This window comes from Lujinxingia sediminis (assembly GCF_004005565.1).
Lineage (GTDB): Bacteria > Myxococcota_A > Bradymonadia > Bradymonadales > Bradymonadaceae > Lujinxingia > Lujinxingia sediminis.
Genome location: NZ_SADD01000001.1, coordinates 1,152,692 through 1,268,034 on the forward strand (window position 1 = coordinate 1,152,692; position 115,343 = coordinate 1,268,034).

Annotated in this window: 84 protein-coding genes, 1 tRNA gene and 3 pseudogenes (2 of these 88 running past the window's edge); 45 read left to right on the forward strand and 43 right to left on the reverse strand. The window is 62.9% G+C overall.

Annotated elements, in window-relative coordinates; translation table 11 throughout:
* A protein-coding gene (locus EA187_RS04730; RefSeq protein WP_127779336.1) for a CPBP family intramembrane glutamic endopeptidase crosses the window boundary here: on the forward strand, positions 1-316 show its 3' portion. It extends 335 nt beyond the left edge of the window; 316 of the gene's 651 nt are visible here — the last part of the coding sequence; its start codon lies off the left edge, out of view; the stop codon is at positions 314-316.
* A complete protein-coding gene (locus EA187_RS04735; RefSeq protein ID WP_115602666.1) occupies positions 313-555 on the forward strand; it encodes a hypothetical protein in 243 nt (80 codons plus the stop codon). The genes EA187_RS04730 and EA187_RS04735 overlap by 4 nt, the downstream gene beginning before the upstream one ends.
* A gap of 21 nt (positions 556-576) precedes the next feature.
* On the opposite strand, the gene EA187_RS04740 is transcribed toward EA187_RS04735, so the two are convergent.
* A complete protein-coding gene (locus tag EA187_RS04740; protein WP_127779337.1) occupies positions 577-1,455 on the reverse strand; it encodes a TIGR02757 family protein in 879 nt (292 codons plus the stop codon).
* A gap of 102 nt (positions 1,456-1,557) precedes the next feature.
* Between EA187_RS04740 and EA187_RS04745 the strand changes: the two genes are divergently transcribed.
* Positions 1,558-1,812 (forward strand): TIGR04563 family protein, encoded by a 255-nt coding sequence (locus EA187_RS04745; RefSeq protein WP_241250161.1) that lies wholly within the window; start codon positions 1,558-1,560, stop codon positions 1,810-1,812.
* A 122-nt stretch (positions 1,813-1,934) separates the two neighbouring features.
* The gene (locus EA187_RS04750) at positions 1,935-2,363 is read left to right on the forward strand and encodes a hypothetical protein (RefSeq protein WP_127779338.1); all 429 of its coding nucleotides are present in this window, start codon (positions 1,935-1,937) and stop codon (positions 2,361-2,363) included.
* Here EA187_RS04750 and EA187_RS04755 read toward each other — a convergent pair.
* From EA187_RS04755 to EA187_RS04800, 10 genes are all read right to left on the reverse strand, one after another.
* Positions 2,360-3,934 carry a carboxypeptidase-like regulatory domain-containing protein gene (locus tag EA187_RS04755; protein WP_241250175.1) on the reverse strand — a complete coding sequence of 525 codons (1,575 nt, stop codon included), beginning with the start codon at positions 3,932-3,934 and terminating at the stop codon, positions 2,360-2,362. The genes EA187_RS04750 and EA187_RS04755 overlap by 4 nt on opposite strands.
* A 5-nt stretch (positions 3,935-3,939) precedes the next feature.
* Positions 3,940-4,365, reverse strand: a complete 426-nt coding sequence (locus EA187_RS04760) for a hypothetical protein (RefSeq protein ID WP_127779340.1) — start codon at positions 4,363-4,365, stop codon at positions 3,940-3,942.
* 149 nt (positions 4,366-4,514) lie between these two features.
* Positions 4,515-6,275, reverse strand: a complete 1,761-nt coding sequence (locus EA187_RS04765) for a sigma 54-interacting transcriptional regulator (RefSeq protein ID WP_127779341.1) — start codon at positions 6,273-6,275, stop codon at positions 4,515-4,517.
* 68 nt (positions 6,276-6,343) lie between these two features.
* Positions 6,344-7,153: a hypothetical protein gene (locus EA187_RS04770; protein WP_127779342.1), complete on the reverse strand. Its 810-nt coding sequence runs from the start codon at positions 7,151-7,153 to the stop codon at positions 6,344-6,346.
* Positions 7,154-7,199: 46 nt separating this feature from the next.
* Positions 7,200-9,146 carry a serine/threonine-protein kinase gene (locus EA187_RS04775; protein WP_164855991.1) on the reverse strand — a complete coding sequence of 649 codons (1,947 nt, stop codon included), beginning with the start codon at positions 9,144-9,146 and terminating at the stop codon, positions 7,200-7,202.
* An 11-nt stretch (positions 9,147-9,157) separates the two neighbouring features.
* Entirely contained in the window at positions 9,158-12,091 is a 2,934-nt protein-coding gene (locus EA187_RS04780; protein ID WP_127779344.1) for a hypothetical protein, read from the reverse strand.
* Positions 12,088-12,885, reverse strand: coding sequence for an FHA domain-containing protein (locus EA187_RS04785; RefSeq protein ID WP_127779345.1), 798 nt, complete (start codon positions 12,883-12,885; stop codon positions 12,088-12,090). Before EA187_RS04785 ends, EA187_RS04780 begins: the two co-directional genes overlap by 4 nt.
* Before the next feature lie 175 nt (positions 12,886-13,060).
* The gene (locus EA187_RS04790) at positions 13,061-14,071 is read right to left on the reverse strand and encodes a PhoH family protein (protein ID WP_127779346.1); all 1,011 of its coding nucleotides are present in this window, start codon (positions 14,069-14,071) and stop codon (positions 13,061-13,063) included.
* Positions 14,072-14,101: 30 nt separating this feature from the next.
* Complete coding sequence (locus EA187_RS04795; protein WP_127779347.1) at positions 14,102-14,521, reverse strand: hypothetical protein; 420 nt, start codon at positions 14,519-14,521, stop codon at positions 14,102-14,104.
* Entirely contained in the window at positions 14,518-16,551 is a 2,034-nt protein-coding gene (locus EA187_RS04800; RefSeq protein ID WP_127779348.1) for a hypothetical protein, read from the reverse strand. The genes EA187_RS04795 and EA187_RS04800 overlap by 4 nt, the downstream gene beginning before the upstream one ends.
* A 152-nt stretch (positions 16,552-16,703) precedes the next feature.
* On the opposite strand from EA187_RS04800, the gene EA187_RS04805 reads away from it, so the two are divergent.
* Positions 16,704-17,150, forward strand: a complete 447-nt coding sequence (locus tag EA187_RS04805) for a MazG nucleotide pyrophosphohydrolase domain-containing protein (RefSeq protein ID WP_127779349.1) — start codon at positions 16,704-16,706, stop codon at positions 17,148-17,150.
* A gap of 83 nt (positions 17,151-17,233) precedes the next feature.
* Positions 17,234-18,898, forward strand: a complete 1,665-nt coding sequence (locus EA187_RS04810; protein ID WP_127779350.1) for a hypothetical protein — start codon at positions 17,234-17,236, stop codon at positions 18,896-18,898.
* Positions 18,899-19,022: 124 nt separating this feature from the next.
* On the opposite strand, the gene EA187_RS04815 is transcribed toward EA187_RS04810, so the two are convergent.
* Together EA187_RS04815 and EA187_RS04820 are read right to left on the reverse strand one after the other, a co-directional pair.
* Positions 19,023-19,214: a TIGR04563 family protein gene (locus EA187_RS04815; protein WP_115602651.1), complete on the reverse strand. Its 192-nt coding sequence runs from the start codon at positions 19,212-19,214 to the stop codon at positions 19,023-19,025.
* A gap of 128 nt (positions 19,215-19,342) precedes the next feature.
* A complete protein-coding gene (locus tag EA187_RS04820; RefSeq protein WP_164855992.1) occupies positions 19,343-20,734 on the reverse strand; it encodes a carbohydrate-binding family 9-like protein in 1,392 nt (463 codons plus the stop codon).
* Positions 20,735-20,951: 217 nt separating this feature from the next.
* Between EA187_RS04820 and murC the strand changes: the two genes are divergently transcribed.
* Complete coding sequence (murC, locus tag EA187_RS04825; RefSeq protein ID WP_164855994.1) at positions 20,952-22,385, forward strand: UDP-N-acetylmuramate--L-alanine ligase; 1,434 nt, start codon at positions 20,952-20,954, stop codon at positions 22,383-22,385.
* 4 nt (positions 22,386-22,389) lie between these two features.
* Positions 22,390-23,775: a UDP-N-acetylmuramoyl-L-alanine--D-glutamate ligase gene (gene murD / locus EA187_RS04830; RefSeq protein WP_164855995.1), complete on the forward strand. Its 1,386-nt coding sequence runs from the start codon at positions 22,390-22,392 to the stop codon at positions 23,773-23,775.
* On the opposite strand, the gene EA187_RS04835 is transcribed toward murD, so the two are convergent.
* The 9 genes from EA187_RS04835 to EA187_RS04875 all read right to left on the reverse strand — a co-directional run bounded on the left by EA187_RS04835 (position 23,759) and on the right by EA187_RS04875 (position 30,849).
* On the reverse strand, positions 23,759-23,980 hold the full coding sequence (locus EA187_RS04835; RefSeq protein WP_115602647.1) for an acyl-CoA carboxylase biotin carboxyl carrier protein subunit: 222 nt from the start codon (positions 23,978-23,980) through the stop codon (positions 23,759-23,761). The two genes, murD and EA187_RS04835, sit on opposite strands and share 17 nt — an antisense overlap.
* Before the next feature lie 111 nt (positions 23,981-24,091).
* On the reverse strand, positions 24,092-25,432 hold the full coding sequence (locus tag EA187_RS04840; RefSeq protein WP_127779354.1) for an acetyl-CoA carboxylase biotin carboxylase subunit: 1,341 nt from the start codon (positions 25,430-25,432) through the stop codon (positions 24,092-24,094).
* 101 nt (positions 25,433-25,533) lie between these two features.
* Positions 25,534-26,463, reverse strand: coding sequence for an NAD(P)/FAD-dependent oxidoreductase (locus tag EA187_RS04845; protein WP_127779355.1), 930 nt, complete (start codon positions 26,461-26,463; stop codon positions 25,534-25,536).
* A complete protein-coding gene (gene folE / locus EA187_RS04850) occupies positions 26,460-27,038 on the reverse strand; it encodes a GTP cyclohydrolase I (protein WP_127779356.1) in 579 nt (192 codons plus the stop codon). The genes EA187_RS04845 and folE overlap by 4 nt, the downstream gene beginning before the upstream one ends.
* A gap of 26 nt (positions 27,039-27,064) precedes the next feature.
* Positions 27,065-28,087 carry a Holliday junction branch migration DNA helicase RuvB gene (ruvB, locus tag EA187_RS04855; protein ID WP_127779357.1) on the reverse strand — a complete coding sequence of 341 codons (1,023 nt, stop codon included), beginning with the start codon at positions 28,085-28,087 and terminating at the stop codon, positions 27,065-27,067.
* A gap of 58 nt (positions 28,088-28,145) precedes the next feature.
* Positions 28,146-28,742: a Holliday junction branch migration protein RuvA gene (ruvA, locus tag EA187_RS04860; RefSeq protein WP_127779358.1), complete on the reverse strand. Its 597-nt coding sequence runs from the start codon at positions 28,740-28,742 to the stop codon at positions 28,146-28,148.
* A gap of 38 nt (positions 28,743-28,780) precedes the next feature.
* A complete protein-coding gene (ruvC, locus tag EA187_RS04865; RefSeq protein ID WP_127779359.1) occupies positions 28,781-29,266 on the reverse strand; it encodes a crossover junction endodeoxyribonuclease RuvC in 486 nt (161 codons plus the stop codon).
* Positions 29,267-29,291: 25 nt separating this feature from the next.
* Positions 29,292-29,750: an arsenate reductase/protein-tyrosine-phosphatase family protein gene (locus EA187_RS04870; RefSeq protein WP_115602640.1), complete on the reverse strand. Its 459-nt coding sequence runs from the start codon at positions 29,748-29,750 to the stop codon at positions 29,292-29,294.
* 16 nt (positions 29,751-29,766) lie between these two features.
* Entirely contained in the window at positions 29,767-30,849 is a 1,083-nt protein-coding gene (locus EA187_RS04875; protein WP_164855997.1) for a 1-aminocyclopropane-1-carboxylate deaminase/D-cysteine desulfhydrase, read from the reverse strand.
* A 133-nt stretch (positions 30,850-30,982) separates the two neighbouring features.
* Between EA187_RS04875 and EA187_RS04880 the strand changes: the two genes are divergently transcribed.
* Positions 30,983-31,303: a hypothetical protein gene (locus EA187_RS04880; RefSeq protein WP_115602638.1), complete on the forward strand. Its 321-nt coding sequence runs from the start codon at positions 30,983-30,985 to the stop codon at positions 31,301-31,303.
* A gap of 848 nt (positions 31,304-32,151) precedes the next feature.
* Here the strand turns inward: EA187_RS04880 and EA187_RS21120 are convergent.
* Positions 32,152-32,952, reverse strand: a pseudogene (locus EA187_RS21120) (serine/threonine protein kinase); the annotation flags it as partial.
* A 322-nt stretch (positions 32,953-33,274) separates the two neighbouring features.
* Here EA187_RS21120 and EA187_RS04890 point away from each other — a divergent pair.
* From EA187_RS04890 to EA187_RS04900, 3 genes are all read left to right on the forward strand, one after another.
* Positions 33,275-33,700, forward strand: a complete 426-nt coding sequence (locus EA187_RS04890) for a YbjN domain-containing protein (RefSeq protein WP_127779362.1) — start codon at positions 33,275-33,277, stop codon at positions 33,698-33,700.
* Between the two features lie 116 nt (positions 33,701-33,816).
* Positions 33,817-34,590, forward strand: a complete 774-nt coding sequence (locus EA187_RS04895) for a PspA/IM30 family protein (protein ID WP_115602635.1) — start codon at positions 33,817-33,819, stop codon at positions 34,588-34,590.
* A 111-nt stretch (positions 34,591-34,701) separates the two neighbouring features.
* The gene (locus tag EA187_RS04900; RefSeq protein ID WP_127779363.1) at positions 34,702-35,766 is read left to right on the forward strand and encodes a nucleotidyltransferase family protein; all 1,065 of its coding nucleotides are present in this window, start codon (positions 34,702-34,704) and stop codon (positions 35,764-35,766) included.
* A gap of 70 nt (positions 35,767-35,836) precedes the next feature.
* Here EA187_RS04900 and EA187_RS04905 read toward each other — a convergent pair whose 3' ends face one another.
* Positions 35,837-39,667 carry an SbcC/MukB-like Walker B domain-containing protein gene (locus EA187_RS04905; protein WP_127779364.1) on the reverse strand — a complete coding sequence of 1,277 codons (3,831 nt, stop codon included), beginning with the start codon at positions 39,665-39,667 and terminating at the stop codon, positions 35,837-35,839.
* Between the two features lie 9 nt (positions 39,668-39,676).
* Complete coding sequence (locus tag EA187_RS04910; protein ID WP_127779365.1) at positions 39,677-40,978, reverse strand: metallophosphoesterase family protein; 1,302 nt, start codon at positions 40,976-40,978, stop codon at positions 39,677-39,679.
* A gap of 176 nt (positions 40,979-41,154) precedes the next feature.
* Between EA187_RS04910 and EA187_RS20920 the strand changes: the two genes are divergently transcribed.
* Complete coding sequence (locus EA187_RS20920) at positions 41,155-42,846, forward strand: hypothetical protein (protein WP_164855999.1); 1,692 nt, start codon at positions 41,155-41,157, stop codon at positions 42,844-42,846.
* 115 nt (positions 42,847-42,961) lie between these two features.
* Here the strand turns inward: EA187_RS20920 and EA187_RS04925 are convergent, their stop codons facing one another.
* Together EA187_RS04925 and EA187_RS04930 are read right to left on the reverse strand one after the other, a co-directional pair.
* Positions 42,962-43,810, reverse strand: coding sequence for a PspA/IM30 family protein (locus EA187_RS04925; RefSeq protein WP_127779366.1), 849 nt, complete (start codon positions 43,808-43,810; stop codon positions 42,962-42,964).
* 20 nt (positions 43,811-43,830) lie between these two features.
* Positions 43,831-45,015: a 3'-5' exoribonuclease YhaM family protein gene (locus EA187_RS04930; protein ID WP_115602629.1), complete on the reverse strand. Its 1,185-nt coding sequence runs from the start codon at positions 45,013-45,015 to the stop codon at positions 43,831-43,833.
* A gap of 289 nt (positions 45,016-45,304) precedes the next feature.
* Between EA187_RS04930 and EA187_RS04935 the strand changes: the two genes are divergently transcribed.
* From EA187_RS04935 to EA187_RS04950, 4 genes are all read left to right on the forward strand, one after another.
* Positions 45,305-47,560, forward strand: a complete 2,256-nt coding sequence (locus EA187_RS04935) for a serine/threonine-protein kinase (RefSeq protein WP_127779367.1) — start codon at positions 45,305-45,307, stop codon at positions 47,558-47,560.
* A gap of 161 nt (positions 47,561-47,721) precedes the next feature.
* Positions 47,722-50,013: a protein kinase domain-containing protein gene (locus EA187_RS04940; RefSeq protein WP_127779368.1), complete on the forward strand. Its 2,292-nt coding sequence runs from the start codon at positions 47,722-47,724 to the stop codon at positions 50,011-50,013.
* Positions 50,014-50,213: 200 nt separating this feature from the next.
* Positions 50,214-51,053 carry a lysophospholipid acyltransferase family protein gene (locus tag EA187_RS04945; RefSeq protein WP_206524188.1) on the forward strand — a complete coding sequence of 280 codons (840 nt, stop codon included), beginning with the start codon at positions 50,214-50,216 and terminating at the stop codon, positions 51,051-51,053.
* Positions 51,050-51,967, forward strand: coding sequence for an SDR family oxidoreductase (locus EA187_RS04950; protein ID WP_115602625.1), 918 nt, complete (start codon positions 51,050-51,052; stop codon positions 51,965-51,967). Before EA187_RS04945 ends, EA187_RS04950 begins: the two co-directional genes overlap by 4 nt.
* A gap of 28 nt (positions 51,968-51,995) precedes the next feature.
* Here EA187_RS04950 and EA187_RS20305 read toward each other — a convergent pair whose 3' ends face one another.
* On the reverse strand, positions 51,996-53,624 hold the full coding sequence (locus EA187_RS20305; RefSeq protein ID WP_164856000.1) for a hypothetical protein: 1,629 nt from the start codon (positions 53,622-53,624) through the stop codon (positions 51,996-51,998).
* A 204-nt stretch (positions 53,625-53,828) separates the two neighbouring features.
* Between EA187_RS20305 and EA187_RS20310 the strand changes: the two genes are divergently transcribed.
* Together EA187_RS20310 and EA187_RS04965 are read left to right on the forward strand one after the other, a co-directional pair.
* Positions 53,829-54,956 carry a tetratricopeptide repeat protein gene (locus tag EA187_RS20310; RefSeq protein WP_164856002.1) on the forward strand — a complete coding sequence of 376 codons (1,128 nt, stop codon included), beginning with the start codon at positions 53,829-53,831 and terminating at the stop codon, positions 54,954-54,956.
* Between the two features lie 79 nt (positions 54,957-55,035).
* The gene (locus tag EA187_RS04965) at positions 55,036-56,154 is read left to right on the forward strand and encodes a LysM peptidoglycan-binding domain-containing protein (protein WP_127779372.1); all 1,119 of its coding nucleotides are present in this window, start codon (positions 55,036-55,038) and stop codon (positions 56,152-56,154) included.
* Between the two features lie 402 nt (positions 56,155-56,556).
* Here EA187_RS04965 and EA187_RS04970 read toward each other — a convergent pair whose 3' ends face one another.
* Entirely contained in the window at positions 56,557-57,324 is a 768-nt protein-coding gene (locus EA187_RS04970; protein ID WP_127779373.1) for a J domain-containing protein, read from the reverse strand.
* 168 nt (positions 57,325-57,492) lie between these two features.
* Positions 57,493-57,566 (reverse strand) — tRNA-Met (locus EA187_RS04975).
* 315 nt (positions 57,567-57,881) lie between these two features.
* On the opposite strand from EA187_RS04975, the gene EA187_RS04980 reads away from it, so the two are divergent.
* Positions 57,882-59,210: a penicillin-binding transpeptidase domain-containing protein gene (locus tag EA187_RS04980; RefSeq protein ID WP_241250176.1), complete on the forward strand. Its 1,329-nt coding sequence runs from the start codon at positions 57,882-57,884 to the stop codon at positions 59,208-59,210.
* A gap of 91 nt (positions 59,211-59,301) precedes the next feature.
* Here the strand turns inward: EA187_RS04980 and EA187_RS04985 are convergent, their stop codons facing one another.
* Positions 59,302-61,293, reverse strand: a complete 1,992-nt coding sequence (locus EA187_RS04985) for an ABC-F family ATP-binding cassette domain-containing protein (protein ID WP_164856004.1) — start codon at positions 61,291-61,293, stop codon at positions 59,302-59,304.
* A gap of 206 nt (positions 61,294-61,499) precedes the next feature.
* Here EA187_RS04985 and EA187_RS04990 point away from each other — a divergent pair, with 206 nt between their 5' ends.
* Positions 61,500-62,576: a hypothetical protein gene (locus EA187_RS04990; protein WP_127779376.1), complete on the forward strand. Its 1,077-nt coding sequence runs from the start codon at positions 61,500-61,502 to the stop codon at positions 62,574-62,576.
* 123 nt (positions 62,577-62,699) lie between these two features.
* Here the strand turns inward: EA187_RS04990 and EA187_RS04995 are convergent, their stop codons facing one another.
* Both EA187_RS04995 and EA187_RS05000 read right to left on the reverse strand, forming a co-directional pair.
* On the reverse strand, positions 62,700-64,565 hold the full coding sequence (locus EA187_RS04995; protein ID WP_164856006.1) for a HEAT repeat domain-containing protein: 1,866 nt from the start codon (positions 64,563-64,565) through the stop codon (positions 62,700-62,702).
* An 83-nt stretch (positions 64,566-64,648) separates the two neighbouring features.
* On the reverse strand, positions 64,649-64,939 hold the full coding sequence (locus EA187_RS05000; RefSeq protein WP_115602616.1) for a polyhydroxyalkanoic acid system family protein: 291 nt from the start codon (positions 64,937-64,939) through the stop codon (positions 64,649-64,651).
* A 313-nt stretch (positions 64,940-65,252) separates the two neighbouring features.
* Here EA187_RS05000 and EA187_RS05005 point away from each other — a divergent pair, with 313 nt between their 5' ends.
* Both EA187_RS05005 and EA187_RS05010 read left to right on the forward strand, forming a co-directional pair.
* Positions 65,253-66,005 (forward strand): hypothetical protein, encoded by a 753-nt coding sequence (locus EA187_RS05005; RefSeq protein ID WP_127779378.1) that lies wholly within the window; start codon positions 65,253-65,255, stop codon positions 66,003-66,005.
* Between the two features lie 22 nt (positions 66,006-66,027).
* Positions 66,028-68,232 carry a hypothetical protein gene (locus EA187_RS05010; protein ID WP_127779379.1) on the forward strand — a complete coding sequence of 735 codons (2,205 nt, stop codon included), beginning with the start codon at positions 66,028-66,030 and terminating at the stop codon, positions 68,230-68,232.
* A gap of 2 nt (positions 68,233-68,234) precedes the next feature.
* Here EA187_RS05010 and EA187_RS05015 read toward each other — a convergent pair whose 3' ends face one another.
* Entirely contained in the window at positions 68,235-68,963 is a 729-nt protein-coding gene (locus EA187_RS05015) for a tetratricopeptide repeat protein (protein ID WP_127779380.1), read from the reverse strand.
* Positions 68,964-69,072: 109 nt separating this feature from the next.
* Between EA187_RS05015 and queA the strand changes: the two genes are divergently transcribed.
* The 9 genes from queA (at position 69,073) to EA187_RS05060 (ending at position 94,918) form a co-directional block, all read left to right on the forward strand.
* Entirely contained in the window at positions 69,073-70,239 is a 1,167-nt protein-coding gene (queA, locus tag EA187_RS05020; RefSeq protein WP_127779381.1) for a tRNA preQ1(34) S-adenosylmethionine ribosyltransferase-isomerase QueA, read from the forward strand.
* 35 nt (positions 70,240-70,274) lie between these two features.
* On the forward strand, positions 70,275-71,423 hold the full coding sequence (gene tgt / locus EA187_RS05025) for a tRNA guanosine(34) transglycosylase Tgt (RefSeq protein ID WP_127779382.1): 1,149 nt from the start codon (positions 70,275-70,277) through the stop codon (positions 71,421-71,423).
* 232 nt (positions 71,424-71,655) lie between these two features.
* Positions 71,656-72,030, forward strand: a complete 375-nt coding sequence (yajC, locus tag EA187_RS05030; RefSeq protein ID WP_127779383.1) for a preprotein translocase subunit YajC — start codon at positions 71,656-71,658, stop codon at positions 72,028-72,030.
* 154 nt (positions 72,031-72,184) lie between these two features.
* Positions 72,185-73,999 carry a protein translocase subunit SecD gene (gene secD / locus EA187_RS05035; RefSeq protein ID WP_115602609.1) on the forward strand — a complete coding sequence of 605 codons (1,815 nt, stop codon included), beginning with the start codon at positions 72,185-72,187 and terminating at the stop codon, positions 73,997-73,999.
* Positions 74,000-74,090: 91 nt separating this feature from the next.
* Positions 74,091-75,281 (forward strand): protein translocase subunit SecF, encoded by a 1,191-nt coding sequence (gene secF / locus EA187_RS05040; RefSeq protein ID WP_115602608.1) that lies wholly within the window; start codon positions 74,091-74,093, stop codon positions 75,279-75,281.
* Positions 75,282-75,491: 210 nt separating this feature from the next.
* Positions 75,492-77,246, forward strand: a complete 1,755-nt coding sequence (gene recJ, locus EA187_RS05045) for a single-stranded-DNA-specific exonuclease RecJ (protein WP_115602607.1) — start codon at positions 75,492-75,494, stop codon at positions 77,244-77,246.
* A 21-nt stretch (positions 77,247-77,267) separates the two neighbouring features.
* Positions 77,268-77,588 (forward strand): hypothetical protein, encoded by a 321-nt coding sequence (locus EA187_RS05050; protein ID WP_127779384.1) that lies wholly within the window; start codon positions 77,268-77,270, stop codon positions 77,586-77,588.
* A 318-nt stretch (positions 77,589-77,906) separates the two neighbouring features.
* Positions 77,907-85,844 carry a hypothetical protein gene (locus EA187_RS05055; RefSeq protein WP_127779385.1) on the forward strand — a complete coding sequence of 2,646 codons (7,938 nt, stop codon included), beginning with the start codon at positions 77,907-77,909 and terminating at the stop codon, positions 85,842-85,844.
* A gap of 350 nt (positions 85,845-86,194) precedes the next feature.
* Positions 86,195-94,918 carry a PPC domain-containing protein gene (locus EA187_RS05060; protein ID WP_127779386.1) on the forward strand — a complete coding sequence of 2,908 codons (8,724 nt, stop codon included), beginning with the start codon at positions 86,195-86,197 and terminating at the stop codon, positions 94,916-94,918.
* 308 nt (positions 94,919-95,226) lie between these two features.
* Here EA187_RS05060 and EA187_RS05065 read toward each other — a convergent pair whose 3' ends face one another.
* Entirely contained in the window at positions 95,227-95,469 is a 243-nt protein-coding gene (locus EA187_RS05065; RefSeq protein WP_115602603.1) for a hypothetical protein, read from the reverse strand.
* Positions 95,466-95,993 (reverse strand): annotated as a pseudogene (locus tag EA187_RS21125) (Hint domain-containing protein); the annotation flags it as partial. The gene EA187_RS05065 and the pseudogene EA187_RS21125, both read right to left, overlap by 4 nt.
* A 166-nt stretch (positions 95,994-96,159) precedes the next feature.
* On the opposite strand from EA187_RS21125, the gene EA187_RS05075 reads away from it, so the two are divergent.
* Complete coding sequence (locus EA187_RS05075; protein ID WP_164856007.1) at positions 96,160-96,444, forward strand: PPC domain-containing protein; 285 nt, start codon at positions 96,160-96,162, stop codon at positions 96,442-96,444.
* Between the two features lie 654 nt (positions 96,445-97,098).
* Here EA187_RS05075 and EA187_RS21130 read toward each other — a convergent pair.
* Positions 97,099-97,758, reverse strand: a complete 660-nt coding sequence (locus tag EA187_RS21130; RefSeq protein ID WP_115602599.1) for a Hint domain-containing protein — start codon at positions 97,756-97,758, stop codon at positions 97,099-97,101.
* 94 nt (positions 97,759-97,852) lie between these two features.
* Between EA187_RS21130 and EA187_RS21190 the strand changes: the two genes are divergently transcribed.
* Positions 97,853-98,074, forward strand: a complete 222-nt coding sequence (locus EA187_RS21190; RefSeq protein WP_488226191.1) for a hypothetical protein — start codon at positions 97,853-97,855, stop codon at positions 98,072-98,074.
* Between the two features lie 1,138 nt (positions 98,075-99,212).
* Here EA187_RS21190 and EA187_RS05090 read toward each other — a convergent pair.
* Positions 99,213-99,500: pseudogene (locus tag EA187_RS05090) on the reverse strand (Hint domain-containing protein); the annotation flags it as partial.
* A 435-nt stretch (positions 99,501-99,935) separates the two neighbouring features.
* Here EA187_RS05090 and EA187_RS20590 point away from each other — a divergent pair.
* Positions 99,936-100,097 (forward strand): hypothetical protein, encoded by a 162-nt coding sequence (locus EA187_RS20590; RefSeq protein ID WP_206524189.1) that lies wholly within the window; start codon positions 99,936-99,938, stop codon positions 100,095-100,097.
* A complete protein-coding gene (locus EA187_RS05100; protein WP_115602596.1) occupies positions 100,097-100,948 on the forward strand; it encodes an IS3 family transposase in 852 nt (283 codons plus the stop codon). Before EA187_RS20590 ends, EA187_RS05100 begins: the two co-directional genes overlap by 1 nt.
* A gap of 32 nt (positions 100,949-100,980) precedes the next feature.
* Here the strand turns inward: EA187_RS05100 and EA187_RS05105 are convergent, their stop codons facing one another.
* The 4 genes from EA187_RS05105 to EA187_RS20925 form a co-directional block, all read right to left on the reverse strand.
* Entirely contained in the window at positions 100,981-102,420 is a 1,440-nt protein-coding gene (locus tag EA187_RS05105) for an IS4 family transposase (RefSeq protein ID WP_164856009.1), read from the reverse strand.
* Positions 102,421-102,783: 363 nt separating this feature from the next.
* Entirely contained in the window at positions 102,784-103,365 is a 582-nt protein-coding gene (locus EA187_RS05110; RefSeq protein WP_127779387.1) for a hypothetical protein, read from the reverse strand.
* A 19-nt stretch (positions 103,366-103,384) separates the two neighbouring features.
* Positions 103,385-103,768: a polymorphic toxin type 28 domain-containing protein gene (locus EA187_RS21135; RefSeq protein WP_115602593.1), complete on the reverse strand. Its 384-nt coding sequence runs from the start codon at positions 103,766-103,768 to the stop codon at positions 103,385-103,387.
* A complete protein-coding gene (locus tag EA187_RS20925) occupies positions 103,765-103,899 on the reverse strand; it encodes a hypothetical protein (RefSeq protein ID WP_283808534.1) in 135 nt (44 codons plus the stop codon). The genes EA187_RS21135 and EA187_RS20925 overlap by 4 nt, the downstream gene beginning before the upstream one ends.
* Positions 103,900-104,424: 525 nt before the next feature.
* Here EA187_RS20925 and EA187_RS05120 point away from each other — a divergent pair.
* Positions 104,425-104,622 (forward strand): ChaB family protein, encoded by a 198-nt coding sequence (locus tag EA187_RS05120; RefSeq protein WP_115602592.1) that lies wholly within the window; start codon positions 104,425-104,427, stop codon positions 104,620-104,622.
* A gap of 152 nt (positions 104,623-104,774) precedes the next feature.
* Positions 104,775-105,602: a metallophosphoesterase gene (locus EA187_RS05125; protein WP_115602591.1), complete on the forward strand. Its 828-nt coding sequence runs from the start codon at positions 104,775-104,777 to the stop codon at positions 105,600-105,602.
* 241 nt (positions 105,603-105,843) lie between these two features.
* On the opposite strand, the gene EA187_RS05130 is transcribed toward EA187_RS05125, so the two are convergent.
* Positions 105,844-106,344, reverse strand: a complete 501-nt coding sequence (locus tag EA187_RS05130; protein ID WP_115602590.1) for a HugZ family pyridoxamine 5'-phosphate oxidase — start codon at positions 106,342-106,344, stop codon at positions 105,844-105,846.
* A gap of 456 nt (positions 106,345-106,800) precedes the next feature.
* Here EA187_RS05130 and EA187_RS05135 point away from each other — a divergent pair, with 456 nt between their 5' ends.
* From EA187_RS05135 to EA187_RS05165, 7 genes are all read left to right on the forward strand, one after another.
* The gene (locus EA187_RS05135) at positions 106,801-108,078 is read left to right on the forward strand and encodes a TPM domain-containing protein (protein WP_283808537.1); all 1,278 of its coding nucleotides are present in this window, start codon (positions 106,801-106,803) and stop codon (positions 108,076-108,078) included.
* A 274-nt stretch (positions 108,079-108,352) separates the two neighbouring features.
* On the forward strand, positions 108,353-109,255 hold the full coding sequence (locus tag EA187_RS05140; protein ID WP_115602588.1) for a 1,4-dihydroxy-2-naphthoyl-CoA synthase: 903 nt from the start codon (positions 108,353-108,355) through the stop codon (positions 109,253-109,255).
* A 59-nt stretch (positions 109,256-109,314) separates the two neighbouring features.
* Positions 109,315-110,697, forward strand: a complete 1,383-nt coding sequence (locus EA187_RS05145) for an isochorismate synthase (protein ID WP_115602587.1) — start codon at positions 109,315-109,317, stop codon at positions 110,695-110,697.
* Complete coding sequence (gene menD / locus EA187_RS05150; RefSeq protein WP_115602586.1) at positions 110,694-112,565, forward strand: 2-succinyl-5-enolpyruvyl-6-hydroxy-3-cyclohexene-1-carboxylic-acid synthase; 1,872 nt, start codon at positions 110,694-110,696, stop codon at positions 112,563-112,565. Before EA187_RS05145 ends, menD begins: the two co-directional genes overlap by 4 nt.
* A complete protein-coding gene (locus tag EA187_RS05155; protein WP_115602585.1) occupies positions 112,562-113,452 on the forward strand; it encodes a 1,4-dihydroxy-2-naphthoate polyprenyltransferase in 891 nt (296 codons plus the stop codon). The genes menD and EA187_RS05155 overlap by 4 nt, the downstream gene beginning before the upstream one ends.
* Positions 113,449-114,603, forward strand: coding sequence for an o-succinylbenzoate synthase (menC, locus tag EA187_RS05160; protein ID WP_115602584.1), 1,155 nt, complete (start codon positions 113,449-113,451; stop codon positions 114,601-114,603). The genes EA187_RS05155 and menC overlap by 4 nt, the downstream gene beginning before the upstream one ends.
* Positions 114,600-115,343, forward strand: the 5' end (the start) of a protein-coding gene (locus EA187_RS05165; RefSeq protein WP_127779388.1) for a class I adenylate-forming enzyme family protein. Its footprint extends 810 nt past the window's final position; the window shows 744 of its 1,554 coding nt (coding positions 1-744); its start codon is at positions 114,600-114,602; its stop codon lies beyond the right edge, outside the window. Before menC ends, EA187_RS05165 begins: the two co-directional genes overlap by 4 nt.

A 115,343-nucleotide genomic window follows, 5' to 3' on the forward strand; every position in this document is an offset into this window, starting at 1 on the left:
GATTTTTTTTCGCGGTTTTTTGCAGCAGGCCTTCAGCACAGCCGGTTGGTCGGGGGCCTATGGCGAGTGGGTGGGGCTTGGGCTTGCGAGCATTGTTTTCGGGCTTATTCATATCGGTCCAGAGCGCGAGACCTTCCGTCCCTGGACGTATATGGCGTTGGGACTCGGGGCGCTCTTCGGGCTGATGTATCTTTATACCGGATCGGTACTTGGGCCGGTGATCGCGCATATTACGATCAACTACTTTAATCTGGAGCATATCTCCCGGCAGGCGCAGACGTCTGCTGAGAACTCCAGTCCCGAGGATGAGCGATGAACCCGGTGGTGGTGATCACGACGGTACAACCAGGGCTGATCTTCTGGATTGCGACGATCGCGCTCTTTCTAGGCATCGCACTGGCGGCGATCGTCTCACCGGGACGGCGTTGGTTCGAGCTGACGGTGATTCTCGCGCTGGCGATGCTTCTTTTCGGCGCAGCCGGGTTTGCCTTCACCCAGCTGGTATTGGGCTATGACGTTGTGGTGGTCGACGCGATCGCCACCATGCGCGGCTAGCTTCCAGGGCGGGGGCGACGCTCAGAGCGTGCACGCGTCCTCAATCGGGCATCCGGGGCAATGATCCTCGGAGCGCCGGTGGATGCAGCGCCGCCCGATGCCCAGGTGGCAGAGCGCGAAGTCATATTTGAGAGGATCTTCGGGGTCGAGCGCCGCCAGCCTTTCGGAGACCTCAACGGCTGCCCGGGCATCCAGGCTCTTGCGGGAGAGAAGTCCCAGGTAGCGGCAGAGACGGCTTGTGTGGGTGTCCAGGGGCATCACCAATGCGTGCGGGGCAAGCGATGGCCACAGTCCCAGGTCGATGCCATCGGGGCCACGGCTCATCCAGCGAAAAAACAGGTGCAGGCGCTTGCAGGTGCTGCCATCGGCCGGATCGGGCAGCAGGTAGCGAAACCCACGGGTGAGTTCCCGACGGTGGCGACGCTGGCGCAGGGTTTGTACGAAGTGGGAGGCGGCCTGCAGGTGATGCGCCCTGGCGAGCGTGCCTGCGTCCTCAGGGCGATCGGTGTCGTGGGGAATGCGGGCGCGGTAGAGCGCCTGGAGGCTTCCCTCCCGGCGTAGTGTGATCCCAAGCGCGACCGCGAGATCCGCCAGATCCTCGCCGCGGGTCATGCGGTAGGTGAACGCCGGCCACCGGGTCACAAGATCTTCCAGTGGGGTCACCCGGAGCGTGTGGGCGGGGTGGGGGCCAAGAGGCGCCAGTGCCTGCACGATCGCATTGCGCAACACCTTGACCTGTCCGTAGGCCAGAGAGCTGGCAAAGAGCGCGGCCACTTCCCGGTCGTCGTCGTTTTCGTACTCCCAGACCCGACCCACAGGATCGTGGTCGCGACGGGCGAGGTGGTCGCATTCGGCGATTGTTTCTTCAAGCAGGGCTTTAAGTATGGGGGCGTTTTTCATGGAAATTCGGTGTGAGAATGAAGGCGAGAAATTCTTTTAGACAAAATTTTTGACCCTCGGCCAGCCTCGCATAGGGTGTGCCTTCGATGTGGGAGAGGCGCGGTGGAACGCGGCCTCACCCTGGCACCCGACGATGCGCCCGAAGTCACGGAGGACTCAATGGCCACCAAAAAGAAGATGACCCTGTACCTGCCCGAAGAGCTTCTCAATGAGATGCGGCAGGAGGCCCTTCGCCAGGATCGCTCGTTGAGCTGGATCATGGAAGCTGCCTGGAAGGTCGCTCGGGAGCGACTTCGTGAGATGCCCGGGGTCGAGGAGCTCTACGAAGACTACGAAGACTACGAGGCCGCCAGCTAAGCGGACCTTGAGAACGTGCATGACGCAGGGATGGGCCGCCGGGGCGATTGCGCCTGAGCGGCCCTTCGTTTATGGAAGAGGCATCGTTAAGCGTGCATTCCTTCCGATCCGACGAGATGCCCATGGCCGAAAAGACCCCGCCGAGTTCGACCGCGTTGAGTCCGCGTGAGCAACGCCTCCAGAGCGTGACGCGTAAGGCGCGGCGACTGGGTTATGTGTTGTTTTTCGGAACTGCGGTGCTGGTCTTTTTACCGATTACCATCGGGGCTTTCAGCGGACTTCGCTCCGGGCAAGTCTGGGATCCATTTACCGGAGAGCAGGTCGGGGCCACCTCGGTGGAGCATGATTGCCGGCAGGGCGCCACCGGGCTTTTGATGGAGGCCGGCCGCCTCACGACGTTGAGCGCGTCCTGGGAGAATCGCCATCGCCGCTGGGTGACCCGCTGTAAGGGTGAGGAGCCTGTGGCCTTCTCGATGTTGCGCAGCGCCCGCAGTGAGCTTCGGCGGGGAGAGTCTGAAACGGCTCCAGATCCAGAAGTTAAGATGGACTAACGCAGCTCTTCGAGCGCAGGTGCCGGTACGATGAGTTGGTAGCGGCCGCTGGTATCGGTGCGGCCCTCGGCAAGGATCTCGCCAGTTTCGGGGTGTGTGAGCTGTACAGTGATGGCGCCGGTGCTGTACTGCGGATGCTCAAGCTGTCCACGAACGATTGTGGGGGCAGCCAGGCGCCAGAGCAGGGTGGGGCTCTGGGCGTTTGCGCTGAAGGTTTCGACCTGGCGCGGCTGCCCCAGATTTGCCGGAGGTACGATCGTGACGCGGTAATCTCCGGCGGGAAGTCGTGCCGACCAGCTGCCATCATCGAGCGTCGCGATGCTTCGGGAGAAGTCCGACCTCTGGAGGGGCTCCATGCGAAGGCGCGCTGACGCAACCGGCGCGCCGCTACTGTCGACGACACGACCGGAGAGCTCAGGTCGGGCATCGAGTTCCACCGTCGTGCTCAGGCCTTCGAGAAGGTTCGTCTCGATGGTGGTCGCTTCCAGGGCACTCTCGGCCGGCGGACGGACCCGCAATGCATACGTCCCGGCGAGCAGCCGGGCGCGGGCTCGGCCCCCGGAATCGACCGGGATGGGCAGCAGCAGCTCTCCGATGCCCAGGGGCGCTCGAGCCTCAATCGCATAGGTTGACCAATCTTCTGGCTCGAAGTGCGTCGCGCTCTGCAGTCTGACCTCCAGCTGAAGCAACTCGATGAGCCAGTTGCCCAGGTGAAAGCGCCCCGAGTCGCTCTCGGGGCCAAACGCGTCTTCAAAGGTCGCCTGCGGGATCAGTGCGTCGGGCTGCGCCGGGCTGACACGAAGGTCATAGCTACGAGCGTCGTCCGGCGCGAGCAGCGTAAAATCACCAAGACCATTGGTGATCGCGGTGGAGGTGGTCTGGCGAGATTCGGGGTCGATGCCGATGACCCGCGCGCCTTGCACGGGAAGATCGAGGAGGTCGAGCGGAAGTCCGGAACGTCGGACCAGGCGACCGCGGAGCTCTCGGAGCTGGGAGGTTGGTGGTACATCAAGGGTACGTGCACCATCCTCCTCCACCGAGAGCGTGCCCAGATCGTAGCGCGGCAAGTCGCCGCCATCCGGGACCAGGATGATCGCGTAGTCACCGCGTCCCAGCCGGAGGGTGGTGCGACCCCCGATCACGCTGCCCTGGGGCTGCGCTTCGGAGAAACTCTCTTCGGGAATGGCCACAAGGGTGGCGCTGCGCTCCGGCGAGATCCCCTCGACATGAAGTTCGAGGGTGACGAGCTCTTCGACCGCCACCGAGGTACCGCTCACCGGCCAGGCCTGGGCGCTGATCTTTTGCGGGGCGATGTTCGACGCGCTTGATGGCAGGATGGTCAACCCGTAGCGCAGCGTGGCCTCCGCGACCGGCACCACGCAAAGCTCAAGCTCGCATCGCCGCTCCGGGGGGCACTCTGCGTCGCTTCGGCATTCACCGTAGAGCACCGTCTGCTCATCGTCAGGAACCTGGGGCTCAGCCGGCTCGCGGGGGCCACAGGCCGCTGCGCAGAGTCCTGTAAGCAGGCTCACAAACATCCAGGTGGGAAGCGTGGAAGCCTGGGAACGCATCGTCTTCACAGCACCTCCGTGCACAGGCCGGGCCGAAAGCGCAGCTTCCAGCTATGCGAAACCATGAACCCGCCCGGGGCGACTTCGACCTCCGAGCCGGTCACGCGCACAAAGCGCCGGTCGGCCACGATAAGCCAGATCGTTTCATCGTCTGTGTCCCGAAGGCGTACGCTGCACGGATCGATGCGTGTGGTCACACGCTCATAGACGTGAAAGATCTCGCGATGGCGGGGATCGCCCGGGACTGCGACGACCTCGGCCTGCTCCAGCAGGCCGCTGTGTTCGCCCATCCAGACATAGTAAAGCGCGTCTTCTTCATTCGGGTCGAAGAGGCCTTCGGCCGCCAGTGTGATCTCGCGCGCCGTCTCGACACGCACCACGTCGAGGGCCGGTGAGACGAAGTCGCGATCGATAAAGGGGGGCAGGTTCACGGGGGCTTCCTCCACATGCAGCGGCGATCCAACGCAGCCACTGAGTAGCAAAGCCCATGCCACGGACGCATAAGGACGACATCGTGGCGTGTCGTGCACGTCGTTCACATCAACATTTCCTGGAGGGGCTTTACGCTCGGACATGGATGTCAGGCCTTCTCCAGATATCGGAAAATTGTGCGCGGATCGACGTCGAGATCGCGCGCGGTCTGGCTGCGGTTGCCTCCGTTTCGCTCCAGAGTCTCCAGGATATAGGTCAGGGCGAAGGCCTCTTTGGCTTCGGCCAGCGAGCGACGTTGTGGGAGCGCGCTCTCTTCGAGCTCCAGGTCTGCGGGCGTCAGCGCGGGACCGCTGGCCAGGATTAACGCGCGTTTGATGCGATTCTCAAGCTGGCGCACGTTGCCAGGCCAGTTGTAGCGACGCAACGCCTCGCGACAGCTCGCGCTGAGAGGACGCGACGGGACGCCCAGCTCTGGTGCCAGGCGCTCGATCAGGAAGTTCGCCAGTAGCATCACATCGCCGCCTCGCTTGCGTAGGGGCGGCAGCTGCAACTCCACCACGTTGAGGCGGTAATAGAGATCCTCGCGAAAACTCCTGTTGGCAACGGCTTCATGGAGATCGACATGAGTGGCCGCAAGCACCCGAAAGTCGAGCTCCTCCGGGGTATTGGAGCCGACGCGCGTGACGCAATGCTCCTGAAGCACCCGCAACAGCTTCACCTGCAGCGCTGCAGGCATCTCGCCGATCTCATCGAGAAAGAGCGTGCCGCGGTGGGCGGCGTGAAACTTCCCGTCCCGGCGGGCGGTGGCGCCGGTGAACGCGCCTCGTACGTGACCGAAAAGTTCGCTCTCGAGAAGATGTTCCGGGATCGCGCCGCAGTTGATCGTGATGAAGGGGCCATCGGCCCGTGGACTGCGGCGATGAATCTCGTGCGCGATAAGTTCTTTGCCCGTGCCGGTTTCGCCGGTGATCAGCACGCTGACCGAGGCTGGCGCGACACGCTCGACAGCCTGAAAGATCGCCTGCATCGCCTTGCTGGCTCCAATCACCGAACCGAAACGTTGGTTGCGCAACCGGCCGCGCAGCGCGTTGCGGTCATGCTCAAGCGCATCGGCGTGCAGCGCGCTGGCGATCATCAGGCTGGCCCATGAGGCAAAGACCTGCAGAAGCTCCAGATCGACCTCGGCGAAGTATCCGGTAGGGCGGTCATCGCCCACGTAGATCAAGCCGAGCAGCTCACCATGGGCGAAAAGCGGAAGGCAGAGCACGCTGGAGAGCTCCAGATCGACCACGGACTGGGCACCTTCAAACGCGTCTTCGTTGCGCACATCGGCGATGATCAGCGGGCGGCGGCTGGCGATGGCATGGCCGATGATCGAGTCTGAGAGGTGGAGGTGGGCGTTCTCCAGGGCGGTCGCGTCGACGCTGCGCGCCACCGGGACACTCCATCGCCCATCGCGAGCCAGGATGACAAAGCCCTTCTGCCCCTCGCTGAGCTCCAGCACAGCGTCGAGCAGGTGCTCAAGTACCCCGGTGACGCTATGGGTTCCTGAGAGGCGCGCAGCCAGGGCGCGCAGATGCTCCAGACCGCGGGGGCCCCGTGGGGCCAGGACGTTGAGCGGGGTCTCAAGGAGTACGAACTCCAGCTCAGTCTCACCGATGGTCAGGCGATCGCCGTGGCAAAGGGTGTGCTCGCGGCGCTTCTTGCCGTTGATCATCACAGTGTGCTTACGAGCTGTGGTTCGCAGCACGAAGGCGCTCGCGTCGAGCTGAATCGTGGCGTGATGCTCGACCACATCGGAGCCGAGCAGGCAGATGTCGTTGGCCAGCGCGCTCCCCACCGTCGTCAGGCGTTCGCTCAACAACCAGATGCGCGGCTCGATGCTGCCGATGACGCGAAGAAGAGCCATAACGTTACCGTGTCACAGAGTGGAAATGACGTCAGATAAGTGAACATGAATCAGGCCGGTCGGCATCTTTAATCGGAAACGTCGCGCAGCTCCGCAGGGGGCGACTCCAGGGTGCGAAGCGCTACATCCTTGGCCTCAAAATGATAGAACGACTCGCCCGCGCCCACCGCCCAGCTTAACGCGGCGACTGCCAGCCCGGTCCACTGCAGGTTTTGCCAGCGGCGAGCCTCCTCGTGGGTCGCTGCCGGAATGAGGCCTCGTGAGTCTCGGAGCGACTCCACCTGCCAGAAGCCGATGAGGTTGACTGCCAGGCCGAGCACCTGAGTGGCTGCCACGATGGAGCCGCGGATCGGATGTCCGTTCTGAAACTGACCGGCCCCCATCGGCAGGAGCGTCACCCATGGCGAACGGTGTGTGATACGGCGCTCGACGTAGATCAATGATGAGGCGTCGGGCGTAGCCGAGCTGCTTCCAGGAAGAGGAAGGCGAGTTGCCAGCGTGCGTTGCAATGCGATCAGGTCAGCGGGGAATACCAGGGGATCGAGCGTGTGCTCGGGATCCTCCAGAAGTGCGACCTGAAGCTGCGCTCGGGAGTGGGCCATCAGCTCAGACGTGCGTGTGGCGTCGCTCAGCGTCTGGCTCTCGAAGTAAAGGCCAAGCGCAAGCAATGACCTTGCTTGCGCGCGATCCCGGGGTGGAAGTGCCCGAAATGCATCGGTGTCGATATAGGGGGAAAGCAGGGGACGAAGCTGCTCGAATTCGGCACGCTGAAGCGCGGCCAGGGCCTTTGTTAATGGAGGTTCTTCAAGTAACGCTTCAGGTGTGGTGTGGGGCAGCTCCTGAGCCCGGACAGGTAGAGTGAGGCCCAGCAGCGTCACAAGCGTCACCGAAAAGAGTGCAACTCGTCGACCGTAGGTAGTGTGGTCAGCGTGGTGGGTCGGTATCGCCAAGGGAGAGTGCCAGGGAGGTGGTTTGTCCGGGGCGTACGGTCACTGTACGCGAGAGGATTCGGGTCAGGTCGTGGTGGCTCGCCACGCGCAGCTCCACCTGACGTCGGGCAGGCGCTTCGTCCGCTCTGCCAAAGGGAACTGCAAGAGGCTCGGAGGCACCGCTGGCGCTCACCATGACCGGTCGGGAATGCTGATCGAGCCAGACCAGTGCGTTGCGATCCGTGACAAGCTCAATGTAGCCCGGCAGCCAGCTCAAAACAACGCGCTGCGCGCGTTGGCTCGACTCCCGGGTAATGTCGATCGAGGTTCTCAGCGCTTCGCACCCCGGGCTTGTGGCCTCAATAAGAGTGGGGCCGACCGGGAGTTCGATGCCCCGAGCCGCCTCGATGGCTGAGTAGCGTTTGCCATCAATGCTCAGGGTGGCTGCAGCAGGGATAACCCTGAAGCGTTGCTTTAAGGTCTGGGGGGCTGTGCTGGCAGATGCGTCCGGGGCATGCTCCAGTTCTGATGCTGCAAGCGTGGTCGCAACGGCGGGTTCGGCGCCGGGTCGTCTGGCGATGCTTGCGGCGGGGGCGGGGCGGGCCGAAGAGGAGCTCGCTGCGTCTCGTGCCACATCCAGCGCCACTGCGACGTGTGCGCCAAGCGGGCCAACGTCTACCGAATACCGGGGCGCCGTCGAAGGCGGCGTCTGTGAGTGGGGGCGTGTCTCGGCGAGTCGTGGAGTGGGCTTCCGCAACCCTGCAGAGGAGGTCACGCCTTCGGCGGCCGATGCGCGTTCATCAAGCCAGAGCACGCCTCCAGTCACAGCCAGAACAAGGAGTGCTGCGGCGCCAGTCAGAGCCCTGAGCCCGGGTCGGAGGGGCCGTCGAGCTCTTGCGTTGAGAAAAGAAAGCTTCGTCAGCGCTTCGGGGGAGTCGGGTTGGTAGGCAAGCACACGTTCGAGTTCGTAGGTGGCTGCCAACGTGTCGCCCTGCGAGCTGAGCGTGTCCACACGCTGCATGAGTCCGTTGCAGATCAACGCGTCGAGCGCGTGTGTCGTATCGATCCCTAAAGGATTGCATGAGCTTTTGTTGATGTGTTGCTTGAGGTGTTGGCGCCACAGAGTCACATCGACCAACGCCTGAAGCTCGTTCTGCGCGGCAATGGCACTTGCGGGGCGCTTCTCGGGAGCAACACTCATCCAACGGCTGATCAGCTGACTGAAGCGACGCCCGACGCGGGGCTGGCGTCGATGGGCGGGAGTATGGTCGCCGCGCTCAATGGCGCGAAGAATCTGCGCGGGATGGTTGCCTTCAAAGGCGTCATCGCCGGTGACGAGCCGGTAGAAGGTTGCACCGATGGCGAAGAGATCGCTTTTGATATCGGCACTGTGCCCCTCCATAAGCTCCGGTGCCATAAATGCGGGACTCCCGAGCAGCGCTCCGCTGCGGGTAATGCGGGCCTGGTCGAGCAGGTTGGCCAGCCCGAAGTCCAGAATCACGACCGAGGTGTCTGCCCGCAGCATGATGTTTTCGGGTTTCAGATCCCGGTGGATGATCTGGTGCTGATGCGCCAGGTCCAGCGCTTGGAGGGTCTCGGCGATCACGATTGCCGCGAACTCCGGCGGCAGCGGTCCGCAGCGCTCAAGGAGTGCAGCGAGCGATTCGCCGTCTACGAGCTCCATGACGATGTAGGCGTCGTCGGATTCGGGCGAGGAGAAGTCGTAAATTTTGACGATGCCCGGGTGATCCAGGCGCGCGACTGCGCGGGCTTCGCGCTCAAATCGCGCGCGGTGCTCCGGTATGCTTGCCAGGTGCGGATGAAGACGTTTGATCGCGACCTGACGCGCCAGAGTTCGGTCGAATGCACGAAAGACCGTCGCCATGCCGCCGTGTCCGAGCGTCTCAATGAGCTCATAACGCTCGGCGATCGTTTCGGGCATGGAGACCGGGCTCATGGCGCGGCGGCCTCCGGTGCGCAGAGCAGGGCGGGGCGCTCCACGCCGGGCTGAGCAGCGAGCAGAGCTGCATCTTCGCGTCGTCCGACGATGAGCAATGCGGCGAGGTGGGCGGCCGAGCCGAATTCCGGGCTCTCCGTGGAGAGCGTGTTCAGCCACAAGGCGGCTTCGCCGTTGCGGAGCCGGGCTTGAGCTTCAGGCAATTGCAGGGCTGAGCGATCCTCAGTTTCGGCTGTGGCCAGTGCCTGGAGGTGGCCTCCGAAAACGAGATCATCGAGGAAGGTGATGGCCGCGCCTCCGGGCCGGTGGCTCAACGCGCCGAAATGCTGCCGAGCCGTCTGGAGTGAGCGGGCTGCGCTGAGCGCGTCGCCCCGTGCCAGGGCCCGGACTCCGGCGGTAAAGCTCGCCCGTGCCTCTGAGAGCAGGTGGCTGGCAGTGAGCACCGAGAAGGCCTCACCGCTGACATCGGCAAGGGCGATTCGCCCGGCAAGCTCATGCAGCGAGGTCGGCAGGTGATGATCGAGATCGAAATTCAGCGGAACCAGCCCCACGCACGTGTCGGGCGCGGGCTCAAGGCGCGCAAGTGCGCGCAGGTTTTCGCCTGCATCGGGATGATTGAAGCCGCGTTTGCCGGCGCTGCGCTCAAACTCGATGTAGGCAGCCACCAGGTCGCGAGCCGCCCGAAGATCGGGGGCTTGAGGTGCGCAATTGGTGGCGCTCACCAGGTGTTCGCCAGCCAGCTGGATGTGCCCTCGGCGCGCGGCCGCGACGGAGGTTGCCAGACTCCAACGGGCGCAGGTGTCGGCATCTCCAAGGTTGCCGGCAAGCGTGGAGGCGGCGCTGAGTTCCTCGACTTCCAGCGATTCGGGGCCGGCCGCCCGGTAACGGGCGTCGAGAAGAAGAAGAGCCTCTCGGCTGAGCGTCCGAGCGCTGGTCGGGCGAGCGCGGAGCGCTTCCATAAAGCTGGCCGGACTCTCGCAGAGTGTCTCGATTCCCTGGTCTGCCCACCAGGCGACAAACTCGACCCACTGGCGCCGTTCGCGGCCGAGGAGCGGGCGGTCGCCGCGCCGGGCCGCGTTGGCAAAATGCCAGCGAAGCGCCCGGGTGCGCTCGCAGGAGGGATCGGGAGTGCTCATCACCTCAGCAACAGCCCCCAGGGCTCGCCGGAGCGCGTCTGCTGAACCGGGGCCGTCGGTAAGGGGGAGAAGCGCGATCCAGAGTTTGGCGCGTGATGCGGGCTCCTGGATGCCGCTGGCGAGCTCTTCCACACCGGTGACGTCGAAGCTGGTTCGAAGATCGAGGGTGGGAATCGCTTCAAGTGTTTCCTGCAGATCAGGCTCGTTCGGGTCCCGTGAGCGCAGGCCATAAGAGGTAGCGGTGCAGGTCTCAACGTTTGAGGGGTCACACCTCCCGTTAAGGTCGGGCTCAAAAATCGCGTGCCAGAGCGCAAGCGCACCCGCCCGATCGAAGCGGGGCCGCAGCTCAGCGGCGGACTCCACGCCGGGGAGCGATTGGCCGTGCATGCCGAGCATCGCCCAGATGGCCAGAGCCCAGTCCGGTTGTTCGTCGCTTTCGAAGCCCACGACGTACTCGCGGTAGGCAAGCCCTTCGGAGGTGCTGCGAGCCGCATGAGCGGTGCGAAGCTCGGCCCATCGGTACCAGGCCAGTCGTGCATCGTCGCGTCGGCTCTGGGCCAGCTCCTGCTTGCGGGCGGTCTGATCGAGGTAGAGGTCGGTCTGGCCGAGCTGGGCGTGAATGATCGCCGTACCATCGAGAAGATCGGGGATATTGGCACTGTTCCAGACGTTGCGCCCGGCGTGGTGCGCAAGGCGTATTGCGGCCTCCAGGGATCCGCCGGTGGCGAGGATGTCCATCACGCGTAACGCACGGGCCTCAGCCCTGGTGTCGAGTGGCGTGAGCGCGATCGCGCGCTCCGCCCAAAACGCGGCCAACTCCCAATCCCCGACGGCACCAAAGGCAGCCGCCAGGCTCCAGGCGCGTACCTGCATGATGTTGACCTGCTGGGGCTCCATCGCGAAGTTGGGCGGGCCGAGCAGGCGATCGTCGTAGGTTGCCATCAGCGGACGCGTGATCGCCGGCATCTCCACCAGCGCATGCTCGGCGGAGGGACAGCGCACCATCGCATCGGCGCCGCTCAGGATGGCGCGGGCCTCCATGGCGACGGGGTGAGGAGAGTGAGGTGGAGGCCATTCTTCGGTGGCGACAAAGCGAGCGGCGGTCGAAAGCTCATCATCTCGAAGATCGCAATTCGGGCTCAGCGCAATCCGGGGGGAAGCGGCGAAGCGACCGCGCCGGGGGGCGCTGACAATGGCCAGCCATGCTCCTTTTGCCGGATCACCATCGAGTTGAACGTTCTCATGCACCACATCGACCATCGCACGTCGCCGGTAAGGCAGGTGCATGGCACCGTCGTCTGCTGAGCTGAGCCGAAGGCGGGACGCGCTCGCGTCCACGTCAAAAAGTGACCAGCGCGTCCCGACAGGCCCCTCACATGATGAGGCGTCAAAAGGGCCTTCACCCAGGCACATGCGCTCGGGAAGATCTGCTTCGGACACTGGCGAGATGCGACCTTTTAACTCCCCTCGAAGAGGCCAGGTGTCGAGGCGTTGTAGGCGGAGGTGCTCTTCCTGTGCGTCGAGCACCACGAAGAGATGACCATGCTCTCCCCCTTCAAACCGGGCGACATCTCCGGCCTGAAAGTCCCATCGCCAGGACTCGCCGCGGTCGGCCTGCATCGACCAGGTGCCGTCCTCCAACAGCGTGAGCGCCGCACTGTCGCTGATGCGATCGTCAGGCTGCACGCGCATGGTGATGGCAAACGTATCGGCCGCCCCCGGTGTGCTTGCGCACCCGAGAGCCCCTTGCATGGCGATAAGCAGCAGCGCCCCAACCCGACTCCAATCGTTCATCCCTGATACCGAACCTGCAGCCGCGTGCGGCCGACGCAAAAACAATCGCCGTCGATCAGCTCAACGGCGCCACGAATTCGAATAAAGGTGCCAGACTCGCTGATAAGATCGCGCAAATAAAACTGCCCGTCGTGGCGCTCAAAACTGGCGTGTGGCGAGGAGAGAAGCTCGTCATGAGGGAAGTTCAGGTCGGCCCCCTCGCGCCCGATAAGCATGGAGTCCACGATAGGGTAAATCCCCCGAATATGGCCTCCCTCGACATACTCTACGAGGCGCGGAGCCGTGGGCAGCTTTGGCGCTCCGAGTGTGGGCACAGTCTGCGTTTGACCTGCGTCCCAGCCGGTTCGAAACGCCAGACGCTGGGCGCCCACAATGATCTCGTCCCCATCCTCCATCACGAACTCGTCAGCGATTCGCAGGTAGACGCCATTATGGCTGCCCAGATCTTCGAGCACCCAGGCGCCTTGCTCCTGGCTGAGCTGGGCATGCCAGCGGGAGACGAAGCGATCGTCGAGCGTAAGATCTGCGCGCTCTCCGCCGAGCAAAAACCGAGGCCCCTGAAGTCGAACACGCTGCGGCGAACGCCCGGGCGATTCGATGTCCAGGAAGGCTTCGGGCTGATGCGCGCGGCCAACTCGGCGAGTGGATGCTGGAGCCGGAGCGGGAGACGTCATGTGAGACGAGGCCGGTGGTGCGATCGGTGCCGAACTCAGCACATGGTCATCGGCCACACTGGAGAAGAGGTCAGCGTCGTCGACGTCGAAGGGCAGGCTCTTGTCGCGAGAGTCAGACATAGCACGAATGGAGGGTGCGGGACGTGCCGGCGCCAGGGCTCAGCGGCCCAGTGCGTCGGCGATTGCGGGCGGAATACACTGGTGGGAAGCTAACACAGCGCGCGAAGCCGGGACAACGCCTCAGCGTTGGGCCGCGCGCACCCATCCATGAATGGCTCCCTCAGTCCCGGGAGGTCTAGGACTCTTCGGAGGTGGCCCGGTCGCGCGCCCCGTCGAACTCGGCTTGTGCGTTGCGTTCGTAGGCATCGATGATCTTCTGCACCAGGGGGTGGCGTACCACATCATGCTGGGAAAAGCGGCAGAAGGCGATACCCGGGATGTTATCGAGCACGCGCTCCGCTTCGACCAGTCCGCTCATTCGCTTGGAAGGCAGATCGATCTGGGTGATGTCGCCGGTGATTACCGCACGTGAGTTAAAGCCGATGCGGGTCAAGAACATCTTCACCTGAGCATTGGTCGCGTTTTGCGCTTCGTCGAAGATGATGAACGCGTCGTTGAGCGTTCGACCGCGCATAAATGCGAGCGGTGCCACCTCGACCACGCCGCGCTCCAGCATCATCTCGGCCTTCTCAAGCTCCACCATATCGTGCAACGCATCGTAGAGGGGGCGCAGGTAAGGGTTGACCTTCTCGGCGAGGTCGCCCGGCAAGAACCCAAGTTTCTCGCCGGCCTCGACCGCCGGGCGGGTCAGGATGATGCGCTTGACGCTTTTGGAGAAGTAGGCCGAGAGCGCCATCGCCATCGCCAGGTAGGTCTTGCCGGTGCCGGCCGGGCCGATGCCAAACACGACGTCATGCTTGCGGATAGCGTCGACGTACGCCTTCTGCGCCAGCCCCTTCGGCGAGATGATCTGGTTATGTTTGGTCGCCAGGACCCGGTCGGTGAAGATGTCGACCAGGTTAATCTTCGGGTCGCGAACCAGGAGGTCGATCGCGCGCCCCACATCGACCGCGCTCAAGTGATGACCGCGTTGCCCCAGGCTGTAGAGCTGGCGGAGCACTCGCTCGGCGACTCGGGCATCGTTCGCCGCCCCTTCGATATGCGCCTCGGTGCCGCGGGCGCCGATGCGAACATCGAGGCGGGTTTCAATGAGTTTGAGGAAAGCATCGCGGTGGCCGTAGATGTAGCGCGCTACTTCGGCATCGGCGAATTCCAGGTGAAGCTGAACAAGATCGGTGTCGGACAACGGGGGCGACCTCTCGCAGTAGAAGCGAACTCAGGGCGACGCCGTGCCGCCCTCGGGAAGTTGCAACGTGAGCTCAACGCTATCCACGCCGCGGCTGTAGAGCCAGAGCTCTCTGGTCGAAGGGTAATACAAGTCAGATTGCAGCAGCAATCCCCGGTCCACCAACTCCTGGAGGCTGGCCGGGTATCGATCGTCGAGACGGCGAGAGGTGGCCAGAGCCATCTCGATGCGCTGGCGCTGCGCCTCAATGAGCGGAGGCGTCAGCCGTGCCTGCAGCGCATCGCGGTCGACCTCCACGAAGAAGTCGGTTTTCTGAAAGGTCAGATAGCTCCACACGCCGATGCCAATAAAGAGCAGCAGGATGATGACGGTGACGCTGTGGTGAAGCACCAGCGTGGCCAGACCCGCGCGTCGGGGCGGTGGTACAGGCTCGTTGGGTTGGAGGCTCATCGCTTCACCTCGCTGCGGCCACGCGTTCCCCGAACGCGGGTCGGGTCAACGCCAGCGACGAGTCCCCGCAGGCCCACCAGGGCACCCAGCCCGACAAGCACCCAGGCAAAGACCTGTTGCCCCGCCCATCCTTCATGGAAAAGCTCGGCGGGCGCTCGCCAAAGTCCCATCGGGTTCGCCAGCCAGAATGCGCCAAAGGCGAGCGCCAGAAAGGCGACTGTTCCTCGAAGCGCGTGTCCGCCGAGCACGTGACCTGTGCCCGGGAGAAGCAACGAGAGGGCACGGCGAAGAAAGGATTGAAAACGGTCACGTCGCCCCAGGGTCGTCTCACTCTGGATGCGGGCGTGGTAGTCCAGCGACGCTCCTGAGACGAAGGTCTGGTAGCAGGGCAGGCAGTAATGATGGCCTCCCAACTCCCGCGCGTCATCGGGATCGCGCGCCAGTCCGCACTTGGGGCAGGGCGTACTCACCCGCTGGCGAAGGTAGGGTTGCAGGGTCAAGAGCAGCCAGAGCAGTCCGGCGCCGCCGAGGTAGGGCGCCAGTGAGAGCGGCAACTTCGGCCCGGCAAGCGACTGCCAGAATGGCGAGATCATAGAAATGGAGGTGATGGTCTCGGTGTAGGTTAAATGCTCCTCCCAGATCTGCGAACGTTGCAGGGGAAGGATCATCAACAGGCTGTTGGCATCGCGACGTCCGGTGTCAAGGTAGCGTCCCACCGACTCCAGGCCGCGGCGCACGGCCTGATCTAGCGCGTCGTAACCGCCTTCCTCATCGCCCGTGAATTGCAGTGCTCGCATGCGATTGAAGTGAGGCTCAGGCGCCTGAGGAAGCAGAATCTCGGCGCGTTCCAGATGCTCAAGGGCCGCCTGCGCTTCGCCCTGCGCAATCAGGACGGCTCCCTGAAGGTTGGCCCATTGCGCCTTGAAATGGCGAGTGGTCGGCGCGGTGGCGTCGGCCAGCGCGGCGACACGTGCCATGGCCTCCGGGGTTCCGGTCCGGAAGAGTGCGACTGCCGCGGCGTAGCGTTGCGCGGGTGTCGTGCCCTCTTCGAGGTGCGCAAGACACGCGTCATCACAGCCTCGAAGATGCGCATGATCCAGCGTTTGCGCAGGACTTCCCGGGAAGAGGACCATTCGACTCAGCGCCACATCCAGTGTGGGCAGCGCCAGGATCACCGCCAGGAAAAAAGCGGAGACCACCCGCTCATTTAGCTGCTGAAAGGGGATCACCATGGCCAGCATGATCAGCAATGAGGCCAGCGGCGAACGCAGGAGCAACCCGGGAACGATCACCAGAGCGACCAGCACGATCACGGTCTGATTGGATGAGAAGCCCCGCGGAAGCCAGCGCGTGCCGTCGTAGGCAGCGACCCCGAAGTAGCGCAGCAGTTGCGCCAGCATAAAGGCTCCCAGTCCCACCAGGATGCTGAGCAAGAAGAAGATCGCAAACTTCAGTACCCAGGCGATGAAGACGTCTGGTGAGTTCATTCCACGTCGCACGCCCTCCACAAAGGGGGCGATGGCCCGGTGGGGAGCACCCTGGTCGTGAATGCGTTGCCGGGCCAACTCCAGCGCCGGATAGGGGAGTTCCGGCGCCATCGTCATGGCCATCGTCAGAAGCGCCTCGGCGTCGGTCACGCTCAAGTTGTAGTGCTCACGCGCGCGCGCAACCGCCAGTATCGCCAGCGCATGTTCGGGCAGGGAAACCCGGCCCAGGCTTAAGGCGTCGTCGCGCAAGGCCTGCAGCTCCGCGATGCCAGGCTCACCGTTTTGAATCAGCGTCAGCCAGAGGCGCCATTGCACCTCCAGGTTCAACGGTGCCACAGTCGAAGGGGCCAGAGCGCCGCTTCCCGCCTGAACATCTTGCTCGCCGAGGCGCTCGATCATGCGCTCCATACTCGCGTCTTCCACCTGGGCATGAGCCAGCCCGGGGGAGAACACGCAGAGCATCCACGCGCCCAGCACCAGGACAGGGAGCGTAACGCTGAGAAGGGGCCCCCACAGGTCTGTAGCACGCAGTTGGGATGACACGAGGTTTGCTCGATCAAGGGTCGAAGGGCAGAGTTGAAGCACCGGGCGCATTCTATGCCCGTGGCAAAATTTTACACAACCGTAGTTAACAAATCGTCACGAAGCGTGCATCCCGTGCGCGCCTTCCTCATACCTCGTTCGATGAGACCCCGATGCCCGAAGATCCCCACCGCCCCGCCATCTCCCCCTCCGAGCTTCGCCTGCAAGGCTTGCGACGTGCTCAAAATCTGGGCGATGAGGCGGCCTCCTGGGGCTTTGATTGGCCCACCGTTGACGGCGCGCTCGCCAAGGTCGACGAAGAAATCGCCGAGGTTCGCGCCGAGCTTGCCCATCCCACACCCTCGCTCGAACGCGTGCGTGCGGAGCTCGGCGATCTGCTCTTTGCGGTGGTCAATGTCGCTCGCCACCTCAATCTCGACGCACAGAGCGCGCTTGACGAGGCCAGTGATACCTTCGAACGACGTATCACATCGGTCCGCGCTCAGGCTACCGAGGCCGGGCATCGCCCCGAAGATCTCAGCCTCGATGAGCTCGAAGCGTTCTGGCGAAACGCCAAGGCTGCGGCCGGTCTTGATTCGCCGAAATCAAGCGACCTATAGTGCGCCCGACTACGTGTGACGCGCCGGGGCAATCGGCGACGCCATGCCTCGAGCTGTCTTTCCATAAGTAAGGAGCAGGAACAATGCGATATGATGCAATGAAGTTGGGCTGGCCGCTGCTGCTGAGCGGCGCGATGGCCTTCGGGATGGCGAGCGCCTGTTCGGGCGACGGTGGTGATGGCGGTGAGGGCACGACCTGTGAGAGCAACTCCGATTGCACCGCCCCCAACGTTTGCCTGGCGGACGGATCCTGCGGCCCGGACGATCAGGGCGACGCCGGCGAAGAGCCTGTGATCGAGGAGGAAGACTACGTCATCTCGTATGTGCGACGCACCTTCCCGCCCAACCAGGAGTACGACGTTCGACTCTATGCCACCAGCGACGCGAAGCATGAGTCCATCGTCCCGGCGAGCGCCGACTGCACCCCGCCCAACCTCTGCGGCGTGACCGAAAACCTCTCGCATTTTATCTACATGGAGAATGGCGAGGGCGGTTTTCAGGACATCTACACCGCCGCCATCGACCCGGATTCGCTGGAAGTGACCGGCGCGTTGGAGCTCTCGGAATCCGGCGTGCTGGATGCACGGGTCCGCGGTGCGGGCGTAGCGTACGTCGACGGCGACACGGCCTATTATAAGGAGATCGGCGGTGAGGCCCAGGTCGTGGGCGTGGTTGCCACCGAGCCCGAAGGTGATGCCGCCCCCGTGCCCGCCCACTGGGATGTCGACCCGAGCAGTGGTCGTACCGCGCTCTACCAGCCCACGCTCGACTCGGTCACCGTGCTCGTCGGAGAGCTTGGCACCCCGATCAGCGCCGAAGACAATCTGATCACCATCAGCGGTGTGAACTTCCCTGGAGAGGCGGGAAGCTATTACATCGGCGCGCTTCCCACCGCGTTTAGCCCTGACGGCAACCTCGTCTCCTTCATCACCGTGGGGCCCAACAACTACAACGCGTGCAACTCCAACGCCGACTGCTCGGGCACCGCGCAGGAATGCGGCGATGAGAACCGCTGCACCGCCATTGAGGCCACCGTCAACATCATCGATATGAGCAACGCCTCGAACCTCGGCGAAGCCTGCTCCTCCGATGCGGAATGTGGCCCGGTGCATCGCTGTGACGCGGCCACCGACGACTTCGACCGTGCGATGTGCATGCCGCAGCGCGTGGTCTACGGCCTTCCTCACTTCCCTCAGCAGGGCGAGCCCACGCGCGCCGGCTGCGACTGGACGCGTGAAGATGGTTCGTTTGCCTATACCGACATCGACAGCCAGATGACCTTCGGCGAGGACGGTCGCATCTATGTGGCTGCGGCCCGAGAGTGCGTGCGCCCCCTTGGCGATGCTGCAGGTGAGGGGACTGAGGCCAATATCCCCCTTTCGGCCATCACCCGCATTGACCCGCAGACGGGCACCTACGATGAGATCTATGGCAACCCTCAGGGCGATGACTTCGATGAGTCGCGTTGCTACGACGAGATCGAGCAGCAGGTGGTCATCGACGACTGCATCACCCGTGTGGTCAGCGCGAAGCTCTCGCCGAAGGGCAATGATCTGATCTTCTCGGCAACCAACCCCAACGTGGTCGATCCGGGACTTGCCGATCGCACCTTCGACATGTGGAGCGTACAGCGCGACGGCACCGAGCCTGCCTGGCTGACCCGCGAGCCCTCGACCTGGTCGGTGGTCAACTTCCGTGTGCACGCCGATCCGCGCATCGATGATGCTGAAGAGGAGGCCGCCGAGTAATTTGGCCTGCCTTCCAGTCTGACCCAAAAAAAACGCCGCGTCCCTTCGTTGGGACGCGGCGTTTTTTTGAGTTCTTGCATAGGCCGGAGCGATGCCTTGATGCGTCGTTCCGGTCCTCGGGGGGTTACTCCTGCTCGTCTTCGCCCTGCAGGTAGTCGTTGGCCGCCGGAAACTGTTTGATCGTCTCGCGGGCAATCTCCCAGGCTTTCTGTACGACCCAGGACATCGACCGATCCTGCCGCAGGGACTCCTCGCGGATCTCATCGAGGTAGTCCTCGGGGAAGTAGAGGCTCTGTTTGCGTTTATCACTCGCCATGACAACTCGCTCGTTGGTGTGGTTAACCCGATTTAAATGTAACCAATGGTAGTACTATAGCCGCACTCGTCGCCGGAGGCCAGCACCAGATGCGGAGCTGGGCGCCCCGGGCGTTGGGTGCAGAGGAGTCAGTTGGAGGTCCCCTCACGCTCCTTCTGGATGCGCTGGCGCAGGCGCTCACGGGCGGCCTCGCCGGGGGCTTCAACCCGGGGCAGGGCGACATTGTTTCGCAGGGGCACCGCGCCGGCTTCGCCGCCGAAGGTCAGCGTGCCGAACTGTTTGCCGTCGTGGAAGTCCCGGCGCGGGCGAGTGCTCCAGCCGTAGGCGAAGGTTTGTCCCTCAGTGGGGCGGTCGAAGCGGTAGAGGTTCGCCCGCCAGGAGCTCCCGGGGGCAGGAGCACCGTCAACGCCGGGAAGTTGCGACAGCGGGATGCGCATCTCCACCGACCAGAAGCGGTCTTTACTCTCTTCGTCGTTGAGCGTGCCTTCGACGTGAACAGCCGTCTCAAGCCCTTCCATGGCGAAGGGTTTGGCTGCGGCAATGTCTTCATCGCGGCTCTTTGATTTGGAGCCGGGTCGATGCGGGAAACGCGCATCGAAGATCGTGTTCTGCGGGCTGACCTGAAGCTCGACGTAAGGAGCGTCTGGACCGCCCGGAGCGATGAAGAACTCAAAGACCTCCTGGGTCCAGAGCGGATCGTCGTGCTCGGTAAGCGATCCCCAGACGTGCTCATCTTCGAGGTAGGCACCCACATAGAGGTGGGTGGCGTCGACGGCCAACTTCACGTTGCTCTCATAGGCGGCGCGTGGATTGAATCCGCTAAGTGAGACGCTTTGAAGCTCGGACCACACCGGCTCATCAAGCTTGCCATCAAGCGTGATGGACTGTGCCTGAGCCTGTGAGATGCTGCGCACCTCATGGCGAGGCAGCCCGGCTTCGCGCTTCGGATTGCCGGTGATCTTCAAGGTGGGGCCGATCGCGCGACGGTCCTCGGTGATGTTCTCTCCCTTGACGCTCGCGCGCTCATCCCCGCGGAAAAGCCCCACATAAGGGAGCGCGTCGCCGGTGGGGAAGTCCTCGCGGAGCACAAAGGTCTGGCTGTCGCGGATGATCTGACCTTCTTTCCACAACGAGGTGCGGTAGAGCCCATCGACCGGGTAATGGTCGAGGTTCTGGCGCAGCGGGTGCGCCTGGGAGTCGAAGTGTACAAAGATCTGCCAGTCACGCTTCACATCTTTAAGCGCCCGCCAGTACCAGGTGAACGTGACCTCCTGGCCGGCTTTGAGCTCCCCGTCGGTGTCCAGGCCAACAAGCTCTATGGCGTCGTCGTACGTTGCGCCGATGGCATGTTCGGGCTCGGGAGCCGCTTCAAGAATATGTTCGCGGACCTGGTTCCATTGCTCCTGGGTGAGCACGATCTGGGGCTCATTGCTCTGGCAGGCCGCGCACAGCGTTCCGGCCGAGAGCGCCAGCGAGAAGACCAGCACGTGTCGGCTGGCCGGTCGAATCAGGGAAGACATCAGGAACCTCATCTGCAATGGGCTACGCCCGCGCAAGGGGGTGGAGTAGGGCGCAAAGGTCGTTGTTGGCGAACCTAGCGCACCGCCCGGCGGCGATGCAACGCTCTACGGCGCTGAGAATTGGCCAGCGCAGCGCAAGTGTGCTACCTCACGGCGCCGAAGGCGCGTTGCGCTGCGGATGACGGTTACGATCACACATCAAGCGAAAGGTCAGGCGATGATAGACGGGATTGGGCGAGTGCATATGCTGGGGATTGGCGGCATCGGAGTATCGGCGGTCGCGCGCATTCTGCATGCGCGAGGCGTTGAGGTCACCGGTTCCGATGTGCGCGAGAGCTCGCTGACCGAGGCGCTGCGCGCCGAGGGTATGGACATCGTCATCGGTCATGACCCTAAAAACATCGAGGGTGCCGATCTTGTAGTCGTCTCCACGGCCATTCCCCAGGAGAACGTTGAGCTTGTGGCGGCGCGCCAGGCTGGCATCCCGGTGGAGCACCGCTCCTCGATCCTCGCCAAACTCCTGGAGGGATACCGCACCATCGGCGTGACGGGCACCCACGGCAAAGGCACCGTCTCCTCGATGATCGCCTGGATTCTGGAGTGCGCCGGGCTGGAGCCGGGCTTTGTGATCGGCGGGATGCTCAACAACTTCGGCGTTAACGCCCGAGACTCCGGCGGCAAGTGGATGGTGGTTGAGGTCGATGAGAGCGATGGCTCCCACCATAACATCGAATGCGACTATGTGGTCTGCAACTTTCTGGAGCTGGACCACCTCAACTACTACGAGGGTCTTGACGATATTATCGCCAAGATGGCGACCTTCCTTGAGTCGAACACACGCCTCAAAGAGGCGTTCGTCAACCTGGACTGCGCTGGAAACCGCGAGCTTGTCGAGCGCGTAAACATGCGGCCGACCGGCTACTCGATGGAGCATCGCGCGGAGTTTCGCGGCGAACTTCTCGACAAGGGTCAACTCCCGATTCGCTACCGCGCCTACCAGCGCGACGAGGTGCTGGGCGACTGGGAGCTCAACCTTCCGGGGCGCTACAACGTGGTCAACGCCATGGGGGCCGTCGCTGTGGCCCGGCGCATCGGGGTGGCTCCCGAGGTCATCGGCAAAGCGCTCGCGACCTACAAAGGCCTGGAGAACCGTTTTACCATCGCTCAGGGCGGCGGGGTGACGATCGTCAAGGACTACATCAGCCATCCCACGGGCATCAAAAAGGTGCTGGAGTCGGCCAGAGATCTGGTCGACGGGCGTGTTATCAGCGTGTTTAAGCCCTACCGCTACACGCTTATCAAGTACCTCAAAGATGAGTATGGCGAGGCGTTTCAGGGGAGCGACGAGGTGATCATCACCACGATGTACGCCGCCGAAGAAGATCCCATCCCGGGCATCAACACCCAGACGGTGGTCGATCGCATTGAGGCCAACGGGCTGCCGGTGACCTTTATCCCCAACCAGCCCGACATCAACGATTACCTGCTGGAGACGGTCAAGCCGGGCGATAAGATCATCTTCTTTGGCGGGGATGACTTCTTCCGTCAGGCCGATCAGATCCTGGCAGAATTCGCGCGTCGCGCGGGTAAAACCGAAGGCGATGATGCCGAGCAGCCGCGTTTTGACGGCCCGCTTAACGAGGGTGAATAAGGCGATGCGTGAGATCTTTCTGAACCATCAGCGTTTTGCGGTGTGGGGCGCCGGGGTCAGCGGTGTGGCGGCGGCCAACCTGCTGGCGCGACGCGGCAAGGATGTCATTCTCAGCGATATCAAGCCTATCGATGAGCTCAGCGAGGTCGCCGGGCGATTGCATGAGAAGGTGCGCCTGGTCGCCGGTGAGAACGTGTCGGAGGGCCGTGAGGTCATTGTTGCCTCGCCAGGGATGAAGCCTTCGCACCCCGACTTTGCCAGGGCGCGAGAGCTGGGAGCGCAGGTGATCTCGGAGGTGGAGTTGGCCTGGGAGGCCAGCAAAGCACGCTGGATCGGCATTACCGGTACGGACGGCAAGACCACCACGACCTCGCTGGCGGGGCAGATGTTGCAGCAGGCCGGCGTGGAGCATGTGGTTGCCGGGAACATCGGTCTGCCCCTGTGCGCGGTGGTCGAAGAGCTGAGTGAAGACGCGGTGGTTGTGGCCGAATTGAGCGCGTTCCAGCTCTGGAGCTGCCACAACCTGCAGCCTGCTGCGGCGACCGTGACCAATGTGGCCGCCGACCACCTCGACTACTTTGAGAGTTTTGAGGAGTACGCCGACGCCAAGCTGCGCATCTTTGAGCTTCAGAAAGGCGAAGGGGTGGCAGTGGTGCCGATGCGTGATCGGCTGGTGCGTCGGTGGCTTAAGGAGCCCCGAGGTCAACAGGTGGTGGGGTTTTCAAACCGCCCCGATGATGTCTCGGAGCTTGATGAGGCGGTGTGGTTCGACGACGACCAGGGCTGGGCGCGCGAGGAAGAGGGCGTTGATCTTTGTTGGCTTGAATCCTTTGACGACACCGAACTCTTTGGGGCGCATAACCAGCTTAACCTGGCCTGCGCCGCTGCGCTGGCGCGTAGCGTGGGTGTCAGCTGGGAGCATATCACGGAGGCTGCGCTCAGCGTTGAGCCGCTCGCACACCGCATGGAGTATGTGGGGGAGGGCAACGAGGTGGGCTTTGTGGACGACTCCAAGGCCACCAACGCGCACGCCTCACTGGCCGGCCTGCAGAACCTGGACGCGGGCTTCGTGGTCATCGCCGGCGGCGTCGACAAGGGGCTCGACCTCAAAGGTTGGGCCAAATATGTGGCGCGGGAGGCCGGCGGCGTAGTGCTTCTTGGCGAGATTGCCGAGCGCATGGGAGAGGCTCTTGATGCCGCCGGCGCGACAAAGGTGCACCGCGCCGCCTCCATGGAAGAGGCCGTCGAGCAGGCGTTTAAACTGGCCAGGCCGGGGAGCACTGTGGTGCTCAGCCCGGCCTGCTCCAGCTTCGATATGTTCGAGAGCTACGCTCAACGCGGCCGGGTTTTCCAGGCTGCGGTCGAGGCGTTGATCAGCTCTCTTCCATAACGATCAGCACCTGGTCTTCGTCGACGGCGTCTCCCTCTTTGATGAGGATTTCTTTGACGACGCCGTCGCAGGGCGCGGGCACGGGCATCTCCATCTTCATCGATTCAAGGATGATGAGGTCATCGTCTTCTTCGACCTCCTCGCCAATCTCAACTTCGATCTTCCAGACGGTGCCGGTGATGTGCGCGCGGACTTCTTCAGCCATGGTGTACTCCTTCCAGTATCCAGCGTGATTTGAGGGGCTCTATGTGACCGGAGAGTCATCGCATGGAGCCCCGAACTTTTCCAGTGGTGAGTGCTGCGACGCTTGTGAGGCTCAGCGCTTCTCAAGCCAGCCGGTGTGAATGTTGCCGGACTGGAAGTCGGCGTCGTCCATCAGCTCAATGTGCATCGAGAGATTGGTGGTCAACCCGCCGATTTCCATCTCGGTGAGTGCGCTCTTCATCTTCGCAATGGCCGCCGGACGATCGGGCGCGTGCACGATGAGTTTGGCAATGAGCGGGTCATAATAGGGTGTAACCTCACGGTCGGCATCGACGCCGCTGTCCAGGCGCACGCCTTCGCCGGTGGGGGCCTTAAAGGTCGTGATGGTGCCGGGGGCGGGCATGAACATCTTTTCGGGGTTTTCGGCGTAGATGCGGCACTCGATGGCGTGGCCGTCGATGGTGAGCGCGTCCTGAGCGATGGTGAGCTCCTCGCCGGCTGCAACACGAAGCTGCCACTCCACAAGATCGAGCCCGGCGATCATTTCGGTGACCGGGTGCTCGACCTGCAGACGCGTGTTCATCTCGATGAAGTAGAAGTTGCCGGCCTCATCGGCGATGAACTCCACGGTGCCCGCGTTGACGTACTCACTGGCGCGAACCAGCGCCAGAGCCGCCTCGCACATGCGCTCGCGCAGACCCTCGTGGCGAGCAACAAGCGGGGAGGGGGCCTCCTCGATCACCTTCTGGTGGCGGCGCTGCACGCTGCACTCACGCTCAAAGAGGTGAATGGCGTTTCCATGCGTGTCGGCCAGCACCTGAATCTCAATATGGCGCGGGTTCTCGATGTAGCGCTCCAGATAGAAGCTCGGGTCGCCGAAGGCTGATTCAGCCCGGCGCACCGAGGCCTGCACCGCTTTGCGCAGCTTCTTCTCATTTTTGGCCAGGTTCATGCCGATGCCCCCACCGCCGGCCGAGGCCTTGACGAGGAGCGGGTAGCCGATGGTCTCGGCGAGTGCGACGGCCGCGTCTTCATCGGCCACCACTCCATCGGAGCCAGGCACCACGGGCACGCCCGCCTTCTGGGCGAATTCACGCGCGCGGGCCTTATCGCCCATCAGCTCCATGACCTCGGCCCGCGGGCCGATGAAGGCGATGCCGGCAGCTTCCACCGCGTGCACAAAATCGGAGTTTTCGCTCAGGAGGCCATAGCCGGGGTGAATGGCGTCGACGCCGGCCTCGCGGGCGACCTCCAGGATACGTTCGGCGTTGAGGTAGCTCTTGGTGACGTGCGCCGGGCCGATCAAATACGCCTCATCGGCGATCTGGGTGTGCGGCGCACCTTCATCGGCTTCGCTGTAGACGGCGACGGTGCGAATTCCCATGCGCTTGCAGGTGCGAGCGATGCGCGCGGCGATCTCACCGCGGTTGGCGATCAAGACGGCTTTAAACATCAGCGAGTTCCTCATGCAGAAGGATATCCCCCAATAGAATCGAGGGAATGTCGTGGTCGTGGGGGCTCGCGTTGCGAGGTAGCACGAGAGCACAGAAGGGGTCAAAGATAGCCGAGGTCTGTTGCGATCAGGCGCGCGGCCAGCGCGCCGTCCCCCGAGGCGGTCGCTACCGAACGCAGCGGTGTGTGGCAGATATCGCCGATGGCAAAGACGCCCGGCAGGCCTGTGCGGCGATTGGCGTCGGTGTGCACAAAGCCCCGCGCATCGAGCTCAAGTCCGGGAACATCTGGTAGCACCGGCGCGATGCCGATGCGCACAAAGAGCGCAGCGACGCGCAAGGTCTCGCGAGCATCGTTGGCTTGAAGCGTAAGCTCGCAGCCCTCGTCGACGGGGGAGATTCGGGTCACCCGGGTGGGTGTAGGCCAGAGCGTGACCAGAGGGTTCTGGCGAGCCTCCGCCAGAAAACTCTCGCGAGCCCGAGGTGCGCAGCGCATCAAGAGGTGCACTCTGCAATCAAAGCTCGCCAGACGCAGCGCGTTCTCCAGCGCAGCGTCGCCACCGCCGACCACGGCGACCTCCCGGCCGGCAAAACGCTCGGCGTCGGCCATCGCGCTCTGGCTCACATGGCGCCCCATGCCCTCCAACTCACCGGGCACGCCCAGGGTGCGGTAGCGGCTTCCCGTGGCGAGTGCCGCGGCCTCATAGTGGCGAGACGGGAGCCCCTCGAAGTCGGCTCGCAGTGCGGGGCTCAGCGCTTCTGTATCGGGTAGCAAGCGCAGGAGGGTCGCCTCGCGAGGGCGAAGCTCATGTTTGGAAACCTGCTCTCGGAGTGCGCTGGCAAGCTCCCGGCCGTTGGTCCATTCGCTGCCCGGGAAGTTGCCGATGCGGTTGTTGACGCGCAGCAGCATCCCGCCGACCTCGCCGCGGGCGTCCACCCAGTCAAAGGGCACGCCGAAGTCATGCAGCCAGAGCGCCGCACTCACCGCGGCAACTCCTCCGCCGACGATCAGGGCCCGGGCCTCATCGCTCATAGCGCCTTCTCCGCACGTTGAAACTGCGCCATGCACTCCGCCCGCAGCTCGCCGCTGGCCAGTGAGCCACGGGCCTCGATCGAGATAAGCTCGCCATGCTTATGGGCCCCGCGCATCTCCATGCAGAGCTGGCGGGCACGCAGTCGCACAAGCAGCCCGGCCGGCTTGAGCGTGGACTGCAGGTGCTCCGCGATCTCGATGATCAGACGCTCCTGCACCTGGGGTCTTGCCGCAAAATGATCGATGACCCGCCCGATGCTACCAAAGCCTACGATGTGATCTGCGGGCACGTACGCCACATCCACAGTGCCGAAGAAGGGCAAGAGGTGGTGCACGCACATGCTCTGGAAGGGAAGGGCGCAGGTGAGGACCGGACGGCTGCTTCCGGGAGATTCGGTAAGCCCCGGAGCCTCAAAGGTGCTGATCTGAGGGGCGGGCTCGTGAAGTCCGCTGAAGAGCTCGTCCATCAACCCGGTAAAACGCTCCGCGGTGCGGGCGAGCTCCGGATCCTGGTCGGCGTTCAACCCCACTGCCTTCATAAAGGCTCGAAAATGCTCTACTGCCTCGTCACTCATTCGACCTGCACCGCGGGTTTGGCGTCTCAGAAGATGGTGTTCTGGTTGCCGCTATTAATGGGCACTCCCAGGTGGCGAAACGCGCTGGCCGAGGCCACGCGCCCGCGCGGGGTGCGTTGAATAAAGCCCTGCTGCAAGAGGTAGGGCTCGATCACTTCTTCGATGGTGTGGCGTGCCTCACCGATGCTGCTGGCCAGAGTATCAAGCCCGGTGGGACCGCCGCCGAACTTCACCACGAGCGCGTCGAGGTAAAGGCGATCCAGGTAATCAAATCCCGCTGAGTCGACTTCCAGCCGCTCCAGGGCGTAATCAGCCAGCTCATCGTCGATGGTGGTGTGATTTCCGACCACAGCGTAGTCCCGAACCCGGTTGAGCAGGCGGTTGGCGATGCGCGGGGTGCCGCGGCTGCGCCGGGCGATCTCAAAGGCTCCGCGCTCCGAGAGGCCGATGTCCAGGATGCGTGCCGAGCGTTGTAAGACTGACTTGAGGTCGTCGGCGTTGTAATAATCCAGGCGCGCCACGTACCCAAAACGGTCGCGCATCGGTGCTGTCAGAAGTCCGGAGCGGGTGGTGGCGCCCACGAGCGTAAAGGGAGGCAGCGTCAGCTTCATGTTGCGGGCGTGTGGTCCCTCGCCAATCACAATGTCGAAGTAGAAGTCCTCCATCGCCGGATAGAGGTTCTCCTCCACAACCGGTGAGAGACGATGGACCTCATCAATAAACAGGATCTCGCCCTTTTCCAGCGACGTGAGAATGCCGGCCAGATCGCCTTTCTTCTCCAGCGCCGGGCCGCTGGTGATGTGGATATTAACCCCCATTTCTTCGGCCAGGATCTGCGCCATGGAGGTCTTTCCCAGCCCGGGCGGGCCGCTAAAGAGAATATGATCAAGCGGCGCCTGACGCATTTTGGCCGACTTGACCATCACCCGCAGGTTATCCTTGATGGCCTGCTGGCCGACGAACTCTTCAAAGCGCCGGGGGCGCAAATACTCGTCAAACGAGACGTCATCGCCGGTAGGCGTCATCTCGATGTTGGGATCGCGAGGCATAAAACGACTTCCTCAATAGGTGGTGCGTGGGTGCGGGCTCAGGCGTATCGGAGCGGCTTCAGCGCAAGAGTTTTAGCGCCATGCGCAGAAGCTCCTCGACGGGCTGATCGTCGGTGGCCTCGCGGGCAACATGATCGACGGTGTCGTCAACCATCGCCGGGGGATACCCCAGGTTTTGCAAGGCGCTGCGCAGGTCGTCGATGGCAGAGCGCTCAACGGTGGCCTCGCCCACAGAGCGTTCAAAGCTGAAGTCGCCCAGCGCGTTCTTGAGTTCGAGGATGAGTCGCTGTGCTGTCTTTTTGCCGATGCCGCTGACTTTGGTGAAGGTGTCCACCCGGTCGAGTTCCACGGCCATGACCACGTCTGCCGGGTCGAGATCGGAGAGCACCGCCAGGCCAATTTTGGGGCCGATGCCGCTGACCGAGATTAGTTTGGCAAAGAGGCGGCGCTCATCGCCGGAGGCAAAGCCGTAGAGCTGAATGGCGTCTTCGCGCACGCTGGTATGAATCCACAATGAGACTTCGCCAGCCTCATTGGGGCGAAGTTTACCGGCGCTGCCCACCGGCACAAAGACCTGGTAGCCAACGCCGCGGACGTCGAGGATGACGCTGTCGAGTTCAGTGGTGAGCAGACGGCCTGTAAGATGTGCGATCATAGGTAGAGTTCCATCCTGAGAGCATGTTCAGCGTTACTCTATTGCAGGCGGCGCTGAAAGTCGAATGCCTGACAGTGGCAAATCGCAACCGCCAGAGCATCGGCGGCGTCCTCGGCGAGCTCCCCGCGCAGGCCCAGTTGCACGCGCACCATCTGGCCGACGGTATCTTTGGAGGCGCGTCCCCGGCCGGTGACCGCCTGTTTGACCAGCGTCGGTGCGTACTCGTTGAGTTCGAGATTGGCGTGGCTGAGCGCGAGCAGGGCGACGCCTCGGGCCTGCCCGAGCTTGATGGTCGACATCGCATTTCGCGCCACAAACACGCTTTCTACGGCGGCCTCATCGACCGCGTACTCGTTGAGCACAGAGCTCAACCCCCCGTAAATGATCTCCAGGCGCTCGATGAACGTTTTGGCGCGCGAGGCGTTGATGCGGCCGCTGGCCACGTGTTCGAGCTCCTGGCCGCGTTTATTAACCAGGCCGTAGCCCGTAAAACGGCTTCCGGGGTCGATGCCGATGACAATCACAGAGGTTCCGGGGCTGGACGAGGCGTTAGTGCGCGATGTTCAGGGTTGCGATCCAGGCGTCGATGCAGCGGTCGATGATCGCGCAACAATGCTCAAAGACCTCGCGGGTCTGTCCCACCGGGTCGGGAATGCCCGTCTCGACCTGCTGCTCGGGATCAAAACGCCAGATCTCGACCAGGCGGCTCTGAAGCTCCGGTGCCAGTTGCAACAGGTGGCGGCTGTGGCGCGGCGACATCACGAGGATGTGGTCAGCCATGCGCATCAATGGCAGCGAGACGCCCTGGGAGCGGTGGTCGTCGAGGGAGGCGCCGAAGGGTTCTACGGCCATCCGGGCAAACTGGGCGGCGGGGCGGCCCACCAGTCCCAGGGTGCCCGCGGAGATCACCACGGCGCGCTGCTGCAATTTTGCGCGCAGCAACGCCGCCGCCATAGGTGATCGACAGATGTTGCCGGTGCAGACACAGATGATGCGGCGAGTGGTCATGGCGTGTTGGGGGGCGTCAGTGGGGCAGGGGAGTGTCGAAGAGCTCGCGGTACGAGGCCGGAAGATCGCGCTCGATGTTGGCGAGGGCAATACGTGCGCTTAAGTCCGCGCCACTGAGGGTATGCCAGTAGAGCACGCGTTTGTCAGCCAGGCTCTCGGCGTGCGCGTCCAGCGCAGCGAAGGTTTTGGCCGTATAGGTCGGATCAAGCTCCAGACCTGTATGGCGCTCGACCATCTCCATGACCCGCAACCCCTCAGAGGTCTCCTTGCCGTAGCCCTCCCCGATGAAGTCGTCGAGCAGGGTGACATCACCGGCGCAGATCTTAGGCAGCTCGGGACCGCCGGCGTCGCGAATAAGCCGGGAGGTCTTATTGGCCATATGTGCCGTGAGCGGAGCGTTGCACACCACTTTGTCGACCACGCGTACACCGACGATCTTCGTACGTAAGCCCGCCAGACGAGCACCCAGAATCAGGCCCGCGAGTGTGCCGCAGGTGCCAGCAGCCACGTAGATCACATCGGGCTCGGCGCACGCGCCATCCTCGATCTGACGGGCCAACTCCAGGGCGGCGTTGACGTAACCGACCACACCCAGGGGAGAGGAGCCGCCGCCGGGAATGTAGTAGGGGTTTTTGTCCCGGGAAAGCCACTCGCGGATATGCGTTTTGGCCATCGCAAAAGGAAGTCCGTTTTTCGACTCCACCGGGGTGAGAACGGGTTGCGTGGTGCTCAGAGCTTGCAAGACCTCCAGCACATGCGCGGTCACCGGCTGGGGGAAGTGCAGCGCGTGAGGCTCAAGTCCCACCTCCCGGGCATAAAGGGCGGTGGCCAGGACGTGGTGACTTCCCAGCGCGCCGACCGTCCAGACCCGTTCATGGCCACCGGCCAGGGCGTCGGCCAGAATGAACTCCAGCTTTCGCACCTTGTTGCCGCCGTAGATGCTGCCTGTGAGGTCGTCGCGTTTGACCCATAGCTCACCGATACCCAGTTTTTCGGCCAGTGCAGAGTACGACTCGACCGGAGTGGGGAGGTTGCCCAGGCGCACATGGCCCAGAGCGCGGGTGGCGGGGTAGCGATCGAAGATTTCCAGATCGTTCATAGACCTTCCCATGTGTTTTGAGCCGGGCGGTGTTACCTTTGCGCTCGTGATGTGGAAGTACTTTCACCGGTCGCGATGTTACTTTCAGCAGTGCCGTTAATGACCTTATCTTCACCCACTGGATGGAGCCTTCATGAGCAAGTCACGCAGCGACTACGACGCCACGCAGAAGTTGATCCGCGTCTACCCCACCTTTGATTCCCCCAAAACCCTGGTGCCTCGCGAGGAGCTTAGCGCGATGGGCGTGATCCTTCAGGCGGGCAAAGATGAGGAGGGTCGCGAGGTTGAGGCGATCCGCTACGTCTTCAACTCGCCGGAGAGCGCAGTATACAACCAGCAGGCGCTCTCCTTTATGAAGTTTGAGACCTATGTCGATCAAGGCGATGGCGAGCGCCCGGTCGATGGCGAGGACCCGGAGTTTGCGATACGCGAAGACTTCGGCATCGACGACTGAAGTATCGGCACCATGGGGGGGCGACGTTCGTTTTAGAGAAAACGCGTCGCGATAAAGCCCACGGCTGCCAGCACGAGTACAAGCCCGACGATGATCTGGGTGCGACGATCCATCTTTGCGCCGCCGGCCCGATCGACCTCCGCCGCACGAAGGCCCGAGGGGCCTACTTGCGCCGAAGCCGCGTCCATCTCGGAGGTGTGCTCAAGCCGCGGCAAGGAGGGTTGAGCTCCGGAGCGCTGTGCCGCCGGTGAGGAAGGCCCCGGTGAGGGAGCGTCGGCCAGGCCCGGCAACTCCGGGGAGCGGTGATGCGGGTTGGTTTCCGGCTCCAGCGCCAGCTCATCCTCTCCCCAGTCGTCCTCAAACGTTGGCTGCGGCCCGGAGCGCGCCAGCGACTCGCGGGCGACCGCGTTATGCGCACCGGAGAGGCGAACCTCATCGAAGAGCTCGGTTTTCTCGCTGGCGAAATCTTCGGGCACCGTCTTTAAACGCGTGGCATCATCGGGATGAGCGAAGTCGTCGTCGGGTCGTACCTGCGCGTAGGCCCCGCTTAAACGAACCTCTTCGGGGACCTCCTGCATCGGGGCGGTGCTTTCTTCGATCTCAGCCGCGGTGATAGGGGCAGGCACCGGCGTGGACGCTTTGCGTGCGGTTCGAGCTCGGGGGTCGCGGCCCCGAGGGCGTGTCTCTGCGGAAGCCTCCGGGCGTGCAAGCGCGTTCAGCGCTGGATCCTCTTGTTGGAAGAGGTCCCTGAGCAGCGTGCCGCTCTCAAGGCCGGTGTGTCCCGGGGCGATTTCGGCGAGCACCTGACTGAGCGCCTGCGAAAAATCGTAGGCGCTCTGGTAGCGGTCTTCGCGCTTGCGGGCCAGGGCGCGTTCCACCACCGCGATGAGGCTCTGCGGTAGGCTGCTTCGCGCCTGGTCGATCGGCGAAATCTCGGCCTGGCGGGCGCGCTTGAGCATCGTCAGCGGATCGTCGCTCTGGCCATAGGCCGAGCGACCGGTGAGCATCTCGTAGAGGCAGATGCCTACCGAGAAAAGATCGGAGCGATGGTCCAGCGGCTCATCCCAGGCCTGCTCGGGGCTCATGTAACCGAACTTACCTTTGATGACTCCGGCACGTGTACGTTCGCGCAACTTCGAGTCGAATTTGGCAATGCCGAAGTCGATGAGTTTTACTTCCCCGAGCACGCTCAGGAGGATGTTCTGCGGGCTGATGTCGCGGTGAACCAATTGCAGGGGGCGGCCGTCGCTCCCGATCCGGGTATGCGCGAACTGAAGTCCGTTGCACACATCGCGGGCGATTTGCACGGCCGTTGCCACCGGGATGGCGTAGCTTCGGCGGGCCCCTTCGGCGAGTACGGCGTGGAGGTCGCGACCGTTGACGTACTCCATGACCAGAAAGAAGTTCCCGTCTTCGCTGCCCACATCGTAGAGGCTGGAGATGTTGTTGTGGCGCAGCACCGCGATGAGCTTGGCCTCTTCGAGCAGCATGCGTGTGAAACTGCGATCGGCCGCCAGGTTGCGGTGCAGCACTTTGACGACGCAGGGCTGAACCAGGTCACCGTAACGCATCGCATGCGCCAGGTAGACTTCGGCCATGCCGCCGACGCCAATCCGCTCGATAAGGCGATAAGGTCCAAGTGATCGCACCGTGGAAGTCCTTGGGTCGGCAGGAGTGGCCGGGCAATATCAAAGGGCGTGGAGGACAGGCGGGGGGGCTCAAGAAAACCCGCGCGATGGGCGACGATTGTATCCCATCGCTTCACATTGACAACCGCGGCCACCGCACTGTTGCTGGCTTGACACTGATTTGGCGGGGCCCCTACACTTCGCCGGCGTTCTCGAAGAAATAAGTTGGCGTCGGCGTGCCAGTTCTTAGCCTTGAAGACCCAGCGAGGGTCGGCTGGACCGGGGCCGAAAACGCGCGCGCCGTGTCGCTTACACGGGTTGTGTCATGGATGAGACAGGGAGGATGGCGTACATGGTCACCAACGACAAGATTGAGAACTTCATCATTGAGCACGGCCTGCCTTTTGAGCAGGTTCAGGAAGGGCTGTGGCTGATTCACGACGAGATCGATTACATCGACAATATTGTCGTCTATCACACCCCGCCGGTGATCACCTTCCGCGTCAAGTTGATGGACGCTCCGGAGAAAGCCACCCGCGACGCACTTTTTAAGCGCCTGCTTGAGCTCAACGCCACCTCGATGGTCGCCGGAGCCTATGGCCTGGAAGACGACGCGGTGGTGATTGTTGATACGCTGCAGAGTGAGAACCTGGACCACAATGAGTTCCAGGCCACCATCGACGCGCTGGCCATTGCGGTGCGCGAGCATTACGAAGAACTTCGTGCCATCGTCGGCCAGCCTAAGTCGACCGCGCAGGCCTCGTCCTGACGTAAACGATCGTAGCAAGCGCTCATCAACGCCTGCACCACCTTGTTTCCGGCCTACCACTACCGCTGGAGCCTGTGAGCACAGCCCCGGCCACAGGTACATAGGAGAGAGAATATATGGGACTCTTTAATCGGATCGGCACGCTTCTCAAAGCCAACATCAATGACCTGATCAGCCGCGCCGAGGATCCGGAGAAGATCCTCAATCAGCTCATTCTCGACATGAAAGAGCAGCTCATTCAGGCCAAGAAGCAGGTCGCGGTGACCATCGCCGACGAAAAGCGACTCAAGAAGCAGCTCGACAATGAGCTGCAGCAGGCCCGTGATTGGGAGAAGAAAGCGATGATGGCCGTGCGTGCCGGTCGCGATGATCTGGCCCGTGAGGCGCTCTCGCGCAAGAAAGAGCATGACGACCTCAGCTCCGAGTTCCAGAAGCAGTGGGAGGCCCAGAAGGCTGCGGCCGACAAACTTCGCGACTCGCTGCGCCAGCTCAACTCCAAGATCGAAGAAGCCAGCCGCAAGAAGAACCTGCTCATCGCACGTAAGAAGCGCGCCGAGGCTCAGAAGACCATCCAGGAGACGATGTCCGGCCTGAGCGACACCTCGGCCTTCGATGCCTTCGATCGCATGAGCGGCAAGATCGAGCAGATGGAAGCCGAAGCCGAAGCCAGCGCCGAGCTCGCCGAAGGTTTCAGTGGCGACGATCTGGCTGCCAAGTTCGACGCGCTGGAAGATGACCACGGGGCCGATGAAGCCCTGATGGCGCTCAAGGCGAAGATGGGCATGGGGGCGGAGAAGAAAGAAACTCAGTTCGACTTCGAGGAGGAAGAGGCCGAAGAGAAAGAGACGGTCTCCGCCAAGCGCGGCACCTGGGATAGCGACGAGTTCTAAGTCGCAGCGCGTCAGCGCTGCGTCAGACGTACGATGGTCTGCGACGCTGCGGCCGAGCGCGCCCGATGGGCGTCCTCGGCCGCAGCGCGTTGTGCTTTACGGAGGTGAAGGTTGAGTCAGCACGATTCAGTGACGTCCACAACAGGGAGGCAGGCCCCCGCACCGGTGGGAGGTGTGCTCTGCGCGGGCTACGGCTCACGCCTTGCACCTCTGACCGATGTGTTGCCCAAGCCCCTGATGCCCTTTTTGAACACCCCCATGGTCGCCTACGCGCTCAACCATCTGGTCGGGGCGGGGGTGGAGCAGGTGGGGATTAACCTGCATCATTTGCCCGATGCGATTCCGCCCGTCGTCGACCGTCTCTGCGCGAACTTCGGGATTCGTCCGCGTTATGTACGCGAATGGGAGATTCTGGGGACGGCCGGCGGGGTGCGCGGTATCTGGCAGGGACTCGGAGAGACGGAGACGACTCTGATCGTGCTCAATGGTGACAGCATCATGAACATCGATCTGGCTGCACAGCTTCAGGCGCATCGCCGGAGTGGGGCGCTGGCCTCGATGGTGGTGCGCCCCCGCGCCAGCGACCAGCCGGGCCGCGTCTGGCTAAATGAGGCCGGTGAGTTGCGCGGCCTGCGCAATGCGCGCCACCCGAATGCAGCGTCGGAGTCACTCCGAGAGTACGACTTTACCGGCGTGCATTTTCTGGAGCCGGAACTTTTGCGCACCATCCCCCTCGAAGAGGGGTGCATGGTGGGTGATGTCTACATCCCGATGTTGGAGCGTGGCGAACGCATCAACGCGCTGATCAACGATGACTTCTGGGCGGCGCTGGACAATCCGCGTCTCTTCTTCGAGACAACCCGGCGCGTACTTCGCGAACCGGGGCTTTTTGCCCAGGCGCCGCTTCCGAAAGCCCTGGGGGAGTCGCTCTACATCTACAATCAGGAAACCATCGACGGTAAGGCCCAGCTGGCCGGTCCGGTGCTCGCTGGCATGCACACGAGCATCGAGTCGGGTGCCCGGGTGGGGCCAGAGGTGGTGCTCGACGGCGTTGAGGTCAGCAGCGGGGCGCGGATCTCACGGTCGATCCTGTACGGTATGGGGCGGATAGAAGGGGAGTGGGAGCGGGTGATGGCAGTGGCCGGAAAGGTCGTGAGTTTTTCACTCGACGACTGACGATGACACGGAGAGCGGGGCGCCTGGACGCCCCGCTCGTTTTCTACCGTCGGTGAGCACCTCGTTGTGCTCAGCCCATCAGGCCCGCGTCGGGTCGCTCAATGCAGAGGCTGGAGCGGCCATTCCCCTCCGGGGTAACTCGAACGCGGTATTCCACGCTTTCTTTTAACCCCTCGACGTGGCTGATGAGCCCGATCTGGCGGTTGCTACGCGATTGCAGCGCGTTGAGTACGCCGATCGCCACCTGCAACGACCCCTGGTCCAGGGTGCCAAAGCCCTCGTCGAGCAGGAGCGTCTCCAGCGGCATATGAACCTGGCGAAGATCGGCCAGCGCCATCGCCAGGGCCAGCGAGAGCAAGAAGGACTCTCCGCCGGAGAGGGTTGTGACCGGGCGTACGCTGTTGGCGCGGTTTCGATCAAGAATCTCAAAGTCGAGTTTGGGAAGCCCATGTTCATCGCGACGAATCTGGAGCGCGTAGCGTGGTGCCAGATCCTGAAGATGCCGGTTGGCGTAGACCGCGATGTTCTGCAGATGAAAGCTCAGGGCGTGGCGCTCAAAGGCTTTACCCTCGCCCTCGCCAATGAGCCTGTGAATGGTTTTCCAGTGGCCGTAGGTTCGGTTGAGCTCGTCGAGTTTTTTGCGTCCTTCGAACAGGCTTTCGCGCTTTTGATCGTCGGCGCTCAGGCGCTCTTTGAGGGTCGCGACCTTTCCGGTCGCATCGCGAAGTTGCGCCTCACAGGCATCAAAACGAGCTTCCATCGCATCGAGATCCTGAACCTCCTCGAGGGTTTCGGGACGCTTGTTTTGAAGTTGTTGCAGCGCATCGTCGGATGTCTTCAAAAGCTCTTCGGAGGTGACTTTCTCCTGACGAAGGGCATCCCGCAGCGCCATGAGGCGCTCGCGCTCCTCGGGGCCGAGCAGGGCGGCTTGCAGCGCATCAAGCGTCGCGACGGGAAGCGTCTCCAACATGGTAGTGAGCCTCAGGAGCGTTGTTTGATGGTTCCTGGCGGCATCTTCGAGCTCTGCCGAGTGAGACTTGATGCTTTGGTTGAGGTTTTTGAGGTGTTCTTCGGCGCTTTCCAGCGTCTTACGCGCATCCTCATAGGCCTGAAGCGAGGCATTTGCCTGCTTCTGGAGGTGCGCTTCGACCTCATCGGCGCTCTTCCCGTCGAAGATGGCCTGACGTTGTTTGCGGAGTTCGTCCAGTTCGGTCTCCCGCTTCTTTAACGCGTTGAAACGCTCGTGGACGCTTTCGCTCTCGCTGGTATGGCGAGCTTCAATCGAGGCCAGCTCTTTTTCGATGTGCGCACGTCGGGTCTGGAGCTCTTCCAGTTTGCCTTTGAGCTGGCCTCGGAGGGTACGCTCTTCTTCGAGGTTCGAGACATGCTGATCCAGGGCGTCGATGATTGTGCCGCGATCGTCACCGGCCTGGGTATGAAGTGGACGGTCCAGGGTGTGCAGCTGATCGGAGAGCGCGCCGAGGCGCACCCGGAGCTTGCGGCGGTCGGCGGCGACCTTTTCTCTGAGTGCGGTGATCTCTTCGGTAAGACGGGCCTCTTCGGCGGCGGCGTGATCACGTTTCGGCCCGAGCTCGGCGAGCCGTGACTCGACCTGGATGAGCTTCTCGCGCACGGCATTCAGCAGCGTGTCCGCTTTCTCAAGGTCTTCGAGGCGTTGGATGAGCGACCGAGCTTCGCCTTGCAGCGCCTCACTTCGCTCTTGGAAGTCCCGCGTGAGCGCGAGCCAGTCGGGGGAGTCCATGAGCGGAGCGTCCAGCACATCGGTGAGGATCGCGCGCAGACTTGAGACATCGTGCTCCAGGCGTTCGTTTAAGTCAGCGGCGCGCTTTTCAGCGGCGTCGGTTTCTGCCGCCACACGGCTCTGCTCGCTGGCGGCAGCCGTACGTGTTTGTCGCGCTGCCTCAAGCTCTTCTTCGATGCCTCGCAGCAGCTCGAGGGCGCGTTCCTGGTTGTTGCGAAGGTCTTCGTGGCCAAGAACGGAGCCGGCGTAAGGGTGGGTGGTGCTACCGCAGACCGGGCAGGGCACCTCGTCTTTGAGTAGTTCCCGGGCGTCAATCAGCCCGAAGAGGCGTTCTGCGAGAACTTTTTGTTCCTCGGCGACCTTGCGGGCGCTCTCTTTTTTCACGACGAGCTCGCCAGCGTTTCGAGCCTGTTCGGCGGCGTTGTTGAGCGCTTGCTTGAGCGTGTCGTGACTGGCCTCCGCGGCCTTCACCTGGGCGCTGAGTGCGGCGAGGCTTGATGCGCTTTCGGCGGCCAGGCGAAAGGTGCGGCTGTGGTTCTCGGTGCGACTTATCGCGGCAGTCCAGGCACGGCGCGCTTCGCTGACGTCGGGTTTATCGCCAAGGATTTTTTTGAGCTCGTCATGCCTCGACTCGTGGGTACGATGCAAAACCTCAAGCTCTCTCTCGGCTTTGCTGATGTGTTGCTTTAGGTTTTGGGCGCTCTGGTTGAGCTCGTTGAGTGACGCCTTAAACGCAATACCTCTGCGCGTATCCTCCTGGTTGGTGCCACGCTCACTCTGAAGAGCTACGATCTGAGGACGCATCGCGACGATGGCATCGCTTAGTTCTTCGGACCAGGGGGCGGTAGGTTGATTGGCCTGCAGGCGTTGTTGCTCGGCGTTAAGAGCATCAAGCGCCCGAGCTTTGCCCTCGCGTAGCTCCCGAGTCTCTTTGAGGCTTCGTTGAGACGTTGCAATCGCCGTGCGCTCAGTCTGGAGGTCTTGGCGAATCCGCGCGATCTGGGTGTCGAGGTGGCGGGCTTCTTTGAGCGGTCCGGCGCTATCTTTGAGTGCCCGGTCTGCGATGTCGCGCACGTTCTGTCGTGTGAGCAGCGCCTTTTGATGAAGCTCTACGGCCTCTTCACGTTCGGGGCGTTGCTGACGAAGTTCCGCCAGCTTGACCTGGCGTGCTTCGATGGCGGCATCCAGCGTGTTGAGGTCGCGGAGCGAGTCGCGGGCGGGCTCGAGTGTTTCGCTCAGGGACAGACGGCTAAGATCGCCGGCGTGGTTTTGAAGCATGAGCGCGGCGTCCAACACGCGCTTGTGATGGAGCTGACGCTCGCGTTGCAAAGCGTCGAAAGACCTGTGCCACTGAACGATGTCGCGCGCGGCATCTCGTGCCCTGGCGGCCTCGGTCTCGGCGAGTTTGGCCAGGGTCAACGCTTCGTCGAGTTCGGTGCGCGCGTTGGCATCAAGGAAGTCCTGAGCGTTGAGTTCGATTTCGAGGGTCTTCACCCTGTCCCGGGCCTCACGATGCTTCTCGGCGCAGGCGCGGCCGATCTGGCGGAAAAGGTCGACATCGGTGAGTTGTTTGAGCAGCTCCGCTTTGGCGTCTTCGTTGCCGTGGAGAAATTCGGCGAACTTCCCCTGGGGCAGAATCACGGTGCGCAGAAAGTCGTCGAGCTGCATCGCCCCGAGCACCTCCTCGAAGGCGGAGCTGTAGTACTTGGCGCGGTTGTCGTCCGCCAGCACGCGGGGATTGGGGTCATCGGGGTCGGTCAAGGCTTCGAGCTTGCGCTGGTCGCTCTGAATATTGCCCTCGGGTTTGCCGTGGGCGCGGCGTAGCGACCAGGTCGCGCGGAAGTACTCGCGGACGCCGGAGCCGTTGCGTCGGCTGAAGGTCAGCTCGGCCGCACACTCCCCGGTACCGCTGCTCATGATGTGGTGATTTTTTCGATCCTCATCTCGTCCCTGCTGATCGAGACGAGGTGTGCAGCCGAAGAGGGCCAGGCAGATGGCGTCGAGGAGTGTGGTCTTGCCAGAACCGGTAGGTCCGTGGATTAGAAAGAGCGGAACACCGCTCAGATCCGGGTCAAAACGCAGCTCATGGGTGCCGTAGAAGGAGTTCAGGTTTTCAATTTTTAAGCGATGAAGCCTCATGAATTGCCTTCAGGTTTCTTCAAGTAAAACATTAAGAGTTTGCTGTTCGGGGCTCGCCAACTCGAGGGGCGCGTCGTTGCGGGGCAGGAGGTCTGAGAAGGTCGCCATGATCTCGGACGGTGGCGCCTGATCCTCGTGGGCCGAGCGGTAGAGTTGCTCAAAGAGATATGCGGGCGTGACCGTCTCCAGGGGGATGAATTCCTGCTCACCAAGAGCGCCGGGTTCGCGATCGATGTTTAAAACCTCGCGAAAGGCGATGATGCGGGGGCGCTCTTCGGGACTAAACGTGTCTTCGATGGCCTCGCGGAGCCGCTCCAGGCTTCCAGGGCGCGTGATATCCACGAGAGACTCAATCGCAACATAGGGAGGGAGGGGGGCCGTCCAGGTGCGTTTGGTCACGAGCTCTTCGAGAGCCTCGGGGGTGTCGCGGTAGATGATCAGCGGGCGAAACTCCGGCACTTCGCGTCGTTCAATCACAACCTCCTCGCCGACATCGACCAGGAGCACCTGACGCGGGGTCTGCGCCTCATTGAAACGAATGGGCACCGGGGTGCCGCTGTACCAGACGCGGCCCCTTTCGACCGCGAAGCCACGGTGGATATGTCCGAGCGCGACGTAGTCGTAGTCCTCGCAGAAGATTGAGGGGGGCAGGGCGCCCAGAGTGCCGACCTGGTGGAGGTCGGTCTTAAAATCGTCGTCTCGGAGCTTCTGGGCTGCGGGCAGGCAGGTGAGATGGGCGACACCGACCAGGGGAAGATCGCCAAAATGCTCACGGGCGCGCCGGGCCAGCTCAGTGTAGAAGTTCTCAAAAGCATCAAAAAAGGCACGCGCCAGATCACGGTCGACGCCCTCGCCGGCGATTCTTCCGACGCCGAGGCGAGATTCGTGAATGTAGGGCGTGGCGACGACGACGGCCTGCGGGTTGCCCTCCGAGTCGGGGATGGGAATCAGGGCGCGATCCCAGGATTCGGGCTCGGAGGAGAGCCCACCGATCACATCGACGGAAAGGGCGCGCAACACCGGTGCCGGCGCATCGAGCTGGCTTGCGGAGTCATGGTTGCCACCCACCACCACAATCTTCTTGAGCGCAGGGAGGTCCTGGCAGCGGTTGAGGAAGCGGTAGTAGAGCCCCAGGGCGCGCGCCGGAGCCTGGGCGCTGTCGAAGACGTCTCCGGCGATGATGAGGCATTCGACCTCGGCCTCGCGCATGGCCTCGTAGAGCCAGGCGAGAAATCGCGCCTGCTCATGCTCCAGGGAGGCTTGCTCAAGTGTGGCCCCCAGATGCCAGTCGGAGGTATGTAAGATACGCATCAGCTCACTCGATTCTTAAGTCATTGCTCGATATGCTCAGGGGAGCGTATCGACAGGATGCTATCTCCTACAAGGCGCGCGTGGTGATGTGTAGCGCTGCAATGATCGTAGGAGGTGTAAAATAATGGATGAAGGGCTCCCGCCTGCAGGGTTGCTCTTTACATAGGGAGGTCGCAATGAGGCATCAACAAGGCAGCGGACACCGGCGCATTCGGAGAGGTTCGGTGGCAGTAGCGCTGGTCGCATGCGGGCTGTGGATGGGATGCAGCGAGTCGGTCGTCACCGCGGAGTGGGAGGGGGACGTGGGTGCTGACGTCGGGGGAGATCTCGACGCGAACGCGCCGGATTCCACCGTGCCCGATCCTCCCGACGGCGACAATCCTGACCCGGGCGATACGACGAACCCGAATGATCCAGATGGCGGTCAGGGAGACGCCTGCGACGAGGAACATGTCATTCCCAACCCGGGCCGTCAGGGGAGCGAGGCGTGTCGCCCGCAGGCCGGATGGGGCACGCAGGCCTATTTTGTTGCGACCCACGGCAACGACGCGAATGAGGGCTCGCTGCAACGACCTTTTGGCACCATCGGTGCAGCCGTTGAGGCGGCTTCGACTGACTCGGAGCGCGCCTTTGTGCTGGTTGAAGTGGGCACCTATGACGAGGTGCTGGAGCTTCGCGAGGGTGTGCATGTGGTGGGCGGCTATGCGTTTGGATGGCTCTACGATCCGAATGGGCGCGTGGAGATCTCGGGCGGCCGTCCCTCCGTCATCGGCGAGGACATTGAAGTGACCACTCGCCTGGTGAACCTGCGTGTCCGCGGTCAGGATGCGCCGGCTGGCGAGTCATCGGTGGCGATGCTTTTGCGAAACAGCCAGGGCGTGGTGCTGGAGAGCACGGTGGTGGAGGCCGGGCGTGGGGGCGCGGGTGTGGATGGAGGGGAAGGGGCGATGGGGAGCAATGGTCGAGCGGGAAGTTCCGGGGGCGATGCGCCGCCGCGGCGAGATCTGGCCGGTTTGCGATGCATCAATGAAGATAACCCACCCTCGCCGGGAGCCGGGGGGACATCGACCTGTGGGGCTCGGGGAGGACGCGGCGGAGATTCCGGATTTAACTACGGGAGTGGCCAACGCGGCGATTCCGGAAGTTCCGGTGATACGGGGGGCGCAGGCGGGAGCGGCGGTGATAGCCCTCAGGACGGTAGCGTGGGCTCGCGCGGTGGAAATGGCACGCAGGGGCCGTCAGGAGCAGGGGGTAGCGACGAGGGGCATTTTGATATGAACACGCTTCGATGGGTGGGGCAGAGCGGTGGCCCCGGCGGGCAGGGAGAGGCCGGCGGCGGTGGCGGTGGCGGTGGTGGTGGCGGCGGCTACCATAATGAAGGGACCTTCGGCGTCTACTGCGATACGTGGGGGGGCGCTGGCGGCGGTGGTGCCAGCGGAGGATGTCCGGGCACCGGTGGTGAGGGAGGCGGCCCCGGGGGGGCTTCCATTGGCGTGCTGCTTGAGAACGCGCTCTTTATCAGCCGCGCAGCAAGGATTGTGGGCGGTGTGGGCGGCGTCGGGGGGCAGGGCGGTCTGGGAGGCGCAGGCGGTCTGGGAGGCACCCCTGGCGGCGATGGTGGCAACCGCGAACTCGACAGCGGCCTGGGAGGCCGCGGAGGCGCCGGTGGCAATGGTGGTCAAGGGGGAACCGGTGGAGGCGGCGCCGGCGGGCCCTCGTTTGCGATCTATGCGACGTCCACGGTGACGCTGGCTGACCTGGGTGATGTGGAGGTTTCGGCCGGTCAAGGCGGAGAGGGCGGTGGTCCGGGAAGTGGCGAGTTGAAAGGAGCCGATGGTCGGAGCGCGGAGTTGGAAGTGGCGCCTTGATCTCGGCAAAGGCTCCCCGGTGATCGGCGGCGCGGGCCTCGTTGCCAGAGATGAAAAGGGCTCCCGAGTGGGAGCCCTTTTTTGTGCAGAGGTTCTTGCAGAATGCGGCTGTCGCCTACTCCTGAAACTTACGTTTCAGGTCGGCCAGGTCATCGCGGCCACCCTCGGTTTTTCGCGGTGTGCTTGATGCCGACGAGGACTCGCCACGCGCTTTGCGATCTTCGAGGCGGCTGAAGATCGCGTCGAGCTCAGCGCGACGCGGATCGAGGGTGTTGCCGATGTCGCTGAGCTCGCGCATGGCCTCGATGTCGGCCTCCATGCTGTCGATCTTGCTCGACATGCGGTCAAACTCGCGCATGGAGCGCGTGGTGTCGAAGGTCTCGTCCGTCACGAAATCAGCAGGGGTGGGATGCGACGTTCGCGGAGGGGCGGTGGGTGAGGAGGTGCGCTCAGGTGCGGCGTCGCCTTGCTCGCGGGCTTCCATGCGGCGGCGAAGCTCGGCGTCCCAGGCCGACTCGTTGCGAAGCGAGGGGCGCGCACCGTTTTGCTTACTGGAGGCCGCGCGCATCTTGCCGCGGGTGCCCTCGAGTTTGTGCTCCAGAGCCTCAAGTGCGCGGGCGATATCCTGCATGTAGGCGCGGTGTTCGTCGAGCTGGTCGCGCAGGCGACGGGATTCGACCATTGCCTTGTTTTTGACAACAAGAGCCTCGCGCGCCAGGTCTTCGTCGCCGTTGCGCAGAGCAAGCATGGCGCGGTCTTCCCATTGATCGGCTTTTTCACGCTCGCTGCGGATCTGCTCGATGATCTGACGCTCTCCGCGACGCAGCTCGGCCTGCTGGCGGCGCGCGTCGCGAAGGCTGGTCTCGACCTCACGCAGGTTTGAGCGAACCCCACCGCGCTCGCTGCGCGAGCTTTCATTGAAGTTCGAGCGAATCAAGAGGTTGAGGCGGTCGAGGATGCTCATAAGGACTCCCTGCAGAGGGGTTATTCGCCAAAAAGGCTAAGGTTGTTGTCATCGGCACGGCGAGTGCGCGACTCCGAGCTCCGGCCGCCGGCCGGGTCGGTCTGCGGCGCCTGGCCATCACGACCGTCGGACGGGAACGCCGGCGCTCCGGGTACAAGACCGGGGCCGCGCGAGGCGTCGCGGGTCAGACGCCCCTCGTGCTCCCAGCGACCTCCCACAGGTGGCGGCGCAACAAACATAAAACCTTCCAGCGCCCGGCGGTAATCCGACCAGCCACCGGCCCTCTCGTCACCGGTCATCAGGGGTTCGCAGGCATTCCAGCACATGTTCATGCGGCTGTCGATGAGGTCGAGGAAATGCAAGATCATCGCCTCGGCAGTGCGTGGTGTGACCGGTGATCCGTATTCAAGCCTGCCGTGGTGACTGAGCACCAGGTGCTTGAGGTGCGTGACAAGGTCCGCATCCAGAGGCGGCTCCAACCCGCGTGCCACCTGACCTACAATCTCGGCACCGCGGGCGATATGGCCTACCAGGCGTCCCTCGGTGGTGTAGTCGAAGCTGCGACGGTAGGAGAGCTCTTCGATCTTGCCCATGTCGTGCAGCACGACGCCTGCAACGACCAGATCGCTGTCGACAAGCCCGGGGTAATAGGTCTGGTAGTGGCGGGCCATCTGAAGGCCCAGGCGCGCCATGGAGAGGGTGTGCTCAAGCAGTCCGCCCAGGAAGTTATGGTGGTTGGTCACCGCCGCCGGCGCCTGCTTGTAGCGGGTGGCGAAGTTTTCGTCGCCGAGCAAGGCGTTGAGAAAGCGTCGAACCTCAGAGCTCTCAATGTTGCTTTCGATCAGCTCACAAAGCTCGTCGAAGAGCAGGTCAGCCGACCAGCGCGAATGCGGCATATAATCGGCCAGATCGACGCTTGCATCGTCCACGCGCTCCAGATCATTGAGTGTGATCTGGAGGCTGTCGCGGTAACTGCTTACTCGCCCCCGGATTGCCACGAAGTCATCGATGTCAGCGCGTTTGTCGAGCACCAGCGCGTTGTCCCAGGCGCGCACCTCAATGGTGCCCGTGCGATCCTGCAGCGTCATGCTCAGGTAAGGATCGCCGGAGCGCGTCTCCCGAATGCTCTTGGCAGCGAGCAGAAAGGTGGATTCCACCACCGAGTTGTCTTCAAGATCGGCAATAAACACTTTTGAGCGGACCATCGAGGCGCTCCATCTTCAGAGGTACATGTTTGGCGTCCCGGCACGGATGCGGGGCGATTGCTCAGCGTCACCGGCCCGGCATAGCACAGCGAGGAGGGGCAAAAAAGTGCGCGCTCCTTCGTATGCCGATCGCGTTTGCCCCCGTGGCGCGTGGCTTCCGACGTCGGGCAGCCGAATTGTTGATCCCGGCGTCCGGCGTGGCAGAATAGGCGCGAGAACGCCTCGTCCGAGTGTTGTTTGCCCGTGATTAAGAACAGGGATTGTTCGGGACGGCCACCCAGGAAGCACCTTGAGTCAGGATGACGCCCAAAACCCGCGCCCGCGCCGCGATACCTCGCCGGTCCATGATGACCCGGCCCGGGATTCTTCGCCCTTGACGATGCCCTCGGATAGGCCGCGGGAGATCGCCGCTGGCGAGGCGCGCCAGATCGTCAAGATCTGCAAGAGTTGCATGGTTTCGCAGAAGAGCGGCGGCGGCTACTGCGTCAAATGCGGCGCGCCCCTTGTGCCCATCCGAGCGGTGAAAGACAGCTGCATCGGTGATGTGGTCGGCGGGAAGTTCAAGATCATCGAGCCGATCGGCTCCGGCGGGATGGGCGATGTGTACCTGGGGCTTAACGAGAAGCTCGGCCAGCGCGTCGCGGTGAAGTTCCTCAATCAGAAGTTCACCTCCGATGAGCGCATTGTGTTGCGCTTTCTCAATGAGGCGCGCTCCTACTGCAAGGTCAACCACCCCAACGCGGTGACGCTTCTCGAGTACGGTCAGCATGAGAACGGTGCGCTCTATTTGATCACCGAGTTTATCGACGGGAAGAGTCTCACCGAGGTGCTTCGCGCTCAGGGGCCGCTTGAGCGAGAGAACGTCGTCTCGATCGGCCTGCAGGTCTGCGAGGTGCTCCGGGCCGCCCACGCTCAGGGTGTGATTCACCGCGACTTAAAGCCCGATAACCTGATGTTGATGCCCGCGCGCAAAGGCCGCTTTGCGGTCAAGGTGCTCGACTTTGGCATCGCCAAAATCGCCGACGATGATGATGCCCCGATGACCGAGACCGGCTCGATCTTCGGTACGCCGGAGTTCATGTCGCCGGAGCAGGCCAGGGGAGATGTCGCCGACCCGCGCTCGGATCTTTATGCGCTGGGCGTGATGCTCTTCTTCATGGCGACGGGGAAGTTGCCTTTTAAGGGCAAAAATAAGTTCGCGATCCTGAATAAGCAGCTTCACGATGCTCCGCCGCTCCCCAGCCTGGTCCGCCAGGGGGTGGAGGTGGACGAAAACCTCGAGGCGGTGATCTTGCGCTGCCTGGCCAAAGATCCCGCCGAGCGCCCGGCAGATGCCGAGGCGTTGGCCGAACTTCTGGAATCGGTGGAGGCTGGCGAGCGTGTGGCGGTGCCGCAGGGTGCCCGGGAGGCCGGGCGTACGGCGGCGCTCAAGCGCCAGGCTGCCGAGGCTCAAGGTTTGGCCGAGGCCAGTGAGGGAAGCCAGAGCGCCGATCTTCTTGATGAGGACGTCTCCAGCCCGAAGATCAGCGGTGAACTTCACCTGGAGAGTGGCCCGGTGGGACCGGTGGAGATGAGGCTGGATTCCGATCCCATCCCCGTCTTTCGGGCCGAGCTTACCTCGGAGCCGAATATCGAGGGTGAGGAGGCGTTTGCCTTCGGCGGTACCGAGGCCCCCTGGCCGCCGCGGCGCCGAAACCGTCAGCGCTCCCCGGCGCTGGTCGCCGCACTGAGCACCGTCGCGGTGGTGGGGCTGGCGATGGGGTGGAGCATCTGGCGAAACACCCAGGCTCCGGCCGATGTGGTCACCCAGGCCAGTGCGGAGGTCGGAAACGGGCAATGGGCGGGAATTGAAGCGGCGGTCGGCTACCTGATTGAAGCCGGTCAAATCGAGGAGGCGCGTCAGGCGCTGGCCGCGGCCGCGAGCGACGATGTGCGCGCTGCCGCCCTTGAAACGCGCATCAACCGCGTGGCTAATCTTGAGCGCCAGCTCGGCGCGGCCCTTGGAGCCCGACAATGCGAGCAGGCTCGCGAGCATTACGAAGCACTGCTGGCGCATGCTCCCGGTGCAGCCACCTCGAAGTTTGAAGCCGTGGAAGCCTGCGGCAAGACATCGGCGAAAGCTCCGGCGGCTGTGCGACCGCGGCCCCGGCCGCCGCAAAGCCCCGATCGGCAACCTCAACAGGAAGTCTCAAAACCTCCCGTCGAGCGCGCTCCCGAGCCCGAAGTTCCTGTCCTGCCCGCTGAAGAGCACTCGCCGGAAGCCCCGCTGGATGCCTCTCCCGTGGATGAGGCGCCGGTCGACGATGCCCCTGTCGATGCCGTCCCGATTGAAGCCCCCCCGGGCAGCGAGGCGCCGGTGGATGAAACTCCAGATCCCCGGAGTGACGATGCGGGAGAGCCTCCAGAAGATTCCGACTCCGCCCATGAAAGCGCTGAGGATGCAGGGCAGGCTGCGGATGAGGTGGAGTCGGCATCTTCGGACGATGAGGACGCCGATACCGGGGTGTCCGAGGATGGTATGGCGCTCCCGCCGCGTCAGCTCTAAAGAGCGCTCAGCCTTGAGTTGCGCGTGCGAGACCAATTTGCTAATTCGTGCAATTCGTTTGTCTGTACCCAGAATGCGCCCCGATTTCGCCAACCTGCCCCTCGAGGCGGGGGCGGACGATACGGGCGCTTAAGCCCGGAGATTCCGGGAGGTAAAAGACCGTGCTCTGTCATCAGTGTGGAAGTCCTGTCGAAGACGACGCGCAGAAGTGCCCCAACTGCGGGGTAGGGCTGCGTCGTGCGCGCCGCAAAACCAAAACCTCGGCCGAAGGGCTGCGCCGGATGACGATGGAGCTGAAGGCTCTCGACGTCCAGGGGCTCTATTTCCCGCCGGGAGAGGTCATTGCCGATCGCTTCAAACTCGAAGAACGCATCGGGGAGGGAAGTTTCGGCCAGGTCTATCGGGCCGAAGACACGCTCATTGAAACCGATGTCGCCATCAAACTTTTCACCACCGATGTGCTTCGCACGCCCATCGATGAGGAGCGCTTCTTAAAGGCGACGCGGGCCGCCCGGGCGCTGACCCAGCGCAATGTCGTGCGGCTGCATGACAGCGGCGTTCACAAGGGGCATCCCTGGGTGTCGATGCAGCACCTGGAAGGGTTGAGTCTCGACAAAGTGCTGAAGATGCGCAGCGAACGCGAGCAGCACTTTGATCTCGATGAGCTTGAGCCCATTGTTCAGCAGATCACGCTGGCCTTGCAGCATATCGGTCGGGACTACCCGCACGGCAACCTCAAGCCTCAGAACATCATCTTGATGCCTGATCTGCTGAAGGTGACCGACTCTTACGTGCTTGCTGCGCTGGCACCGGAGGTCTTTGCCGGTCGGGCCGATGAGAGCCCCTTTGTGGCACCGGAGCTGCACAGCGCCTCGGTGACACCCGATGCCAGGGTGGACGTCTACAGCGTAGGGGCGTTGATCAAAGCGATGGTGTTTGGCCCGGAGCACAGCGCGGGGAGCTATCGTGGAGATTCGCAACTGGAAGCGGTCGACGCGTTGGTGCGTCGTGCCATGGCCTTTGATCGCCAGGATCGCTACGCCTCGGTGGAGGCGCTAAGCGAAGACTTCTCGACGATTGTGGATACGGGACTTCGGCTGGCCAACGCCGGGATGGTCAGCGAAGCGCCGGCAGCACCGCCGGCACCGCCGGCTCCTCCCGGAGCGCCGGGGGCCGATCCTCTCGCGGTGGAAACGCCGATGGATATTGGCGAGCCCCTCGAAGAGGACATCGCCACTGTCGAGGTGAAGCGCTCGAGCCAAAAGCCCGAACTTATCGACATGCTGCCGACCAACGAGGTCGACCGCGACGCCCATTCGGCCGCTCCGAAAGCTCCGAGCGCTCCGGCTCCGCCTGCTGCGCCTCCGGCCGCGCCCGAAGCTCCGATGGCCAGCGACGAGCCTGAGGTCGACGTACGCCCGGCGGTGGTTCCCACTCAGGTGGCTGCAGCGCCAAAGGCCAAAGCAAAGCCGGCAAAAAGCGAGTCGAAGTCGCAGGCAGGGCTCATCGCCGCGCTCGTGCTGGTCGTTGTGCTGGTTGCTGCCTTCGCACTCACACGTGGCGACAAACAGGATAACACCGCCACACCGGAGCCCGTTGCCCAGGCGGAGGAAGTCACTGAGGAGCCTGAGCAGGCTATGGCGAGCGCTCCAGAAGAAAACGCTGATGCCGGTGACGATGACGATGAGGCCGCACGCCAGGCCTTCGCCTCGCTTCTCGCTCAGGCGGAACCCCGGGCAGGAAAGGCCATCAGCGACGCGACCGTCGCGGCTCAAACGCGCGCCGAAGAGCTCGCCGAAGAAGCTCGTCAGGCAGAAGCAGAAGCGGTGGCCGAAACTCAAGCCTCCGCACAAGCGCAGGCCGGCGCATCGACACCTTCCGCCGGAGCAGGCAACGGTGGTAGCGCGCGCCAGCCCTCGCAGACCGGCGGAGCATCGCGCCCGACGCAGCAAGCGTCTCGACCGGCTGCCAACGCTACCAACTGCCCGGCAGGAATGCTTCTTGTTCGTGCCAACGCGGGCAACTTCTGCGTCGACGCCTACGAATACCCGGGACGTGGCCGCACACCGAAAAGCCGCGTCACCTGGTTTGAAGCTCGCAGGCTCTGCGCTCAGGATAACAAGCGCCTTTGCGCCATGACGGAGTGGCGCTCGGCCTGCGGAGGAGCGGCGTTTCCCTACGGGAATTCCTACGATGCCGACCGCTGCAACACCGCTGACGAAGACGGCTTTGAGCGCAGCCTGGCTGCCGCCGGGAGTTTTGCCCAGTGCCGCAGCCGCTCCGGTGCCTACGACATGACGGGCAACGTCTTTGAGTGGGTCGAAGAGCAGCGCGTCGCCGGAGGCGGCTATGACAGCGAGTCGGACGTGGCATCCTGCCGTTACTCCTCGTCCAAGGCCCCCGGCTCCGGCGGGGCGAATATCGGCTTCCGCTGCTGCGCCACTCCCAACTGATGCCCCCGCTGTAGCGATGTGAGTTTTGCAAAGAGCGCGCCCTCGATGAGGGGGCGCTCTTTGGTTTTGCGCACCATGCTCCCCGGGCCGCTTGCAGACCGCACGATGGGCACAGGCTTCCGAGATGAGGTCGCGCATCCAGGGCGGCCCGTGGTATGAGCGCCTGCCATCCGCTGTGATAATGAGGACGGACTTCCATGATGTCTGAAGTGCTGGTCGACGCGCAGGTCGCCGAGGCGATACGTCGTCTCGAACTTCCCTTTAACCGCTACGGACTCGATCCCTACGGCATCTCCCGCGATCATCTTGAGATCTTCTTCTCGATGCTCGCGCCTTTCTATCGAACCTACTTTCGGGTGCGGTGTTTCGGGCAGGAGAACGTGCCGGCGCAGGGGCGAGTGATGGTCGTCGGCAACCACTCCGGTGGACTCCCGGTGGATGGTGCGATGGTGTTGGCCTCGCTGCTCCTCGGTCTGGACTCGCCGAGGCTGGGGCAGGGGATGGTCGAGAAGTTTGCCAACCGCTGGCCCTTCGTCTCCCATTGGTTTAGCCGGGTGGGGCAGTTTACCGGTCTTCCGGAGCACGCCGAGCGGCTGCTCGAAGACGATCGCTGCCTGATGGTCTTTCCCGAGGGTGTCCGTGGCACCGGCAAACTTTACCGGGACCGTTATAAACTGGTGCGTTTTGGAAGCGGTTTTGTTCGCCTGGCGATGAAGACCAACACACCGATTGTACCATTTGCGTTCATCGGCGGCGAGGAGGCCATTCCCACGGTGCGGCATCTCAAGGGGCTGGCAAAGGTGATTGGCGCGCCCTACATCCCGCTGACGAGCTACGGACTTCCATTGCCGCTGCCAGTGGCCTGCCAGATCTTCTACGGCAAGCCGCTGGTCTTTGAGGGCAGCGGGACTGAGAGCGACGAGATCATCCTGGGCCATGTCAATCGGGTGCAAGATGAAATCGCCGCGCTTATCGAGCGGGGACGTGATTGGCGTCGCGGCGCCGTGGAGCGCGGGGAGCTTGAGGGAGGTATGCGATGAAGGTGTTGATCACCGGGATCGCCAGTGCGCTGGGCCGACTACTGACGGCGGAGCTTTTAGGCGATGGTCACGAGGTGCTGGGCATCGACCGCCGCTTCTGGGCGGACGCCCCCGAGGGGGTGAAGATCTTTCACGTCGACGTGCGCAAACGCCCCGCCGAAGAGGTCTTTCGCACCGAGCGCCCCGACGCGGTCATTCATATGGCGACGGTAACGCACTTCACTGCCAGTCCGCAGGAGCGCTACCGCATTAACCTCGGTGGCACGCGTGTCGTGTTTGAGCACTGTGATACCTACGGGGTAAAACAGGCGATCTTTGTGGGACGTCACACCTTCTACGGTGCGGATGCGGAGTCGCCGCTCTATCATACCGAGGAGGAGCCTCCGATGGCGGTGAGCACCTTCCCGGAGCTCGCGGACCTGGTGGCCTCGGATCTCTTTGCGGGCTCGGCGCTCTGGCGCTTTCCGAAGATCGACACCGTCGTGCTGCGCATCTGCTACGCGCTGGGTGATGCCGGCCAGGGCACTCTGGCGTCATACCTGCGCGGGCCACGGGTACCCACGGTGCTGGGGTTTGATCCCCTCTACCAGTTCATTCACGACCGGGATATGGCCCGGGCGATTGCGCTGGCGCTCAACGCCAGGTTGCGGGGAGTTTTCAATGTGGCCGGGCCGCCGCCTGTGCCGCTTTCGTTGTTGATCAAAGCCACGGGGCGCAAGCAGCTCGCACTGCCGGAGCCTCTCTTTACCAGCGCTCTGGGGCGTTTCGGGCTGCCGAAGTTGCCGCCGGGCTCACTCAACCATGTCAAATATCCGGTGGTCGTTGATGGCTCGCGCTTTGCTGACGCCACCGGGTTTGAGCCTCGCTACGACGAGGTTCAAACGATGGACTCGTTTATGTGGGCGGAGTTTTAACGCCGGAGCGTCGGTGTGCGGTGACCTCTCAGTCTTTTGAGGGGCCCGGGATGAAGTGGGCCTCGATAAAGTCCGCGTCGTTGCGCCTGCGGCGAAGGCTTGCCAGGGCATCGTGAGCGGCATGCCGGACCTCCGGATCGTCGTGCTCACCGAGCTCGCTCAATCGCTGGTATGCCGCGTCGCTGGCGCTTCGAGCGAGCAGGGGAATGCGCTGATGTTGCGGGTCGAGCAGGAGGTTGGCGCCGGCTCTATCCAGGGCATGCAGGCCCTGTGAGGCGATGCGAACGAGGATGTCGGCGGCGTGGGATGCGGACTTCGCTTCGTCGCCGGAGGCAATGGAGATGAGCCGGTTGAGCTGGTCATCGGGCCAGGCCTCGGTGGCGCGCAGGCTGAGGGTATCGAGAAGTTCCAGGGAGGCGACCTCCAGTGGTCGATGCTGGCCTGGGAGGTTGAGCGCAACGATGCCGAGCGCTCGGAGCTCGGGCGTGGGCTCCTGCTTCGCATCGGTTGGAATGCGGCGAGCTACGGCGCGTAAGGTCCAGGCAAGGGCCATGACGACCGGAGCGGCGCCGGAGTGCTGGATGCGTTGCACGCTGATATCGGCTGCGCGGATGACCCGCTCCAGGGTGGCGTCCTCGAAGCTGCCAGGAAGATGCGCCAGGGCGCGAGCCGCGATTTCGCGCGTCGCGGGATCCGACTCCAAGAGCATGCTGACGAGCGCGCGCTCGACCTGCGGATCCTCGGGGCGAAGCGCAAGGGTGAGGGCCGCGCCGGCGTGCCGGGCCAGCGTATCAGGGTGGGGTAGGGCGCGACGAATCGCCTCCAACTCCGAGGCGCTGGCCGGTGGAGAGGCGCAGCCAGCGAGCGCCTGCAGCGCCAGCGTGAAGCGATCATGGTCTCGCGATTGAAGGTGTTTTTGGAGGGGAGCGCGCGCCCCTTCGTCCGGCGACGCAATGAGGATCTGGAGCGCCTGGTCGATCGGGCCTTCGTTGCGCTTAAGGATGTCGCAGGCAATGTCGGCGCGGTCCGGCCGCCGCCTCCATTCGCGCACCAACATTCGCCGGCGCGGTCCGGCCGACGCGATGAGAGCGTCAACGAGGTCTCCGCTCGCCCGAGGTTGCTCGCCATCAAGCGTCAGGTCGCCCAGGGCTTCCAGCGTGGCGCGAACATCCGCGGAATTCGACGTTTCCAGCGATGCGCGAAGGCTCTCCACATGCATGGCGGATCGGGCGTCGCCCACGCGCTGAAGCATGCGCAGGGCCCCGCCAACCACCTCCGGATCACGATCTTCGAGAAGATCTTCGGAGAAGGCGCGCGCGCGACCCCTCAGCGCGCTGTCGTCGTCGGCATGCTCTTCCACCAGCCGTTGAAGCAGGGCCATCGCCAGGGTTCGCCCGCTTTGCTCCTCGATAACGTTGGACGCATCGAAGATGTAGCGCATCAGCGCCAGAGCGGCCGAAGCATCCACGCGGGAACTGAGCCAGCGAAGAAGAGCGCGGTGAACCCGCGGGCTGAGAAGCCCCAGGCTTGCCAGGGCAACCTCCCGGGCCTCCTCGCCACGGGCGCTGAGCGTGGCCAGAATCTCATCCTGATGGATGGCGTCCGGGTGATCGAGACGAGCGATCGTACGGGCAATATCGCCGCGAGAATCGGGCATGACGAGGGCTCCGGTGGGGATGAAAAAAGCTGGCGCGAAGCTGGAAATCTCCAGTATTTATGCGGCCATCGTGGACTTTCAACTTTCTTGACACGATCCGGGCCCATGTTAGCATCGCAGCTGTCTGCATGTCAGCACAGCACCTATCAGACGCCGAATTCTTGCGACGAAGACCCCGGGAGAAAGGGGCGTCAGGAGGCTTTTTTGTCGAAGCACACTCTTCAGCACCGAGCGCATCGTACGGGGCATCGTGCCCGCGCGGTGGCGGCCTACCTTTTTGGTCCGACCCTCTTTCTGGGCGCCTGCGCCCAGCAGCAACCCGTGGAAGATGCACTCACCCGGGCGGAGCTCGTCGAGGTCCAGGAGCGCGTGGAGGATGTCGAGCGCACCAATGGACGGCTGACCGTTCGTATCGAAGAGATGGAGCGCCAGCTGGTGCTGATGCAGGACCGCGTGGAGGCGAATCGCATCGTCTTGCAGCGTCGTGGTTATCTGCGCAACAGCCATGAGGCCTTCGCGCAGGCGGAGCCCTCACGGCCTGCGCCCGCGCCGGAGTCCCATTATTCCCAGCGCGCTCCGCAGCCTGAGAGCTACTACGATGGCTACAGTGCCAGCCCGCAGCCACCGGTGGAGCGCCGTCCGGTCACGCATATTCCGCTCTCCGACCAGCAGTCCGGCCGCCAGCAGGCGCCGGTTCAAGAACATATCGAGATCGTGGTCGAAGAGTCTGACGCCAGCGACGACGAGACGGTGGTCTTTACCAACGAGGATCTGGCCGCGTACTTTGGTCAGGAGCAGCAGACGCAGCCTGCGCCGAAGAGCAACACCTCGGGAGGCTCTCGCCGCGCCCAGGCGCCGGTCACCGATGAGCGACTCGCGACGCGTGAGGAGGTTGCACAGGCAGCACCGGCTCCGGCGTCCTCGGCGCCCCCGCAATCCCAGCGCGAGCTTCTGGAACTCTACCAGGAGGCGCTGACCAGCTATCGGGCCGGCTCGTATGGCGAGGCGCTTGAGGGCTTTGAGACCTTTCTGCGCGGGAAACCTCGCGAAGACTATATCGACAACGCGCTCTACTGGATCGGCGAATGCCACTACGGGCTTGGCAATTTCAGTCAGGCAGTCTCCCAGTTTGAGCGCATCCTCACCGAGCTTCCCGGCGCAGCCAAGGTTCCCGACGCGATGCTGAAGATGTCGCTGGCCTACGACCGACTTGGCCAGCCGGGCAGGGCGGTGGACCTTCTGCGCAAGCTCAGCGAAGAGTACCCCACAACAAACGCCGGCAAGCTCGGCATCAAGCGCCTTGAGGAGCATCCCCACCGGGATGCAACGTGAGAGCCGACGTGGCAACATCATCAAAAACGCGATGAATGAATGTCCTCTCTACGGGGCATGACACACATCTGGAGCAGATATGTCGAAAAAGAAGGTCGGACCCAGCCTGCGCCGTGGCGCCTCCCGGGTGATCAACGGTGGGATTATGGCCGCGGTGAGTGTGGCGATCTTTGGGGTGCCACCTCTGCCCCAGGCGCAGGCTCAGTCGCCCAACGTGTACGCCAGCGACCTGCCTGACTACCACGTGATTCGCGAGGGCGACACGATCTGGGACCTCTCCGGAAGTTATTACGGCGACCCCTACCAGTGGCCGCGGATGTGGAGCTACAACGCGCATATCACCAACCCGCACTGGGTCTACCCGGGCGATATCGTCTATCTGCAGGACGCTCCTAAACCGATGGCATCGGCGCAGGGGGCATCACCGGCGGCAACCCAAAATAACGCCCAGACTACTTCCAGCGGTATGTACCTGCCTACCGGCGGCATGATCACTGCCGAAGAGCTGGCCTACACCGGTCGCATCATCGGCTCGCCCAAAGAGGCGACGATGCTCAGCGAGCATGACTCGGTCTGGGTGGGATTCGGAGAGGACGCCTACACCGAGCGCGAACGTGAGGAGATCCGCGAAGAAGAGCGCACCGCCATGGAAGAACAGGAGGTTGCCGTCGGCGACCGCTTCGCTGTGGTGCGCCTTCAGGACGAGATCACCGATGAAGAGGGCAACGCGCTCGGTCAGAAGTACATCGTGCTGGGAAGTGTGGTGATCACCGAGGTCTCTGAGAATCACGCCGAAACGGCGATGATTGATCAGTCCTGGCGAGAGATGGAGCGTGGCGATGTGCTCGTCCCCTATGAGCGTCAGCTCAAGGCGGTGCAGCCGCGGCAGGCCGAAGACGACCTCATCGCTCATATTGTGGATACGCTTCAGCCGGGCTTTGCATTTGGCACCGACCAGTATGTGTTTGTAGACCGCGGCGCCGAAGACAATGTGCGCGTGGGCAACCGTTTCTTCATCTACCAACGCTTTGAAGGGCTGGGACGTCCGGGCGCAGCGCCCGATGACGAGATTCCCTGGCAGCGTGTGGGCCAGGTGCTGGTCGTCGATGTGCGGGAGAATTACTCGACGGCCATTATCACCAAGGCCAGTCGTGAGATTGTGGTCGGTGACCGGCTGGAGATGTACGCCGGCTACTGAGTTTGTGCGAAAGAATCGGGCGTGATGAGACGCCCGATGCGAGAGCGTTCCCGGAGCGAACGCAGTGGCAAGACGCCCGAGGCCGATATGATGGCCCGGGCGTTTTGTCGTTCTGGTCATCCAGTCAAACCACCCAAAACCCGCGAAACAACGTGCGTTGTGAGCGGGGGTTGGGCGTATGTCGCTTCTTAAGGGAAGGGGTGAAGGTTTCGAGACGTCGACATCACATCTCAACTTCGGCCCGTTGGCCCCCCGGGCAGCGCTTCATGTTGACGAGTTAACATAATATACACTATCGGACATTAAGAAGCGGGCAAAAGAGAGGGGCGCAGATGGTGATGCTATGGTGACATCGCCATCTGCGCCCCTGTTCAAAAATATGGGACGCTTTTTATACACGCTTCAGGATGGTTTGATTTTCTCCATCAACTGCGCAAAGAACCCCTTTTTCTTATTCTTACGCATATCCATCAGGCGCAGGCGGCGCTTGGCCTCCACATTGCGGGGATTGTGCTGCATCGCCTGATGAAAGAGCCCTTCGGCCTCGCGTGTGCGGCCGAGCCCTTCGGCAACGACCCCCATGAAGGTGAGCAACCAGTCGCGGTCGGTAAGCTCCATGCTGATCGTGTCGAGTTCTTTAAAGATCTCCTGAGCCCTGGTGCGATTGAGCGGTGTTCCCTCGGCATTCTTCTGGATGAGCAGATACTCGGTGTAGACAAAGTGCGCCCTGTACTCCAGGTCGTCAGCGTTGTTCTCGCTGGCGATTTTGAACTGCTCATGCGCGCCGGCGTGGGCACCAGTCTCAAGCATCTTCTGGCCCTTCCGAAACGCGTTTTCCGCGGTGAGGATGGAGCTGATATCGGTGTTGGCACCGGTGAGTTGAAGATCGTATTCGGCGCGCTTCTCCGGGTCTGTGAGCACCTGGTGGGCGGTGTTGATGGTGGCGAAGATCTCCTGGACGAGCTTTTTATCATCCCCCAGATCATGCGCGCTGAAGCGGTCGACGTGCCACTTCTTGGCGAGCTGGCGAAACTCTTTGGTGGCCTGCTGCTTGATGATCGCGTCATCGAGTCCACTCGCGAGTCCCAGAAGATCGTAATAGCTGGTCTCGGCCAGGCTCTGATGCATCTGCCGAATCTCGTGGCGTACGGCTTCGGTATCTTGACTCATGCTGGGGGCTCCTCAGGGGAAACGTCCGCCAAAACTGGCGGTCTGACGGCGAATTCAAGCGCCCGAAGTCTACTGAATCGTGTGTGCAGTGACAACGCGTCATGTCGGGCGCCAAAAGACCAAAAGAAAAGCCCCTGCAGCGCGGGGGCTGCAGGGGCTTTTCTAAAGTGGCTACGCAGGGACTTGAACCCCGGACCTAGCGGATATGAGCCGCTCGCTCTAACCAGCTGAGCTACGTAGCCTTGGGAGTGTCTGCGGTGTTTTTACCGCCGACGTGGCGCAGATAATTAGGCCCTTTTGGGGGGGGCGTCAAGACTGTTTTTCAGTCTTGGTGCAATTTTTCGCAAGCCGGCCAGAAATTCGCGGGAGGAATTTGACACTCGGTTGTTCCCGGGTACAACGGAAGTCCCCGTCTGGGCACAGAAAATTACACATGAACTTCATTCACACCGAATCGGCGACGCTTTATGAAAAAGCCAATCTCAGGACGAGATCGCGTCTGGACCACGATGGTCACCACCGCCGCGTTAACTTTCGGGGTCGTAGGAGCGACCGTGATGACTGCCGGGGCCAGCCCCCCGGTGCAAGAGGTTGAACGCGCCCAGCAGGTCGCCGAGCGGGCTGCGGCCACCGACGGCGCCGTGCGCACGTTGCGCCTGAGCGCGGCGCGCGAGGAAGCACAGGCGCAGGCTCGCCAGCGCGCGGAGCGCCTGGTGGGTGTGGCGAGCAGCTTTGAGCCGGTGGTATTCCCGGCTCTTCCCGACAACTGGGTGGCTGCCGGTCTTGATATCTCCAAAGCGGAGGTCGTGGGCGATAAACTCATCCAGACACTTCCCAGCGGTGCGCGTGTGGTGCTCACCCTGGATCCGGAGTTGCAGTCCTACCTCGATCAGATGCTTCAGGCCAATCTCGTGCCCCACGGCGGCGTGGTGCTCATGGAGCCGCACACCGGCCGTGTGCTCGCCATGGCCGAGAACTCCCGTCGCGGGCAGGAGTTTGATCATTTTACCCGCCAGGCGCAGGCCCCCTCGGCGTCGGTTTTCAAGATCGTGACGGCCGCGGCACTCCTTGAGGGCGAAGGCGTCGATCCTCACCAGGAGGTTTGCTACCACGGGGGCACCCGGGGGCTGACCGTACGCAACATCGAGGGAAGCCCCGGGCTTGATAACCGCTGCAACGATCTTGAAGGCGCCCTGGCCTGGTCGATCAACTCGCTGATCGCCAAGCAGGCTTTCAACAACCTCTCTGCCGACGAGTTGTTGGCCTGGGCGGAGCGCTTTGGCTACAACCAGGAGATTCCCTTTGAGCTCCCGGTGCAGGTCAGCGAAGCCTACCGGGTTGAAGATCCGCATGAGCGTGCACGGGCGGCAGCCGGCTTCTGGCACTCGCACCTGAGCCCGATTCACGGCGCGATGATCGGCGCGGCGATGGCAAATGAGGGGGTGATGATGCGCCCCACCCTGATCGACCGCTATGAAGCACCCGACGGCACGACGCTCTATGAGTTTGAGCCGACGGTTTTCCGTGAGGTGATGACGCCGCAGACCGCGCGTAAGCTCAGTGAGATGATGGTGACCACGGCCGAGCGTGGTACGGCGCGTCGCTATTTCGGTCAGAACCGCCTTTTCCCGCGCTCGGTGGAGGTCAGCGGCAAGACCGGCACGCTCTCCAACCAGGAGCCCTTCCTACGGTTCACCTGGTTCGTTGGCTTTGCCCGTCATAAAGAATGGGAAGGCGATCGTGGTGTGGCCGTGGCCGGTCTGATGGCCAACGATCCGGCCTGGCACCTTGTGGGGCCGCAGGGCGCCAGTGAAGGTCTGCGCCGTTACTATCAGCTCGCCAGTGAGCGTCGTCGAACTATCGATGAGGCTGTTGCCTCACGCTGAACGAAGCTGAAAAGCCGTCAGTACCAAAGAAGGCCGCCTCCCCATCCGGGAGGCGGCCTTCTTTGCGTTTTGCACGATGCGCTGGCGATGCTCAGCTCTCCCGAACCGCCGCTTCTTCCTCGGCGTAGCGTTGCTCGATGGCTTCGACGGCAGCGCCTTGCTCCTCCCAGGCCATGAGCACCTCAGTGAGTTCTTCCTCCACCGCATGGAAGCGCTGGTTGATGCCGGCGACCTCATCGCCGGCATCGTAGGTCGCCGGATCAGCGAGTTTTGTCTGGAGTTCGCTATGTTCGGTTTCCAGCGCCTCGATCTTCGCTTCGAGCTTTTTGAGTTGCGCGCGAAGCGTGCGCGTCTCGGCGTCGCGGCGCTTGCGGATTTCGGCCAGGGCCCGTCGTTGGTCTTTGCGGGACACCAGGGGGCCATCCGACACCGACGAGGACGGGCTGGCAGCGCTCACGGTCCCCTGCCCCTGGTCTTCGGACTCCAGCTCGCGTTCGCGTCGCCAGCGAAACTCCTCGTAGGTGCCCGGGTAGAGCTTGAGCTGGCCGTCCTCGACAAGCACGACTTTATTGACGACCTCATTGAGGAAGTAGCGGTCGTGGCTGATGACGCAGAAAGCCCCCTCGAAGTGCTTGAGCGCGTGCTCCAGCACCTGGCGAGACGAGATGTCGAGGTGGTTGGTGGGCTCATCCAGGAGCAACACGCCGGCGGGCTCCAGCAGCATTTTCGCCAGCGCCAGGCGGCCCTTCTCCCCTCCGGATAACACCGAGATGGGTTTGTGAACGTCGTCGCCGCTGAAGAGAAAGGCCCCCAGGATCGAGCGCACGCGACTGGCCGACTCCATGGTGGCGCTGGCCTCCATCTCCTGGAGAACTGTGCGCCGAAGATCCAGCTGATCGACCGAGTGCTGCGCGAAGTAGCGGAGCTGCACATTATGCCCTTCAACAACCTCGCCCTCATCGGGCTGAAGGCGTCCGGCGAGCATCTTGAGGAGCGTGGTCTTTCCGGCGCCGTTAGGGCCAACGAGCGCGACGTGGTCGCCGCGCTCAAGCACAAAGTCGACGCCTTCGTAGATGATGTTGTCGTCGAAGCGTTTGGAAACCTGCCGGGCCTCCAGAGCGACTTTGCCGATGCGCGGAGGGGCCGGGAACTCAAATCCGATGGTCGCCTCGTAGTCGGGCGGGACCACGATACGTTCGATCTTCTCGAGTTGCTTGATGCGGCTCTGGGCCTGGCGGGCCTTGGAGGCTTTATAACGAAAGCGCTCGATGAATTCTTCGATCTGCGCGATCTCTTTGGCCTGCTCGGCTGCCTGGGTGACGATACGCTCGCGTCGTTCGCGGCGCTCCTTGATGAAGTTGTCGTAATTGCCCTTATACAGCTGAACCTGGCCGCCGCTGAGTTCGGCGATGGTGTCGACGAGGCGGTTCAAGAAGTAGCGGTCGTGGCTGATGACGATGATGGTGCCCTCGTAGCCACTCAAGAACTTCTCGAGCCATTCGATGCTCTCCAGATCAAGGTGGTTTGTGGGCTCATCGAGAAGGAGCACCTCGGGCCGAAAGAGGAGCAGACGCGAGAGAAGTGCGCGCATCTGCCATCCCCCGGAGAAGGTCTGAATGGGGGCGTCCATCTCCTCGTTGCTAAAGCCCATGCCGGCGGCAATCTCACGGGCACGGCTGCGAAATTCGTAGCCGCCGCGCACCCGAAACTGCTCCTGAAGGTCGGCGTAGGCCGCGCTGGCCTGTTCGCTGCTCTCGCCCCTGGCGAGCGCCTCCTCGGCCCGCTGCAGGTCACGCTCCATGTCGAGCAGATCCTGGCGCCCTCCCAGCACGAGGTCGAGCACACTGCCCTGCTCTTCGACAGCGAGCTCCTGAGGCAGGTAGCCCACGCGCACACCGCGCGGCTGGATGACCTCGCCGCGGTCGGCCTCCTCCTGGCCGACGATAACTCGGAAGAGGGTCGTTTTCCCGGCGCCGTTGGGACCAACCAGGCCGATTTTCTGACCCGGTGAGAGCTGCCAGTTGAGGTTTCGGAAGAGCTCGTCGTTGCCGTAGGCTTTGCTGATGGTGTCGAGACGAATCATAAGGTGCATCTCCGCGAGGAAGTTCCCGCGAGGTATACCGATGACGCGTCGTCCGGGCAACGTTGCAGGCGCGGGATGCCCCCCGCAAATTGACACCCTTTTCCAGCCACTGCTATCGTCCCTGGTACCTTCAGGATGATCACATCCGGGGTCCGAAGGCGGCATCAGACGCATTCCGACCGGATCTTTTACGCCCAGGAACAACGATGAAACGATGGTTCTCTGGCATCTTCGCCATGGTGATGTGCACCGCCCTGCCCTCGGCACACGCGCAGGAGGCGCCTTCAGATTCAGCGCAGGTGGTGGTGCTACGCTTTGCCAACTCCGAGGTGGATCAAGCGGTGATGGATCGCTTCTACACCGAGCTTCATGATGCACTGGAGGCGACCGAGGAGATGACGCTGGCCCCCGGCGGCGAAGTCACCATCGATGATCTTGTGATGATGGGCGGATGCAGTACGCCGGATGAGGCGTGTCTGGCCGGTCTGCAGGATTTTGTGGCTGGAGAGCGGCTCGTCTACGGCTCGATCCAGCGCAGTGAAGATGTGCACATGTTCTCGATCTACCTCTTCGACTTTAAGACGGGCACGTTCCTGGAGCGCATCGAGGAGAAGACGTTGAGGGGCGATGACGCCTGGGTGTCCCGCGGGATACCGGCCGTGGTCGAGCACTTCGTCTGGGGGGAGAGCGCCGAGGTTCAGGTGCAGGTCAGCGGAGGCGTTGAAGTCGAGGTGAGACTCGATGGCCAGGTGGTCGGCCAGGGCTCGCAATCCCTTGACGGGGTGGCGCCGGGCGAGGCGGTCATCAGCGCGCAATCTCAAGACGGCGAACAACGCATCGAACGCGTCATTCTTCGTCGTGGCGAGAATCCGGCGGTGTATTTCACCTTTGAGAATGCGATCGATGAGGCGCCGGCCGTCGCATCGCGTGCTTCGCTGTTGCCGGGTGTGGGGCTTGCTGCCCTGGGCGTGGCTGGAGTGGTCGTGGGGGTCGTGGGCCAGTCGCAGCTGGGAGGCCTTGAGACCGACGCTGAAGCGCTGGTGAACGGGCGTCGGGCGCTTGCTCCGGGAGATGTATCGCGGGCGGAGGAGCTCCAGTCGCAGATGGACCGTGCGCATACCATGCGCATCATCGGCTTTTCGGCCGGTGGACTTGCGTTGGCCGCCGGAGGGTACTTGATCGTGCGTGCGATGGGGGCCGAAGAGGCGGAGCGCAACGCGCTGAGCTGGGATGTCGGCGTGGGCGCAGACAGTGTGGGAGCCAGCGTACGTCTGGACTTCTAACCCGCTTTGCTCGGCCTGCAGAGCGCTTGCCACCGAAGCGTCGAAGAGCATTCCGAATAAAAAAACGCCCGCCTCGCACATGTGCGAGGCGGGCGTTTTTTATAAAGCACGATGAACCGTGGCTCAGTCGATGCGCGCCAGGCCGTACGCTGCAATCGCGCGCATCAGCGGGTTATCGCGGCCGAGATAACCACGGAAGGAGGCCTCCATGTCGGCCTGCCCTTCCCTCGCAAGGGCCCAGGCGGCAACAATGGCTGCAGGCTCCTCACCGAAGAGGCGGACCACGCTCTCAAGCGTCGCGGTGTTCTTCGAGTCAGCGGCGCTGGCAAGCTGATAGACAAGCTCGGCCCGCACCTCCGGATTGAGCCCCGCGGAGGTCGCCAACTTCTGCGCGAGCGGCAACAACGTCTCGCGGTAGCGCTCCAACTGGGAGATCGCGGCCTGGCGCACCCGGGACGAGCTGTGGTTGAACATCGCCGTATAGAGCGCCTCGCGCATCTGCGCGCTGAGCTGCTGCGGGTTTAGCGCGTCGGTGAACTGCTCCGGCGGGTTACGAAGCGCGGTGCTGATATGGCGTTGTGCCGATTCAGGCGCGAGCTTCAGCAGCCCGACAAAGGCGTCCCATTGCACGTCGAGGTTGCGGTCGCGAAGAAGCATCTCGAGTGCCTGGGCGGCCTCGGGAACCCCGGTGTTGATCAACGATGCGACGAGCTGGCGTTTGACCTCCGGATCCTGGTCGGTGGTCAGGAAGCGCATCACCTGGACCGAGCCGCGATCTTTGATGTTCCCGAGCGCCTCAACGGCCGCCAGGCGAACCTCTTTGTCGCGCTCGTTGGTCACGGCGCGACGAAGGCCGGTGAGCGCCTCGGGGTTTGCGATCTGGCCGAGCCCGCGTGCGCTGTAGAGGCGAATCTCGCGCTGTCCTTCAAAGAGCCCGCGTCCCAGGTGCTCCAGGGCCTCGGCCCGACGGGTCAGGCCGAGCGCCTGGACGCCGACGAGACGCTCATTGAACGTGTCGCTGCGGAACATTGCGACGAGTTCCTGGTAGACAGCATCATCACCGGTGATGGCGGCGAGCTGGTAAAGCAGCTCGCGGTCGCGCTGATCTTCGGTAGCTTCGATAAGGGGGCGAACCTCATCGAGGCGCACGCGAGCACGATGCTCGATCAAGAAGCCAAAAATCTCGGCGCGCTCCGCCGGTTCAAGCGCCGAGGCGTGCTTGAAGAGCGGCGCTGCGCCTTTATCTTCGCCAAGACGCACCAGCTGGCGAGCCGCTTCGAGTTTGACCGCTTCATCGCGATTCTCGAGGGCCTTTTCCAGCACATTGATCAGCTCAACGCGGGCGTCAGGTTTGTCGAGAAACGCGGCGGTGATGGCGGTGGCATCTTTGCGGACGCCCGCGTCGCGGCTGCGCAGCATGGATTCTGCAAAGTTCAGAGCTTCGGGGTGTGCCGTGTACACGGTGGCCACGCGGGCATCCTCGCGCAACTCGGCACTGGTGCTCGTGAGCGAGTCCTGGAGCAGGCCGTAAAGATCACCGCTCTGCTGCGCCAGATAGCGGAAGACATCGCGGCGCGTGGCGGCATCTGCACCGTTCAGTGTGGCGGCGAGCAGGGTTTGCTGAACCGACGCAGGCAGGGCAAAAACCAACTCGCGTAGATGCGCATATGTCGTGGTGCTCTCTTTGAGGAGGGACGCACTATAAGCGGTCGCGCTGCGATCGCCGGCGAGCATCAGCGCAAGCCCCACTGCCAGCTTCTCGCGCTCAGCTTCAGCCCCCTTTTTAGCTTCCAGCTCCCGACGCTGAGCGCGGTCGGCAGTCTCACCGAGGGTGAGCAGCGCGGCGACGCGCACCTGGGGGTTGGCATCTTCCTCAAGCTGCTGCGCAAGCTCGCGGGCCTCATCCCCGAGTTCGGCGGCGTAGCTCGCCGGTGCTGGCGCTACAATCGCGGTCGCCGTCATGGCGGTCAGAGCGTGTTTCCACTTCATCGCTGCGTCCTTTCCAAAAAGTGCGCCCAGACAAAAGCGCCGACCCGCTAAGGTCGGCGTCATTGGCCGGCACAGAGGGGGCCTTAGCCGAAGTATTCGGACATGCGGGAGAGGATTCGCTCCTCAACCTTGCCCTTGAAGGGGCGGGTAATAAGGCTCAGGTCGATGTCGATCATCACATCGGATTCGGTCACCTGAAACTGCCCGGTAAAGCCCTTGCCTTTGATTTTGGCCTGCGACTTATCGTCGTTCCAGCTGATTTTGTTGACCAGCGCGGGGAACTCGCCCTCGATATCGGTGACGATACCGTGGACTTTGGTTTTGGCTTCTTCGGGGTTCATGCCGTGCGGGCGCTTGATGGAGATATCCGACATAGGTCTGGCTCCTGTTCTGGCGAGTCAGGCACGTACCTGCTCGTCATAGGTTTGGATGGCCGAAGTGGCCAGAAATTCAAATGTAAGGCGCGGAGACGGTAGCAACCGGGCTTTTCGCTTGTCAATCTAGCCTTGGACCGAGGAGGCTTTGGCCGACGCGCTATCGCTGCCGGGGAGGCTCTCGCTCCTCGTGTCGGTCCCTGCAAGGATGATGTGATGGGCAGATTACTTGCTCCCCCTTTTAGTAGGATGTTAGTTTGACGTGACGTCTTCCCCACCGGTTCAATGATGTGCCCTGTACTTCGAGGTCAGGATGAAAACGCCCAGGATGCTGATGATCGCCGCCGCGCTCGCTCTGAGCGCAGCATCGGTGGATGCCCAGGCGCAGACGATCAAGCGCTACGATGACGCCGGCGACGGCAGTCAGTCGCAGATTTATATTCCGGGGATGCCCGTGCCGCAGCCCGCCCAACCGGCCAGCGGTGGTGAAGGCGGCGGTGAGACTCAGGAAGAGGCCGGCGAGGAAGGCGCAGGTGAAGGTTCGTACCAGATCTCGCTTTACGGAACCCGCAGCGACGCCATGCGTCGGGCGGAGACCGCCCAACTCGCCAATCGCCCCATCGGTGAGCTCTACCGAGGGGTGATCCCGGGCACTCGCGATGAGCTGCCGCATCTTTCGGACGCTCGTCGCGAAGGCGCCCGAGCGGACCGTCCTAACCAGTTGACCTGGGTGGGTTTCCAGCCCGAAGCGTCACGTACTCGGGTCTTCTTCCAGAGCCCGCGGCCGATGAGCTACCGCGTCAATCGCGGTGTGGGAGAGAGTCCTTCTCTTGTCCTGGTGTTTGAACATGCGGAGATCTCGACCCGTAACTTCAGCCGTTTTATCGACGCGAGCTACTTTGGCCGCGCAGTCACCCGTATCGACGCGCGTGAAGTAGGCGGGGATGTTGAGGTGACCATTCTGTTGCGAGAGCAGGTCGAGCCGCAGGTCAACGCCCAGGGGGAGTACCTCTACGTCGACTTCCCCCACCAGGGGTCGGAGAGCGATCTGTCGAGTGTGAAATAGTACCTGGGCCGGGTTCGACACGATGACGCGACGACGGGCAGGGATCGGAACCGCAGCGCTGGCGTTGTGTTTAAGCCTCGCATCTGTGGCGACAGCTGAGCAGCCCGATTCAGACCAGGGTGCCGGCGGGCTTGAGCTCCCGCCGGCTTTCGCGTTTCTTGAGACGCTGGAGCGCGCCCACAACCGCACGCGTTCAGCGCTCTGGCGTTGCGCCGGAGCGTCGGAGGCGATCTGCCCCTGTGTATCACTCGATACCGACGGCGAGCAGGTGAGCCTGGTTGAAGTCGACGCCCGTGGCAGTGAGCTGCGCGTCGCCGAGTTGCGAGTGCGTTCGCCGCAGGCGTTGTGGGTGGCGCGTGACGTGGTTTTGGAGCGCGGCCCCGGAAGCCGCCCACGAGCGACGCTGGGCGAACTTCGCTGGCGGGGCGCGCACGATCCGACGATCTTCCGTGCGGAACGCGCGTTCGCTGACTGGAGTCAGTTTCTGCTGGAGGCTCACACGGTCCGCTGGCAGCACGGGCTCAGAGGTGTTGAGCGCAGCGAGCTGCCGTTGTGTGATGCCAGGAGTGTGGACGCCCTGGACCCGAGCTGGCCGGATTCCTCCGGTCTTCGTCTGGATGAGGTTCGCTTTGCGGGCAATGAAGGCTGGAGCTTAAGCGGAGCTGACGTGGCCGGGCGTCTCCCCGTGGCCAGGCGTCTGCCGCCGGGAGAGCGCGTCAGTGGGCTGGTGCCCCCGGCGCTCCGGGTGACCCCGGGAGGCGCACAGCTTGAACTGGGCTACTTTTGGGCGGCCCCTTCCCTGCTTATGCGCGCCTCGCTGGACAGCGCTCACATCGCGGGCGTCGGAGTAAGCCGGGTGACCCGGCCGGTAACCTGCGCGTCGGGTCGTTGCCGCTTGCAGGCGTTTCATCTCGATGCGGCTTTCGGACGTGACGCGCAGACGGCGGTGAGCCTCGATGGCGAACTCAGCGTGGGGGATGCGCGCCGGCACCTGGGAGTCGCCCTGGAAACATGGCAGGTCTGGGGTGAGCCGGAAGCGACTTCGTGGCACAGGCGTCGCCTGGAACGCAATGCCCTCTTCCGCGATTGGCGCCTGCAGCGCGCCGGCGTGAGCTGGGCGGGAGATGCCTCAGTCTTGCAGATCAGCGCCGCCCACGCCGACCTCCCCTACGTCGGCAGCGATGCCAGCGTTGAGATGCCGGGAGCCTCGGCCGTCGATCTTTTCTACGGCGGCAGGATGAGGTTCGGTGCTGCACACGCCGAACTTCGACTTCATCACAGCGAGCGACGTGATGCCCTTATGAAGGGTCGCTTCGGCGAGGCTTTTCTGGGCGTCCACCGAAGTTATGGCGACGCTGGCCGCGCCTGGGTGCGGCCTCGCCTCAACCTTCATCTGGGCTGGGCCGATGGGATGCCCGGCGAGGCGACAGAGCCACCGACGGGCCCGGCCAGTCGCGCCACAGCGGACGCAATCGTCGATGCGGGCATCTCGCTACGCGCTCAACTCGGACCGGTCGCCCATGCGCTCGCGCCGCGCCTGGTCGTTGGGCGACGGTCTCACGTCGGCGAACGCCTGGATGCTCAGGGAATGGCTCATGCCCCGGATGCGCCTCGCCTTCGACTTGCACAACGTGATGGTGACTTCAATCTGGCCGGAGCGGTGGTGGACCAGGCTCTGCACTTCGGTAAAGGTTGGGCACTGAGCTTGCCCCTGGGCGTGATGCTTACCGATAACGGACGTGCGCAACACTGGCAGACAACCTACCAGGGCTCGCTGCGCCTTGTGGCACCGGCGTTGCGTCGACTCATTGTCAGCGTCGATGCCATGTGTCACGGGCGCTGCGAGCAGCCGAGCTTCGGCGCGCGGATGGAGATCGCCTGGTTCGGCACCCTTCGCTCCCGCCACGTGTTCTGGCGAGGGTACGGATACCAGCCAGCTTCGCCCCTTTTTGATTCGCGCTTACGCACCGGTTATGCGCAGGGCTGGCAACCCGAGCTCGCCCGCGTCGACGCGTCGACCTTCTACACCTCGGCCGTCTTTGCGACCTGGCGGCGCTGGGGCGCGGAGCTGCGACTTCACGGAGACGTACAGACCCTGACCGAGCGTGGCGGCGAATTCAGCCTGCGCTACGGATGGCCGGAGCTCGGCTGGGCGCTCAGCGCGAACGCTGCGGCCTGGCCGGCGGCCGGAAGGTGGGCGGGCTATGTCGGCTTTTCGCTTCTCTAAAGTCAGTGGCGAGCGCGTCGACGCAGGCGCTCCAGCCGTGGATGATCCGGCTTGAGAGCTTCCAGCCGATCGATGGCACGGCGGCTCATCGCATGGTTCTGCGTGTTGATCGCAAAGCGCGCGCAGATCACAAAAACTTCCGGATTATCCGGCTCCATGCTCATCGCCTGAGTCAGCAGCCTGGCGGTCTCGTCGACCATCTCCCGACTGGTCGGATCGAGCTTAAAGCGCGTGTACGCCAGGTTGGCCAGGATGATGCCCCGAGAGGGGTCGTAGGTGACCGCACGAGTGAGGACATCGTTGGCGGCGTTGAAGTCGCCCAGGCGCAGGTAGGTCAGGCCGTCGCGAAAGTAGATGTCGCCCATGGCGGCGGCGTCCGGTTCAACGCCGGGGACCTCCGCTCTGGAGGGCGAGGCAGCCTTTTGATTCTGTTGCAGCGCGGGTTGCTGACGCGACTGAATCTCGACGACCGCGCGGCCGATGGCCCGACGAATGTCCAGCGCCTTACGCGTCAGGTCCATATCTCCCAGACGCTGGAAGTTCTCGGCGCGGTAGAAGCGTTCGTAGCGCTCGTAGCGGCTGCGCACCTCGTCGATGTCGGAACCCGGCGCCAGGTTGAGCACGACATAAGGATCGGCCGTGCTCTGAATGCGCTCGAAGTCCTCATGCACAATCGTCTGGATGCGGCCCAGGCGGCTGGCGCGGTCATCGCTCTCGTCGGGATTACCCATGAAAATGCACTTTTAATCTGGACGGAAGTGTGTTTTGAGTCCGGAAAAGTCGTCGCTGGCGAGTGTATCAGGAAGAGCGCGCGGCACAAAGGTTGTGGCAGGGAGAACGATGAGCATCGACGTAAAAAAATTGTGCGCCCCCCCCGACATCTGGAACCGTCCGGCAGGGGATGTGTCGCTGGGGGATGTGGAAGCCTACGATTACGCCCTGCCCCCCGAACTTATCGCCGAGACGCCGGCGGCCCATCGCGAACACGCTCGCCTTCTGGTCTACGAGCGCGATGGCGAAGCGCTTACGCATACCCGTTTTGACACGATTGTCGATCATCTTCGCCCGGGCGATCTTCTGATCTTCAACGATACGCAGGTGGTTCCCGCACGGATGGAGGCGTTTAAGGAGACCGGGGGGCGTGTCGAGCTCCTGGCGCTGGAGGTGGAGCAGCCCGCTGGCGAGCACCGCTGGAGTTCGCCGGCCGACGGAGGGCTGCTGCATCTGCGCTGCATGACCCGCAGCTCCAAGCCCCTGCGCGAAGGCACGACGCTGACGGTGAAGTCCGGCGATGACGCCCATCCGGTGGAACTCCTGGAGGTGTCGCCCGGTCGCGCCCTGGTTACGATCGCGTGGCCCGGCAGTGCCCTGGCGTTTCTGGAGCGTTTTGGACGCATCCCGCTTCCTCCTTACATCGAACAGCGTCGCCGCGAGTCGCAGGAGGCGGTGGCCGTTGATGACCGTGTGCGCTACCAGACGGTGCTCGCCAGTGAGCCCGGCGCGGTCGCCGCGCCGACGGCGGGACTTCATTTCTCTAGAGCATTGCTTGAAGAACTTGAGCAGCGAGGGGTGGAACGAGCCACGCTCACGCTGACTGTGGGCCCGGGGACGTTTAAACCGGTGACCACCGAGACCCTCGACGATCACCCGATGCATGCGGAGGCGTACCGCATCCCCGAAGGACTTAAAGCAAAGGTTGAAGCATGCAAGGCCCGGGGGGGACGGGTGATCGCGGTGGGTACAACCTCCGCGCGTGCCCTGGAGGCCGAGGCGCGGCGTGAGGAGCCCCTTTTGCCTGGCTGGCGCCAGACCTCGATCTTTTTACGCCCCGGTGACCCGTTGAAGATGTGTGACGGGCTGGTCACGAATTTCCACCTCCCCCGCTCCACGCTGCTCGCACTGGTGACGGCTTTTGTCGGCTACCCGGCGATTCGTCGCATCTACAACGAAGCGGTCGCGGGTGCCTATCGATTCTACAGCTACGGCGACAGCTCGCTGCTGCTCTGAGCCCCTGCCCCACGGGGCTCCAAGGACCTGATCTTATGACATCGATCTCCAACACGGTGCGTTGCGAGACGTTCTCGTTTCGCGAGGTAGCTCGAGACGGCGCGGCACGCGCCGGCGAGTTGAAGCTAACCCATGGCACGGTTCAGACGCCGATTTTCATGCCGGTGGGTACCGTGGGCACGGTCAAAGCGATGCGCCCCGATGAGCTCGCCACACAGGTGGAAGCCCAGATCATTCTGGGCAATACCTACCACCTCTACCTCCGCCCCGGGCTTGACGTGGTGCGCGCTCACGGTGGGCTCCACACGATGATGGGCTGGGACCGGCCGATCCTCACCGACTCGGGGGGCTACCAGGTCTTCAGCCTTAAAGACCTGCGCAAGATCCGCGAGGAGGGCGTGGAATTTCAGGATCATATCTCCGGCTCCTACCACCTCTTCACCCCGGAGAAGGTCATCGAGATCCAGGAGACGCTGGGTAGCGACATTATGATGGCCTTTGACGAGTGCCCGCCCGCCGGCGCCGAGGAGCGCTACATGCGTGATAGCATGGCGCGCACCACCCGCTGGGAGAAGCGCTGCCTGGAGGCGCGCACCCGCCATGATTGCGCACTCTTCGGCATCGGCCAGGGAGGCACAAGCGAGCAGCTTCGACGCGAGCACCTCGAAGAACTCGCCCCCCTCCCCTTTGAAGGGATGGCTATCGGGGGGTTGAGCGTGGGTGAGGAGACCCAGGCGATGTACGACACCGTCGAATTCACCACGCCGATGATGCCCGATGAGAAGCCCAAATACCTGATGGGCGTGGGCAAGCCCGAAGACCTCGTCGAGTGCATCGCCCGCGGCGTCGATATGTTTGATTGCGTGATCCCCACGCGGAACGCCCGCAACGGCCATTGTTTTACCAGCCGCGGAGTCGTGGTCGTGCGAAACGCCGTGCATAAAGAAGATCTGCGCCCGCTCGATCCGGACTGTGATTGCTACACCTGCCAGAACTTCTCGCGCTCCTACCTGCGGCACCTGCTGAAAAGCGGGGAGATGCTCGGGCCCCAACTCTGTACCCTGCACAACCTGCGCTACTTTCTGACGCTGGTAGGCCAGGCGCGCGAGGCGATTGTCGAGGGTCGGTTTGAAGCCTTCCGCAAACGCTTTCACACCCTTCAGGCCGAGGGTGGCTCACGCTGAATCCGGCCTGCGTGTGATGCGCAGATGCGCTTTCTGGGGGCGCAGGCCGGCACCGGCGTGCGCTTGACCCGCCTTCGGAAGGCTGCTAATTCACAGCGTCCTTGCGAGCCGGAGAAATTGCCCTTTTGCTGCTGCCGGGAAATAAAACCCTTGCGGCGCCGGGCTATGGCCTCGCCATGCATTCTAACCTGAACCTTTCATCGCTCTCTGCGGTCTGGAGACCTCGCCCATCATGCAAAACCCCGAATTTTTGATACTCGCGCAGGCAGCCGGCGCGGCGAACCCGATGCTGAACCTGGTCTTTATCGGCCTGATGGTGCTGATTTTCTGGTTCATCGTGCTCCGCCCTCAGGCCCGAGAGGCCAAAGCCCACCGTGACTTTGTCTCCGGGCTCAAAGCCGGCGATGAGGTGATCTCCGCCGGCGGGCTCTACGGCAAGGTGGTGAGCATCGACGGCGCCATCGCCCACGTCGAGCTCTCCCGGGGGACGAAGGTCCGTTTTGACCGCAACAAGCTGCACCCGATTGCCGGTGGGGCCATCGTCAGCGAAAGCGTTGATGCTGAGAAGGCGAAGAAAGACGCCGGGAAGACGAAGAAAGACGATTAATTAAGTGGCGGCGTCCCCGGACGCCTGCCCCGAGAATGTGTCCGGGCCCCGATGGTTGTGGGGCACGGCTCGCGAATTGACGACAGAGCGCGCATTGCCGCCCGGGCCAGGAAGGCCTCGGAGCGGCGGCGCGCTCGAACGGAGTTTCGGTTTTATGAAGAGCTCACTGTACCGCTGGGGAGTTGTTGTCGTGGCCTTTCTGGCCGCGCTCTACGTGCTGACCCCCACGATCATCGACTGGTCCGATGGCAAACTCGACGGCGCGCCCGGCTCGACCGATGGCGTCGCCTCGATGTTTCTCAAGACCAATGAGGCCACCGGTCAGGTGACCTGGGAGGGCATCCAGCCCTTGACGCTGGGCCTGGACCTGCAGGGCGGCCTGCTTTTGCAGTACCATGTCTACGTCGACCGCGCCGTTCAGGACCGCCTCACCCGTATGGCGTCGGACCTTGAAGAACGTCTGGCCCAGGAGAAGGAAGGCATCGAGGTCGAAGCGGTCCACCCCCCGGGGCAGACGTATATCGATGTGACGTTGGGAGATGCCGCCGACAAGGCGCTCTTCACCGACGACTTCATGACCTTCTTCCCCAGCCTGCTGAAGATGGACAGCGGCAGCAACACGCTGCGCCTGGAGATGGACCCGAACTACATTGAGGAGACCAAAGGCTTTGCGGTCACCCAGGCCATTGAGACCATCCGCTCGCGTATTGACGCGCTGGGTGTGGCCGAGCCTTCCATCACCCGCCAGGGCATGAGCGATATCGTCATTCAGCTCCCTGGCATCCAGGAAGAGAACATCGAGCGCGCCAAGGAACTCATCGGTCAGACCGCTCAGCTTCGCTTCCAGATGGTCGATGACGATGGCACCAACCAGTTCTTCGGCCAGTTCCGCGGCCAGCTCCCCGAGGGCTTTGCGCTGCGCAGCATCGATGGCGGCTACTTCTCGGTAACCCACCAGAGCAAGGACGCGCTCAAGGAGTTTTTCGCCGGCCGTGCCCCCGACAACCGTGCCATCGGCTACCAGTTCCACCCGGTTTACATCGACCGGGAGAACGGCATCATCGACGAGCAGCAGTCCTACTGGAAGACCTACCTGGTCTACCGTGAGGCGGAGCTCACCGGCGACTACATCCAGGATGCGCGCGTGGCGGTCGACCAGCAGTTCAACCGTCCCTACGTCTCGCTGAACTTCGACGCCAAGGGTGCCGAACTCTTCGGTGCGACCACCACCGAGTACACCGGACAGCGTTTTGCCATCATGATGGACGACGAGGTCAACAGCGCGCCGGTCATCAATGAGCCGATCCTCGGCGGCCGCGCTCAGATCACGCTCGGCTCGATGCAGTCCTACACCGAGATTCAGAAAGAAGCGCAGGACCTGGTCATCGTGCTCCGCCACGGCGCCCTGCCCGCTCCGATCGAGCGCCAGTTTGAGACGATCGTCGGCCCCACGCTCGGCCAGGACTCGATCGACTCCTCGATGCGCGCGCTCCTGGTCGGCAGCATCCTGGTCATTCTCTTCATGCTCATCTACTACCGCCGAAGCGGCTTCATCTCGACGATCGCGCTGACGCTCAACCTGGTGCTGATTATGGCCGGCCTGGCCGCCATTGGCGCCACGCTGACGCTGCCCGGTATCGCCGGCATCATCCTCACCGTCGGTATGGCGGTGGACGCCAACGTCATCATCTACGAGCGTATTCGTGAGGAGCTCGTGGTGGGTAAGAAACCCGTTCGTGTGGCGGTCAAAGAGGGCTTTGATAAGGCGTTCTCCGCGGTGCTCGACGCCAACATCACCACCGGTATCGCCGCGCTGGTTCTGTTGCAGTACGGCACCGGCCCGATTCGGGGTTTTGCCATTACCCTGCTCATCGGGATCGTCTCGACGCTCTTTACCGCCGTCTACGTCACGCGCATCCTTTTTGACGACTGGATGCAGCGCAGCAAGAAAGACACGCTGAGCATCTGAGCGAGGCCCTTTTACCCGAACGCGCGAACGCGCCGCCTGAAGACTTCTTTCGTCCTGAGGGCGGCGCCCTCGAATAGCAGTGAGACCTTTCATGAAGATGTTTCAAATTTACCCCTACGATGCGCAGAACGACATCATCGGGAAGCGCAAAATCACCGGGATCATCTCGATCGTGCTGATGATCGCCAGCGTCGTGCTCCTGGCGACCATCGGCCCGAAATGGGGCATCGACTTTCGCGGCGGTACCGAGCTGATCATCAAGGTTGACCCCAGCGTCACCGATGACGAGGTGCGTGAGGCGGCAGCGAGCATCGGGCTGACCGATGCCTCGGTGCAGCGCTACGGCGCGGAGAGCGAGGGTCGCTTTATGATCCAGACTCAGGAAGTCTCGGTGGTCGATGAGGTCAAGGTCGAAGAGATCCGCGGCGCGCTCGACGCGCTGGGTGATCTGGACGCGGCCATCTGGGATGAGGAGCAGCCCGACCGTATGGACCTTCGCTTCAGCGCCCAGAAAGACACCGCGCAGATCGAAGAGGCCATCGTCGCCACCGGCCTCACTCGGGTGAGCGTCGAGACGGCCGGCCAGGCCGAGGAGGCCTTCTACACCGTGCGCTTCCAAGATCTGCAGAACATCATCCGCGAGGGCTTCGCCCAGGCCTTCGGTGAGAAGTTCACCGAAGCCGGTGGCCTGGAGCGCCTGGAGACGGTCGGCCCGCGTGCCGGCGAGCAGCTGCGCAACAGCGGTCTGGTCTCGATCATCGTCGCCCTGCTTGCCATTCTCGTCTACATCTGGTTCCGCTTCGACATTCGTTACTCCCCCGGTGCGGTCGGCGCGCTGGCACACGACGTCACCATTGCGCTGGGTCTGTTCGTGGTGCTTCAGATTGAGATCAGCCTGCCGATCATCGCTGCGGTGCTCACCATCATCGGTTACTCACTCAACGATACGATCGTGCTCTTCGACCGTATCCGCGAAGACCTCGACCGCGCCGGCACCAAGCCGCTGATCGAGGTGGTCAATGAAGCGATGAACGAGACGCTCAGCCGTACGCTGATCACCTCGCTGACGACGCTGCTTGCGGTGACGATGATCGCGATCATCGGTACCGGTTTGATTCAGGATTTCGCCGTCGCGCTGATTATCGGCATCGTGATTGGTACCTACTCCTCGATCTTCATCGCCGCGCCTTTGATGGTCCGTATGGACGGCTACCTCAAGGAACGTCGCAAGGCGCAGGTGCTGCTCGATAAGGCCGACGCCGACCAGGGTGCCAGCGTCTGAGGGGTCCCCCTCTACGCGGGTTGAATTCGCCCCAGGAGCCCCACGGCAGCTGCCGCGGGGCTCTTTTTTTTAGCCCCGGACTGCCCCCTTGAGATCTGCGCGATGAATGACGTTGGGGGGAAACTTTGTTAGGCTCAGCGTCGCCCGGTGCGCCTTTTGACGATCGACCCCGCGCGCCCTTTTATTGCGCAAGCCGCAGGCCCAACGACCATGGAACAGACCTCACCCGAATGGGTTGTCACCCAGGCTCACGATGTCAGCGCCGAGGCGCTGGCCGGAGAGCTGGGCGTACACCCGCTGACCGCACGCATCCTCTTGCAGCGCGGCATTGGCGATGTCGACCAGGCCGCGCGCTTCTTGAACCCCTCGCTCAAGCAAATGGCTGACCCCTTCGGCATGAAGGGCATGGAAGAGGCCGTCGTCGAAGTGCTCACCGCCATCGATCGCGGTGAACGCATCATGATCCACGGCGACTACGACGTCGACGGGGTCTGCAGCGTTGCCCTGCTCTACCAGTTCTTGCGTCAGCTGGGCGCCCAGGTGGAGTACACGATTCCGCAGCGCGACCAGGATGGCTACGGCCTCAACGCGCGCAGCGTGCGACGTTTTGCCGAACAAGGTGTCTCGCTGGTCATCACGACCGACTGCGGCGTCTCCAACGTCGAGGAGATCGGGCTGGCCCGGGAGCTGGGGCTTAAAGTGGTGGTCGTCGATCACCACACCGTGCCGCCGGTGCTTCCGCCGGCCAACGCGATCTTAAATCCCCTTCAGCCCGGCTGCGGATTTGCCTTCAAACAGCTGGCGGCGGTCGGGGTGACCTTCTGTCTTGTGGTGGCGCTGCGCGCCACGCTGCGCGATCACGGGGTCTTTAAGCACATCCCGGAGCCGGATATCCGCGAGTATCTGGATCTGGTCGCGCTGGGTACGGTGGCCGATGTGGTCCCGCTGATCGACCTTAACCGCATCTTCGTACGTCACGGGTTGGAGGTCTTGGCCGGGCGCCGACGCGCGGGCATCTCGGCGTTGATGGAGCGGGCTCGCGTCGATCAGGGACCGATCTCCCCCCAGACCATCAGCTTTCGACTGGCTCCTCGCCTCAACGCCGCCGGGCGCATGGGCGATGCTTCGATCTGCGTGGAGCTGCTGACCACCGAGAGCTACGCCCGGGCCATAGCGCTGGCCCGGGAGCTTGAGGCTCAAAATATAGCTCGCCAGGGGCTGGAGCGGGAACTGCTTGAGTGGGCCATTCCCCAGGCCGAGCGGGAGGTGGCCCTGGGCCGGCAGATGCTGGTGGTCGCCGGTCGCGGCTGGCATCGTGGCGTCCTGGGGATTGTCGCCAGCCGGCTCGTCGAGCGCTTTCACCGCCCGGTGGCCATGGTGGGCATCGACGACGAGGGGGTGGGCAAAGGAAGCGTGCGCAGCATTGAAGGCATCAACGTCATCGAGGTGCTGCGCTTCTCGGCCGATTTACTGGAGACCTTCGGAGGCCACACGGCAGCGGCGGGCCTCTCGCTGCTGGAGCACAACGTCGACGCGCTTCGCGATCGCCTCGACGACGGGCTCTGCCGGGGGCTGGAGGGACGCGTCCTGCCCCAGCGCAAACTCGCGATCGACTGTGAGGTTTGTCTGGGGGAGCTCGATGAGCGTTTCGGCCATGATTTAAGGCGCCTGGGCCCCTTCGGCACAGGTAACCGTGAGCCGGTGCTGCTCTGCCGCCAGAGTCAGGCCTCGCATGTGCGCGTGGTCGGCAACAATCACCTCAAGGCGAAGTTTCGGGGCGGCGGAAATGCCCTCGACGGCATCGGGTTCTCTATGGCAGAGGAGGCTGCGCTGCTCAACGTTCCGGTCGCCGTAGCCTTTGTTCCCCGCTTCGCCACCTTCCGCGGACGGACGCGCCTTGAGATGCATATCCGCGGTCTTCGGCGCGCTGACGAGCACTGTCCCGACCGCGTGCTCACTCCCTGAAGAATCACCCCGGTATCCTCTATGCCTCGTTACCGCCGCCCTCAACGACGAGCGCCAAACTGGCGCGCTGCCGCGATTCAGATCGCCGTGTTGACGCTCATGCTGGTCGCGCTGCTCTCGTTTAAAGATGTCATCGGCACCGGGACGACGGCCTTTGTCGAGTCGCTGACCGCCGAGGATGTGCAGGTCGCCGCGCCCGACGCTCGGGGAGCTGACGCCCCTGGAGTCGACGCACCGAGCCGGGCGGATCAGGCGCAGATCGATGGCGGTACAGCCGAGTCGGCCGACTCGGCGGAACTGGCCAATACGCCAGACTCCCCGGGCAGCTCTGACGTCGACTGAGCGCATTGAGCATCGTCCCAAATCTCCCAAGACGCGACAAAGTGGCCTGGCCGATGCCCTACATCCCCACCGGAACGTGGTCTGTTGCGACACAGCACCGGCTCCGGCGCACTTTTAGCGCGCTGAAGGGTATCCGGCACCAGTCCGAGCCGGGGTGAGATCAAGGTGACGCGACGCCCCGTCAGCAAAACGTATCATGCAATCGACGATGACCGGCCGGTCAGCTCCTTGACCCCAGAGCGCCTTTTCGCGACGGTGGTGACGCTTATCTAAGTCGTTCACCCGGGCACCCTGCCCGTCGCTTCCAAGGCCTGTGCCATGCGTGTCTCGCGTCTCTTTGTCTCTCTTGTCGTGTGGATGGGGTTCGTGGCCTGTGGGGGCGAAGAGCCGCGGCTGGAATGCAGCGACAGCGCTCCCTGCGAGCGGGGGGCATGCTCCTCCGAGAACGTCTGCGAGAACGCGCCGAGCTGCGCGCAACCGGAGGATTGCCTGGCGGGGTTCAACTGCATCGACGGCGCATGCACCGACGCGGAGGCAGGGCTCTGCGAAGGCGTCAGCTGCGCGCGCGGCATCTGCAACCCGGCCAGCGGGCAGTGCGTCAACGACGTGGCGTGCAGCTCCCTGAACGAGGCGACGGCCTGCCTGGCGGAGCATCTCTGCGTGGAGGGAGGCTGTGTGAGCGAGGCTGGTTTCTGCGCCGATTTGGGCTGCGGGCGCGGCACCTGCTCGGTGGAGGAGCGCGCGTGCGTTAACGCCGAGCGCTGCGACGGCGACGATGCCCGCTGCCTCGCAGGGTTCTACTGCGCCGACGATGCCACCTGCCAGCCCAACGTCTGTGACGAACACGGGGTCACGTGTGGGCGAGGCGTCTGCGAGCCCTCGTCCGGGGAATGCGTCAGCGCTGAGGTGTGCCGGGGGCAATCGGAATGCCTCGACGGGCTGTGGTGCGTCGAGGGCAGCTGCGAGGCCCCCGAAGACGCCTGCCGGAGCTGCCAGGGCAACCAGAGTTGCGATGTGGACGGACCGACAACCACGGTGCTCTGTCGCGAGAACGTCCTCGGCTGCGAGCGCTCAGTCGACTGTCTGGACGGACGCGTCTGCCGCTCCGGGCAGTGCGCGGCCGTCGACATGGTGAGCTGTCGCCAGGACAGCTACGAGCCCAACGACCTCGCCAGTGAAGCCACCGACCTCAACGCCGCGCTATCCGGTGATGGTGAACTATGGGCCTCGGTGTGCGAAGGCGATGTGGACCATTTCACGTACAATGTGCAGGGCCAGGGTTTGATCCGGGGCGTGGCGATCGTCGAGCTGCGCCTTGCGACGGAAGACCTGGGGGCCGGACGTCTCGACGTGCGTCTCTTCGCCCCCGGCGGCGAGGAGGTTGCCGGCGGCCAGAGCGACGCGCAGGGCGTTGTGCGGCTGGAAAAAGAGGTGCGGGCCTTTGAGCTGGGCGTCTACACTGTGGAGGTTCGCCCGGCCCCGGACGCGCCGACCTCCGGGCTTCGCTATAGCCTCTTTGGGCGTTTCGTTGAGGAGCGCACCGCCGCGTTTTGTGCCGGGGCCGAGACGATTGAGCCGGGCATCCACCCGGGCGACACCACCGACGCCACCCAGGGCATCGAGGCCGGCGCCTGCCTCGACGCGAGCTCGCCGGCCCGGGCGTATCGCTTTGTGCTGGAGCGTCCGGGGCGCGTGAGCTTGAGCCTGCGCTCCAACTCCAGCTCGGCGCTGGGCCTGGTGCTTCGGGAGGGATGCGACCGCCCGAGCGGCGTACTGGCGTGTGCGTTGGCCGAAGAGGTGGTGGCTGGAGAGGCGCTGGAGATGACGCTCCGCGAAGGTGTCTATCACGCCATTGTCCAGGGAGAGACGGCCACCGAGCGCGGCGCCTACGACCTGACGCTGGCCATCAGGGATTTGAGCTGCACACCGGGTCAAAGCCGTTGTGTGGGCGATGAGCAGGCCGAGGTCTGCCTTGAAGATGGCACGGCCTTCGCGCCGCAAAGCTGTGAGCAGGGCTGCTCCGCGCAGACCGGCTCCTGTGTGGTCCGTGAGGGCGACCGCTGCTCGGCAGCCATCGACGCCACCGGTGGATTTGAGGGGGGTGTCAGCTGGCGAGAGCTCTCGCCGGACTACGACCCGGGTAGCGCGAGCTGCCTTCCCGCCAACACCGAGTCCCGCTCGACCTCCCAGGCAGATGCGGTCTACCGCGTCACGCTCGGCCCCGGGCAGGCCGTAGAGGGCTGGCTCAGCAGCAACATCGCCAACACCGCCCTCTACATCATGGAGAACTGCCTGCAGCCCGCCACAAGCTGCCTGGCCGGCGCGGACAGCCGCCAGCCCGAGCGTAACGGGCGTTTTGAGCAGAGCGTCGTCTACACCAACGCCTCCGCCGTGGAGCGCACCGTCTTTGTGGTCGCCGACAGTGGCGAGGCCCAGATCGCCGAAGAAGCCCCGCTGCGCGTCCTCGCCGGCGACGTAATCTGCGAGCCGGGCACAACCCGCTGCGACGGGGACGCCCTGCAGGTCTGCAGTCCCGCGGGGGTAGCCTACCTGAGCGAGCGAAGCTGCCCCTTCGGCTGCCAGGAGGCGGCTTCGCCAGATGAGCTCCACCGGTGCACGCCGGTGCAGAATGACGTGTGCAAAGGGGCTGTGGCATTGCGAGATGGAGAGGTCTTTGAGGCTCATATCGACGACTACGCCGGACATGCTGGCGGCGAAGGCTGTGATGATGCTCTCGCTGGCCCCGGCGCGCTCTTCTATGTCGACGTGCTGGCCGAAGAGGTGCTCGACCTTCACCTCGACGCGCAATTTGAGGCGGCGATCGAGCTTGCCACACGCTGTGATGATTTTGCCGGAAGTTGCACCGCCTCCCAGCTCAACGCGATGCCCGGCGACCAGGAGCTGCGCGTTGTGGCACCGAGCTCCGGCCGCTATTTCATCCGAGTTGGTGCGCAGCAGGCGGCGGCCGCCGGAGCGTTCACCTTGAGCGCTGCGGTGCTCTCCCCGAGCTGTACGCCCGGTGAGCTTCTGGGTTGCATCAGCGCCACCGAGCTCGGCTACTGCGACGGGTTCGGCCAGCCGCAGAGCTACACGTGCACTGGAGGATGCGATCAAGGCGCGTGTGCCGAGCCCTCCGGTGATATCTGCGCCGACGCCCGTGTCATCGCGGTGGGCGAACGCGTCACAGGTGACTTCCGCGGCATCAATGCCCTCGATCTGGGCACCGATGCGGTGGGAAGTTGCCAGCTCGACGCCTCCGGGGCCGGTCCCGAGACGATCTTCGCCATCGACGTGCCTGCGGGCCAACGCCTGGATGTGGAGGTCGCGTCTGAAAACGCCTTCACCCTGGCCTACCTGATGACCAACTGCGAGGTCGCCGCGAGCTGCAAGGACGGCAGCGGACAGGGCCGCGACCACACGCTCTCGTACGTCGCCGGCGGCAGTGATGAGCGCATCTTCGTGGTAGTCGACCGGGTGATCGGGGCGCCGAGCTCCTCGGAGTTTGAGCTGACGACCTCGCTGCAATCCCCGGGCTGCGCGATGGGCCCGGTGGCCTGCATCGACGACGCCACGCTGGGGGTCTGCGATCCTTCAAACTTCTACGAGCCCTACCGCTGTGAGGGAGGCTGTGCCGCCGGTGTCTGTGGGACACCACGTGGCGACATCTGCCGGGACGCCATCGTGCTGACAGATGGCCAATCGGCCACCGGCACCTGGATGGGCAGCGACAGCCTCAACCCCACCGAGGGCTGTGACGAGGTGGCCGGCGAGGCCGTGGGGGTGGACACCCTCTACGCCGTCGACCTGCAGGCAGGCGATGTGTTGCGCGCCGAGCTCGACACAACGGCCACCACCGCCCTGCTCTACCTGGTCGACGACTGCACCGACACCTCGCGGTGTGTGAGCGCGGCGTCTCCCGACGATGACGTCTTATACTACGTCGCCGACGATCCCGAGCGCGTCTACCTGGTGGTCGACCGCACGGTGGCAAGCCCGCTCACGCAGAGCTTTGAGCTCAGGGTGAGTGTGGAGCCGCAGGTGTGCTCGCCAGGCACCCAGACCTGCCGCCCGGATGGCGCGACCCTGGCCTATTGCAATCAGTATGGCACCTACGACGAGTACCGCTGCGGGGTGGGCTGCGAGGAGAGCGCCTGCACCTTCCCCACCGGGGAGTCGTGCTGGGAACCTGTGCCCCTGGCCGACGGATCGGTCGCCCGCGGGGACCTCACAGGCGATAGCGACTTCAATCTCGGGGATAATCCGCCCGCCGCCTGCATCGGAGGTGGGTACAGCCGGGCAACCCCGGGGGCCGACCGCTTCTGGGAGATAAGCCTTCGCGGCGGCCAGACGATGACCGCGTACTTCGAGAGCCCCTCGGCCGACGCCACCCTCTACGTGCTCGATGATTGCCGCAGCCCGGCTGGCTGCCGCGCCCGCAGCCAGACCAACGGCCGCCGCGGCGAATTGCGTCTGACGGCGGAGCAGGACGAGACGATCGTGGTGGCGCTGGACCGCACCTCCACCTTCCCGAGCGGGAGCGCGCCCTTCACGTTCTATTATACCGTTGAGACCGGCACCTGTGCGAACGGAGCACCAGTGTGCGTGGGCGATGATGTGCTGGCCTATTGCGACGCGCAGGAGCGTCGCCTGCGGGCCGTCGCCTGCGAAAACGGTTGCAGCGATGGTGCCTGCGCGGTGCCCGGCGGAGATATCTGCCAGGACGCGATCCCGATCGGCGCCAACACCACGCTGAGCGGCGACTTCTCGGGCAGCAATCACATCGATCCCCCCGAGGAGCAGGCTGGCCAATGCAACGTCGGAACCACCGGAACTTCGGGCGTCGATACGATCTTCGCCATTGAGCTGGAGGCCTCCCAGGTGCTTCGCGCCTCGCTGTCCTCATCGGCCTATGGCGAAACGCTCTCGGTGCTTGAGAGCTGCGACCCGGGCGCCAACGCCTGCCTGCGCTTTGAGAGCGGATCGGAGCCGAGCCTCGAGTTTGTGGCCCCGAACACCGGCCGCTACTTCGTGGTGGTCGATCGCACCTCGAGCTCCACCTCCACGCTGAGCTTTGGTCTTGAAGTTGAGGTGCTCGACCCGCAATGCACCCCGGGTCAGGAACAATGCTCCGCAGACGCCAGTGCGCTGGAGCGCTGCGGTGCCAATCGTCTCTGGGGAAGCTACCCCTGCTCGGGAGGCTGCCTCAACGACCGCTGTAGCGCACCCGATGGCGGAAGCTGCGCCGAGGCCATCGCGCTGTCCAGCGGCCAGATTGTGAACGCGTCTTTCGCCGGAACCTCGGCCATCACCCCGGGAAGCGGTGAGGTGGGCCAGTGCGACTTTGGCTTCAGTCCGGGAGCGGGCCCCGAGGGGGTCTACACCGTGGCGCTGAGCGCTGGCGAGGTGTTGCGAGCCGAGCTCTCCACCACGCTCACCAGTGCCCTGCTCTATGTGCTCGACGACTGCTACGAGAGCTCAACCTGCCTGAGCAAACTGACCGACGCCGGGCCCGGCACGCTCTACTTTCAGGCCCCACACACGGGCAGCTACACGCTGGTCGTCGACAGTCGCTACGCCTCCAGCATCGCTGACTACACCCTGGCAGTGGATGTCCAGTCGCCCGGAAGCTGCCAGCCCGGCAGCACCGCCTGCGCCGACAACGACCAGAATCTGGCGGTCTGCAACGCGCTGGGCGTCTACGACTACATCCACTGCGACGGGGGCTGTGTGGAGGGCGCATGCGTCAACCCCACCGGCGATCGCTGCATCGATATGATCGACGCCACCTCCGGCGGCACCTTCAGCGGCGGTTGGGCTGGCACCGTCGACATCAGCACGCAGGAGAGTCAGGTGGGGTTCTGCAACTTCGAGAGCCGCCCCCCGCGCGGCCGAGACACCTACTACCGCGTCTCGCTGCAAGCCGGGGAGGTGTTGCGCGCGAAGATGACCACAACCAACGCCTCCGCCCTGCTCTACCTGCTGGAGAGCTGCGCTCAGATCGAGAGCTGTCTCTTCGCCGAGCCCAATCCGCGCGATGATGAGCTCTTCTTCGTCGCCCCGGAGGCGATGGAAGCGGTACTTGTGGTCGACACCACCAGCAGCTGGTCGAGCAGCGCAACCTACCAGCTGACCATCGCCACCGAGCTTCCCGGCTGCACGTACGGCGCTCGTCAGTGCAGCGCCGACGCAGGCTCGGTGGCGTACTGCAACGCGTTTGGCGTCTGGGAGTCTTTTGACTGCGAGGGAAGCTGCCTGGGCGGCTTCTGCGAGCTGCCCTCGGGCGATATCTGCCTGGACGCCATCGCTCTGAGTCCGGGCGATGAGTTCACTGGCGAGTTCATCGACTTCAGCCCTCAGATCGACCCGCGCGATGCGGACTGCCTGTACGCGCAGCCCGCCGGCGGCGCCGGTCGCGACGCGGTCTTCGCGCTGAACCTGAGCGCCGGCGACATCCTGGAGGCCAGCGTCGTCAGCCCGGTGAGCGGCCTGAGCCTCTACCTGCTCAACGACTGCCAGCAATCCGTCGATGAGGCCTGCGTCGTCGGGCGCACGCGCACCTCCCGCGAGTCCTTCACCATCGTGGAGAGCGGCGTCTACCATCTGGTCGTCGATACGCCCAATACCTGGTCGAGCGGCGCGTTCACGCTTCGCACCCGGATCGTCAGTGGAGGTGGCATCTGCCAGCCCGGCCAGCCCTACTGCCAGCCCGACGGCCAGACCCTGGCCCGATGCAACGACCACGGCACCCAGATCGACGCGCTGGTGACCTGTGAGTACGGCTGCGACCGCGATCGCTGCGCCCCACCGCCCGCCGCAGAGCTCAACGACACCTGCGAGGCGGCCATGGTCATCGAGCGCTCCCAACGCGTCAGCGACACCCTCACGCGTTTTAGCAACGACCTCACCTTGCCCTCGTCGAGTTGCATCGGCGTAAATAGCTACGGCGCCGACGCCTTCTACGCGATTCCCCTGGAGGCCGGTGAGGTCTTGAGGGTCGCGATGAACGTGGCCAGTGGCTCGGCGATGCTCTACCTCTTTGAGGAGTGCGCCAACGCCGAGGCCTCCTGCCAGTCGGGCAGCCCGATGGGCACGCAAAACACCGTCGAATACGCCGCCGAGAGCGCGCGCACCGTCTACGTCGGGGTTGATACGACCTTCTACTCCTCGGTGCTCTACACCCTGGATTTCGAGATCGGGCAGGCTGAATGTGTGCCCGGCCAGAACGTCTGCGAAAACGGAGACACCCTCAAAATCTGCGATGGGCTCGGACGGTTCGATACGCAATCCTGCTACTTCGGCTGCGCGTCGGGGGCCTGCCTGCCGCCTCCCAATGACACCTGCGCCCAGGCCATGGACGCGACCGCGGGCATCAGTTTTGAGGCGGATCTCAGCGCGTATACGCCACTTTACTCTCCGCAGGCCGCATCGAGCTGCACCGGCAGCGAAGAGCTCGGTCCGGAGGCGGTCTTCTCGGTGGATGCCCTGGCCTATGAGCGCATCATCGTGGCGATGCTCTCCGATCAGGCGGACCGCTCGCTGTGGATCAGCCGGGGCTGCGCGGTCGAAGGCGACGGGGGCGGTGAGTGTGTTGCCGGCGTGCGCGGCTCGGTCGCTGGCGAGGTCCAGGTCATTGAGTTCCTGGCAAGGGATGCCGGCCGATACTACATCTACGCCGACGCCGGCGCTCCGGCTGCCACTGGCGAGTTTAGCGTGGATATCTGGGTGGAGAGCCCGCAGTGCCAGCCGGGTTCGACGACCTGCGTCGACCCGCAGACCCTGGGCGTCTGCAACGAGGAGCGCAGCGGCTTTATCGACTACCCCTGCGATGGCGGATGCCTTGATGGCGCCTGCACCTTGCCGCGCGGTGATATCTGCAATGACGTGATCGCTCTGGCCACCTCCGGCACCACCACCGGCGATCTGGCCTCTCTGACCAACTCCCTCAACCTCGCCTACCCCAGCTGCACCGGCTTCGACACCCCCGGCCCCGAGGCCCTCTTTGAGCTGACGTTGGACGCTGGCGAGCGCATCGACGCCGTCGTCCGAAACATCGAGGGCGCTCAGGCCGACCTCGCGCTCTATATGCTTGAGCGATGCGGAGACGCCGAAAGTTGCCTGGCCGGACAAGACGCCTTCGGCCCCGTCGACGAGACCCTGAGCTTCACTGCGCCTGAGAGCGCTTCCTACATCCTGGTCGTCGACAGCTACGACGCAGAACTCGCCGGACGCTTCGAGTTGGAGGTTCTTATCTTTTAATCGATCACACGTTTTTCCAATGGTCTTCATGCGCCGGCGATCCTTCGCCGGCGCATTTTTTTGGCCTGAATTCACACAACGTCACACCTCTCCAACCCGTCGCTTCACCGCCCCCGCGTTGGGTGAAGTGGCAGAGCTCTCTCTCGGTCCGGCGATTGCGCTATTTCTGTAAAATTGCAGTCATCCTGCAATGCTCTTGACAGGGATATTCAATTTCCCCATCGTACTCGATGCGACATATTCCCGCTAACATAGCGAAAGTTAAGTGTTTCACAGGCTCACTGGCGAGCAATCTCGACATTGCTCCCCATTATGTGGTCACAGGCGCACCCTAGACGTGAGGAGTCATCATGCAGCGGCCCCCCCTTCGAAACTGGACCCCGGATGCGCAGGATCTGCGCCGGTGGTTCACGATCGTGATGTTGAGCAGTTTGACGCTCTTTGCGGCGGCCTGCGGCCCCGATGACGATCCTCCGGTGACCAACCTCTGCGAAGACGTGACCTGTGAGCGGGGCGTCTGCGAGGCCGGGGAGTGTGTCAACGCCGGCGAATGCGCCATCGACGAAGACTGCGTCGATGGCTTTTTCTGTGGCGACGACAGCGTCTGCCAGGAAGCCAGCTGCGAGGACGTGACCTGCGATCGCGGTCAGTGCTCCGAGGCCACCGGCCGCTGCGAAAACGCCCCGGCCTGTGCCATCTCCACCCAGGGAGAAGACTGCCTTGAGGGCTTCGTCTGCGCCGAAAACATCTGCATCACCGAAGAAGCCTTCTGCGACGAACTCGCCTGTGACGATGGCCGCGGGGTCTGCTCGGTCGATGAGCGCGCCTGCGTGAACGCCGAGAACTGTGAAGGCTCCGACCAGAAGTGCGCCGACGGGTTCTTCTGCGCCGCCGACAACACCTGCCAGGCCAACCTCTGTGATGACAACGACGAGTGTGCCCGCGGCGTCTGTGACCCCGCCAGCGGCCAATGCGTCGACCCGGAAGTCTGCGCCGAGATCAATGACTGCACCGACGGCTCCTACTGCGTGGCGGGCAGCTGCCAGCCCGAAGCCGACGCCTGTGCTGCCTGCGAAGGCAACCAGATCTGCAACTACGACGCTGACGCGCTCAGCGTGAGCTGCGAAGAGAACCCGGCCGGCTGCTCCAGCGCCTTTGACTGCGCCGGTGACCGCGCCTGCCAGGGCGGCGTCTGTGTCGACCCGGTGGCCTGCGTGCCCGACGCCTTTGAGCCGAACGACGACGCCGCCAGCGCCACCGAGCTGGCCCAGACCGAAGAGGGTATGACCTCCGCCGGCATCTGCCCGGCCGATGTCGACGTCTTTACCTTCAACACCCTGGGACGCGGCCTCGTGCGTGGCACGCTCGTGGTGGATGTGCGCACCGTCTCCGAAGATCGCGGCCTGGGCCAGCTCGAAGTCGCCATCTTCGGCGTCGACGGCGCTGAGCTCAGCCGCCAGACCACCAATGAGGTCGGCGTGGCCTCCTTCGCTCGCCTGCGCAACGCCGCCCAGATGGGCGTGCACCGCATCGAAGTTCGCGACGCCGGCGAGGTCCGCGATCCGGGTGTTCGCTACGAGATCGTGGCCGATGTGGTGCCCGAAGCCGTCGCCAACGTCTGCGCGGCCGCCGTCCTGCTCGAAGACGGCGACACCGCCAGCGGCGACACCTCCGACAGCACCAGCTTCCAGATCCAGCCCAGCTGCGCCGAAGACGGCAGCACCGCTGGCGAGCGCGTCTTCACCTTCGAGGTCGAAGAGCGCAGCCGCGTCGAGCTCAACCTTCGCCCCTCCTCCGAGGTCGAACTGACCCTCTCGCTGCGCACAACCTGCGAGTCCGCGTTCAGCGAGCAGGCCTGCCAGTTCACCCCCGGCGCCGGCGTCATCCAGCGCATCCGCCAGACGCTCGCCCCCGGCACCTACTTCGCCGTGGTCAAGGGCCCGGCCAACAACACCGGCGGCAACTTCAACATCGACCTGAGCATCGACCCGCTCATCTGCTCCCCCGGCGTCGCTGTCTGCCTGACCGAAGGCGTCTCCCGGGTGTGCAACGCCCAGGGCACCGGCTTTGAAGAAGAAACCTGCCTCGACGGCTGTGTGGCCGAGAGCGGTCTGTGCGAGCGTCCCGACGGCGACACCTGCCTCAACCCCATCGACGCCTCCGGCGACTTCTCCGGCATCATTGACTGGGGTGTCTACGAGGACGAAGTCAGCCTGGATGGCGGCGATGTCCAGGCCGGCGAGAGCTGCCTCAGTGTCTCGGAGAGCTCGCGCACCTTTGGTCCGGAGGTCGTCTACTCGGTGACCCTCCCGGCCGGGCACGCGCTGCAGGCCAACCTCATCACCACCAGCGACCACGCCGCCCTGCTCGTCCTCGACGACTGCGCCGACGCCGACCTGAGCTGCCTTGAGGCCCAGACCACCGCCACCGAGCTTTTCGACGGCCGTTTTGAGCAAGAGCTGGTCTACACCAACGAGACCACCGGCCCTCAGAACCTGCTGGTCGTCGCCTCGTCGTCGACCACGCCCACCGGCGATGCGGAGATTCGCATCACCTCGGGTGAGGTTGTGTGCACGCCTGAAGCCACCGCATGTGATGGCGACGCATTTATGCGCTGCAACGCTTCCGGCACCCAACTGGAAACCGTGCGCGAATGCAACTTCGGCTGCAACCCGGACGCCCTCCTCAAGGAAGCCACCGAAACCGAACCCGAAGAACGTGGTCCCGCCTGCAACCTGGGCACCAACCAGGTCTGCCGCAACGCCATCGACATTCTCAATGAAGGCGGCAGCTTCCAGGGCGAGATTCTCGACTACACCAACGACCTCGACCCGGACAGCAGCGCCAACCCCAAAGGCTGCACCGGCGGGCGAGCTCGAGGTGGCGACGCGACCTTCTTTGTGGACGCCTCCGCCGGTGATGTGATCACCGCGCAACTCAGCACGGAGTTCGACGCCGCGTTGTGGATCACCACCGATTGCAGCCGCGCCGCCGAGCGTTGCCTCGCTGGCACCGACTCCGGCGTTGCGGTTGACGAGTTCATTCAGCTCACCGTCCCCCGAGATGGCCGCTACTTCATCATCGTCGATTCCGATGAAGACCAGGCCGGCACCTTCGAACTCGACGTTTCCCTGGCCCTGCCCACCTGCACCCCTGGCACCCTTCTGGGCTGCGTCGACACCGACACCCTGGCCTACTGCGGCCCCGAAGGCGCCCCGGCCAACTTCGAATGCGCCGGGGGTTGCACCGGCTCCACCTGCAACTCACCGCGCGGCGAAGCCTGCTTCGATGCCATCCCGGCGGTCGACGGTGACGTATTTGCCGGCTCGTTCAACGGCCGCTCCAACACCCTGGAAATCCCCGGCGAAGTCCTCGGTGCCTGCGACTTCTCCAACCCCCTTGGCGGCTACCAGGCGGGTGATCCGGTGCTGGGTCCCGACGCCATCTACTCGGTTGACCTTCGCGCCGGCCAGGCGCTGGAAGTTTCCGGCGTCAGCAGCGCGTACAGCGGCGTCTACTACATTCTCACCGAATGTGGCGCCGCCGAAAGCTGCTCCGACAACACCCTGCGCGGTGACGAAAACCTCAGCCTGGTGCACTTTGCCGAGCAAGACGAAACCGTCTTTGTCGTGGCCTCCCGTTACAACGCAACGACTACCGCATCCGAAGGCTACGTGCTTGAGTTCAACGTCGTCGATGTGACCTGCACCCGCGGTGAGCGCCGTTGCATGGATAGCCTCACGGCTGAGTACTGCACCGCAGCCGGAGAGTGGAAGAGCTACGAATGCCTCACAGGTTGCAATGACGGCACGTGCGCCAGCGCCCCGGCCGACACCTGCGGAACATCACAGCTTGTCACCGAGACGAGCTCCTTCTCGGGCGATCTTCGTCAGATGAGCAACGCGCTCGAGGTCCCGCCCTCCGCGCAAATCAACGGCTGCTTTGCGGGCGCCTCCTCAAGCGCGCGCGACACCGAAGGCCCCGACGCCTTCTACGAAGTGCGTCTGAGCGCCGGGGAGCGCCTCCACGTCGAGAGCTCCGGGTCTAATCACTTCCTCTACATGCAGGACGCGTGCGGTGTTTATGACAGCTGCATAGCCAGCGCCGGTGACTCAACTGAGTCTACGAACACGCTGGAGCACGTCGCGACGCAAGACGAAACACTCTTTGTCGTGGTGGATACTCAGTTCTCAACGAGCGGTGGCGAGTACGATATCTACTTCGCCATCACCGAGACCAATGCGGGCTGCGCAACAGGCGACGCCTACTGCATGGCCGATGGCGAGACCCTGGCCGTATGCGACAGCAAGGGCGACTACAACGCCTACCGCTGCACCGATGGTTGCACCGACGGGCGCTGTGGCACCCCCGATGCGCGCATCTGCGAAGATGCTGTGATGCTCACCGCCGGTCAGACCTACCGCGGCGATTTCCAGGGCAGCGCGTCGGTGCCGCTCGACCTTGCTGCTCAGGGCCAGTGCGACTTCACCTCGCTGGTCGGCGAAGCCGAAGACTACGGCGACTGGATCACCCGCGTGCACGCTGTCGACGTCCGTCAGGGCGAGCTGCTCACCGCGAAACTGCGCAGCGGCGCCTCCGACTTCTTCATGTACATCACCGGCGAGTGCGGTCAGGGCTCCGCGACCTGCGAAGCGCTCTCCGCTACGGGCTACAGCCCCGAGGTGAGCTACCTGGCCGACCAGGATGAGACGGTCTATGTGGTCGTCTCCCGTGCCAACGACTCCAGCAGCCGCTACTACCTCCTCGATGTCGCCACCCAGACCCCGGGTTGCTCGCCGGGTACCTTGCAGTGCCTGGCCGACGGTCGCACTCTGGGGCGCTGCAACGATGAGGGCGTCTACGACATCTACCCCTGCGACGGCACCTGCTCAGGCGCTGCCTGCGACCAGCCGGTGGGTGATGCCTGCTTCGACGCCATCCCCCTGGTCACCGGCCAGCCCACCACGGGCACCTTCATGGGCACCAACCAGATTGAGCCCGCCGAAGGTCAGGCTGGAAACTGTGAGTTCGCCAACACCTTCGCCGGTCCGGAGACCATCTACAGCATCTTCGTGCCTGCCGGTCAGGCCCTCTCCGTCGAGTTGGATACCCCGGTCTTCGGCGCCTACGTCTACCTTCTGGGTGAGTGTGGTGAGGCCAACTCCTGCGTGGCCCTGGCGCGCACCGATCGCCAGAGCACTACAACCTTTGTGGCGGACCGCGACCGCACCATCTACGTGGTCGTCGACAAGAGCGGTGGCTCCATTGATGAACGTGAGTTCACCCTCACTGCCGACTACCAGACCCCCGAGTGCACCCCGGGCCAACAACGCTGCAGCGCGGACGGCACCTCGTTGCAGATCTGCAACGAGTACAACTTCTTCGAGACCTACGCCTGCAACAGTGGCTCCTGCTCCGCGGGGCGTTGCGAAACTCCCAACGGTCAGAGCTGCCAGGATGCCCTGCCCCTTGTTCTCGGTCAGGAGAGCACGCTTACTCAGGGCTCGGTGAGCTGGATCAACGCGGGCTCGGATGAGTCCGGAGAATGCTCCATCTCGGGCAACGATAATTATGGCGAGGCCTACCGTTACGTCGACCTTGAAGAGGGAGATGTGCTCAATGTTTTCGTCGAGAAAGGCACCGTTTACGGCAGTGAGCTGATGGTACTGGAAGACTGCTTTACAATGGCAAGCTGCCAGGTAAGCGAGTCCCTTAATGGCTCTTCGAACCCTACCTACGGGAACAAAAATCTGCGCTACGTCGCCGATCAGGCCCGCCGCGTTTATGTGGTGCTGGATGATGACGGCAGCTTTGGAGAGCAGACCATCTTCGCCACCGTCACTCCCGCTGAGTGCACCCCTGGCGAGCGTCGCTGCCACGCGGAGAGCGGCAACATCCAGCTCTGCAGTGAGGATGGCATCTTTGAGGACGACTACCAGTGCGACGGGTCCTGCAACGCCGACCTGACCTGCAATCCTCCGAAGGGGGACCGCTGCTTCGACGCGATTCCGCTGCCCGGTGACGGCGTGGCGGTAAGCGACAACGTCTCCGGCCTCTCCAACGAGATTGGCTTTAGCTCCGGCGCTTATGGTGCCTGCACCTTCGACCACAGTGCCACCAGCGGCTACGACCGTATCTATTCGGTCCAGGCCTCGGGCGGCGATGTGCTGAGGGTGAACTACAGCACCACCGACACCTCGAGCTTCTTCTACGTGCTCAGCGAGTGCGGCCAGATCGAGAGCTGCATGGCCAACGGTCACTTCCGCGCCGGTGCGAAAGACGTCTTCATTCCCATCACCGAAGACGGCACCTATTACATCGTGGCCGACCGTCAGTCCTCCTCGACGAGCACCAACTACACCCTTGAGGTTGAGGTCATGCAGCCCGACTGCATCGCCACCGGCATCACCCGCTGCACCCCGGACGGAACCGGCGTTGAGTACTGCAACGCGTACGGAGTGCTCGAAGTCACCGACTGCCAGGGCCAGTGCGTCAACGACCGCTGCGAAGTCCCCATGGGCGGAACCTGTGGTGATGCCATTGCCGTGGTCCCCGGCCAGGTCTACACCGGAGACTTCAACGGCCAGAACAACCTGGGCGCCTACAACACGGCGAGCACCGGGGTCTGTGAGTTCTCCTCGTCCAACGAAACCCACGGTGCGGACACCTTCTACGAGGTCAGCCTGCGCGCCGGCGACGTGATGCTGGTGAACTTCACCTCCAACGCCTCCGAAGGCATGGCCTACCTGGTCGAAGACTGCCGCGACATCGGCACCTGCCTTGCGCAGGGCGTCTCGTCGGGTACGTCCAGCACCCCACGCGGCTTTGAGTACATCGCCGAAGAAGACAAGACCGTCTTCATCGTCGTCGACCGCCGCGCCACGAGCCTGAGCACGAGCACCTACGAGCTCAGCGTGGAGCTCACCGCGCTCAACTCCTGCACCCCGGGCGCGACGAGCTGCTCGGCCGACGGAAGCGCGATTGAGTACTGCGACGATCGCGGCATCCTTCGCTCCTACGCCTGCGCCGAGGGTTGCGTCGCCGGGCAGTGCTCGCCGCCGGAAGGCGACCTCTGCTTCGACGCCATCCCGGTGACCAGCGGCGAGACTGTGGCTCATGAGCTTGCCGGAGCCTCCAACTCCTTTGAGTTTAGCGCGAACTCAAGCTGCTACCTCTCGGAGCGTTATGCGCCGATTGGCCCGGACCGCGTCTACAGCATCGAGCTCACCGCCGGCGACCGTCTGGACGTGGACTTTGAGACCTCCTCGTCCTTCAACGCCGACAACATCCTGATGTACGTGCTCGATAGCTGCACCGGTCAGGTCGACGCCACCTGCCGCACCGCGGCCTTTGGCAACTGGGATCTCTCCTTTGTCGCCGACCAGTCGCAGACCTACTACGTGGTCGTCGATGAGCTGCGCTCCAGCCCCTCGTCCACCTCGCGTACGCTGACCTTCAACGTAACGCCGGCGCAAAATGGCGAGGTCTGCCTGCCCGGAGAGTCGCGTTGTGAGGGTGGCACCGTGAGCATCTGCAACGCTCAAGGCACCGGCTTTGATACCCAGGCCACCTGTGAGTTTGGCTGCGAGCGTGACTTCTGCGCGGGCCCGGCCCAGCCCAACAACACCTGCGCCGACGCCCTGCTTATCAGCGGTCCGACGGTCATTTACGATGACTTCAGCGAGTTCGAGAATGACTACGGCAGCTCCACCAACCGCTGCGGCAGCTCCTCGGCCTTTGGTCGCGATGCGGTCTACCGCTTGGAGATGGACCCGGGTCAGATCGTGCGTGTGCGGGCTCGCTCGACGCGCAACACGAACGAGCCGCAAGTCTCGATCGTCGAAGATTGCGAGAATATGGAGGCGTGCCTTGCCAACGATCGCAACGAGCCCGACGCGTTCGTCGAGTTCTTCTCGGCCACCGGCGGCATCTACTACGCCGTGGTCGACGGGTCTTCGAGCACGCAGGAGATGTACATCGTCGAGTTCGACTTCGATGTGGCCGAATGTGTGCCTGGCGAGCAGGTCTGTCTCGATGAGACGACGCTGCAGTTCTGCACCGAGACGGGCGTCTACGAGACCTTCGACTGCCCCCTGGGTTGCGCGAGTGACGCGTGCAACCGTCCGGCCAACAACACCTGTGAGGGCGCGCTCGATGTGAACGAGGGCATCGAAATCACCGTGGATATGGATGACTTCACCCGTGACTACGACCCCGACCTGGGCAGCGGCCTCTCCTGCGCCAGACGTCAGGGCACCGGCCCCGACATGATCTATTACGTCGACGCGGTGAAGAACGATGTCATCACCGCCTCGATGACCACCGACGAGTTCGAGAAGTTGGTGTGGATCACCACGGACTGCTCCGAGAGCGCAACGATGGCCAATGCATGCGTGGCCGGCACGGTCGCCAGCTCCTACAGCGACACCGCCACATTGACCTACCGCGTCCCCACGGCCGGTCGTTACTTCATCGTGATGGATTCCTACGACTCGACGTTCAATGAGGTCACGGGCACGGCCGACATCGCCATCAGCGTTGAACGCGCGGCTTGCCTGCCCACCGAAGGCTTCTGCGACGTGGATGGCAACCTCAACTTCTGCGCGGCCGACGGCTCTGGCTTCATCACCCAGACCTGCGCTTCCGGCTGCGCCGACGGGGCCTGCACCCCGCCGGTGGGCAACGTCTGCCCCGACGCCGTACCGCTGACCAGCGGCGTGGCGTACGTCGGTGATTTCGCCAACTACACCAACCACTTCGACCCGGGCTACGAAGGCTGCACGGGCTTCGACGCCCCCGGCCCCGACGCCGCCTTCTCCATCGCCCTGGCCGCCGGTGAAACGGTGACCGCGACGGTGAGCAACGTCGCCAACGCCACCAACGACATGGCCCTCTACCTCATCAGCGATTGTGGCGATGAGCGCGCCTCCTGCCAGGCCGGCTCCGACCTGCCCGGCGAAGGCGCGGAGAGCGTGACGTTCACGGCCACCGAAGCCGGCACCTACTACCTGGTGACGGATTCCTGGACGGAAGGCGTCACGGGTCAGTTCGAGATCACCGCGACGGTGAACTAAAGGTTGGTACCCTCCCCTGCCGCATGAAGGCGTGTGGTGGGGGAGGTTTTGAGTGTTAACGTGTGGTGTAGCAAGATTGTGAGTGACAGCGGTCTATTGAAGTAAAAAAGCCCGATCCCTGTGAGGGGGTCGGGCTTTTTGTTGTCTTAGTGAAAGAGTGCGAGGCTGATATGTGACGTGTCACGCGAATAGGATGCCAGGCCATCTTTGTTGGCTTGCGGTTACGTGCACGCAACACTTGCACGAATGCACTCTGGCGATTTAGCGCCTTTTGCTCAAAAGTTTATATATTAAGCGCAGCCGTTTCGTCATTGGGGTGGTTTGATGAATTTCAAATCAATGTTTACGTTTTCGGGGCTATCGAGAACCGTCGCGACTGCATTTTCCCAATCACGCCAGATGGCCGGATCTGCTGTTTCCCCGTCCGCCAAGAGGCTCATACTTCCGAGTAAGGCGCCAAGAGTGTCAGATCGAGTCCGTTGGTAAATGTCATCAAGAAACACATACATCGCTTTATAAGCCTGCTTTGAGGTAAGATTTGTGGCAGTCATCTGGAGCTCCTTGATAGCCCGGTCTCGGGGTTAAAAGTTCTAGGCGTGTCATTTCTACCACCGTTTTGGACTACACCGTTTCGAGACGATACCCAAACCTGAGTATTGTCATCCAACGTGCGAGCTGACCACAGGTTGCCAAATCGGTCCGTTCCTAAAGTTGTAGAAGGGTCATCAGCCACATCAATCAATAAACGACGATTCGCGGGCGTGTCGGCGAGATGTCCGGGATCATTACGAAAGATATGTTTAATTTGGCTTTGGTCGCCTGGGAATCGGCAAGTATTATGCACCAACACCCCGGGACTTCCCCGCGGCGAGCTCACATAGTAGTTGTGGGCACCCTCGACCTCAAAGTTAAAAACCTCGAAGCTGCCCTGGCGCCGCTCCGAGCCCACCACGCGGGCCAGGCTACCGTCGGTGGTGCGCAGCGCCGTCCCGGCCTCAAGCTCCCCCATCGCCACATACTCGCCGCGCGCCGGTACGAAGAAGGGATGCTCGGGGGTGCCCGAGATGGTGTTGGTTTCGGAAGTGCCGGCGGTGGGGGCGTGAGCGACTCGGAGGTCGGTAAACCCAGCGGTCTCGTGTTCAGGGGAAACCGAAGGTGATCACCCTCACTTAGAGGACGGATCGGTTCAGCTCCTATCCGGCCTCGACGCCCCCGGCCCCGACGCCGACGCCATCTTCTCCGTGGTGCTGGCTGCCGGCAAAATTCTCACCGCGACAGTGAACAACCTCGCCGACGCCACTAACGACATGGCCCTCTACCTCATCAGCGATTGTGGTGATGAGCGCGCCTCCTGCCGGGCCGGCCCCGACCTGCCCGGCGAAGGCGCGGAGAGCGTGACGTTCACGGCCACCGAAGCCGGCGCTTACCTACGACCTGGTGACGGATTTCTGGACGGAAGGCGTCACGGGTCAGTTCAAGATCTCGGCGACGGTGAACTGAAGGTGGTGCCCTCCCCCGCCGCATGAAGGCGTGTGGTGGGGGAGGTTTGGTGGAGAAGGCGAGTGGTGGAGGAATTGTATGTTTGAGGCAAAAAGACTGCGAGTGACTGTAGAAGTTGGGAAAGACTGTGAGTGAGGGCGGTCTATTGAAGCAAAAAAGCCCTACCCCTGTAAGAGGGTCGAGCTCTTTACACTTTGTGTCGCGACACGCCATGCTCATAGCGGAAAATGCTTACCTTATATGCAGACATATAAAACCGCAGACCCAGGCCACATAATCTACAAGTCAACCAAGCCATCGAGCCTAAGGATGCTTGCCATTAATAGCCTTCTCGCTTGCAGGAGAGAGTCTATTGAACCCTCCTCAATAAGCTCGCGACACCGTGAGATATCCTCGTCGAGCTCTTGAAAATACATAGATAAATACACACAAACCGAACTAAGCAACGTTAATGTTGGTATAGCAAGGCTCACGCAGGCGAGCGCAAACCTAGCTCCATCAAGAGGCAACCACTCAAGCTGTTTGAACTCAGTAACAAAAAGTCCCGACACAACTTCTGACGCGCACTCGGGCCCGTCATCAATATACACGTTTCGAAGTTCATCCATTGGGTTAACGCTGTGACGTTTACGCAATCCTCGCCCCTTGCTTGATGGAGGTTATGTTTTTTCGCTGCGGCTCTAAATGCAACTACGGATCCACCCAATGCGTAACAACCCGAGTCTCGCCATTGGCCAAAGACACAGTTCTATAGCCGAATGGATTTCCATCAACATTAATGGTGCGATCAAAATTCGTGGGGCTTGGGCCCACCCACCTGCTTCCACAAAAGAATCCAGTTCTTGCACGATCGCCGACTCCAAACTGTTTTGTGAAACACCAGTCGATGATGGCATTATCCCTGATTTGTGCCCGCGATCCCACGCATGAACAGAACTTACTGAGCAATTCCGACCGTTCAGTGTAGTATCGCGAAGACCAGTAGCAACACCGGTTCGCGAATTTCGAGGTGTAAAAGTGCACGTATTATGCACCAACACCCCGGGACGTCCCCGCGACGAGCTCACATAGTAGTTGTGGGCACCCTCGACCTCAAAATTAAAAACCTCGAAGCTGCCCTGGCGCCGCTCCGAACCCACCACGCGGGCCAGGCTGCCGTCGGTGGTGCGCAGCACCGTCCCGGCCTCCAGCTCCCCCATCGCCACATACTCGCCGCGCGCCGGCACGAAGAAGGGATGCTCGGGGGTGCCCGAGATGGTGTTGGTTTCGGAAGTGCCGGCGGTGGAGGCGTGAGCAACTCGGAGGTCGGTAAGCCCAGCGGTCTCGTGTTCAGGGGAAATCGAAGGTGATCACCCTCACTTAGATGACGGATCGGTTCAGCTCCTATCCGGCCTCGACGCCCCCGGCCCCGACGCCGACGCCATCTTCTCCGTGGTGCTGGCTGGCGGCAAAATTCTCACCGCGACAGTGAGCAACCTCGCCGACGCCACTAACGACATGGCCCTCTACCTCGTCAGCGATTGTGGTGATGAGCGCGCCTCCTACCAGGCAGCCTCCGACCTGCCCGGCGAAGGCGCGGAGAGCGTGACGTTCACGGCCACCGAAGCCGGCGCTTACCTACGACCTGGTGACGGATACGTGGATCGAAGGCGTTAGCGGTCAGTTCGAGATCTCGGCGACGGTGAACTGAAGGTGGTGCCCTCCCCTGCCGCATGAAGGCGTGTGGTGGGGGAGGGTTTGGTTGAGAAGGCGAGTGGTGGGGGAATTGTATGCTTAAGGCAAAAAGACTGCGAGTGATTGTAGAATTTGGGAAAGGCTGTGAGTGAGGGCGGTCTATTGAAGTAAAAAAAACCTACCCTTGTGAGAGGGGCGGGCTTTTTCGTAATACTATGCTGAGACACCGTTAGCCAACACAAGTACCGCATAAAATATTAAAACACGTCGCTGTCGCGTCAACATGGCATTATCCGCTCGAAGTGCGAGACCATCCAAGGGTGAGAGGAGATTTCAGGATATAAATCTTCCGCCAGCTCGAGAAACTTGCACATTAGCCTTCTGGCTAGGCCTCTAAAATTTCCTATGTCGACATACTCCTCGGCGACAGTAGGATTCCACAGTGGACTTAATGAGGCTAATCGCCTTCCGGTAATCTTTAACCGACTTTCGAATTTGCTAAACACAAGCGTTCGCTCAACACCTTGCTCGTAAAAATCTAAGACAAAATCCCCCTGACCGCTGTCAACAATCCAACTGTATAGTGAGGGGAGTTGCTCCATAACTACTAGAAGGTCGGTACCAACGTCTACACGCCACCGAGCCTCCCCGAATCCTTGAACGCAAAATGAAACAGTGCCTGCGTCATGTAGCGCATCGCAAATTTCACTAAGTATTGACAAATGGTTGTCGAGATGAGGATCCATAATACGCATCCTCTGATTTTGAAGGCTAATAGGCACAGCCCCTTCTAACGACATTTGAAACATATACACCTCTCTCCACATTGCTTATCCGTAGTGGGATATACACTACGGACCGTTCCTCTACCATTTGGAACGACTATCGCCCTCGTAGTTAAAACGACAGAACCGCCAGGCATCACGACTTGCCCCAGTCCATCTGGAATTGAAACATACGTCGGTTCTATAAGGTCGATAAATTGTGCCTGTTCAAAAATACGTTCGGCCGCTGAGTTGTTGTTTAACCATTGGCCCTGCGGCTCGTTTTCTGATGCGGCTTGAACGACCAATTTGTTGGTTTTCTTTGAGCCAGCGCCATGACGTTCGAACGTATAACCCTAATTGAGTTTACCACGCCAACCAGGAGCACTATCCATCCCGCGAAAACACGTATTATGCACCAACACCCCGGGACTTCCCCGCGGCGAGCTCACATAGTAGTTGTGGGCATCCTCGACCTCAAAATTAAAAACCTCGAAGCTGCCCTGACGCCGCTCCGAACCCACCACGCGGGCCGGGCTGCCGTCGGTGGTACGCAGCATCACCCCGGCCTCAAGCTCCCCCATCGCCACATACTCGCCGCGCGCCGGCACGAAGAAGGGATGTTCGGGGGTGCCCGAGATTGTGGTGGGTTCGGGAGTGCCGGCGGTGGAGGCGTGAGCGACTCGGAGGTCGGTAAGCCCAGCGGTCTCGTGTTCAGGGGAAACCGAAGGTGATCACCCTCACTTAGGGGACGGATCGGTTCAGCTCCTGTCCGGCCTCGACGCCCCCGATATTCTGCCCCCCTGACAATCAAGCCACCCTTACGACAATGGTGCCTGGCCAGACCAAACCTGTCAGAATCGGGTTGGGTGTTGGCCAGGACGTCAGTTGACGAGGGTGAGATGAGCGAAGAGTTGCCGGAAGATATCAAGCGATGGACCTCGAAGCGCCGTACCGCATTGGTGCTGCAGATTATCCGCGGGGAGACGACGGTGAACTAGGCTGCGCGCCAGTACGACCTAAAGCCCAGCGAGATTGAGCAGTGGTACGAGACTTTCCTGGATGCGGGTGAGAATGGGTTGAAGAGCCGCCCGAAGGAAGAGATTGAGCGCAAAGATGCCCAAATCGCGAAGCTGCAGCAGAAGATTGGCGAGCTGGTGACGGACATCGACATCATCAAGGAGGTCCACCACATGGCCAAGCTGGACCCTTTTGGCTCAGGGTGGAGCTCCGAGGATTGATGGAACGTCACCCGGCCGTGAGCGAGCGCAGGTTGTGCGGACTTTTGGCGCTGAACCGCTCGACGGTCTGGCGGCAGAAAAAGGGTGTGAGCCGCCGGGTCGTCAATCTTGAGAAGGAGCGCGAGAAGCGGGAGCTCGTGGAGCGTATGCAGGAGCTCGTCAAAACGTACCCGACCTGGGGCTACCGCCGAATCTGGGCGTGGCTGCGTTTTCGAGACCTGCTTTGCATCAACAAAAAACGCGTGGAACGCCTGATGTGCGAGAATGGCTGGCAGGCCCGCTGCATCGTAAATACGCCTCGCCCGGGTGTGACTCAGTCCATCTCTCAGGCCTCACAACCTGACGAACGCTGGGCGATGGACGCAACGAGTTTGTATTGCGAGCAGGACGGCTGGATTGGCGTAATGGCCGTGATTGACTGCTGCACCCGCGAGATTGTTGGCATCGACGTCGCTCGCCGAGGTCGTGCCGTAGAGGCGCAGCGAGCCCTGGAGAGCGCCTGTTTAAAGCGTTTTGGCCTAATTTACCCGAACGGTGAGTCGCGGCCGGTGCTGCGCAGCGACAATGGCAAGGTCTTCACGTCGAAGTCGTTTACTGGAAGTTGCAAGCAGTATGGCCTGACTCAGGAGTTCATCACGCCGTATACGCCGCAGCAGAACGGGCTGATTGAGCGTTTCTTCCGTTCGCTGAAAGACGAGTGCATCTGGATGACTAACTTCAAGACCTTTGCGCAGGCACAAAAGGCGATTGAAAGCTGGGTCGAGTTCTACAACACCCAGCGCCCCCACCAGGCGCTCGGGTATAAATCACCGGCTGAGTATGGTGCTCAGTTTGGCGAGTTGGTGGCTTGATTTATGGGGGGCACTACAGCTCTCATGATTGATCACATCTCATCCATCATCTGCCTCGCGATCAAAAATCCCTGCTCCAACTCCAGCAGTTGAGCCCAGCCTCGGCCCAGCACCTGCCAGCCCGCAGGGCCATTGTTTTTGATGTGGCCGCCAAGCGAGGCAACCGCCGCCATGATGCGTCCGGCGGTGGCTTTTCGCTTCATGATCTTGGGGCGTTTCATCCTCAAAATCGCAAGCTGTGCGGAGGTGATCCAGCCGCTGGCTTCGACGTCTTCGTGGTTGCGGCCGAGGTAGCGGATCACGAGAAGATTCCAGGCGACCATCGCCTTGACGCTCAACGCGGCAAGCAGCGTTTGAGCGCTTCGATGCTGCAACTTGGAGTAGGCCGCGCCGGTCTTAAGTGCTTTAAAATACTCCTCAATCTGCCAGCGGGCGCGGTACCAATCGACGATTTGCCAGCAGTCCTCGTCGGTGTCGATCGGGCGGTCGGTGACGAGCAGCCAGCGCACCGGATCTTCGCCTTTAGGTGCGCGGATCTCGCTGACCTCGACGACGTTCACACCGAAGCGCGCGGGAGAGTTGGCCGCTGGCAGATTGTCGGGGCGACGAAGCTCCACCCGGGTGGCGCGGATCTTGAGACGAGCGCTGCGGAAACGACGCGCGCGGTGCGACTTGCTGGCCTTGCGTTTGGGCCGGGCGGAGAGCTCTACGGTGCGGATCGATTTCGACCATTCGACCTCCTCGAGAACCGCCTCAAGCGGCGCTTTCTCGCTGCGTTTTGGGCCGGTGGAGACGCTGCGATCGCCAGTCATACGCACCACAAAACCGTAGCCGGAGAACACCATCGGAAAGAGCGTGTTGAAGTCATCGCCCTCGCGATCCATGACGTGAATCACCTCGTCGACGTCTTCGAGACGGGCCTCGGAGGCCTCGACGGCGTCAAGCCATCGGGTCTGTTCATTATCCAGAAGACCGTTCTGCGCGCGCCAGAAATCAAGCGTCTCCTGGTCTTTAATTTGCGAGGCGTGCACGTAGGGGCGACTGGCCACAAGGCCAAGCGGCGCGCGGGTTCCATCGGCGCTCACCGCCAGCGAAGCGTGCCAGAGAAAGCCCTGCTGATTCGCCCGCAGGCGCGCAAGATTCTCCCGAGATGGCTCGTCGTGAATGGCATACGCAAACTCGGTGGTATCGTGTGCGACCAGCACGATTTGCGACGCCTCGCTGCGCCGCGAAGTCTTTTCAAAATGCGGCTCAAGAAGGGTTTGGTGCTCGGCCGCATCGTTGCTCATCAGGCGATAGTACGCCTCAACCTCAGCGTGATTTTCCATCGCATCAGGAACCGATTTATCGGGCTGCGCGGCCAGTCGTCCGGCGATTTTAACAAAACGCTCGTTGCGCCGTTTATCGCCCAGATCTACGTCCTGGAGTTCATCGCTCAACGTCAGATCTGCCATCATCGTGGTCGGTTTCATCGCCCTCGCCTTTCTCATCGGGTCTCATCGCTGTCGTCGGCGGCCAATCGATCAAATCGAGAACGATTGCGCAAGGTGGGGCTGGGAGGATCGTTGGGAGGACTGTGAGCGTGAGTGTTTATGCGGGGTTTAGGAGATGTGGGGGATCATGAGACTACAGCTCGGCGTTGATATATGCGAGATCCACACCCTTCGGAAAAGCCGTGAGTGACTGTAGAAGTTCGGAAAAGCTGTGAGTGACAGCGGTCTATTGAAGTAAATAAGCCCGATCCCTGTGAGGGGGTCGGGCTTTTTCAACAAGGCCAGAATGACGTCATGTTATAATTAAGGCGTCAATCGGGTTCTGGCAAACGAAACAAATTACTATAAAACATCATCACCGTTTTTTAAGCTCTTTACGAACTCTTCGATTCTATCGACAACTTCAGGTCGAACTATCGGCTTTCGCGGAGGGCCTTCAAGCTCTTCCGGGGAAATAGACAGCAAAGATGACAGCACTCTATACGCAGCAACTTGCACCAATCTACTGTCAGAGGCTAGGTACGCTTGAAAGATTTCACATACAAGCTCGACGTCAACAGACTCGCGCAAGTATCCCCCCACAACAGTGATCGCCGTGGCTCTAACTCGCTCGACCTCATCCCATACAACGCCTTTAATTAGCTCCAACGTGAACTGCCGATAACGATCATAATCCTTCCAATACCGCCACACCATCGAAAGCGCGCGCTCAACAAACACAACATTTTTAGAAAACAGAAACTCATCCATGACAGCTCGATGCCTAAACGCCTTCTCAATAGCAAGAATGTACAACCCATTACTAACCTCAAGAGACGAAGGGCTATTCAATAACCTACAAGCAACCCAATCTACCTCTTCTGAGGACAAAGCAGCACCGTCCCACTTGAGCCTATTTACCAAGTCCTGTACTTCGTAAGCCATATCCATACTCGCGGGATCATTATCTCGTTTTTTCAAGCACTGAATTTAACGCGCCTGAATTGCGCAAATAGTTATCCACATTATCGCGAATAGAACTGGCTCGAGATAATGCAACCTCAAGCGCTGCACGCTCGTCAACGCTAGTCCCCGGACATGCTAATCTAGCGTTAACATCCCTAATCGTATTTCCAATACCTTGTCGAGCGTCGGCAACTTCCTGAATGTGATCGAATGGTTGACCGTCAGGCCGACGTGCCACAACCTCCCCACGTGACTCACGGGCTACCGCCTCCAAATGCGAACGGTCTAGTTTGTCAAGATAGTTGTCTGCAGAATAACGGTCTGAAAGTGGAAAACACTGATTATGCACCAACACCCCGGGACTTCCCCGCGGCGAGCTCACATAGTAGTTGTGGCACCCTCGACCTCAAAATTAAAAACCTCGAAGCTGCCCTGGCGCCGCTCCGAGCCCGCCACGCGGGCCAGGCTGCCGTCGGTGGTGCGCAGCACCGTCCCGGCCTCCAGCTCCCCCATCGCCACATACTCGCCGCGCGCCGGCACGAAGAAGGGATGCTCGGGGGGGCCCGAGATTGTGGTGGGTTCGGGAGTGCCGGCGGTTGAGGCGTGAGCGACTCGGAGCGCTTACCTGCCGATCTGGCTGTCGAGATCGCCAACTCAGATGCCCTACCTGCCAGACTGACGTCTCGAGAGCGCCACCTCAGGAGGCTTAACTGCCGATCTGGCTGTCGAGATCGCCAACTCAGATGCCTTACCTGCCAGACTGACATCTCAAGAACGCCAGCTAAGAGTGCTTAGCTCCGGATCTGGATGGCTAGAGCGGCGACGAAGGAGGCTGACCTGCCGCTCTGTCGTGGTGAGTTCGTCTACTGAGAAGGCTTACCGGCCGATGTAGCCGGCCAGATCGCCAACTCAGCCCTCCAAACTCAGGCTGACCGAGCCTCGCCACACCATCTCCAACCGTTGCGACCTTCCCGCTCGCGTCTAGCTTTCGCCCATAGAACTCGCCAGTTTCCGCAACCTCCAGACGAGGAGAACGCGATGCCCTACCAGCGAAACGCAGACCTTCCCAAAAACGTGCGCGATAACCTCCCGAAGCATGGGCAGGAGATTTATCGAAAGGCCTTTAACAGCGCCAGCGAGCAGCACGACGAGGAGAAGCGCGCCCATAAGGTGGCGTGGTCGGCGGTGAAGACGACCTACAAGAAGTCGGAGGGGGAGTGGAAGCGAAAGGACTGAGGCTCCCCCTGGCGGCACCCACTCGATAACTATCATTATGACAACTGACCACCGAGCCCCCTCGCCAAACGACAGCGCCGCACGTAACCTGCTTCCGGCCCGAAGCCCCCTGCCCTCTCCCCTCACCACGCACCTTCTGGTCCTCTCCCTTTATGCCGCTCACTCGTCGCACCTTCCTCAAACAACTCGGTACGCTGGCGCTCGCGACCGGCACTGTAGGCGCAGCCGATCTTCTATGCGTCGAGCCCGGCTGGCTGGAGGTCACCGGCCACCGCGTGCGCGTACCCAACCTCGCCAGGCACCTGCACGGCTACCGCGTCGTGCAGGTGAGCGACGTCCATATGGCGCGATTCGGGGAGCTGCACGAGGCGATGCTCCAGGCCATCGACCGCTTCGACCCCAATCTCATCGCGCTCACAGGTGACATCATTGAGCGCGACAGCAACCTCGAAGATTTCGACACCCTCTGCGACCATCTCATGCGTACGGGTCGCCGCGTGGTGGCCACACTCGGAAACTGGGAGCATCGGGCGAAGTTCGGGGTGGAGGCGATCGCACAGATGTACCGGCGACATCGCATCGAGCTCTACGTCAACGAGCACCTCACCCTTCCCGAGGGCGTCGTGCTCGCCTGCACCGATGACTCGAGCTTTGGTCAGGGCGACATCCTCAAAACCTGCCGAAACCTGCCCGACGGCGCGCTTCGCCTCCTCCTTACCCACGCCCCGGGCATTCTGGAGCCCTACCCTTTGGGTGCGCCGCGATTTGACCTGACGCTTGCCGGCCACACCCACGGCGGCCAGGTGCGTATGTTTGGCATCGCTCCGGTGCGCCCGCCCGGAAGCGGACGCTTTGTCAGCGGCACCTACCAGACTGAGGCTGGTCTGACCTACGTCAGCCGCGGTATCGGCCTGAGCACCCTGCCGATTCGCCTGGGCTGCCGCCCCGAGCTCGCGTGTTTTGAGTTCGTCGAAGCCTGAGAAACTGGCGAACCAGCGTTTGGAACCCGCGCGATGCTCGTATCTCGTCATCAGCGGATGGTGATAGCGATCGATGCTCCCAACGCAGCAGGCGAAAGCGACCGCAACGAGCGGTCGAGGCCAGTGATGCGCTCGAGCCGGCTGTACACCACAGGTGATGCCGCGTCCTGCGCGTTGGAGAAAGCACGACAGCCGCCACGCTTTCCGCGCACATCATTGCACCATCCTGCAGGCACGCATCTCAACCCGCTGTCGATGCGCTGATCTGACGCCATAAAGCGCCCTCAACCCACCCCATCCGCCCGAACCCCGCAATGAAGCGCACGCGCTCTACGCGCAACCTGAAGAAATGAAAGTCGGCAAACCCCACATAGCCTTTCGCCTGCGGATGCACCTCCAGATAGCGCGCACGGAGGTCGTCAATCTCTCCGCCCCCCACGGCCTCGACCTTCCCCTGAAAACTGGCACGACCGCGCTCCAGAAGTTCGCCCTCCCCCTCGCTCGCGGCCACAACCAGGGAGGCCCGACTGTCCGCGCGCAGGTTGCGTGTATGCTCGGCCAGATCGCTCAATAACAAGAGTAGGTCACCGCCCTCAAGCCCGGCCACATCCACCACCGACGCGTAGGGAAACCCCTTCTCTGCGCTCAACGTCGCAAGCACGCCGTGACGCGCGCCACGCAGCACATCTCGGGCCTCCACGGCCAGCTCTTCCAGCCTTCCCGACTCCTTTTCTCTCGTCATCCTTCGACCTCCTGTCGCCCTGCGAATGAGAACCTGACCACCACCATGGAATTCATAAGGAACCGCGAACCTACCCTGCTCAGCCGCAGCGCTCCACTCGCATCCCCCGCGCTCCCTTTACATGGCCTAAAGAAGAACGAAACCACCTGGACCACGATGACGATACACCACAGCGAAAACTAAGGTATCGCCTTAGAGCGTGAGCGCCAGACGCGACCACATTGCCCCTGATCCAGATTCGGCACGAAAGGGTTTATGCGCGCAGCACGACAGCGTTCATCTGTACTTCAGGCGCGGGGACGCACGTCGAGAGCCTTCGTGCAAGAGCATCATCACGCAAGCAATGCTCCACCTCGGTGCGCTCACCGTATGGAAATGCCGTTTACAGGCAGTCAAACTTTCCCGACACTGCCCTCACCTGCTTCCCCTCATTCTCTGCGACTGTAACGGCTGATGATGCGTACACTCTCCTCATGGCTCCTTTTCGCCTTCGCCCTCATATGGGCTGCCCCTGCCCATGCCACGACGATCCTCGACGTCCCTAATCCCCGGGACAGCGGAGCCTGGGTCACAGACCTGGCTGACGTATTGAGCGACGCGGACGAAGAGACCATCAACGTCGCCATCGACGCGATCGAGGAAGAGACCGGCGTCGAGATCGCGCTCGTGACCGTCGATCAGGTCACAGCGCCCTCCACCAAAGACTTCACCACCGGCCTCTTTAACCTGTGGGGCGTGGGGAAATCTGACGCCAATAACGGCCTGCTCATCGTGTTAGTCATGGGCGAGCGACGCCTGGAGATGGAGACGGGCTACGGGCTGGAGTCCGTACTCACCGACGGCTGGCTCGCCACCATGCAGGCCGAGAAGATGGTGCCGCACTTCAAGCAGGAGAACTTCGGCCCGGGACTTGTAAGCGGCGTCAACGCAGTCATCGAACGGCTGCGCGCTTACGCCGAGGAACTTCCTCAAACAGCGGGCGAGGCGCGCCCGAAGTCCACCCTGGTCAGGCTTGCGGACAGCAACTCCGACGGCGCAACGAGAAGCGAAGAGGATCCGCCCACATCCGGCGCCTGGTGCTGTTGCGGGATACTCGTTCTACTTCTCGTGTGGTCCATCGGGCGCCGAAAACGCGCGACACGATGCCCGCACTGCGAGACCAGGCTCGTGCCAATGCCCGACAGCAAGGTCGAAACGATACTCACCAATGCCCAGCGCCTTGAGCGCGCCATCGGATCGCGCCGCTTCACCTTTTTGGAGTGTCCGGGGTGCCAGCACTCCAAAGTCATCTACCAGGACCTGCGCAACTTCAACACCTGCCCGCAATGTGATCGCCGAACGCTCGAGATACGCGTCGAGACCCTCGTCACCGCCACAACCTCCTCACCCGGACGCCGGCGACTCTTTGAAAATTGCCTTAACTGCAACCACAAGTCCCATCACGACGAGACGACTCCCCGCGTGCCTAAAACTACGTCCTCAACCTCCCGCACGGTCATCATCCGTGACGACGATGATGACGATGACGACCGCGGCGGCTTCTTTAGCTCTTCGTCTTCAAGCAGCAGCTCTTCATGGAGCGATAGCAACTCCTCCTCAAGTGACAGCTCATCGTGGAGCGCCGGAAACTCGTCCTCCAGCGGAAGTTCATCGGGCAGCAGCAGGCGCAAGAAGAGCTCGGGATCCTTCGGCGGCGGCAAGTCCGGAGGCGGCGGAGCCGGCTCCAGCTGGTAGCCTCGTGCCATAGCCCCATGAACTCCCTACAAAACGCGACGAGCCGCCACACCTGTGTGAGCGGCTCGTCGTCCATGAGACGTACGCCACACCGCCCGCGAGCGTCCGGAGCATCGGGGAATGCCGAGGTGTTCAAACCGTTTTGAACACGACCGAGATCGTGGTAATCCCTCCTCGATCCGGGCACGCTTGCGTGCCCCCCGATACGACGCCGAGACCCGACAGATGCGCTCGGCCTCTTCTACACATTGACGTTGCCAATGGAGCTGTTGCCATGATCTCCGACATCTTCGATCCCGACGCATGGGCCCCCGTAGAGGGCTTTGATTTTCAGGACATCACCTACCACCGCGCCCTCGACCAGGGCACGGTGCGTGTGGCCTTCAACCGACCGGAGATCCGCAACGCATTTCGGCCCCAGACCGTCGATGAACTCTTTACTGCCCTCGAACACGCCCGTCAGTCGGCCGATGTTGGCTGCGTGCTCATCACCGGAAACGGTCCCTCGCCAAAAGACGGCGGCTGGGCGTTTTGCTCCGGCGGCGATCAGGCCGTACGCGGCAAAGATGGCTACCAGTACGCCGGCCGCGAACTCGCCGATGACCCCGTCGCCCGCGCAAGATTGGGGCGTCTGCATATCCTGGAAGTGCAGCGTCTGATTCGCTTCATGCCCAAAGTCGTCATCGCTGTGGTGCCCGGCTGGGCGGTCGGCGGCGGCCACAGCCTGCATGTCGTCTGCGACATGACCATCGCCAGCAAAGAGCACGCCCTTTTCAAGCAGACCGACCCGGACGTCGCCAGCTTCGACGGTGGTTACGGCTCCGCACTCCTTGCGCGCCAGATCGGCCAGAAGCGCGCTCGTGAGATCTTCTTCCTCGGCCTCAACTACAGCGCCGATGAAGCCTTCCAGATGGGCATGGTCAACGAAGTCGTGCCCCATGCCGACCTGGAAAAACGCGCCCTGGAGTACGGAAAGCTCATCAACTCCAAGAGCCCCACTGCCATGCGCATGCTCAAGTACGCCTTCAACCTCCCCGACGAAGGCCTCGTCGGACAGCAGCTCTTCGCCGGCGAAGCCACCCGACTCGCCTACGGCACCGAAGAGGCGCAGGAGGGACGAGATGCGTTTTTGGAGAAGCGTCCCCAGGATTATTCGAAGTTTCCCTGGCACTTCTGAGGTTCGCGGGCGCCCTTGCGCGCCCGCTGCTGTAGGCTCAGTGAGCCCAGGTGTACCCGATGTCCCCCCCCCGACCACAGCAACCGGCTGACCGCTCCGCGACGCGCCTGCACTTTACTGTTCAGGCGCTTAAGGAAGACCTCTGCCTCGCGGAAATCTTTGAGCGTGCCCGCTCTTTCACCCGCGCCTCCTACCTGCGTCTACCGCAGCACGGAGCAGCGTGCGGCGAAGAACTTGTGGGGCTGGGCTGCGCGTGGGAGGCGACCTTCGGTGACACCGGCAACGACACCGGGTTTGCCTCCGCCAACGCAGTCTTGCGCGCATTTCGCCACAGTGCGGGCGATACCGAAGACGTGCGCCTCTTCGCCTATGCGGCGTTCGATCCCTCGTACGCGCCTGGCGACGATGTTACCTGGAACGCCTTTGAGCGTCGTGCCCTCTACCTCCCCGAACTTTTGCTCATGCGCCGCGACGCGCAGCTCTTCGCCGTCATTGCACACCTCGATCACGCGTCACCCACGGCCATGAGCGAATGGTTGGCACGCGTCAACGATGCGCAACACCCTGCACAGCCTCCGGCAACAGACGGAGCATGCACATCACTCGACCTTCGTAACGAAGAGACGCGCTTTACCGCCAACGTCGCGAGCGTCGTGGCATCCGCTGGCACCTCGGCTCCGGTAGAGAAGATCGTCTACGCCCGCCGCGCGACCGCAGAGCGCTCATCGCACTTTAAACTTGACCGGGTCATAGCCGCGCTCAACGCCGACTTTTCTGGCTGTGCCACCTTCGCGCTTAGTCCCCACCCCGGCGCTCCGACCTTTGTCGGCGCGACTCCCGAGACGCTTGTCAGCGCCCACCACAATCAACTCCAGACCATGGCGCTCGCCGGCACCACCCGGGGAGGCAGTCCCCCGCAGAGCCCGGAACGTGCCGCGGCAGAAGACAACCTTCTGCACAGCGCCAAAGATCGCCACGAGCATCAAGTCGTCGTCGAGATGATCACCTCCAGCCTTAAACACCATGGTGCCAGCCCCTCCTACAACGACACCCCGGGCATCCGTCGCCTGACCAACGTCTCCCACCTGGAGACACCCATCCGCGCCGAAATCACAGATACGTTCGGACTACTCGAAGCCATCGACGCCTTGCACCCGACGCCTGCCGTCTGCGGCCAACCTCGCCAGGCCGCTCGCCAGGCCATCGCTCGCGACGAAGGCTTTGATCGCGGCCTCTATGCCGGCCCCATCGGAGCGATGTCGCCAGAAGGTGAGGGCCAGATCTTTGTGGCTCTGCGCTGCGGCCTTGTGCATCACGATCAGGCACTGCTCTTCGCCGGCGCAGGAATCACTGCCGACAGCGACCCCCACGTTGAGTGGGCCGAGACGCATCAAAAGCTCGCCGCACTCCAGAACGCACTCACGGCAGAGGACCTACCATGACCCCCTCGCCACCTTCCTGGCCGAACATCAACACGCTATGGGCACACGCCCTGGTCGACGAGTTGGTGCGCTGCGGGCTTAAACACGTCTGCATCAGCCCAGGCTCGCGCTCCACCCCGCTGGTGGTGGCCTTTGCCAACCACCCGGACATCGAGGACATCTCCATCATTGATGAGCGGCAAGCCGCTTTCGTTGCGTTGGGGTTGAGCCTCGCAAGCCAAAAGCCCGTCGCGCTTGTGTGTACCTCCGGCACCGCTGCGGCGCATTACTATCCGGCCATCTGCGAGGCTTCGAGCTCCGGTGTGCCCCTGATCGTGCTTACCGCAGATCGCCCCCCGAACCTTCACGATGCCGGTGCTCCTCAGGCCCTCGACCAGACTCGATTTTTCGGCACGCATGTGCGCTGGTTCCACCAGGTCGCCGAGCCCGAACCCACCGCCGAGAAGCTGCGCTACCTGCGCGCGCTGGCCTGCCGTGCCTTCCAGCGTGCGAGCGGTCCAAATGCGGGACCGGTGCATCTCAATCTCCCCTTCCGAAAGCCCCTGGAGCCCACTGCGCTCCCGGAGGGACACCGCGACGCCGTGCCCCCAACGCTTGGCACAGGCGACCCGATGGCGATGATGGGACGCCCCGACAACAAGCCCTACCTGCAAACCCCGCCGACCCATGCCGTACTTGATGAGTCTACCCTCGATACCATCGCGGACCTTCTCGCCAACGCGGAACGTCCTCTCATTCTGGCTGGCGCCGACCACCGGGGTAACACCTACGCCACCGCGCTCTTCGAACTTGCGCAACGCCTGGGCGCACCGCTCATCGCCGAACCCACCTCCGGGGTAACTCGCCACGCCGAGCTTCAAAAGCCACCCCTGCACTTTGGTGACGCCGTCTTCGGCAGCAGCCTTCTCGCACGCTGCGGCCAACCTGACCTCGTGCTGCGCACCGGCAAAGCCCCCTTAAGCTGGGCGGCTGCCCGCGCTGTGCGGTCCTGGGCTCACACCACCACAATCCTTCTCTCGCCAGACGTAGCCCCCCCAGACCCCGACCACCTGGCAGGCTGGCATCTCCGGGCCAACCCTCGCGAAACGCTGCAGGCTTTAAGTCGTCGACTTAGCCTCGCCACCGAACGAAATTCGGCGCCAGAATCCCCGTGGCTCAACGCCTTCCAGATGGCCGAAGCCCGTGCCGAAGACTCTCTCCGAGCCTCACTGGAGCGTTTCCGCCTCGCTCAACCCGACGCACCTCTCACCGCCCCGGAGATCTGGAACTCCCTCGGAGAACTGCTCCCGGAAGGCAGCGCGTTGATGATCTCCAACAGCATGCCTATCCGTGACGTGGATGCGTTCATGGGTCGCCGCCGCGCCCCACTGCAGATCTTTTTTAACCGCGGCGTCAACGGCATCGATGGCATCGTCGCCACCGGACTCGGGCTGGCCCTGGCTCGCCGCGAAGCCGGCCATCAGGCGCCCACCATCATCGCCCTGGGCGACGTGGCCCTTCGCCATGACCTCTCCGCTCTGGCCCTGGCTCGGGAACTCGATCTTCCCCTGCTTGTGCTCGTTCTGGACAACGAGGGCGGCGCGATCTTCGATGAACTCCCGATCGCTGACTTTCCCGACGTTCATACGCGACATTTCCTCACGTCGGCGCGCGCAGACATCACCCGTAGCGCCCCCTCGACCACGCGCCTTCATGAAGCAACCTCACCTCAAACGCTCGCCAGCGCCCTGAAGGCGTTTACGCACGATCCGGGCTTTCAGGTGCTCGTCGCGCGCAGCAACCGCGAGGTGGACCGCGACCTGCGCGCCGCCCTTCGCGCCGACGCTGCAACCCTCATCGATCACGGTTTTCAGGGAGACCTCCCATGACCTCCTCTTCCCCCTCCCGACTGCAATCCTGGATCCTGGCCTCTCGCCCCAAGACGCTCGCGGCAGCAGCTGTACCCGTACTGGTGGGAAGCGCAGTGGCCTACGGACAGGATGTCTTCGCGCCCGGCCCGGCCATCGCCGCGCTGGTGGGTGCTGGCCTCATTCAGATCGGCACGAACTTCGCCAACGACTACTTCGACGCCAAAAGCGGTGCCGACAACGAAAACCGCCTCGGCCCCACCCGCGCCGTTCAGGCTGGGCTGCTCACCCCCAACGCCATGAAATGGGCCACCGCCCTGACCTTTCTGGCCGCCGCACTCGTCGGCCTCTACCTCATCGGCGTGGGCGGCTGGCCCATCCTCATCATCGGCATCGCCTCCATCCTCTCGGGCATCGCCTACACCGGCGGGCCTTACCCGCTGGGCTACAACGGCCTTGGAGACCTTTTCGTCTTCCTCTTCTTCGGCCTGATCGCGGTCACCGCCACGCACTATGTGCAGGCGCTTAGCTTCTCCCCGGAGGCCCTCGTCGCCTCCATCCCCATCGGACTTCTGTCGACGGCAATTCTCATCGTCAACAACTACCGGGACGTCGACACCGACCGCGTCGCTGGAAAAAACACCCTGGCGGTGCGACTTGGAAAGGCCGTCACACGCAAGCAATACGCGGGTGTCGTACTCGCTGCATACCTGGTGCCTGTGATTCAGATCGCTGCCGGGCTCTCCCAGATCTGGGTGCTCCTGCCCCTTCTGAGCCTGCCACTGGCGATCAAATGCATCCGTGCGCTCGGCGCACTTGAGGGCAGCGCACTTAACGCCCTCCTCGCCAGAACCGCCGGCCTGCTCACCGTCTTCGGCGTGCTCTACGCCATCGGGTTTGCGCTATGAACGACGCCATCCTTACAGCCCTGTTCGAGTGTCCGCAGCTTTCGTGGGAGAGGGCCGAGCTTCCCCTTATGGTGCCAATTCGCACAAGCGCCGCCACCTACGAATCTCGCGAGGTTCTCGCGCTGCGTCTGCGCGCCATCGTCGCCGGGGTACCGGTCGAGGGTTTTGGCGAATGCTCGCCATTGCCCGGCTGGTCAACGGAAACGATCTCGGAGGTGGAACTCGCACTGCGCGGGCTGGCCCGCAATCTCCCCGCCCAGAAGGGGCTCTGCCTCGCTCCCGAGCATCTCAACGCCGCCCTGGGCAACCTCGCCAGTATGCCCACACTTCGTTTTGGCCTTGAGCTCGCGATGCTCGACGCTCTCGCTCGCCAGAAGTCAGTACCCCTGGCCAAACTCTTCGCAGACGAAGCCCCGATCGATCTGACCTACGGGGTCCGCCTCCAGTCGACTCACGCCCTGGACCCGCCGGCCATTACCGCCGGCCGCGTTCGCGTCTCCATCGGAGAAAGTACGCGTGCCGCCAAGCTTAAGGTCGGCCTCGATCCACTGGAAACGGACGTTGAGCGCATCCGCCTGGTGCGCGAGAAATGCCCCAACGCCGCTATCCGCCTCGACGCCAACCGCGCTTTCTCCATGGAACAAGCGCTCACCTTCGCCGAGGCAGTCGCTCCCTTCAATATCGACTTCCTTGAAGAACCCGTCGCCTGTGAGTCCGTCGAGGAGTTTGCTGAACTGAGCCAGAAGAGCGCGGTGCCTATCGCCGCCGATGAATCCTGCTCTCCCCCCTCCTTCGCTCGTGAGCTCATCGCAGCCCGCGCGGTCCGCGCACTCGTCCTCAAGCCAATGAGCCTGGGCGGACTCCTTCCTACTCTGACCCTTATTAAACTGGCAGAGAACGCCGGCCTACGCATCGTCATCAGCAACCTCATCGAGAGCGCCATCGGCCGCCGCGCTGCCGCCCATCTTGTCGCGGGCAACCCTCAGCTCATCGCCCTGGACGGCAGCCACGGCCTCATCACCGGCAACTGGCTCAAACAAGATCTGGCGCCCGAACGAGACAAAAACCTCGGCGGCACCCTGCGCCTCGACGACGCGCCAGGGCTGGGCTTTGTGCCCACCCCCTTCGCCCCTGGCTGGGAGGCAACATGACCTCGCCACCCCCTGCTCTGCACTGGCTCAACATCGCCGCCAGGCTCCACCCTGACCGTCTCGCCATCGTCGCAGGAGACGTGGAGCTTTCTTACGCGCAACTTCACTCCCTTGTCGCGCAACGTGCAAAGCACCTGGCCGCAATGGACATCAGGTCGGGAAGCCGTGTCGCCATCATCGCCGAGAACAGCGTAGGCTGGCTGCTGGCCGCTCACGCCATTCTCATGACTGGCGCAACCCTCGTCCCCCTGCACCACCTGGCCACCGCGGAAGACCTGCGCACGCAACTGAGCATCGTTCCCGTCGATCTTATCATCCGCGACGCGTCTGCAAATATCCCCTCGGAACTCGGTGCGTCCGAGCTCACGCTTGAGCACCTCAACGACGCCGCATCCTCCTGCATCGCAGGGCCTTCTGGCGATGCGCTCCCATCAATCGGCGAAACCTCCACGGCTGACAGCGATGATACCCTGGTGGTCCTCTTCACCTCCGGCACAACCGGCACCCCGAGAGCCGTTCCCCTGAGCGCCGCCAACATCCATGCGAGCGCGATGGCCTCCGCCGAGCGCCTGGGCCTTGAGAATGACGACCGCTGGCTCTGCTGCCTGCCCCTCTGCCATATGGGCGGGCTCGCCACGATGCTTCGCAGCCTGATCTACGCCACCACCCTGGAGCTCGCCGAACACACCGACATGGGCACCATCGCAACCCTGGTGACCACCCGTCCCATCACCCGCTTG

What these genes read in the sequence shown, in the direction of transcription:
- EA187_RS04735 (WP_115602666.1), top strand. Translation starts at nt 313, where the DNA reads ATGAACCCGGTGGTGGTGATCACGACGGTACAACCAGGGCTGATCTTC.
- EA187_RS04740 (WP_127779337.1), bottom strand. Translation starts at nt 1,455, where the DNA reads ATGAAAAACGCCCCCATACTTAAAGCCCTGCTTGAAGAAACAATCGCC.
- EA187_RS04750 (WP_127779338.1), top strand. Translation starts at nt 1,935, where the DNA reads ATGGCCGAAAAGACCCCGCCGAGTTCGACCGCGTTGAGTCCGCGTGAG.
- EA187_RS04755 (WP_241250175.1), bottom strand. Translation starts at nt 3,934, where the DNA reads ATGCGTTCCCAGGCTTCCACGCTTCCCACCTGGATGTTTGTGAGCCTG.
- EA187_RS04765 (WP_127779341.1), bottom strand. Translation starts at nt 6,275, where the DNA reads ATGGCTCTTCTTCGCGTCATCGGCAGCATCGAGCCGCGCATCTGGTTG.
- EA187_RS04775 (WP_164855991.1), bottom strand. Translation starts at nt 9,146, where the DNA reads ATGCCCGAAACGATCGCCGAGCGTTATGAGCTCATTGAGACGCTCGGA.
- EA187_RS04780 (WP_127779344.1), bottom strand. Translation starts at nt 12,091, where the DNA reads ATGAACGATTGGAGTCGGGTTGGGGCGCTGCTGCTTATCGCCATGCAA.
- EA187_RS04785 (WP_127779345.1), bottom strand. Translation starts at nt 12,885, where the DNA reads ATGTCTGACTCTCGCGACAAGAGCCTGCCCTTCGACGTCGACGACGCT.
- EA187_RS04795 (WP_127779347.1), bottom strand. Translation starts at nt 14,521, where the DNA reads ATGAGCCTCCAACCCAACGAGCCTGTACCACCGCCCCGACGCGCGGGT.
- EA187_RS04805 (WP_127779349.1), top strand. Translation starts at nt 16,704, where the DNA reads ATGCCCGAAGATCCCCACCGCCCCGCCATCTCCCCCTCCGAGCTTCGC.
- EA187_RS04810 (WP_127779350.1), top strand. Translation starts at nt 17,234, where the DNA reads ATGCGATATGATGCAATGAAGTTGGGCTGGCCGCTGCTGCTGAGCGGC.
- EA187_RS04815 (WP_115602651.1), bottom strand. Translation starts at nt 19,214, where the DNA reads ATGGCGAGTGATAAACGCAAACAGAGCCTCTACTTCCCCGAGGACTAC.
- EA187_RS04820 (WP_164855992.1), bottom strand. Translation starts at nt 20,734, where the DNA reads ATGTCTTCCCTGATTCGACCGGCCAGCCGACACGTGCTGGTCTTCTCG.
- murC (WP_164855994.1), top strand. Translation starts at nt 20,952, where the DNA reads ATGATAGACGGGATTGGGCGAGTGCATATGCTGGGGATTGGCGGCATC.
- murD (WP_164855995.1), top strand. Translation starts at nt 22,390, where the DNA reads ATGCGTGAGATCTTTCTGAACCATCAGCGTTTTGCGGTGTGGGGCGCC.
- EA187_RS04835 (WP_115602647.1), bottom strand. Translation starts at nt 23,980, where the DNA reads ATGGCTGAAGAAGTCCGCGCGCACATCACCGGCACCGTCTGGAAGATC.
- EA187_RS04840 (WP_127779354.1), bottom strand. Translation starts at nt 25,432, where the DNA reads ATGTTTAAAGCCGTCTTGATCGCCAACCGCGGTGAGATCGCCGCGCGC.
- EA187_RS04845 (WP_127779355.1), bottom strand. Translation starts at nt 26,463, where the DNA reads ATGAGCGATGAGGCCCGGGCCCTGATCGTCGGCGGAGGAGTTGCCGCG.
- folE (WP_127779356.1), bottom strand. Translation starts at nt 27,038, where the DNA reads ATGAGTGACGAGGCAGTAGAGCATTTTCGAGCCTTTATGAAGGCAGTG.
- ruvB (WP_127779357.1), bottom strand. Translation starts at nt 28,087, where the DNA reads ATGCCTCGCGATCCCAACATCGAGATGACGCCTACCGGCGATGACGTC.
- ruvA (WP_127779358.1), bottom strand. Translation starts at nt 28,742, where the DNA reads ATGATCGCACATCTTACAGGCCGTCTGCTCACCACTGAACTCGACAGC.
- EA187_RS04870 (WP_115602640.1), bottom strand. Translation starts at nt 29,750, where the DNA reads ATGACCACTCGCCGCATCATCTGTGTCTGCACCGGCAACATCTGTCGA.
- EA187_RS04875 (WP_164855997.1), bottom strand. Translation starts at nt 30,849, where the DNA reads ATGAACGATCTGGAAATCTTCGATCGCTACCCCGCCACCCGCGCTCTG.
- EA187_RS04880 (WP_115602638.1), top strand. Translation starts at nt 30,983, where the DNA reads ATGAGCAAGTCACGCAGCGACTACGACGCCACGCAGAAGTTGATCCGC.
- EA187_RS04890 (WP_127779362.1), top strand. Translation starts at nt 33,275, where the DNA reads ATGGCGTACATGGTCACCAACGACAAGATTGAGAACTTCATCATTGAG.
- EA187_RS04895 (WP_115602635.1), top strand. Translation starts at nt 33,817, where the DNA reads ATGGGACTCTTTAATCGGATCGGCACGCTTCTCAAAGCCAACATCAAT.
- EA187_RS04905 (WP_127779364.1), bottom strand. Translation starts at nt 39,667, where the DNA reads ATGAGGCTTCATCGCTTAAAAATTGAAAACCTGAACTCCTTCTACGGC.
- EA187_RS04910 (WP_127779365.1), bottom strand. Translation starts at nt 40,978, where the DNA reads ATGCGTATCTTACATACCTCCGACTGGCATCTGGGGGCCACACTTGAG.
- EA187_RS20920 (WP_164855999.1), top strand. Translation starts at nt 41,155, where the DNA reads ATGAGGCATCAACAAGGCAGCGGACACCGGCGCATTCGGAGAGGTTCG.
- EA187_RS04925 (WP_127779366.1), bottom strand. Translation starts at nt 43,810, where the DNA reads ATGAGCATCCTCGACCGCCTCAACCTCTTGATTCGCTCGAACTTCAAT.
- EA187_RS04930 (WP_115602629.1), bottom strand. Translation starts at nt 45,015, where the DNA reads ATGGTCCGCTCAAAAGTGTTTATTGCCGATCTTGAAGACAACTCGGTG.
- EA187_RS04945 (WP_206524188.1), top strand. Translation starts at nt 50,214, where the DNA reads ATGTCTGAAGTGCTGGTCGACGCGCAGGTCGCCGAGGCGATACGTCGT.
- EA187_RS04950 (WP_115602625.1), top strand. Translation starts at nt 51,050, where the DNA reads ATGAAGGTGTTGATCACCGGGATCGCCAGTGCGCTGGGCCGACTACTG.
- EA187_RS20305 (WP_164856000.1), bottom strand. Translation starts at nt 53,624, where the DNA reads ATGCCCGATTCTCGCGGCGATATTGCCCGTACGATCGCTCGTCTCGAT.
- EA187_RS04965 (WP_127779372.1), top strand. Translation starts at nt 55,036, where the DNA reads ATGTCGAAAAAGAAGGTCGGACCCAGCCTGCGCCGTGGCGCCTCCCGG.
- EA187_RS04970 (WP_127779373.1), bottom strand. Translation starts at nt 57,324, where the DNA reads ATGAGTCAAGATACCGAAGCCGTACGCCACGAGATTCGGCAGATGCAT.
- EA187_RS04980 (WP_241250176.1), top strand. Translation starts at nt 57,882, where the DNA reads ATGACTGCCGGGGCCAGCCCCCCGGTGCAAGAGGTTGAACGCGCCCAG.
- EA187_RS04985 (WP_164856004.1), bottom strand. Translation starts at nt 61,293, where the DNA reads ATGATTCGTCTCGACACCATCAGCAAAGCCTACGGCAACGACGAGCTC.
- EA187_RS04990 (WP_127779376.1), top strand. Translation starts at nt 61,500, where the DNA reads ATGAAACGATGGTTCTCTGGCATCTTCGCCATGGTGATGTGCACCGCC.
- EA187_RS04995 (WP_164856006.1), bottom strand. Translation starts at nt 64,565, where the DNA reads ATGAAGTGGAAACACGCTCTGACCGCCATGACGGCGACCGCGATTGTA.
- EA187_RS05000 (WP_115602616.1), bottom strand. Translation starts at nt 64,939, where the DNA reads ATGTCGGATATCTCCATCAAGCGCCCGCACGGCATGAACCCCGAAGAA.
- EA187_RS05005 (WP_127779378.1), top strand. Translation starts at nt 65,253, where the DNA reads ATGAAAACGCCCAGGATGCTGATGATCGCCGCCGCGCTCGCTCTGAGC.
- EA187_RS05010 (WP_127779379.1), top strand. Translation starts at nt 66,028, where the DNA reads ATGACGCGACGACGGGCAGGGATCGGAACCGCAGCGCTGGCGTTGTGT.
- EA187_RS05015 (WP_127779380.1), bottom strand. Translation starts at nt 68,963, where the DNA reads ATGGGTAATCCCGACGAGAGCGATGACCGCGCCAGCCGCCTGGGCCGC.
- queA (WP_127779381.1), top strand. Translation starts at nt 69,073, where the DNA reads ATGAGCATCGACGTAAAAAAATTGTGCGCCCCCCCCGACATCTGGAAC.
- tgt (WP_127779382.1), top strand. Translation starts at nt 70,275, where the DNA reads ATGACATCGATCTCCAACACGGTGCGTTGCGAGACGTTCTCGTTTCGC.
- yajC (WP_127779383.1), top strand. Translation starts at nt 71,656, where the DNA reads ATGCAAAACCCCGAATTTTTGATACTCGCGCAGGCAGCCGGCGCGGCG.
- secD (WP_115602609.1), top strand. Translation starts at nt 72,185, where the DNA reads ATGAAGAGCTCACTGTACCGCTGGGGAGTTGTTGTCGTGGCCTTTCTG.
- secF (WP_115602608.1), top strand. Translation starts at nt 74,091, where the DNA reads ATGAAGATGTTTCAAATTTACCCCTACGATGCGCAGAACGACATCATC.
- recJ (WP_115602607.1), top strand. Translation starts at nt 75,492, where the DNA reads ATGGAACAGACCTCACCCGAATGGGTTGTCACCCAGGCTCACGATGTC.
- EA187_RS05050 (WP_127779384.1), top strand. Translation starts at nt 77,268, where the DNA reads ATGCCTCGTTACCGCCGCCCTCAACGACGAGCGCCAAACTGGCGCGCT.
- EA187_RS05055 (WP_127779385.1), top strand. Translation starts at nt 77,907, where the DNA reads ATGCGTGTCTCGCGTCTCTTTGTCTCTCTTGTCGTGTGGATGGGGTTC.
- EA187_RS05060 (WP_127779386.1), top strand. Translation starts at nt 86,195, where the DNA reads ATGCAGCGGCCCCCCCTTCGAAACTGGACCCCGGATGCGCAGGATCTG.
- EA187_RS05065 (WP_115602603.1), bottom strand. Translation starts at nt 95,469, where the DNA reads ATGACTGCCACAAATCTTACCTCAAAGCAGGCTTATAAAGCGATGTAT.
- EA187_RS05100 (WP_115602596.1), top strand. Translation starts at nt 100,097, where the DNA reads ATGGAACGTCACCCGGCCGTGAGCGAGCGCAGGTTGTGCGGACTTTTG.
- EA187_RS05105 (WP_164856009.1), bottom strand. Translation starts at nt 102,420, where the DNA reads ATGAAACCGACCACGATGATGGCAGATCTGACGTTGAGCGATGAACTC.
- EA187_RS05110 (WP_127779387.1), bottom strand. Translation starts at nt 103,365, where the DNA reads ATGGCTTACGAAGTACAGGACTTGGTAAATAGGCTCAAGTGGGACGGT.
- EA187_RS20925 (WP_283808534.1), bottom strand. Translation starts at nt 103,899, where the DNA reads ATGGGGGAGCTGGAGGCCGGGACGGTGCTGCGCACCACCGACGGCAGC.
- EA187_RS05120 (WP_115602592.1), top strand. Translation starts at nt 104,425, where the DNA reads ATGCCCTACCAGCGAAACGCAGACCTTCCCAAAAACGTGCGCGATAAC.
- EA187_RS05125 (WP_115602591.1), top strand. Translation starts at nt 104,775, where the DNA reads ATGCCGCTCACTCGTCGCACCTTCCTCAAACAACTCGGTACGCTGGCG.
- EA187_RS05130 (WP_115602590.1), bottom strand. Translation starts at nt 106,344, where the DNA reads ATGACGAGAGAAAAGGAGTCGGGAAGGCTGGAAGAGCTGGCCGTGGAG.
- EA187_RS05135 (WP_283808537.1), top strand. Translation starts at nt 106,801, where the DNA reads ATGCGTACACTCTCCTCATGGCTCCTTTTCGCCTTCGCCCTCATATGG.
- EA187_RS05140 (WP_115602588.1), top strand. Translation starts at nt 108,353, where the DNA reads ATGATCTCCGACATCTTCGATCCCGACGCATGGGCCCCCGTAGAGGGC.
- EA187_RS05145 (WP_115602587.1), top strand. Translation starts at nt 109,315, where the DNA reads ATGTCCCCCCCCCGACCACAGCAACCGGCTGACCGCTCCGCGACGCGC.
- menD (WP_115602586.1), top strand. Translation starts at nt 110,694, where the DNA reads ATGACCCCCTCGCCACCTTCCTGGCCGAACATCAACACGCTATGGGCA.
- EA187_RS05155 (WP_115602585.1), top strand. Translation starts at nt 112,562, where the DNA reads ATGACCTCCTCTTCCCCCTCCCGACTGCAATCCTGGATCCTGGCCTCT.
- menC (WP_115602584.1), top strand. Translation starts at nt 113,449, where the DNA reads ATGAACGACGCCATCCTTACAGCCCTGTTCGAGTGTCCGCAGCTTTCG.